At 36.4% G+C, this 92,631-nt stretch carries 68 protein-coding genes and 1 pseudogene (1 of these 69 running past the window's edge); 37 read left to right on the top strand and 32 right to left on the bottom strand.

Annotation, left to right across the window (positions count from 1 at the left end; all coding sequences use genetic code 11):
* The 9 genes and pseudogenes from CIK00_RS03915 to CIK00_RS03870 form a co-directional block, all read right to left on the bottom strand.
* Window positions 1-962 (bottom strand): annotated as a pseudogene (locus CIK00_RS03915) (hypothetical protein); the annotation flags it as partial.
* A gap of 94 nt (window positions 963-1,056) precedes the next feature.
* Window positions 1,057-2,283, bottom strand: coding sequence for a DUF3150 domain-containing protein (locus CIK00_RS03910; RefSeq protein WP_167388510.1), 1,227 nt, complete (start codon window positions 2,281-2,283; stop codon window positions 1,057-1,059).
* Window positions 2,284-2,739: 456 nt separating this feature from the next.
* Window positions 2,740-3,945, bottom strand: coding sequence for an AAA family ATPase (locus CIK00_RS03900; RefSeq protein ID WP_167388509.1), 1,206 nt, complete (start codon window positions 3,943-3,945; stop codon window positions 2,740-2,742).
* Between the two features lie 138 nt (window positions 3,946-4,083).
* Window positions 4,084-4,944: a hypothetical protein gene (locus tag CIK00_RS03895; protein ID WP_101767624.1), complete on the bottom strand. Its 861-nt coding sequence runs from the start codon at window positions 4,942-4,944 to the stop codon at window positions 4,084-4,086.
* A 103-nt stretch (window positions 4,945-5,047) separates the two neighbouring features.
* On the bottom strand, window positions 5,048-5,326 hold the full coding sequence (locus tag CIK00_RS03890) for a hypothetical protein (RefSeq protein WP_101767623.1): 279 nt from the start codon (window positions 5,324-5,326) through the stop codon (window positions 5,048-5,050).
* A 15-nt stretch (window positions 5,327-5,341) separates the two neighbouring features.
* Entirely contained in the window at window positions 5,342-5,584 is a 243-nt protein-coding gene (locus CIK00_RS03885; RefSeq protein ID WP_101767622.1) for a hypothetical protein, read from the bottom strand.
* 2 nt (window positions 5,585-5,586) lie between these two features.
* On the bottom strand, window positions 5,587-5,787 hold the full coding sequence (locus tag CIK00_RS03880; protein WP_101767621.1) for a hypothetical protein: 201 nt from the start codon (window positions 5,785-5,787) through the stop codon (window positions 5,587-5,589).
* Window positions 5,788-5,903: 116 nt separating this feature from the next.
* Window positions 5,904-6,866 (bottom strand): single-stranded DNA-binding protein, encoded by a 963-nt coding sequence (locus CIK00_RS03875; RefSeq protein ID WP_101767620.1) that lies wholly within the window; start codon window positions 6,864-6,866, stop codon window positions 5,904-5,906.
* 829 nt (window positions 6,867-7,695) lie between these two features.
* On the bottom strand, window positions 7,696-9,537 hold the full coding sequence (locus tag CIK00_RS03870; protein WP_101767619.1) for an ATP-dependent helicase: 1,842 nt from the start codon (window positions 9,535-9,537) through the stop codon (window positions 7,696-7,698).
* Window positions 9,538-9,855: 318 nt separating this feature from the next.
* Here CIK00_RS03870 and CIK00_RS03865 point away from each other — a divergent pair, with 318 nt between their 5' ends.
* Complete coding sequence (locus CIK00_RS03865) at window positions 9,856-10,692, top strand: hypothetical protein (RefSeq protein WP_101767618.1); 837 nt, start codon at window positions 9,856-9,858, stop codon at window positions 10,690-10,692.
* A gap of 277 nt (window positions 10,693-10,969) precedes the next feature.
* Here the strand turns inward: CIK00_RS03865 and traN are convergent, their stop codons facing one another.
* The 10 genes from traN to CIK00_RS03820 form a co-directional block, all read right to left on the bottom strand.
* Window positions 10,970-15,382: a conjugal transfer protein TraN gene (gene traN, locus CIK00_RS03860; RefSeq protein WP_101767617.1), complete on the bottom strand. Its 4,413-nt coding sequence runs from the start codon at window positions 15,380-15,382 to the stop codon at window positions 10,970-10,972.
* 160 nt (window positions 15,383-15,542) lie between these two features.
* Entirely contained in the window at window positions 15,543-16,697 is a 1,155-nt protein-coding gene (locus CIK00_RS03855) for a TraU family protein (protein ID WP_101767616.1), read from the bottom strand.
* Between the two features lie 5 nt (window positions 16,698-16,702).
* On the bottom strand, window positions 16,703-16,837 hold the full coding sequence (locus CIK00_RS21600; protein ID WP_256385077.1) for a hypothetical protein: 135 nt from the start codon (window positions 16,835-16,837) through the stop codon (window positions 16,703-16,705).
* Window positions 16,838-16,841: 4 nt separating this feature from the next.
* Window positions 16,842-18,170 (bottom strand): TrbC family F-type conjugative pilus assembly protein, encoded by a 1,329-nt coding sequence (locus CIK00_RS03850; RefSeq protein ID WP_101767615.1) that lies wholly within the window; start codon window positions 18,168-18,170, stop codon window positions 16,842-16,844.
* A complete protein-coding gene (locus CIK00_RS03845; RefSeq protein ID WP_101767614.1) occupies window positions 18,157-18,687 on the bottom strand; it encodes a S26 family signal peptidase in 531 nt (176 codons plus the stop codon). Before CIK00_RS03845 ends, CIK00_RS03850 begins: the two co-directional genes overlap by 14 nt.
* A gap of 382 nt (window positions 18,688-19,069) precedes the next feature.
* Entirely contained in the window at window positions 19,070-19,636 is a 567-nt protein-coding gene (locus CIK00_RS03840) for a hypothetical protein (protein ID WP_101767613.1), read from the bottom strand.
* Window positions 19,637-19,918: 282 nt separating this feature from the next.
* Window positions 19,919-24,154, bottom strand: coding sequence for an Ig-like domain-containing protein (locus CIK00_RS03835; protein ID WP_167388508.1), 4,236 nt, complete (start codon window positions 24,152-24,154; stop codon window positions 19,919-19,921).
* A gap of 159 nt (window positions 24,155-24,313) precedes the next feature.
* The gene (locus tag CIK00_RS03830; protein ID WP_101767611.1) at window positions 24,314-26,689 is read right to left on the bottom strand and encodes an Ig-like domain-containing protein; all 2,376 of its coding nucleotides are present in this window, start codon (window positions 26,687-26,689) and stop codon (window positions 24,314-24,316) included.
* 98 nt (window positions 26,690-26,787) lie between these two features.
* On the bottom strand, window positions 26,788-27,186 hold the full coding sequence (locus CIK00_RS03825; RefSeq protein WP_101767610.1) for a TraR/DksA family transcriptional regulator: 399 nt from the start codon (window positions 27,184-27,186) through the stop codon (window positions 26,788-26,790).
* A gap of 17 nt (window positions 27,187-27,203) precedes the next feature.
* Window positions 27,204-27,638, bottom strand: a complete 435-nt coding sequence (locus CIK00_RS03820) for a hypothetical protein (RefSeq protein WP_101767609.1) — start codon at window positions 27,636-27,638, stop codon at window positions 27,204-27,206.
* Window positions 27,639-27,785: 147 nt separating this feature from the next.
* On the opposite strand from CIK00_RS03820, the gene CIK00_RS03815 reads away from it, so the two are divergent.
* The 5 genes from CIK00_RS03815 (at window position 27,786) to CIK00_RS03795 (ending at window position 33,857) form a co-directional block, all read left to right on the top strand.
* Window positions 27,786-28,436: a TnsA endonuclease N-terminal domain-containing protein gene (locus tag CIK00_RS03815; RefSeq protein ID WP_101767608.1), complete on the top strand. Its 651-nt coding sequence runs from the start codon at window positions 27,786-27,788 to the stop codon at window positions 28,434-28,436.
* Window positions 28,423-30,447 (top strand): Mu transposase C-terminal domain-containing protein, encoded by a 2,025-nt coding sequence (locus CIK00_RS03810; RefSeq protein WP_167388507.1) that lies wholly within the window; start codon window positions 28,423-28,425, stop codon window positions 30,445-30,447. The genes CIK00_RS03815 and CIK00_RS03810 overlap by 14 nt, the downstream gene beginning before the upstream one ends.
* The gene (locus tag CIK00_RS03805; protein ID WP_101767606.1) at window positions 30,447-31,340 is read left to right on the top strand and encodes a TniB family NTP-binding protein; all 894 of its coding nucleotides are present in this window, start codon (window positions 30,447-30,449) and stop codon (window positions 31,338-31,340) included. Before CIK00_RS03810 ends, CIK00_RS03805 begins: the two co-directional genes overlap by 1 nt.
* Window positions 31,298-32,455 (top strand): TniQ family protein, encoded by a 1,158-nt coding sequence (locus CIK00_RS03800; RefSeq protein WP_101767605.1) that lies wholly within the window; start codon window positions 31,298-31,300, stop codon window positions 32,453-32,455. The genes CIK00_RS03805 and CIK00_RS03800 overlap by 43 nt, the downstream gene beginning before the upstream one ends.
* Before the next feature lie 442 nt (window positions 32,456-32,897).
* Window positions 32,898-33,857: a hypothetical protein gene (locus tag CIK00_RS03795; protein ID WP_144043146.1), complete on the top strand. Its 960-nt coding sequence runs from the start codon at window positions 32,898-32,900 to the stop codon at window positions 33,855-33,857.
* Window positions 33,858-34,072: 215 nt separating this feature from the next.
* On the opposite strand, the gene CIK00_RS03790 is transcribed toward CIK00_RS03795, so the two are convergent.
* From CIK00_RS03790 to CIK00_RS03775, 4 genes are all read right to left on the bottom strand, one after another.
* The gene (locus CIK00_RS03790; RefSeq protein WP_101767603.1) at window positions 34,073-34,441 is read right to left on the bottom strand and encodes a hypothetical protein; all 369 of its coding nucleotides are present in this window, start codon (window positions 34,439-34,441) and stop codon (window positions 34,073-34,075) included.
* Window positions 34,442-34,720: 279 nt separating this feature from the next.
* Window positions 34,721-35,884 (bottom strand): MFS transporter, encoded by a 1,164-nt coding sequence (locus CIK00_RS03785; protein ID WP_101767602.1) that lies wholly within the window; start codon window positions 35,882-35,884, stop codon window positions 34,721-34,723.
* A gap of 228 nt (window positions 35,885-36,112) precedes the next feature.
* The gene (locus CIK00_RS03780) at window positions 36,113-36,727 is read right to left on the bottom strand and encodes a nitroreductase family protein (RefSeq protein WP_101767601.1); all 615 of its coding nucleotides are present in this window, start codon (window positions 36,725-36,727) and stop codon (window positions 36,113-36,115) included.
* Window positions 36,728-36,834: 107 nt separating this feature from the next.
* On the bottom strand, window positions 36,835-37,797 hold the full coding sequence (locus CIK00_RS03775) for a DMT family transporter (RefSeq protein WP_101767600.1): 963 nt from the start codon (window positions 37,795-37,797) through the stop codon (window positions 36,835-36,837).
* 170 nt (window positions 37,798-37,967) lie between these two features.
* On the opposite strand from CIK00_RS03775, the gene CIK00_RS03770 reads away from it, so the two are divergent.
* Together CIK00_RS03770 and CIK00_RS03765 are read left to right on the top strand one after the other, a co-directional pair.
* Window positions 37,968-38,486 (top strand): MarR family winged helix-turn-helix transcriptional regulator, encoded by a 519-nt coding sequence (locus CIK00_RS03770; RefSeq protein ID WP_101767599.1) that lies wholly within the window; start codon window positions 37,968-37,970, stop codon window positions 38,484-38,486.
* Window positions 38,487-38,733: 247 nt separating this feature from the next.
* Entirely contained in the window at window positions 38,734-39,948 is a 1,215-nt protein-coding gene (locus CIK00_RS03765) for an IS256 family transposase (protein ID WP_101767598.1), read from the top strand.
* Window positions 39,949-40,031: 83 nt separating this feature from the next.
* Here CIK00_RS03765 and CIK00_RS03760 read toward each other — a convergent pair whose 3' ends face one another.
* Window positions 40,032-41,069, bottom strand: a complete 1,038-nt coding sequence (locus CIK00_RS03760) for a DUF5677 domain-containing protein (protein WP_101767597.1) — start codon at window positions 41,067-41,069, stop codon at window positions 40,032-40,034.
* Between the two features lie 144 nt (window positions 41,070-41,213).
* Here CIK00_RS03760 and tnpA point away from each other — a divergent pair, with 144 nt between their 5' ends.
* Genes tnpA through tnpC form a run of 3 tightly spaced genes read left to right on the top strand, consistent with a single transcriptional unit; the run spans window position 41,214 to window position 43,453 of the window.
* A complete protein-coding gene (tnpA, locus tag CIK00_RS03755; RefSeq protein ID WP_010555472.1) occupies window positions 41,214-41,519 on the top strand; it encodes an IS66 family insertion sequence element accessory protein TnpA in 306 nt (101 codons plus the stop codon).
* The gene (gene tnpB / locus CIK00_RS03750; protein WP_024605589.1) at window positions 41,516-41,869 is read left to right on the top strand and encodes an IS66 family insertion sequence element accessory protein TnpB; all 354 of its coding nucleotides are present in this window, start codon (window positions 41,516-41,518) and stop codon (window positions 41,867-41,869) included. Before tnpA ends, tnpB begins: the two co-directional genes overlap by 4 nt.
* A gap of 57 nt (window positions 41,870-41,926) precedes the next feature.
* On the top strand, window positions 41,927-43,453 hold the full coding sequence (gene tnpC / locus CIK00_RS03745) for an IS66 family transposase (RefSeq protein WP_373322852.1): 1,527 nt from the start codon (window positions 41,927-41,929) through the stop codon (window positions 43,451-43,453).
* A gap of 110 nt (window positions 43,454-43,563) precedes the next feature.
* On the opposite strand, the gene CIK00_RS03740 is transcribed toward tnpC, so the two are convergent.
* From CIK00_RS03740 to CIK00_RS03730, 3 genes are read right to left on the bottom strand one after another with little or no spacing between them, the layout of a single operon-like run.
* On the bottom strand, window positions 43,564-44,010 hold the full coding sequence (locus CIK00_RS03740) for a hypothetical protein (protein WP_101767631.1): 447 nt from the start codon (window positions 44,008-44,010) through the stop codon (window positions 43,564-43,566).
* A 44-nt stretch (window positions 44,011-44,054) separates the two neighbouring features.
* Complete coding sequence (locus tag CIK00_RS03735; protein ID WP_101767595.1) at window positions 44,055-45,005, bottom strand: hypothetical protein; 951 nt, start codon at window positions 45,003-45,005, stop codon at window positions 44,055-44,057.
* Window positions 45,002-45,640, bottom strand: coding sequence for a Fe(II)-2OG oxygenase family protein (locus CIK00_RS03730; RefSeq protein ID WP_101767594.1), 639 nt, complete (start codon window positions 45,638-45,640; stop codon window positions 45,002-45,004). Before CIK00_RS03730 ends, CIK00_RS03735 begins: the two co-directional genes overlap by 4 nt.
* Before the next feature lie 340 nt (window positions 45,641-45,980).
* Here CIK00_RS03730 and CIK00_RS03725 point away from each other — a divergent pair, with 340 nt between their 5' ends.
* A complete protein-coding gene (locus tag CIK00_RS03725; protein WP_101767593.1) occupies window positions 45,981-46,739 on the top strand; it encodes an IS5 family transposase in 759 nt (252 codons plus the stop codon).
* Window positions 46,740-46,770: 31 nt separating this feature from the next.
* Here the strand turns inward: CIK00_RS03725 and CIK00_RS03720 are convergent, their stop codons facing one another.
* The 4 genes from CIK00_RS03720 to CIK00_RS03705 form a co-directional block, all read right to left on the bottom strand.
* Complete coding sequence (locus CIK00_RS03720; protein ID WP_267893085.1) at window positions 46,771-47,235, bottom strand: Tn7-like element transposition protein TnsE; 465 nt, start codon at window positions 47,233-47,235, stop codon at window positions 46,771-46,773.
* Window positions 47,236-47,334: 99 nt separating this feature from the next.
* Window positions 47,335-49,023 (bottom strand): hypothetical protein, encoded by a 1,689-nt coding sequence (locus CIK00_RS03715; RefSeq protein ID WP_101767591.1) that lies wholly within the window; start codon window positions 49,021-49,023, stop codon window positions 47,335-47,337.
* Window positions 49,024-49,257: 234 nt separating this feature from the next.
* Window positions 49,258-49,737, bottom strand: a complete 480-nt coding sequence (locus CIK00_RS03710) for a hypothetical protein (RefSeq protein ID WP_144043145.1) — start codon at window positions 49,735-49,737, stop codon at window positions 49,258-49,260.
* Window positions 49,738-49,775: 38 nt separating this feature from the next.
* The gene (locus tag CIK00_RS03705) at window positions 49,776-50,624 is read right to left on the bottom strand and encodes a thioredoxin fold domain-containing protein (protein WP_101767589.1); all 849 of its coding nucleotides are present in this window, start codon (window positions 50,622-50,624) and stop codon (window positions 49,776-49,778) included.
* Between the two features lie 526 nt (window positions 50,625-51,150).
* On the opposite strand from CIK00_RS03705, the gene CIK00_RS03695 reads away from it, so the two are divergent.
* From CIK00_RS03695 to brxL, 18 genes are all read left to right on the top strand, one after another.
* The gene (locus tag CIK00_RS03695) at window positions 51,151-51,936 is read left to right on the top strand and encodes a hypothetical protein (RefSeq protein ID WP_101767587.1); all 786 of its coding nucleotides are present in this window, start codon (window positions 51,151-51,153) and stop codon (window positions 51,934-51,936) included.
* A complete protein-coding gene (locus tag CIK00_RS21160; RefSeq protein WP_144043144.1) occupies window positions 51,905-52,093 on the top strand; it encodes a hypothetical protein in 189 nt (62 codons plus the stop codon). Before CIK00_RS03695 ends, CIK00_RS21160 begins: the two co-directional genes overlap by 32 nt.
* A 110-nt stretch (window positions 52,094-52,203) precedes the next feature.
* Entirely contained in the window at window positions 52,204-54,816 is a 2,613-nt protein-coding gene (locus CIK00_RS03690; RefSeq protein ID WP_101767586.1) for a methyltransferase, read from the top strand.
* 553 nt (window positions 54,817-55,369) lie between these two features.
* A complete protein-coding gene (locus CIK00_RS03685) occupies window positions 55,370-55,960 on the top strand; it encodes a recombinase family protein (RefSeq protein WP_101767585.1) in 591 nt (196 codons plus the stop codon).
* Between the two features lie 587 nt (window positions 55,961-56,547).
* The gene (locus CIK00_RS03680; protein ID WP_101767584.1) at window positions 56,548-57,795 is read left to right on the top strand and encodes a tyrosine-type recombinase/integrase; all 1,248 of its coding nucleotides are present in this window, start codon (window positions 56,548-56,550) and stop codon (window positions 57,793-57,795) included.
* Window positions 57,796-57,798: 3 nt separating this feature from the next.
* Window positions 57,799-59,412: a hypothetical protein gene (locus tag CIK00_RS03675; protein WP_101767583.1), complete on the top strand. Its 1,614-nt coding sequence runs from the start codon at window positions 57,799-57,801 to the stop codon at window positions 59,410-59,412.
* Complete coding sequence (locus CIK00_RS03670) at window positions 59,405-61,675, top strand: tyrosine-type recombinase/integrase (protein WP_101767582.1); 2,271 nt, start codon at window positions 59,405-59,407, stop codon at window positions 61,673-61,675. The genes CIK00_RS03675 and CIK00_RS03670 overlap by 8 nt, the downstream gene beginning before the upstream one ends.
* Before the next feature lie 2 nt (window positions 61,676-61,677).
* Entirely contained in the window at window positions 61,678-62,088 is a 411-nt protein-coding gene (locus CIK00_RS03665; RefSeq protein ID WP_101767581.1) for a hypothetical protein, read from the top strand.
* A 72-nt stretch (window positions 62,089-62,160) separates the two neighbouring features.
* Window positions 62,161-63,906, top strand: coding sequence for a DEAD/DEAH box helicase (locus CIK00_RS03660; protein WP_101767580.1), 1,746 nt, complete (start codon window positions 62,161-62,163; stop codon window positions 63,904-63,906).
* Window positions 63,907-64,152: 246 nt separating this feature from the next.
* Window positions 64,153-65,052 (top strand): WYL domain-containing protein, encoded by a 900-nt coding sequence (locus CIK00_RS03655; RefSeq protein WP_101767579.1) that lies wholly within the window; start codon window positions 64,153-64,155, stop codon window positions 65,050-65,052.
* A 9-nt stretch (window positions 65,053-65,061) separates the two neighbouring features.
* On the top strand, window positions 65,062-65,661 hold the full coding sequence (locus tag CIK00_RS03650; protein WP_101767578.1) for a DUF1819 family protein: 600 nt from the start codon (window positions 65,062-65,064) through the stop codon (window positions 65,659-65,661).
* Window positions 65,661-66,224, top strand: a complete 564-nt coding sequence (locus tag CIK00_RS03645; RefSeq protein ID WP_101767577.1) for a DUF1788 domain-containing protein — start codon at window positions 65,661-65,663, stop codon at window positions 66,222-66,224. Before CIK00_RS03650 ends, CIK00_RS03645 begins: the two co-directional genes overlap by 1 nt.
* 49 nt (window positions 66,225-66,273) lie before the next feature.
* Entirely contained in the window at window positions 66,274-69,990 is a 3,717-nt protein-coding gene (gene brxC / locus CIK00_RS03640; protein WP_101767576.1) for a BREX system P-loop protein BrxC, read from the top strand.
* 64 nt (window positions 69,991-70,054) lie between these two features.
* Window positions 70,055-73,747, top strand: coding sequence for a BREX-1 system adenine-specific DNA-methyltransferase PglX (pglX, locus tag CIK00_RS03635; protein ID WP_101767575.1), 3,693 nt, complete (start codon window positions 70,055-70,057; stop codon window positions 73,745-73,747).
* Window positions 73,748-73,825: 78 nt separating this feature from the next.
* Window positions 73,826-75,481, top strand: coding sequence for a hypothetical protein (locus CIK00_RS03630; protein ID WP_101767574.1), 1,656 nt, complete (start codon window positions 73,826-73,828; stop codon window positions 75,479-75,481).
* Window positions 75,482-75,715: 234 nt separating this feature from the next.
* The gene (locus CIK00_RS03625; protein ID WP_101767573.1) at window positions 75,716-77,626 is read left to right on the top strand and encodes a DUF262 domain-containing protein; all 1,911 of its coding nucleotides are present in this window, start codon (window positions 75,716-75,718) and stop codon (window positions 77,624-77,626) included.
* A 151-nt stretch (window positions 77,627-77,777) separates the two neighbouring features.
* Window positions 77,778-80,498 (top strand): BREX-1 system phosphatase PglZ type A, encoded by a 2,721-nt coding sequence (gene pglZ / locus CIK00_RS03620; protein ID WP_101767572.1) that lies wholly within the window; start codon window positions 77,778-77,780, stop codon window positions 80,496-80,498.
* A 114-nt stretch (window positions 80,499-80,612) separates the two neighbouring features.
* Complete coding sequence (gene brxL / locus CIK00_RS03615; RefSeq protein ID WP_202820796.1) at window positions 80,613-82,652, top strand: protease Lon-related BREX system protein BrxL; 2,040 nt, start codon at window positions 80,613-80,615, stop codon at window positions 82,650-82,652.
* Window positions 82,653-82,859: 207 nt separating this feature from the next.
* Here the strand turns inward: brxL and CIK00_RS03610 are convergent, their stop codons facing one another.
* Window positions 82,860-83,180 (bottom strand): helix-turn-helix domain-containing protein, encoded by a 321-nt coding sequence (locus tag CIK00_RS03610; protein ID WP_101767571.1) that lies wholly within the window; start codon window positions 83,178-83,180, stop codon window positions 82,860-82,862.
* Between the two features lie 101 nt (window positions 83,181-83,281).
* On the opposite strand from CIK00_RS03610, the gene CIK00_RS03605 reads away from it, so the two are divergent.
* The 7 genes from CIK00_RS03605 to CIK00_RS03575 form a co-directional block, all read left to right on the top strand.
* A complete protein-coding gene (locus CIK00_RS03605; RefSeq protein WP_101767570.1) occupies window positions 83,282-83,806 on the top strand; it encodes a hypothetical protein in 525 nt (174 codons plus the stop codon).
* Window positions 83,800-85,182, top strand: coding sequence for a DEAD/DEAH box helicase (locus CIK00_RS03600; protein WP_101767569.1), 1,383 nt, complete (start codon window positions 83,800-83,802; stop codon window positions 85,180-85,182). Before CIK00_RS03605 ends, CIK00_RS03600 begins: the two co-directional genes overlap by 7 nt.
* 421 nt (window positions 85,183-85,603) lie before the next feature.
* On the top strand, window positions 85,604-88,129 hold the full coding sequence (locus CIK00_RS03595) for a hypothetical protein (RefSeq protein ID WP_101767568.1): 2,526 nt from the start codon (window positions 85,604-85,606) through the stop codon (window positions 88,127-88,129).
* 134 nt (window positions 88,130-88,263) lie between these two features.
* Window positions 88,264-88,707 carry a hypothetical protein gene (locus tag CIK00_RS03590; RefSeq protein ID WP_101767567.1) on the top strand — a complete coding sequence of 148 codons (444 nt, stop codon included), beginning with the start codon at window positions 88,264-88,266 and terminating at the stop codon, window positions 88,705-88,707.
* Window positions 88,708-89,246: 539 nt separating this feature from the next.
* Window positions 89,247-90,437 (top strand): ParA family protein, encoded by a 1,191-nt coding sequence (locus CIK00_RS03585; protein ID WP_373322872.1) that lies wholly within the window; start codon window positions 89,247-89,249, stop codon window positions 90,435-90,437.
* Entirely contained in the window at window positions 90,437-91,522 is a 1,086-nt protein-coding gene (locus CIK00_RS03580) for a ParB family protein (RefSeq protein ID WP_167388505.1), read from the top strand. Before CIK00_RS03585 ends, CIK00_RS03580 begins: the two co-directional genes overlap by 1 nt.
* Before the next feature lie 621 nt (window positions 91,523-92,143).
* Window positions 92,144-92,631 carry the 5' portion of a ParB/RepB/Spo0J family partition protein gene (locus CIK00_RS03575; RefSeq protein ID WP_101767564.1) on the top strand. It continues 1,360 nt past the right edge of the window, so the window shows 488 of its 1,848 coding nt (coding positions 1-488); it begins with the start codon at window positions 92,144-92,146; its stop codon lies beyond the right edge, outside the window.

The following is a 92,631-nucleotide window of genomic DNA, read 5'->3' as shown; positions in this document are numbered from 1 at the left end:
TCAGAGCTATCGCTATCAGAATTATCATCAGAGCTATCGCTATCAGAATTATCATCAGAGCTATCGCTATCAGAATTATCATCAGAGCTATCGCTATCAGAATTATCATCAGAGCTATCGCTATCAGAATTATCATCAGAGCTATCGCTATCAGAATTATCATCAGAGCTATCGCTATCAGAATTATCATCAGAGCTATCGCTATCAGAATTATCATCAGAGCTATCGCTATCAGAATTATCATCAGAGCTATTGCTATCAGAATTATCGTCAGAGCTATCATCTTGTTCTTGTTGTTCTTGCTGTTCTTGTTCTTTTTGAAGAATAGCAATCACACGTTCAGCACAATATCTTGCATCACTTGTGGTTTTACTATTGGTTGCATCCGTCAATACATCACTCAAATCATTAAATGAATTTGGTAATACATTTTTTAATAACGGAACTACAATCTCACTATAAGATTTAAGCGATGTTTGTCCGATAATCTGATAACGACCTTTATACAAAAGAAACTTTTGCACTAAAGAAACTAAGTCGTCATCTTCTCTTGGGATAGAAAACATCTTTCGACTAATAGCAATTTTAACCAACTTTTCAAGATTAATTTTAGCGCCTGGGTATTCCATTCCGACTTTTGTTTCAATTCGAATATCTTCAAATATATTTGTTAATGATCGAACTAAATTAGATTTAATATCATTCCACACATGAAAATTAGTATGCTTACAATGACCATTTTCGTGATCTAGCATACCCTCAATCATATCCAAATACTCAGGGTCAGAAAAATCACCAATAGGTAAATTTACATGTTTACCTGACGTATATGCACCAGTGCCAGAAAGTGAAAAACTACCACTCGTATCTGCAGTCATTCGTTGAATCAATGCAAATTTACGTAATAATGCTTTCTTTCTTTTAGCTAATTCGATTGAGCTTAATTTTGTTTTAGTGTTCATGATTTTTCCTTAAAGATTAATATATAACCCTCAAGGAAAATCATGACCCATACGGTCAAAATTAACCGTGAGGGCTGTTAGTTTATGGAGCTAATTAGAAGAAGAAACCTTCTGTTGTAACAAAATCGTCAACATCTTCTGGTTCATCTTCAATTGAAATCAAAGAATCACGAAGATTATTGATTTCGACATCAGCAACTACAGGTTGTGGTTCAACTACTACAGGTTGAGGTTCAACTGCAACAGGTTGAGGTTCAACTGCAACAGGTTGAGGTTCAACTGCAACAGGTTGAGTTTTTATAACGCCTACAACATTATCAACAACCTCCGCAGAAGCGTCATAATCAAGATCTGAAGCAAGTAAACTTGAGATTTGATTAATTCCTTTAGCTTGAAGTTGTGCACGTTTAGGATCAGAAAGCATTTCAACATAAACTAATAATGTTTTGAAATGTTCACCAATAATACGTCCAGAGTCAGGTAATGCATTTTTCATTAAATCGTCTAATACATCAACAAGGCCATCAAAATCCTCATTAATCATAGACAAAGAATTAACTTTATCTCGTAACCGTTTTAACTGCTTCCCTACTACACTATGACCACATTCATCTTTTAAAGTACCTTTTAGTTTGCCAGTTCGTACAGTTAATGAAGTATCTATAATATCCAACGCTTCTTTACTAATACTTTGCCAAACACCATCAGTAGCTTCATCAAGTAACTCTTCCATATCATTAACATCTTTCGGTGCGATACGAATTGGAGGATAAACTTTCAATTTGAATTTACGTTCAACCTCTTTTACGCTCAACATATCTTCACGAATAACATTAGCTAAACTAGGATGTTTAGTAACCCATTCTTGAATAAGATGCTCATAGTTATGGCAGAAATTATTAACGCAATCGTAATATTCATTTACTTGAACATTAGCTTCTAACATTAATTGTGGTAATAAATCATCAGGAACTAACCAGTTGCCGCAAAATTTAACTCCATATTTAGCAAACAATCGACCCATTCGAACAGTATACTTATTAGTAAAAGATAAACTCTCTTTACTAAGAAGTGCCTTACGTCCAGGGGTTGCCATGTCGCTATCTAACTCAACTAAAGCACCGCTATCATCATAAACTCGCACATTCGCCTTCGTTAATGTCTTAGTACCCGACCAGTTATTAATATCATAACCAACTTGCACACAGCCATTTTTCAAACGAGTGTAACGTTCACCAATATCTTTTGCATTTTGATCTGCAGATGCAACGATAGAACCATTCGGATCTAGTGGGTTTACGTTGTTAGTAAAATTTGTCATTTTGAGTTCCTCCATTAAAAAAAAGAAGCCCAACAAAACGACAAACTTATCCCGTCAGGATTGTTTGTTGTCCTGATGGGCGATGTTACTAATTAAGTTTAATTTAAAGCTAAATGAATGAGTTAGTCGGTATGTCATAAGAAGCGGTTGCATTCTCTAACACATAACCTTTCTTAACTTTTTCACTTATTTTTTTATCCACATACTTTAATATCAAATCCATAGAATTCACGTGAGGCTTAATGAATTCAGCATATGATTTATGATAATAAATTAATGAATCAAGTGTTTCAGGATCAGAATAAAATGTATGCACACCACGACTATCAAATGCGATGTACCAAAGCTTATCCTTCCCATTTACATTACATTTATAGCCATTAAAATATAATGAGCTAACATCTTGCAATGGTGAACATGGATATTCAAAACCTTCATCTTCATCTTCTCCTTTACTTACTTTTTTTCTTCAGTCCACTCGTCAGCATGATTAATTGATTCACCAAAGATGCGTTGCAAAATTGCAAATACAGCAGGGCGATCTTCCTCATCTAACGATTCTCCAAAAACAAAATTAAATGATTCAATTAATGGAGTGAATTGACGACCGAAAACCATAATATATTGATGCCAAGCGACAAGAATACGAGTAGAAAAAGCACAACCTAAACGTTCCACTGGAAGTTTAGCTGATGCAAGTTCTTCAGGAGTTGTACATTTTGCTTCAATTTCTGGTGCCTGTAACGCTTTGCGGATTTCTGTTGCAAAACGGCACATACGACGGATCGTTTTTTTCGAAATTGGACTATCTGGATTATTTCGACTTGTTAATATCGCACATTCAATATCATAAGCGGGGTAATCACACTTAACGACACCAAAACGGCGACGGAAAGCTTCATCCATACGGTTTGACGTTAAATATCTCCCAGAAATATCGCCGCCACCGGATGTGTTGCCGGTGCCTACGCAACGATAACCTTCTGCTGGAAGAATAATCTCACCAGTGTCATCAATTTGCATTGGTTTGCCTTCAACTGGATTATGTAACTTACAATGAAAATCACCGTTACCCTTATCTAGTTCATCAAGAATTAGACACCAGCCATATTTCATGCTTTGAGCTACAGGACCATAATGAAATGGAGTTTTACCATTGTGGAGCACATAAGAGCCTTGGGCCTTATCTGAGCGACTGTATTCTGTCACTTGCATGATAGACACAGGCCAGTTAAGTTTATCCGCAAAATATTGAATCATTTCCGTTTTACCTGTACCTGTTTCACCATAAAGGTAAAGACTTAATGGACGCTCAGGAGCACACCACCAGCCAAGTACACGACGTAAAACATCACGCTGAGGAATATAAAACGGATTTGAAGCAACACATTTAGGATGACGATATTTACGTTGTTTAATACGAACCGCACCTTTGGGGATAATATCAAACAATTCACCAGCATCCACTGTTACCATTTCATTCCAACGTGGGTCAGAATATACAACATCTTCAATTTCTGGATCCTTGAGTTCAAGAAGAGCTACAAGTTCATCAATTGGTAGAGCGTGTGCATATTCTTTAGTGATCACTGATGGAAGAGCGTTAGCAACAGGAACGGTAGTATCGATAACTGCTTTAGTTTGAGTAGTTGTAGTTGTCATTTTAAAATTTCCTTGGTAAATGTATTTTTTACTCATGGATAAAATGCACATACAACTACCCTAATGGATAATGTGTATAGCACTTACCCATGAGGATTAGTAATAAAGAAATGAAGCGGTATGTTACTTACTAAAAAATTAAGAAATAAAATCTTCTAGTGAGTGACGAGTAAAACGCTGGTAACCAAAATCAGAATTAATTTCTTCTAGTTCTCCAGTGTTAATTTTACCTAGCGCATCATTTACCTTATTTATAACAGCAGAACTATTAAGGTTGATGGACATACAGTAGTTTTTAAACTCTTGCGAATTTACATCATTAATAAACTCTTTCTTCTTCTTACTTTGTTTACATTTAGTAATACGAGTAATAAAAGAATTAGATAACTTATTAATATTAAAACGACTATTTAATTCCTTGCTCGTGATTTGCAGGTCAAGCATCATAGATTTAACAGAGCGGTTAAACGTTAAAATACCATTATTAATAGTATCTAATTTACGTTCTCTATCTTTGTTATCCAATGCTTGAAACAAACCAATTCGTAAGTCATTAGCGTTAAGATTTAAGTGAGTACAAACAACATCAAATGAATCAGTAGACATCCAACGAAGAATATCTTGACGATCTGACGATGTTTCTTTTGCGTAATTAAGTAACGAAAAATACTCAGTTAACATTCCGGTCCATAATTTATTAATATCATCTTCCGTCCAATTTAAAGTCAGAGTATCTGTCTTTCCATTAAAACCATCACATAGTAAAAGATGATGATCTGGCAAAGAACTTGATGCATTTTTATAATCTGTTTTAACGATAACTTTAGAATTCTTAATAGTTTCACTAAGAACACAAGTATCAGTTTCAACAAGATTAATAACATTAGTTTTTTGAATGGATTTTTTAACTTTAATTGGATTTTTTTGAACTTGAATTGATGTATTTAATTCAGATGAAAAATCGAAGATTGATTGCTGTGTAGTAATTTGAGTAGTCATTGTTATTCCTCCAGGTGCGGTAAAAGCACAAAAGGAAAAACAAATAACCCGTCAGGATTAATATGTTAATCCCGAGTGCATTGGTAATTAATAGCTTATAAAGTTAAAAACAAAGATCGACTATAATAAAATCTATAGCTTTTACTTCATCAATTGATTTATTTAAACGCTTACACAATAAATTGGTAAACAGAGTAATAACTGATTCAGTACAACGCTTATAAGTTTCTTTAATGTCAACAATATAGCCGTTCAAAAAATCGTATTGTGTATCATCAGCAATTGAAACAAATTCATTAAAATCACGAACGTTCAATAAGCAAGCTTTCATTTCCGATTGTTTGATAACAGCTTCTTTTTTAACACAGATAAGTTTATTCATTTATTTATTCTCAATTTAGTTTAATAGGCTACGTTTAACAGATATTTTAAGATCACTAAGGGAATACTCAGATACATCTTCAACACCTAAAAATCGTCGTATATTGTTATATCGTTGTTCAGTTACTACAAATCGCTTGGTATTCATGCTAGAGAAAAAAATTGATTTTTTTAACGAGCCTGATTCATTTTCATAAGATTCATAAAAATGAGTTTTTCCACCTACTTGTTTCGCTAATTCAAACATCACACTGGACATAATTAACTCCAAGAAAAATAAATTTCATTGGCGTATTTACGAGTGCGGCTTGCATCAGTAGAAAGACGAGATTTAACAGCATTACTTTTTGCGGTCATAGACTTACGATGTAATTTGTTAGCTCTACGTTTTAGGTATGCAGAAATAGATTTTGGAACTTTAACAGATGATATGTCTTGAGAATCGATAGTTGTATTTTGCATTGATTTAATCTCGAAAAGTTAGTAAGACCATCAAAATAAATCAATACCCCCTAAGGAATAATTAATTTATTCCGAGGGAATTTTAGTTAGTTAACAACAATAAAGTGATACGAATATTATAAACTTCGACTGCCACCATAAAAATCAGTATTAAACCAATCATCAACAGGTTGCTGAGGTTTATCTACTTGAATTGATACCACTTGCGCTGAACTTTGCCTGGGATGTCCTTGTTCGGGAGCATCTTGGTTTATAGTTTCTGCTGCTGTGGGAGTTGGCTGTTCACTTTGTACATTAGTAGTTGGCTGCGAATATTGCTGCTGCTGATTATTTTCAGGTTGGCTATATTGCTGCTGCTGTTGTTGAACAGGTTGGCTATTATATTGCGTCTGCTGTTGTTGAACAGGTTGGCTATATTGCTGCTGCTGTTGTTGAACAGGTTGGCTATATTGCTGCTGCTGTTGTTGAACAGGTTGGCTATATTGTGGCTGCTGTTGTTGAACAGGTTGGCTATATTGCTGCTGCTGTTGTTGAACAGGTTGCTGAGGTACAAATTGTTGTTGTTGTATAAATTGTTGTTGAACTGGTTGGCTACATTGCGGCTGCTGTTGTTGAACAGGTTGGCTATATTGCTGCTGTTGTTGAACAGGTTGGCTATATTGCTGCTGTTGTTGAACAGGTTGAGCAGGGTAAACAGGTTGAGCAGGTGCATTGTATCCAGATTGTTTAGCAAGATCACGAATGGCTTTAGGCAAATGAGCAATAACATTTTGAACTTGAATCTCAATAATAGTATTGTTATTTGTTCCTTTCCGTTGTACTAAATAACCTTCAACAATAACTTCATCGCCTTTAAAAAAACCACCATTACGATCGATTTTTTGTATCATGCTGTCATTAAATTTCAATGTCATCCATGTAGCGCGCTCGTTAAAACCACCTTGATTGTTAGACCAAGAAGTAGTTTGTACACATGAAACGAAGCCAAAAGGTTTAGATCCATTTGTGCCATCTTTTACTTCTAAATCTTTACCAAGAGTTCCACCAAATGTAATTGTATTGCAGTTAAATTTTATCATTGTTTTTTAGTCCGAAAAGTTAGCAATAAAGCACAACAATTCAGATAAAAAGCAACAATCCACCAAAAGGTAAAGTGTTAGCAATACCTAAAAGTAGTGATTTAAAGCAATTGGTTAGTTTTGAGTTTATTTTGAATAATAAACTAGGTTGATTAGATACAATATTTTAAAAGTTGATCTAAGACTTTTTATTAACTCGATGATTTAAGTAATGAGTTAGGTTACTTTTGTGCGATTTTGACGACCAAAGATAGGAAGTGCCAAGTTTGAAAAGATATCAAGTTAGGCTATCGCGGATCATACATAAAATATCAACAATCAGTGTCCAAAAGATATGGAATGAAAGGCTGGTTTTAATTTAAAAATTAAAAAAAGCAGAGATAAAAATGAATGATTATGGTTTCGTTCATCATTGCAGGACGCAATAAATTAGGTATGTCGAGCTAATCTTATTACCGCAACGATTGGTTATAACTTCTATAAATAAAACTTATAACCAATCATAACAACAACATCGAGAAATACACAGTAAGCAATAACTATCAAAAAGGCATAAATGATAATTAATGCTTACTGTGCTAGCTCTATTTTATCTTCCATCTACACGTCAATGTATGGGGATAAATAATTGTTACCCCGCTTTGCGGTGGCATTAGCCTCTTTGTGTTCCACTCGATTTAACGAGGTACTAAACAAACTGCTAAGACGGTGAATTATAATCACCAACGCTATATTTGCGCTATATGCGATGTAATATATAAGTGGGGACACAATAAGTCAACAATAAACTTTGACATGTAAGATAAAGATAAAAGTTCAACAAAAACTATCAATTTTCACTATTTTTTGCTTGTTCTTTTAATTTTTCTATTAATCCAATAACTTCAGTTGGAAAACCTTCACCCAAAAATTGTGATGGCGGTTTTTTTTCGCCAGTCCCCTGCTCGGGGTTGTAGTTAAACGATAATCGTAGTTCATCGACAGCACGAGTCATACCAACGTAGAATAACCGTCGTTCCTCACTTACAGCAACCTCTCCATCACTTAATGCCCTAGTTGACGGACAGACTCCTTGGTTACTAGCTAACATCCAAACTTGTGTCCACTGTAAACCTTTTGAAGAATGCAGGCTCGCCAATGTTACGATACCTGTCTTAGTACCCTCGTCAGGTTTAACTCCCGTACTCGGTGCCAGATTTTTAGCTAATATTTCTACTCGTTCACAAAAAGATAACTCAGCTTTCATGCCTGTTAATATACCACCTAGAATATCTAAAAACTTAGCTTCAGGACCCTTCGATTTACGACCTTCTTTCAATAAATCAACAATCTGCTTTATTCGTCCTTCAATTCGTATTTTGCCACTACAATCAGTACCCCATAACATCCACTTTTCATGCAATGTTTGTGACACTGATGACCACTGCAAAGTAGCGTCAGGCATCCACTCACCAAAGGAGGGTTTAAAATGTGTCAAGGCACGAATAATTAACTGAATATCCTGTTCATCTTCACCTAACCACCCCAAGATCTCACCAATAAATCTCTTATCTTTTGGTCGCACTATAGACCATAGAATTTTAAGAAAAATATTAGCAATATTATCGTCCCATAAATTTTTAGAGCCTAAGCGAACATAAGGTATTTCATTGACTTTTAACATCAATTCAACCTTATCTAAAATTTTATTAGTACGCGACAATACAGCCCACTGTCTGTTATCACCGTTAATAGCATCCAATAGACCTTGGAGTTCATCTATCTCAGTGAGATACCCTTGAACTTTTACAATACCACCAGCCTCTCGAGTGCTTTCCATTTCTTTATAAACACGCGCACTATTGTACTCAATAACCTTTCTAGCAGCCGCGAGTATTTCTGGACGGCAACGAAAACATTTTTTCAACACATAACCTTTCGCATCAAAATCCTGTTGAAAAGTGACCATGTTTTCATAGCCAAGCGCCCCTCGCCAAGAATAAATCGACTGATCATCGTCACCAACGACTGTAATATTTATCCCAGACTCCCCATGAACGCGAATCCAACCATATTGCATATCAGAGGTATCCTGAAACTCATCAACGAGCATGTGAGTACAATCCCACGGCTCAATTCGTCCAGTTTCAACACCTAAATATGCCTCTCTTGCTATTAGATTAAAATCTTGCATATTATTTTGCTGAAGTAATTTCATGTAAGAACTATAAACTTGCCACCCTTCGGCTGTTGGATCATTTTGTATGGGTTTTGGTTCGATCATCCGACCGTAATAATCAATATGAAACCTAGCATCTTCAACTCCCATATCATTTAGCGAACAGTATCTTATTGCTCGTTCAATAAAATTAAATTGTTCGCCACCAACGATAGTTCTTCTTTTTCGCTTACCGTTTAAACATTTAACTTGTTGCCCATAGATCGAATCAAAAGTAGAAGCTGTTGCTCTATAAGCGTCGTTCCCCAACCTTTCATTTAGTCGTTCAGTTAGCTCAGCAGCCGCAGCACGAGTAAACGTAATAAGTAGCACTTTATTTTTCTTGTCTTTACTAAGCAGATTTTTGGTTAACTCCACAATCGTATGACTTTTACCACTGCCAGGCAGTGCGCAGCACATAGTATAACCATCACTTTCAGCAACTAATTTTTGATCTTCGGTGAGACCCACCATAACTATTAAGACACTCTCAAAAAGATAATTTTTTAATTATACACGCTTTCAATGGTTAGCGTTGATTAGAGCTGCACCCATTAAAATGTCGTTGAGGAATAACGTACTGTTATCGTATGCGCATTACGATAAATTAAGTGAGCAATAACACACTGTAATGCATGAATTTATGGGATAATTGCAAAGTTGAACCATTATTTTATTGTGTGTTACTTACGATTTTTTTATAACTGATTAATACGAGGTAGCGCGAATGGGAAAGCATAATAAAATAGATACATCGGCAAACATTGCCCCCCAAATTTGAGATTAATAACCATGAAAATTACTAAACTTATTAAGATAGTTACCTTAGCATCGGTAATGTGCATCACTACAGGCTGTGCAACAGCATTAGGTAAGGTTGAAGCCGACACAACGATTAAAAATTTTAAACACAATAACAACTCATATGCCATGAACGTTCTATCAGCAGCATGGAACGATCGAATTCCGTTTAATATCGAAGACGAAAACAATCTAAAAGATACTGACGGTGTTAGCGGTAAAACAATCTATGGTTCTGAAATAGCGATGGGATCATTATCTAATGGATTAAGCGGTGGATTAACTGGCTTATTGTTTGCGGCTTCTATGGATGCAAGTACACCAAAAATCCAAAATTATTTTCAAGCAATCATTTGGATGCCTGCAAATGGTAAAGATATCAACAATTCTGAAGACAGAAAATTAATTACGGATGATATCACCCAAAAATTATTAAAGCCTATGTATGAAGATTTTTTTAAGGCGAGCAAAAAAGGTGAGATTACCACATCAACAAAATCAGAATTTAATTATAAAGGTTCATGGTGTTCTTACACTGATCCAAACGTCGAATGTTCAATGTTTCTATCTCCTAATAATCTTCAATTTATGGGTTACGCAGATAAACAACACGGACTACCATTCAACACTAAAAATAATGGGAAATACATCATCACAAGAGTTCGTCTCGCACCAGCGATCATGTTAATGATGAAATACAATAAGAAAGAAAACATGCTGTTCTACGTCCCACCAATTAACTATTTTGCTAAATTTGATAAGATTCAAATGAAAAACACACCATATATACAATCAACTACAAAAAAGAATTTTTTTGTAAAACCATAAAGCGAAATTAATAACTAACGTTAATTCATGTAAAATAATAATGACCCACTAAAAAAGCGTATCCGTACGCTTTTGGGCTCATCAAATATTATTAAAGGGAATGATTCCATAGCATAGCTATAACGCTCAATCAATATTATAAATTTACGTTCAAGTTAATGAAATCATTGATTGATGTAGGTTAATTACAGCATATTTTATGTAGTAGATTCGCTTTTATTGAAAATAATGTAAAAGGGCCACCACCTATAACTTTAATGGCGACCCTTTTAATTAACTACAAACCATTATTACGATCATAACTATTTAGCGTGTCACAAAATGCGGGGCGCGGGTATGAACTACAATCGATCTTATTACCCATATCTAAGTTATTAATTTCCTTGACATGTTCAACATAAACATTCCCTTTCCCTCGCTCATCCATACGCTCTTTTGTGGACATACGACCAAAGCCATTCATCATATTGCCCTTAGTTATATCATCCTGCGTCTTATTATCTGGGATCATATTATTTTGAGCCATCATATCGATCCACTCACTAAAATCTATTTTATCGAAGTCAACCTTCTCGATTTGTGTAAAATCGAGTCCATTACAACCTTGGTCATAATATTGCCGCTTAGTCCAGCCAAGTTGGGCTGATGCTTGTTCCATAATGATTCTGCTTAACACGTTGTTATAACAGCAATGGAATTTTTTAGTTTTACCCATTCTTACACCCAAAACTTTTTTCGGCTTTTTAGTGTAGACCCAAAAACACTTTTTACCGATTAAATCAACACCTACTTTTTGCTCATCTTCAGTACATGCAAATATCATCTGATAAGCCATATTTGCGATCTGATAAGCGGCATATGCCCACCCGATAAACGACACAACCCCCATGATATTTGAGCCTATGGTATTAAGAGCTTCTGCGCCTGCCTGACTGGTAGCCACACTACCACCACCAGCAGCACCACCACCACCAGCAGCACCACCACCCGCAGCACCACCACCAGCCACAGTACCAGCGAGAGACTCAGCTAAACCCATAACGAAATTTTGTAGACATTCCGGTAATTGATCAAAAACCCATTGCAGCATTTGATTTTTAAGGTTTACAAGTGAAGTCATTAACCCCGAAGCAAAATCACCAATAGCTGTTCCTGCATCACCTATCATAGATAGAGAAGTATTACCGGCACTATTCGCAGCAGTCCCCGTAAATTTAGTTGAAATAGAACTCCACGCCTTATCTACCATGTCACCAATTGGTTTTGAGATAGTGTCCCAAGCACCTTTTGCCGTTTCTGCAACATATTTATGTGTCGCTTGTAACGATTCCCCAAGGCCTGTAGTGCTAAATAGACCACTTTCCGACGCCATATATGATTCAACAGTAACCATGTTAGAGGCCATCACAAAAACATCACCCTGCCCAACACCTTCTGGCGCTTTACAGCAATCAATCATGCCTAATGGATCTTTAGAGCACATGGAAACTTTGCCAGTAAACACTCTACATGTTGATGGATCGGTGCCTGTACAATTTTTCTTATCACCAATCTCATTCGCTACAGCATATTGAGACAGAGCATTCGTAAAATCGGCATTCGTTTCATCAGCACGTACATCACAACTGCCATCGATACACGCATCATCAGTAAAACAAGTGTTATTTTTTCGTTTTACAGTAACCATTGCATGAGAGTGATCTTCACATGAATAATTTTCATTCCACGCATAGCAAGTTCTGGTTGTTTCATCATACCAACCGGGAACGCACGTTTTAGTTAACGCATCACAGTCTTTGTTTTGGTCATATTGCTTACAACCATCAGCCATATTAGTTATGGCTTTAAAATCAAATGCAGCTCCACCATAATTTAACGACTTCCCTTTTAGCGGATCACACATATAATCTAACGCGTGAGCGTCCATACAGACAGGAATACCGGTATCTGATGGAAATAGCGCTTTAAATTGTAGCCATGGTTGTTCCAGTGCTATTTTTGATAGGTATTGAGACAAGTCTGTGTCATTTTTTCCATTTAAGACCTGCCAATACGCCAACCATAACGGATCTGTTGCTTTATGATACCAGTCAAGAGAGTTACGGCTTTTGCTTCGTGCTATACGAAAACCCGTCATTCGTAGGCTATCAAATGGGCCACCATTTAGTATTCGACTGGAAAAGCTAACGACTTTTTCTTGAGATGTATCATATCGATACCATACAACATGATCACTAAACACACGGGCAGCAATGACTTCCCATTTTCCCTTTGCTGGTAAAATATTAGAGAGTTCAGTACCTCTCAACTGTCGGTCACTTTCCGTATGAGTACCAATACCTGCGCGATTACCACAAAAATAGATCCCATCATCATCATTACCATCAGCACTATTCCATGTTGTAGCTACGACCATTCCGCAGTTTCGGCTTTGATCTCCAGTGATATCGAAATCACGACGAGCGACCAAGACTAAAGCATCACCATTAACAGATGGCAATCCGTAACCATCACCACGGTCACCCTTTGAGACGTTAACTAATCCATAATTAGGATCATCACTTGAATATTCCCTATCACATTTCCATCCATTATTTGTACAAAACTTAGTGTCGTCTTTTAATGCTTCAGTACATCCCTCGGGGTAATCCGTAATTTTATCGCCCCAAGTGCTTTTTAGTGGTTTATCAAAAAGCAGATCAACAACCCCATACGCTTCACCAACGTCACCCACACCAACCTTGTACGTGAATTTAATTTCATTATCATTAGCCAATGCTTGTTTAAATTGAGGTGATACGTCACGTGCATCATAGGTATCACGATTAACCCCTTGTTCACATGGAGTATTCTCGGTAGGGAATCCATCTGGTGTATTAAAATGCATATGTACACCATCAAAAATAATATTGTCATCTGCATACAATCGGAACTGATCATCATAATGGGTCCGACTCAACGTGGCTCTATCAAGCTTAATTCCATCTTTAACACGCACAACAATTTCCTTGGTGTAAACACCACACTGACCTTTTTGAGACAGGTAGTTATCATCTGTACGACCAAGAGTTAACTGTATGCATTTATCCCCACACATCGATACGCGAGAATCCTCTAACCCTTTTATAATTTGTATAGATGGAGGGATAGGTTCTCGACTACGCACACAACCATTCAAATTACTCTTATTAGGTTTAAAACAAGATGGCGTCGTTTTTATGATTTTTTTAGGATCTAATCGCTCAAAAGTAGTATCGGCCTTAGAGCAATCCCCGAAATAAGCACCTTTATGATTAAATGCATTACTCACCGATTCGGCTGAGTTTGCAAACATTGGTGAATCCATACTGATTTTACGAGGTGGATTTATATTTCGAGTGTCCATCACTGAACCATAGGCCAGAGCTGTATGGTTTGAGTTATCAATGATTTCTTCCGCATTATTCCCATGAGGTACAGCTTTCACACCAGCATTATTTAGTGAAATATTGTCACGCACATACTTCGTTTGCTGATCTTCATTTTGATAAGTTCCGGCGGGGGGCGCAAATCCGTTATTATAATCGACACCGGTTGACTCAACATTGGAATATAGAGTTGGATCCTTCACCTTTACTGTCGGGTCCAAAAAACGGGGCGTCACTGACATTTTTTGTTGCTTACCGTCTTTAGCGGGGGTGACGTCAGGAGGAACGATATTCGAAGATGTTAATTTCCCTAAATTCATACCTTCATTGTAAAAATGGTCAAAATCTTCTTTCGTCCATTTTACCGGTTCGGAATCATTTCGTGGAAATATACATGTATGTGATTGGATATCTATTACTTGACCCGCAGGGCAACTAATATCACTTGGGTTGGTGTCATTAACGCATACACCATTCGCAAGATGAGATCCATTAGTACAAGCGGGACGAGTGCCTGGAAAGCATTGCCCGTTATCAAGATACGTATTTTCAGGGCAGTTATAAGATATTGGTGCATTAATTACTTTTTCGCACGCGTCTCCATTTCTCTTATAATGTTCAGGACATTGCTTATCTGGCATCATTGTAATGTCACGCAAGCAGCGATATCCATTCAAGTGCCATGAATTATCAACCGTCACTGGTGTCGCTGGTGGCGCGTTACATGCTCCCATTTCCTTTAACACATCGCTGCAGTTAGCAACGCTTACATCAGGTGTATAATGAGAGTATTTAGCATCCTCATAGGGATCATTACTGGTATGAGGGCAATTTAACGCCTGAGGCTGAGCAATACGATATTCTGTAGTGCAATGCTTGTGGTGGAATGGACCGTGTTTTGAGCATGATTGCCATGCCTGAGAACACATGCGCCTTGTATGTGTACTATACTCCCATCCTGCAGAACAGACACCTGAAGCCTCTTCATCGTCATGGCGTTTACAAACTCCCCCACTAAGCACGAAACCATCATCACAACTGGCAGGAAGTGGGACTTTATCAGTACGCAAACATACACCACCTACCTGATGAAAATCAGAGGGGCAAGTAGCGACAGGTTGAACTGGGGCATTTAATCCAGCGAGTGCTGGAGCTGATGCAAACGTCATTCCGAACAATATCCAAGCAAAAGCCACGGATAAAATGTTAGCGCTATACGCCAAAATAACAGTAAGTGACGTTACCCTCTGGAATATCGAGTAACCAATATCTTTCATCTTCATTTCATCATAACCATTGTGCGTAAAGTGATGGGTAAATAACCAAGGTCAACTTTAACACAATGAATTTTGATTTCGTAAGCTGCCGTATGTAAATTACAATTTTATGTAAAAAAAGCCGAAATACTAAATTAGTTTTCGGCTTTTTTACACTTAACGTAAATTATTTTGCGCCATAAAATACGCAGCAATCATTATATCGGAATATATTATAAACGAAGGTGTTATCCTTCCCTCCCCCTGGAGTCATTCTACCTAACCCCCACTTCAACCAGTTATCACCAAGTGGATGGCAACAATGTTGATTAATATCGTGCATTAAAACGTTACCATCCCCATCTTTCTGCTGTTGGCCATCAGCATTTAATGATGGAACGCTAGTGCTAAAACCAAATCCATCAACCTCTGGTTTTGGCCACGCCATTGAAACTTTGTACATCGGCTTTGGTATCATTGGTGCGTACACTCGATCACACATCGCTTTTTTACCATACGTTTGTTTAGCTAAACCACGTCTATGTAATGATGCGAGTGCCCGCGTCACAATTAATGATGATGACCGTATCGCATTTTCATCTGTGTAAACATTTCCGGTAAATGGATAGAGTTGCCCATCACAACCAGAACAGAACCAGTTAAGATCACTAGGGTCACTGGTTGCGGTAATGTACACACAATCTGCAACACAGGCGGCTTGAGCTATTGGATTAGCAAATGCCGTTGCATCAGCATTAAATATGAAGGCCAGCATATCTTGATACCATGTAATATCAACGATCGACATGTAAGCCATATCAAGGTCAATAATACCGGGGTCTTTATCACAAGAGGGAACTAAAAAAATAGATAACATCTTAAACATTGGGTTATCAAAATAATTAAAGTGGTAAGTTGCCATGGTTGTATCATCAGCATCTTCTCCCATCCCCTGAGCACCCATTTGGGTCAGGTTATTTTGCATCATCGTCCCTCCGAGTGTTGGCGAGCACCAGGGAGTCGTCGATACCTCAATTATTTTTTCGGGAGAAAAATATCCTATATGAAACCCAAATTTTGGAACACCTAGTTCGTCAGAGCAGTGACAAAAAGCATTTTTATATCCTCCATCTGGCGGAGAAGAAAGAAATCCCATTAAATTTATCGGTAAAGTACATGACCAACAAAATTTATTAATCAAACCCTTAAAATATCCACTATCAGGACATGCCGCATCTGATAAAAAATCAGCACCTTTCGCCATGCTAGGCGCTGAACTTAAGGTGATAATTACGAAAATAAATGCCACAAATACTTGTTTAATGTTTTGTCGTAATAACATGACAATTACTTCTGAATTAACGCGTGGGCATAATTAAGAACAATATCTGCTCTTGTCACTAACTCGTGCCCTTGCTCTGGAAATTTATACGCAAAAATTACGCCTGCAACAAAAATTAAACCATAAATAACTAATCGCATGTGATTATCCTTTTTTATTTATTAATTGGGCATCTTCAATCTCAATCATTTTAAGATCATCCAATGCTATGTTTTGGCTACGTGTGCCGTATTCTGTAATGGTTATTTTTCCATTGCCCAACACCACTTTTGATGGACTGTGCTGTAGCTGAAAACGTTTGATCATTCTTTCTTGTAGTAAATAAACCTGCAGACCCATTTCATCTGAAATATCACGGATAGAATTGAGACCTTTTTCTTTATCAATTCCAGTGACAAGTAAGGCATTCTCACCTTTGGTTAATTTCATTTGTTGTTTAACTACTGCTTTTTGCATATTACTTTGAGGATTAAATACGAAGAGATTAAGTGTCTTCCCTGGGAAATAGTCCATAGGGTTAACGACGCTATCTTTTTTAGCCAATAATTTTCCAGCTTTTGTACGCACGTCCTTGTTAAATCGGACCCGAGGATCTATTTCATAAGTTTTATCAACTTGAGCTGGTGGCAAATAAAAGCTTGGTAACTTTTCAAAATAATGATCCATCGCTTTTTTTCGTTTGGCTTCCCAATCAATTTTAGCCACGCGACTTTTAATTTCTTCAATAAGATCTTTTTCGACTATTGGTTTTGTCGGAGACAGATTACCTAATGTCTTATAATTCTCTTTAACTTCTCTACTTTTATTTAAAAACCAATTAGTTGTTGTAATGCCACTACCAACAACATATTTATCACCCTTCCGATAAACCATCATGGGTGCTTTAGTGATCTTAAACACTTTAAATAATCGCGGATCTATCGCCACTTTAGGAACTGGACGAATATCTTTGCCCATTACATTAATGGCATACGATGTTTGATTTACATATTTATCTTGAGGTCTCATACCACGCAAAATAATCCGAGCATCAGCATCAGCTGCAGCCTGCATGATTTCTTTTATTTCTTTCTCAGATTCGCTAAACGAAATGAAATAGTATAATTCCTCACCTTTTTTAAGTGGGCTATCTGCACGTACCGTACTTGGCAGGGTATGAATTTTATTGCGCTCATCACCAATTACACCATATGTTTTTGCTATAGATTTGGTTACAAAGTCATTGCTATTTTGGGCGATTTTCTCTGCAACAGGGTTCCACTTTTTCCAACCCGAACCATTATTTTCAACTGATTTTTCAGCATCATAAGTTTTTAGCCAATCAGGAGCGTCACCTTCTGCTGCTGCAGCCATTATTGCTTGTGATTTATTAATCATGGACATGTCATCTGGAGTTAATACCGCCGATGATGCCTGACCAGTCATAATTAATAGTAAGGCACTTACAATTGTCTTTGTTTTAAATGAGCACATACGTTTTCCCTACCACTTGTTCTTCAATATTTACTTCTCCCCAAAATCGACTATCGTAGCTACCGGGCAATGTTCCGATCGCAAATAAATGATTCTCTTTTATCCGCTCAGTTCTCGATAATTTATCAAGTGGCATTTTCAAAACTTGTGCTGCAACCGTAATATCCGTATTCCACACTTTCCCTGCATTTGACACGCTATTTCTATTTACTTTAACTTCATCGCCAGCATCACCAACAACCAACTTAGTAAATACAGTATCGTTAGCAAATAACTGCGTATTTTTGGCAAGGAAGGTAACCAAATCCCCTTCATGAATATTCATGTCATGTCTATCTAATAAAAATACCAGACCACTAATGCAAGGCACCGATCCTGTTGGCGGAATAATAGTGTAGCGATTGCAAAATGCCGATATAGATAAAACCAGAATTCCACCAAGTATTATTGGCTTTCTTATTCGTTCTTTAAAAAATGAAGTTTTAACACCTTCGAAAGAAGTTGTCGTAATTGTCATACAGCAAAGCCTGTAAAGATCAGATAATAATAAAAAACATTATCCAATCTTTCGCTTTCAATGAATAGCGTTATAGTATTTTTTAGTCATTTAAACACAATTCATTAAAATCTCGTCAAAAAACCGCTTGCAGAAAGATGGTTTATTGATAGTATTAGCCTGAATTTAGGGTGTTGTTAGATAACAGCACTCATATACAGAACATCTATTTCTCCAAGGTGGGTGTATGGTGCCTAGTTAGCACCTGTTGTAACTTGAGGGTCTGGTTAATCCGTTGACGGTTATGACGTTTTTAGTCTCCGAAAAGAGTATTGAGCATTGTACTCTCGAAAAAAGCCAGCAAATTAATTGCTGGCTTTTTTCGTATTACAGTAACTACAAATTATTTTTTTCTACATGTCCATATCGGTAATTCATCAAAAAACACGCTAACCCCTAATTTAGATGCCTTGTGAATAGCTTCTTCTACTGTGACATAAAAAGCATCTTTAAGACTATTATCGTTATTCGGTATTAAGCGATAATCACCAGTCCTACTATGATACGCGATTTCATTATTAACAATGGCGATCTCAAATTTCGAGTCCACTCTTACTAAGACGCTATCATATATATACTCAATTTCTAATGATTTCAGGACGCTCTCATCGCCCACCAGCACTCGCGGCAATGGATCATTAATTTCAACTTCAAAATCATGATCACCATAGCTAAAACAAACAACTAAAGATTCGACTTTTTTTAGATAAACATTAAATGGGATCACTGGCAGGATTGAGTTAGAAGAATCTAATAACGTATGCTTTCCTTGTTCAACGAGTACAATCTTATCTGAATCAAGTAATGCGCTAATATCTTCCATGCTCATATTGGCATCATGTGCAAAATTCTCAATGTTATTGTTATAGTACGTCTGAGCGTACTGTTTGATAGTATATCTACGTGACATGATCATTATTACCTTTAAATATATTAATTAATAACAATCCTCTCATGGTTTCTAATATGCGCTATCAAAAATACACCAATAAATTTGGTGGATTTTATCGTATTCCTCTTACGATTTTATTGGTGAGTTTGATAAGACTATCACCGAGTGATATTAGTTTTTGGATATGTAATTAGAAGTAGTGATCGAAAACAACAAGCCTTATCGGTTATGCGATGTAAAAAAGCCACCAATAAATTTGGTGGCTTTTATCGTATGACTCTTACGATTTTTATCGTGGTGTTAGTTTCGTTCAGATCTTACTACGATTGAACTTGTTACTTTGTCACCACTATCATCATACGCATCGACTTTGATTTCTGATGACTCATCTTTATCCAAGAAGAGCTGTACGTTACCAGCATGGCCGTGAATTTTCTCACCATTTTTATACCATGTATACGTACTCATTTTACCATCAGGATCCTTACAACCCGCATAAACTTGAGACACTGAACCATATTGACGAACATTCATTTCACAAGTCGGCTTTTGGTTCGGAGCAACTTCTAGGTCTAACAACTCATCATGTTCAATACCAAATTGAGATTTAACATGCAAACGTAAGACATGCTTACCTTGCGGTATATCCATTACTGGAATTGAAGTTACTCGTTTTGTTTGACCCACCAACTTATCATCTAAATACCAATCACATTCTTCAATACGATCTTCTGGATGGCCAAGTTTAATGCTTGCTCTAAACACAGCGTCCAATGGAGCACGCATAAATCGCGTACTATAACGCCCCTTCAGATTGACTACTGGTGCTGGTGGATCTAACACTTCTAAGAACTCAGTGTACAATTTATCATTTCCACGTTCGTCCTGAACGTTTACATGGAATTGATATAACCCTGGTTTATCAACAACAAAGTTAATCCGTCCACGGCTACTGCGATCTTCAGTGATCTTCATCCCCTCAAATGGCTCAAATTTATATTTGAAATCCATGTGAACAGGAAGACGCTTACCAGTTTGGCGTAAATATGCCGTTGCTGTCATTGGCGCGTAACGAGTGTGATATTTCAAATGAACCTTGAAATCAGGGAATTTATACTCCCAAGTATGTAAGAATAATGACTCTTCACGGAATGTCTTATGCTTAAACCCTTGTGCCCAAGCTTGGAATTTCAACTTAGTCACACCTGCCTTTGCATCTTCTACCGTTGGCACGTAGTGTAATTTATTACCCTTAATAACCTTACCATCAGGCAATATCCACTCACTTTCAATAGGAGTAATTAATGCCGGTGATTGTAAAGCGACTTTTGCAACAAGATCTAACGGTTTACCTGTTTCGATAAGTTGTGGATGTTGAATACCTATACGAACAGGCTTAGGTTCCTTCACCAACACTGTATATCGTGAGTAGTCATATGCATGGCGGCCTGCTAGCTCATTACCGAGATAGCTCATACGAACATAGAATTTCATTCGTTTACCTGTGCCAGTAATATGATATGTATTACCGCCTACTTTCCAATTTTTATTGTCAGTAGACCACTCAATAATACCTTCACCTTCCCTAGCTACATGTTTATGGTCCATCAAAGTGATGTTACCTTGTTCACCATCATGTAGCATACGCACGCCTTCAACTTCAAGTTTAGGAACTTCATAACCTAAAATCTCAATGACTTCAGATATGTTTTTAACATGCGTGTGTCGGTTTTCTACTGTTGAGCGAACATAATACTTACCAGGTTCAGTAATTAAGCGGCGAGATCGAATCTTATCATCATACAGACTATCTCTCTGCCAATTAGTCTTACCATCGCGGCTCCACTCCCAAACAATATGACCTTTCGCTTCATTATCTGCTCGTGATTCAGGATGATAAACAAGGCTCATAGAGAATGGGACACGATTACTCACACGACTCGTAGTTAAGTTACCATCAATTGCGCCACTTTTAAGCACACGATAGACTCCACTATTCGTTGTCATTTGACGATGATATGTTCCATCTGGTGACGTTAGCTCTGCAACACCAACGTATCTAAATGACTCATAACCGACATTTGACAGATCTAGCGTAAATCGAGATGTACCATTACTACCAAGTTGTTCTTTATTAGTCAGTGGATCATAAAACGTCTTACGCTGTTTACGATCGAATCGTTCTTTCGCTAGATATACAGTCCATGCACCCTGCGTTTCAGGATTGTAAATAACACTATCCGTCTTGCCGTCATACGCGCCCATCTTAAATTCAACGGTTGGGTTAGCATTATCTAATTGACGTACACCATCTTGATGAATATTGGCAAAAATACCTCGAGGCGGAACAAATAGCACATTGATATTTTCATCAGCAGAATGCTTATCAGTTAAAGTATATCGGCCATGTAAATTTACTTTTCGATTTTCCCACAGCTTACCTTGCGACATACGGATACGCGTACCAATTGAATTATCCGCGCTAGCAAAGCCTCGCTGACGAACTAACTGAGTTTTAACACTATTACCATCATCGATAGCAATTTGCATATCAGCGTTAACCCCTGATGCACGAGCAAATGTTACCGTTCCGCCTGTTAATGGTACAGGAAAGCGGTTTTCACTTAATGAATGACTCTGATTTACCGTCATCTTAATCGGTGGTGGAGCGATAACTTTTAGCTTATTTGTCTCATCTGCAGCTAATGCCCGACGACCATTCTTATCGTACATCCAAACACGATAATTAATTGCGTTATCGACTTCTTCACTTATTTTCGCAAATTTGCCCGTCATTATGCCCTGACCGCGCAAGTACACACCTGCAGCGCCATCAGGCACACCAGTCCATTCAAGAACACATCGTTGATCCTCACCAAACTGATATGGGTATTTCTGGATGTCACTCAATGACTCATATAACGGACAATTGACGCCTTGGGTTTGATGTACTTTAAGTTTTATACGCTGTACGTTTGAATAAAATGTATTGTTAACGGATTCCAATTCATAATCCATTGGCATATAAAACACTTTAAATGTTTTTGTATAGCTATTACCGGCACTATCACTAACATTAACCGTTAACGGATACTCATGTTGTGGGGCTAATTCAAAATTATTAGGCAAGGCCAAGCCTTTAACAAAGCTTTGTTTCCCTTCAAGAATTAACTTCTGGCCATTTATTCGTGCCTCATTAATTATCGCACCGCCATCAAACGTATCAAGAGCGACGATAGTTAAATCTTGCATGTAATAAATTTTACCTGAATCGTTAAATTTACCATCTTGATAGAACATCGTAACGGCTGGTGGTTCACGGTCCAATTTAACAGCATCCAACGTACTAATTTGTTTATTTTCGTATTTGTCTTGCACTGTTACTTTAGGGATAAATTTACCATCAGCCACTTGATGTAAATCAAACGAGAATACATACTTTCCTTTAACTAACTCTGGTGCCTTAATTGGTTTAACAACAAATGATTTTTGAGACTGAATTATGGCTTGTTGACCATCACCATTAAAATCTCGGCCATTAATTTGAAATGCTGGAATTTTCGGCTTAAATGTAGGATCTGGGATAAATTCGATCACAGCATCAGGCACCCACCAATCACCGTCCATCCCTTCATGCGGTGACGATACAACTAATTTTGCTTGTTCGTTATCAACAACATAATAAGTATCATCGACATTACCCTGCACAGGCTTGGCACTTTCTTCGTTAAGGGCTTGCATTGCGAACGCTTCAATTTTAGGCGCAGAATAATCCCATTTAACCGTATAATCTAATGGCGTTACATTGTTATTATCCAAGAAGTAGCCATTATCCGAGTCAGCCCACAAATTCATGTGCTTCTCGCCTTTGCTACTATCTTGATCATCTGTGGTACTAACCCCTGTCATATCTATCAGACATGACGTTTTACCAATATCAACAATACACGAATTCACATCTTTAACGTGTATTACTTGTCTAAAGGTACGAGGCTCAACCGTAATAGTTACCGCACGTAATCCTGATGTGCGCTTATAATTAGTAACAATAGCGCCAGTCTGCACTCCTGTATCTAATTTAGTCACAATCGTCTTAATTACAGGCGGTTTTGGTGCAACTGCATCAATTGTGGTTTCACCTTTACTTATCAATACCTTTTCAAGTTGGCTACCACTGAAATAAGAAATATCATAACTAAGCTTATGGTGACCTTCTGCGAGCAGAAAGCCTCTAGCCTCCATTCCTGCAGGTGACAGTCCTCGAGGTAAATCTGTCCATTCAAACAAACAAACCAATTCATTACCGTGATCAGCCTTAGCAATGGCAGGATCTCCCGTCAATTTACAGCCTGAATGCTGAGCCTCTTTTGCCATAAAATTCAAAGGACTTACAAAAGCCTGTTGATCTTTAACAACAGGGAAAGTGACCTTTGGTGAAACAGCATCAATTGAACCGGTAACAAGAATCGATTTAGCAGATGAATGAGCAGCACAAATTGCAAGAGTAACACCCACAGCAACTTTTTTTAATTTCATGTGCTTCATAATCAATTAACCATTAAATAGCAAAATCGCAAGTTTTAAATTACCCTAAATCATCATTTAATAATCGTGATAATGGGTGTCAATTTAGGGTGCTTAACGTTAAATTTTGAAATCGTGGTAAAATCTTATCGTTATCGTATTCAACTTACATCATTTACTGAATTTAGAATTGAGCTGAGGGATATCAAACATAAAGTTTGCCTCACCTTCAGCATTTCCAATCGGCGTCACAAAAGTATTAATTTCACCGGTATCACCAAGATTCATTTTTATCATTTTCGTTTCTCCTGGAGTAATATTTTGTCCATTAAAAACAACAGAATAAGGAGAGTCGGAACGGAGAGTGAAAAATACTTCTTGGTCACCAGTAGCAATAGCCCCACTATCAGTACGAAGTACGTTACTCTTAATTGTGGCTACCGGAATATCTTTACGGTCCAAAAGGGGCGTGTTTGATGGTAGCGTTTTAGAGCGGCCTACTTGCAGCCAGTTTGCAGGGAAATACTTAAATTTTTCCTGATAAACTCCCGTATTATCAAAAACATCTTTTGCAGTTACTTCTAACGTGTAAAAACCAGTGTTATTAGTAGCTGGAAATAATCTTGGGTATTCAGCTCGATATATATTATCCCCTAAATCAGACCAAGCTAGATAAACCTTATCTTTAGTCGGTCCACCCTCCAGCTTAATATTTGTGATCTTGGCTTTATTAGCATCACTCAAGGTTATACGTAAATTCTCTAACCCATACAGTTCTCCCTTTAATGGCTTTCCTTCACTATTAAAACTGATATTAGGCGCACTACGATCTACTTTAAAGAGTTCTGTTATCGTTTGAGTTCGAGAGTTTCCATAGACATCTTTAACGAAAGCGTCAAGTCTATATTCACCCTCAGGTAATGACGTTAAATCGTAAGAAACCCACCATTTTTGATAAGTCGGCTCATTACTATCTTTAAGCTTTAAATTGATTTTTTTATGGTTATTGACGTCATAAGCATATATGTATTTTTCGCGCGGCAACCACCATCCACGACGCCAATCCTGTACGGCATCAGCATCATAGACCACCATTTCGGCATGAACTTTATCCTGCTTAATACTCTCAAAAACAGGTGCATTCAAATCCCAATATTCATAACTATACGTATAGTGATTTGAAAACTTCCCATCGCTTGATGCAATATAAACTGGATACGGGATATAACCACGACCAACCAAATGTTCATGGGGGGTGCCACTTACTACACAAGTGCTTTGATTGGCAGGTACAGTACATGTGCCTGTGCTACCGATAGTAACCTTTTGTTCATAGGAGCGAGGAGAAACCCCAATTTCAATTTTATCAATCGTATAGGGCGTGTTACGAGTAATGTTTGTGCCGCTATGCCACGAGTCATCCTGTATGATATGTTGTTTCATACTTACGAACGCAGGACCTTGTTCAATATCGTTTGCTAATTTTACATTAATCCAACTCTGATTCACTAAGCCACAGTTACCCGCTGTAGTTGTAAACTCCCAATATGAGTAGGTTCGAGGTATGGACGCAGACGCTTCAAAATAAGCATATTGTTCATCACTGGCTGCAGGGGTAAATATATAGCCAAATTTAGACCCTGAAGTATGAGTGTTTTCGCTACGAGGTACGCTAACTCTGAATTTATATGGATTGGCATAAATCGTCATACCTGATTTATATAAATCCCATTTATTCGTTTTTGGATTAAAAATGCTGTGGATCTTCTTTTCTCCACAGACTCCGTTAAAATCTGAAATACGATGTTTTTCTGTAACGTTACCCGCCCGATCAAAAACTTTAAAACCAATATCATAACTGGATCGGTTTTTATAAAACAAATGTCGGTATGTCCCACCTGAAGGTCTTAACCATGAAGCAACCCCCGTAACTGGATCTAATAATACTGGGGTTTCTAATGTTTTATCTGTTCCAGCTAATTTCGCCGTGAAATAAGCTTTATCTAATCCACTATTGCTATCTGATACACCAGATACCGATAGTTCACGTTGCTCAAGATAATCAAACATAGCAACATTACCGCCGCCTTGAGCCAATACTTTATGCGTAATATCACCAGTAATGACAGGACCAACAGTATCAATATCCACAGCAAAATCATTACTCTGAATAGCTTTATTATTCATATCCAAAATTTGAGCTGTAATGGTGTAACGCCCATCACTCAATTTTTTATCTGACACAATCGACTTACCATAGAAATCTCGACCATTAACGGTCATTCGATCATGAATATTAATAATTGAGCTTGTAATTTTATCAATTTCTAATCCACTAGCATCTTTAACTACAATTTGAAGTTTTCGATCTAATCCACCACTCAAAATGTAAGTGATCGGTGTAGAAGCGTTTAAATATGAAATATTTTTAGGTATAACTGTTTTAGGTTTATTAGCGGAGTCTGTAAAACCAAACGTAACTAATTCTGCGTTAGCTAAACTGGGTAACAACCCTAATAATAATGTAGCTATAAGAGATTTTTTCATAAAAAAATGCCTGAATAAAATAATTATTCAAGCATTTTAATACGTAACAGATATGTATAATTTTGATAATGGGTGATATTTACATACCAATTCCGCAATTAACCAAGGCAGGTTTCCACTCGATTAATTTTATTCTTTAATTCTAGCACTCTCATACATTCTAAACAGTATATTGATTCAGGGCAGATCAGTAGGCGGGGATACGAAATATCCACACCACAACTTGTACAGTAACCAAAATCTTCCGTGTCATTAATTAAAAGAGTCATCGCTTTACGCAATAATTTTATTTGGACAGTATCTCTATTTTTTAAAATGATATTTTGATTTCTATCATATTCAAAATTAGCACGATCAATCTGATCACCATCTCTATCTTGTGAACTCATTACTGTATATGTACTTAAACGACTTTCACTATCATTAATATTTTTTAATATTACTGTTTTGATTTTTAATAGTTGTTCTTCGCTTAAAATATCGTGCGATAATGACATGGTACATCCCTTTTAATTTATAATATTTTTCTAATCGTGCTAATCATTGGTGCGTAACAAATACCGTCCGATGACTGTGTTTTTAAAATGATTTCATTAAGCGCGGGTCTATCCCACTCATCAATCACTAAATATTGACCTTCTTGGTCAAACACATTGGAATCTGATTGATTCAGTTCCCATGTCGGATCGAAATAACATTCACCAATTTTAATAATAGCGTGTTGGACAGGTAAAACTTTCGAGGCAACAGCTAGAACATATAGAGCATTATCGAACAATCCACTATTAACAATACCAAACACGTTGTCATAACAGCGCCCGGCTTTACTAAATCTATTATCTAAGATTCGTTGTTTTAACCTATCAGGTAGTGGTTGTATGTTAATAATACCCTTAACACGATATATGCCATTAACTCTAGCGAAATCCATTAATGAATACTTGGTCATGTTCACCACCTTGTGTCAATTCCAACAATAAGTGTCATAATTAGACATCATTTCTTTATCTACATCCAATTATTACCTAGATTAAATGTCAAATATTACCAGTAATAAGTGTCAGATTCTTACAAATTACCAGAAATAGGTGTCATAATGTTCAAACATCAAGCTCGTAAAATAAAACCGACAAGACGGAGTGTTTCAGGTGTCATTTCTTACAAGAAAAAGCCGCTTGCTTACGAATCGACTTTAGAAAGAGATTTTATTATTTATCATGCTTTTCGGGAAGATGTTAAGAACATCACACCTCAGCCTGTGAAGATACCTTTTAATAAAAATGGCAGAACCTATCGTTATACGCCTGATTATTATGTGGAGTTAGATGCTAAATCGGGTAAGTCGTTTATTGCAGAGGTTAAACCAAAACGAGAGTGGCAACTAAACTGGCGTGATTGGTCTGACAAGTGGAAGGCAGCTAAACTGTATTGTAAGGAAAAAGGTATCAGATTCATCATATTCGATGAAGACAGGATTAGACATGAGGCGCTTGATAACATTAACTTTCTGAGAACTTATGAAACCATAAGAATTAATAACGAAGAGGTTGAAGTAATACTCACTGATATTAAGCAACGTGGCATCACTAGTGTTGACTATATCTTAGAGAGGTACTTCAAATCTAAGCTTTACCGACATGATGGACAGGCTCTGGTTTGGCACCTAATGGCAAATAAGCAAATCGGGTTTGATATTTGGGATGACGTTAAAGACCCGCAAATGGAGGTCTGGCATGTTGGACACTGAAATCGTAACCAAACCAATAGGACTAAGGATGAGTTCTCATTTCGACACTAACAGTAAATATAGCCGTGACCATATTCAAATGGTGCTTGGCGGCATTTATCGTAATAAAACTGATAACGATGAGTACCAGCTTATCGAGTACCTTGATGATCTAAATCAAGCCGTGTTTAAAAACTTGCAAACACTGAGAAATCAAGTTTTATCAATCCATGACTTCGATAACGTGATAGACGGTGCAAATACTTCTGTTGTCATCGATCTTAATGATATTGGCGATGATGAATGGCAAGAAGCTCAAAAGAAGTACTTAGCTATCACCCCACTCATTATGGAGGACGACTGGTATGGCGAGGACAACTATCGAGGTGAACAGGGTTATGAGAGAAGATCTAAAGAAGTTGGGGTTTCTAGTCGTACTCTTAGACGATGGGTTGACGCTTATCAATCGACAGGCTCAATTGGATCCTTAATTGATCAAAAAAGAGGCTGGAGAAAAGGGGCTAAACGTCTAAATGGTGAGACAGAAAACCTTATTAGCGAAGTCATCAATAATTTTTACCTTACTGTTCAAAGACCTAATGTGCAAGCCACTATCAGAGAGATTCATAGGCGTTGTTATGTAGAGGATATTGAGAAACCTAGTAAGAACACCATCCGTAACCGTATCAAAGAAATCAAAGAGAAAGACCTATTGCGCGGTCGTGGTCAGAGAAAACGTGCAAAACAAAAATTCACCGCTAAAGCAGGTCAGTTTCCTGACGCCAACTACCCTCTCAGTGTTATTCAGATAGACCACACACCAGTAGATTTGATACTGGTTGATGATAAGCATAGAAGACCTATTGGTAGACCATTCATTACAGTGGCTATTGATGTCTATAGTCGCATGGTTACAGGCTATTATATTTCACTAGATGCGCCCTCTGTTACTTCGGTTAGTATGTGCATCTCACGAAGTATTTTACCAAAAGATGAGTTGTTGCTTGAGTTTGGATTATCCGATGTGAAATGGAATGTCTTCGGTATGCCTAAAAAAATCCACGTCGATAATGGTTCTGATTTTAGAGCTGAGAGTTTGCAGAAGTCTTGCGCCTTTCATGGTATCAATCTTGAATTTAGGCCAGTAGCAAGACCTGAGTATGGTGGTCATATTGAACGATTGATTGGCACTATAATGAAGCGTGTACATGAATTGCCGGGCACTACTTTCTCTAACATTAAAGAAAAAGACGAATACAACTCTGAAAAACATGCCAGTTTAACCTTGCATGAGTTTGAAAAATGGTTCTTGACCTACATCACGATGGATTATCACGAAAGTATACATTCAAGCATTGAACGTAGCCCTAAAGAACAGTGGCGCATAGGTATATTTGGTGAAGGCTTTGAAAGCGGTATTGGATTACCACCAATCCCATCAGACCGTCATACGCTGGTACTGGATTTTATGCCGAGTGCCCTGCGTACTATTCAAAGGAATGGAACAACAATAGATGGCTTGCAATATTACGATGCTTGCTTAAACAACTTCATTAATCATACTGATGACAATGGTAATAAGACTAAGTTTATCTTTAGGCAAGATCCAAGGGATATTACTAGAATATGGTTTTATGATCCTGAGTTACTACAATACTTTCCTGTACCACTAGCAAATCAAGTTCTGCCGCCAATTAGCCTTTGGGAGTATAGGAAAGTTTATAAGCAAGTCAAACAGGAGTCAGGAACTGTTAACGAGGCGCTGATATATCAAGCATTACAAGATATGCAGACCATAGTTGAAGAGTCTAAAAATACGACTAAAAAGGTACTTAGAAGTGAGCAGCGTAAAAAATCTCATACTAAATCGCAAACAATGTACGGTAAGTTGAAATCAGATGAAAGTGAAGAGGTAGATATACTAGACACGTTGCCAGAATCGACTAGGATTTTAAACAAAAAGGCGGTAGAGACAAGCCTTGATGAGTCTGATGACAATGATGACAATCTATACTTTGAGGATATTGACTGATGAGCGAATCTTTATACACCCACATTCATGAAAAATTTAGGCATATCGCTCATCTACCCGATAAAGAAAGGATTGAATTTATCCACTCTCCAAGGTGGGTAGGCTACAACACAGCAAATCAGGTTATTGATGTTATGCAGGGATTGATGAACCATGTAAAGCAACATCGTATGCCAAACTTGCTGCTTATTGGAGATTCCAATAATGGCAAAACCACAATCATAAATCGTTTTTATGATAAGTTCGGAGAAAATCATACGGTTGATGAGACATTAGTTATACCTATAGTCAAAATCCAAGCGCCTCCAACTGCCAGTGAAAAGGATTTGTACATCTCTATTATTGAAGCGTTTAAGCTGCCATACAGACCAACCGATGCTGCCAATAAATTGAGATACCAAGTCGTTAACGCCTTTAGACACACCAACGTCAAGATACTAATTATTGACGAAGTTCATTCAATGCTTACGGGTACAGCCAGACAGCAACGAGCCATTATGAATGTTATCAAATTCTTATGTAACGAATTGCTTATGCCTATCGTGCTTTGTGGCACTAAAGACGCTGTTCGTATTCTACACACTGACCCACAACACGCTAGTCGCTTTGATGTCGCTGAGCTTTCTTTATGGTCAAATGATAAAGAGTTTAAGCGTCTGGTTGGTAGTTTTGAGAAGATTTTACCACTTAAAAAGCCGTCTAAACTCATTGAGACTGAAAAGGTCAATTTAATCTATAGCATTAGCACAGGCAACCTTGGCGATGTTAAGCGTTTAATTAACGATTGCGCTATTAACGCCATTGAGTCAGGTGAAGAAGAAATCACTGTTGAGAGTATCAGGGGCAAGTCATGTCTAAAACCGACCAAAGGGCTACGCAGAATTATTGGGTAAAACCACTGACTTTTGCCACACCTTTTCTATACGGTGAGAGCTTAACATCTTGGCTAGTACGCGCCGCGCTTAGACACGGATGTAGTCCTTTGACCTTTACCTACTACTACTGGCCTAAGTATCGTATTTGGACATATGACGTTGATAAAGGTTTTAATCATATCGATGGACAAATCAGATCTGATATTGCAACTCTAGCAGGTCACAACATCGATACTTTCGATAATCAAATATTGATCGACTTCTTGGATGATACGTCAGTTAAATCAGACAACAAAAAACCTCTACTTTGGACAGCACCTTTATCAAAACGCAACCGCTATTCAAGGCTAGGTTATCCCTTTTGTCCTGACTGCATGAGCGATGATAAAGAGGCTTACCTTAAGTTGCAATGGCGCTTTACATGGTCTGTCTGCTGCTCTAAGCATAAGACATTCTTGCAGGTAGATTGTGGGTACTGCAATCAGCCTTATCAGCCCCAGCTTTTAAGTGCAGAGCAGCAGTTCATCAATCGCTGTCACTCCTGTCTTTATAAGATAGATAAAGCTATATCAGATATAAAGCCAAGCGCTGCGCTTGATAAGTTTCAATTGCTTGCTGATCAGGCTTTTTTCAGTAAGCAAGGCATTGTTTTGGGGCAATTGGTCAGTATGGCTCAGTGGTTTGAGTACCTGCTATTTTTAATAAATCTAGTCAGGCGAGGTCTGCACAATCCCAACTATATGTTCGGCAAGCTACTGACTGTACTAGAGATTGATACTAGCGCTTTATCACTACCCAAAACGGCACTCAGATTTGATTATTTGCCGATAGAAGAACGAGCGGTATTGCTTGAGTGCGCCTACTACCTATTGCAAGTTGACGGTGATGAGTGGATCAAGGCTTGCTTAGCTCTTAATATTACCCAAAACAGCTTCCAGTGGTCAAAGTACACGGTTATACCTAAAGCCTTTAGCGAGGTATGCGATCAGCTCCATAGAGTACCTACGCGGCAACACAAAGCACAATCAGTGGATATACAACCCGCCTCACCCAAAGCGGTAATGACGGCATGGAATAGACTTAAGCGCAAGATGCAGATGAGAGAAAGTTATGACAAGCATAGAGAAGACTAAACATCGATGCAACTCCTGCGGTAATAAAAACGTTGAGATAAAAAGACGCTATAAAGATGATACCTATTGCGCCAATTGTTATCGCATATGGTTTGTTAAAAAGCCTTGTAGTCAGTGCGGTAAGATAAATCGTCTGCATAAAAAAGAGGACTTTGCCGTCTGTAGATCTTGTCGTATGAGTCAGCCCTGCATTCGTTGTGGCGGCGCGACGGTTAAAAATGGAGCTAATACGGAGTATGGACGAGTCTGTCAGATATGCTATCAGGGCTACTTTAAGGCTGAAAAGGAATGCTTTGAGTGCGGTAAGTTTAAAAGAGGTGTTAGTCGCTACTCTAAACTATCTCATGATCAGGCGGTGTGTGTCACCTGCTATCAAGGGCACTTTAGAGCGACATGCCCTCGATGTCACAAGTATAGAGAGCTTGTTGATACTGAGGAAGGTATGGCGTGTCAAAAATGCCATGACTTAGGTGAGATCCCCTGCGAGAGTTGCGATAAGCTTATGCCTGCGGGTATGGGTAAAAGATGTGATGACTGTTACTGGTCACAAAGATTAGAGCTTGAGACAAGGACTAACTCCTACCTTTTATCGTCCGATCTGATGAGACAAGCTTATACTGCTTTTACAATATGGTTTAAGGCCGAGCTTGGTAGCAAGACCGCCACTCTTAAACATACCCATTTCATCAATTTCTTTGTTCACTGTGATGAGCTATGGGGCAAGATACCCTGTTATGAATCACTGGTACATGAGTTCAAGCCAAATGGACTACGTGAGTACCTCACGGTACTGCGGTGGCTGATTAAAACTAAGCAAGTTGTGGTAGATCCCAAGATTAAAGATCAGATTGCAGAGGACGAGCGCATTGTTAACTTGCTGGCTAAACTTGACGGTAAAGTGCCTCGTTGCATCATTGAATATCATCAATATTTAGAGCAAAAACTGCTTATGGGTAAAACCTCGCTTAAATCCGTCAGATTAGCCTTGCAGCCTGCAATAGACCTATGTACTAAATACGACATCGAAGGCTTGCATACGCCAAGTCAGGAACAATTGGATGGGTATTTGCTAGTTAAGCAAGGTCAGTACAGCGCATTATATGGTTTCATCGCTTTTTTGAACAAAAGTTACGGTTTGAACTTGGCTTGCAACAAGCCTAGTAAGGATGATGTTCAAAAGCTCAAGAAGAAAGAGATTGAACAGAAAATGATGGTGCTTTATGACCAACCTAAACCGTTATCGGACAAGGATGAACTGATGTGGATACAGATGAGTATGAGTTATTTTCATCAGGTGGATATTCAAGTGAAGACGCTTAGGACATTACCTACCGAGCCATGCGATGAAGATATGTTTAAAACAGTATTTGATCAAAAAGAGTATTGGCTACCAAAAATATAATAAACACCACACCACTTAGCATCTAGCTGACTAACTTTTAGAATATTGTAATTAAATAGAGATATGTTGGTTGAATTGGGTTATAAAGACACAGAGGACAATATGAATCTTATTTGAACTGCCCGGCGATCGTTGGAGGCTCAGCATCCTGAGAGAGTACAGGGGCAGTTCAGTTTTCATTGGATAATTACCAGTCATACTGAAAAAAAACCTATCTATACTATTTTCAAATCACCAATAGCCACTGAATAACTGGTGATTTGCGCACTTCCCAAAGTTGAATAGCTTGTTTTCTCAATAGTTTGCTGCATCTTATATGGATTGAATAGCTCATCTAAGGTATTGTGAAAACCACAATCATCTAAGCCAAACACGTAATCAAAAAATATTTTGGCCATCGCAGACTGAGGGTGACTGGCATCGCGATAAGATTTGTTAGGGTAGTGCCAACTGCCACTAGATATCTTACCGAAAACTCGTTCAATGTTACCAGAAATAGCGTTTGATGCATGTTTTCGAGTGATATCTGGTTTTTGTGCGAAGGCTGCTGCACTTTCAACTGCTTTCCATATTATGTAATACATGACTGATACAGAGCACTCAGTCAAACATTTTCTAAGTAAGCTTATTAACTTCTCACCAATAGGTGGTGCCAAGTTGTTTAATTTTGCCCTGGTGAGCAGATAGCTTAGACATTCGTATAACTGTATCTGCTGACACCACGTTTCGTACTGAGTATTGGCGACTAAATAATTTATATTTTTTATCGTTCGAGCACCGACCCTTATTTTTGTGAGATCATCAATGTTGTAAGCAAAGTCAAAAATGACCTGATTGTAATCAACCTCTTCCCTTGAGCTATGCTAATAACGAACCACAAAATCTCGTGGAGAGAATTTATTACAAATAGTGAGTAGCAGTAAAACCCCAACAATCATTCCAATCCACGCTCCCGTTAAATCACTTGAAACATCAATCAAAACACCTGCCATGAACGGGAATGCTGAAGCGATTAAGTATCCCCCACCTTGCACAAAAGCTAATAAAGTCACTGCTTGCTTGGCGTTAGAAGCGTAATCAAGCGCTACGATTAAAGATAAAGGAAATAAAGCACCAATCCCTAAACCTAAAATTATAACGGTTAAAAATGCAAGCTTTGAGGGGATATAGATAAGCAATATTAAACCAACTAATATGAGCAATAGAGTGACAAATAATGGCTTTCGGCGATCGTTGAATTTTTTGATAAATATAGAAATTAAGATGCCAGAAACTACTTCTGCCACCGTTAAAATACTTAGTAAAGCGCCAGAAGCATCTCTACTCCACCCAAGCTGGGTGTAATTTAATGGCAACCAAGCTAGAACCAATGTGTATGCGCCTGTTCCTATGCCAAAGAAAAGCATTAACAGCCATGCATTTTTAGATTTTATAGGTAGAGGCAAATAGCCGTTTCTACTGCTCTTGATATGTGGCATATAATAGAAAAACAGTATAATTGCCAATATGGCAGGGATAGCCATAATCGATAAAGCGATATTCCATCCAAATGCTCCTTCTAAAGGAGAGGTTGTAGCAGCTGAGATCGCAGCCCCAGCCATAATGCCTGTTGTAAATAACCCCATAAAAACGCTAGCATTATCTGGCGCAATTCTTTTTAAATAGGCGGGCATCAGAGTTTGGATGATTGCTATACCAATGCCTCCAATGAGAGACGTTATCAGTAGAAGTAATGTAGAGTCAGTAAAAAATCGGTAGCCACAAGAAAGCGCTATCGCCAACAATCCAGCTAATATACCTATATACTCGCTTACTCTAGATTGAATTCTGGGACCTAAAAGCGCAAAGCAGCCCATCATTGCAACTGGCAAAGTAGTCAATAGTCCAGCAGTTTGATTATTTATTCCTATATCGTTTGCTAACACAGGTACGATTGGAGATATCGAGGCCATAATAGGCCTAAGATTAAGACCTACGATTATTGTTATGGTGGCTAGTATCCATTGGCTATAACTAAACTTACTCATTTCCTACCTCACACTCTTGTTTATGTATCTTTTTTAGTTATGAGTCGATGCATCATCACGATTTTAATTGGTTATCTTTTGCAGTAGTACCAAGCAATAATCAAATATACGCTAGCATTTTAAATCTAAAAAGTCGTAAAACTTAATGGCTCTGCCTACTGTATATATTCGAGAAAACCTGACTTTAGGATGTCCAAACATACTGACATTAGCATCAAGGCATTATTACTACAGCCCAAACACTTTGATACGTTCACTGGCTGACTGATAGGTTTTTTCGCCAGCTGGCTCAACGATGTTACCAAATGGCATTTGAGCAACCAGTTCCCACTGCTTAGGAATTGAAAAAGCTGATGCAATATCATTATTGATTAGTGGATTATAATGCTGAAGATTTGCACCAATATTTAAAGCACTCAATTCTAACCACATAGCATATTGATGCATTGCTGAGGTTTGCTGCGCCCAAATAGGAAATCTATCAGCATATAGCTCAAACTTATCTTGTAACGATTGTATAACCTCCTTATCTTCGTAAAACATAACTGTACCCACAGCCGCACGAAAACCATCCATTTTTTGTTTACTACCTGAAAAGTCGTTACTGCCAACCGCCTTACGTAAATGGGTTTCGGTGATATCCCATAGCTGCTTATGCTGCTTACCAAACAACACTACCAGACGTGTCGTCTGTGAGTTGAAGGCTGAAGGGGTATTTAGTATTGTGCGCTCAGCAATATCAATAATTGCTTGTGGTTTTACCGTTAAGTTGCCACCTAAAGCATAAATGGACCGACGTTTAGTGAAGGCTTGTTGCAGGTTGGCTGAATTGGATTGCGGCATATTTTTATCCTTTTAAATTTTGTTAAATAGAATGTTATTTATATCGTGTGATTAAGGTTGGTCAGGCTTATTGAATAAACTTACAAAGGAAATCAAACTTTTTAAATTCAGGTCTTATCAGGCACTTCAAGTTTTTGTTTCGATAGTGTCATCATTTTCATACCACCCCATGTAACAAGTGCTACACCGAGTGCAATCAAAGAGGCGCCTAGAATGAGTCCGTCCGGTGGAGATTCACCTTGTAAAAAAACAGCGACAGGTACACCTACAATTGCTCCAACAGATCCTAATAAGCTTAATAAAACCGGGCCACCCGTTTTTTGAAGTAGAAATAATAACTGAAACTGACCGGCGAATATGAAGGCCTGTAAGGTAATTAAACCAAGTGGCAGGAAACCTCCCAGTGGAACAGTAAGTGAGAAGTCAGGTAGGAGGCTTGTTGCGCCAAGTAAGACTACAGCCGCAATAAGCATGCCTGGAGCAAGCGCATTGGGAGACGCTCCTTCCGGCCAACGCAATGTACGATAGAGGTTACCAATAGCGAGCAAAACAGGGCCACAGAGTGCTATCAAAATCCAAAACACACTGGCATCTGGTGCAGAAAATTTACGGGCAGCTAGGACACCTGCACCGGCAAGTGCAGCTGCAACCCCAAGAGCTCGAACAGTCTGAAATCGCTCCATCCCTAACGCTAGTGCCCCAAGATAGGTGAGAAGTGGTGGTAAGGAAATGATTAGGGCTACAAAACCGGCACCGACATGGGGAATAGCGGAAAAGAAAAGTAAGTTAGAGCCTGCAACGCTGACCAAAGCAGAGATAAAGTAATATTCAAAGCTGCGTTTGTTGAGAGGTGGAAGCTCATGGCGTAGTAACGCAATAACTAACAAGATTGTGGCAGCACCAGCAATTGACCAAAATAAAAAGGCAAGCGGAGACAAACCTATTTCACCCGCATATTTTGCAACGTTGGTAGAGATACCAAGTAACGCGCCTCCAACTAGAAGACACATTAAAGGAACTAACCATACACTTCTACAAGGAGAGCTATTTCGCTCTGTAAATTTAGTCATATAATATCCTAACGGCCGAAAATGACCTTAATGTCAGAATATCATTATATATCTTGATGTCAAGATAATAATATTGCTACTATTACTGCCTATGAGGAATTTTCAGTAGAAATAGACATTCTAATATCTCCAAAATCATAAATATTCTAATCATAACGAGGAGTAAATCAATGCAAACTGAAGGGTGTACACAAGAAGATGCAGTACAGAAGATTATTAGCCAGTGGCAAAACCAAGGATTTGCTACTGATAGTTTGTTAGCAATGGAGACTATAGGCCGTATAAAGCGGTTAGAAGTTATATTAATGCGAAAGCTATCTGCTAACTATAAGATAAATTATCAAATATCACATTGGGAATTTGATGTGTTAGCGACATTACGACGCACAGGCACCCCATATTTAATGAGCCCAACCGTTTTGTTTGATAGCATGATGGTGAGTTCTGGTACGATGACCAATCGCTTACAACATTTAGAAAAGAAGGAACTTATTGAGCGCATTGATAACCCAGAGGACAAACGAAGCTTATTAGTCAAACTAACTTCCAAAGGCCTTAACTTGATCGATAGAGCAATCGCATCACATGTGCAACTAGAGAATGACTTGATGAAGAATATTAGTAAAGAAGAGCTGCTTATCATCAATTTGCTATTAAAGAAAGTTGAAAATCAGCTTCCCAAAACTTAACTCTATATAGAGATAAATAAGATATAAACGAGAATAACTGAACTTACTCTCGAAAAGCTTGCTTAATGTACATTGAAATTACACCGGTAATCCCACCGAAACTCCACAACCTATGAAGGTGGTTGATATCAGTAGCCTACAGCCTTAGATTCAAGTCCTCACTAGGGAACCGAACTAAGGAAGGAGCCTGAGGGAGTTTCCCAAACTTTGTGTAACTGCTTATAATCCACCAACCGGAGAATAAGCAATGACTAACCAATCTGATATTAAAAAGCTGGCTGAGCAAATGGCTGGTAGCATGAAAAGCTTCGATGACATCAAAGACTTCCAAAAGCAGCTCATGCAATCCTTTATCGATACTGCCCTTGAAGCTGAGATGGAAGACCATCTCGGCTACCCCAAACATGAAAAGGCGGATAAGCCAAACAAGCGCAATGGACACACTAAAAAGACCGTCCGCAGTGACACAGGCGATCTTGAGATATCCACCCCAAGAGACCGTGATGGCGCTTTTGAACCTGCCTTAGTGCGTAAGCATCAAAGTCGTATCTCAGGTCTTGATGATAAAATCATATTCCTTTACGCCAAGGGTCAAACCACCACCGAGATTGTAGAGAGCATCAAAGAGCTCTACGACGTTGATATATCAAGCTCTCTTGTCTCAAGAGTCACCGATAACATATTAGATGACATCACCACTTGGCAGAACCGGCCATTGAGTAGTGTTTATCCTATTGTCTATCTAGACTGCATTGTCGTTAAAGTACGTCAAGACAAGCAGATCATCAACAAGGCTGTCTATCTGGCGCTAGGCGTGGGACTTGATGGTAAAAAAGAGCTGCTTGGTATGTGGTTATCAGAGAATGAAGGCGCTAAGTTCTGGCTAGGTGTTCTCACTGAACTACAAAACCGCGGGGTACAAGATATCCTCATTGCCTGTGTCGACGGCTTAAAGGGCTTCCCTGATGCCATTAATACCGTTTACCCCAAAGCCAAGGTTCAGCTGTGTATCGTACACATGGTGCGCTATTCGATGAAGTTTGTACCCTGGACAGACAAAAAGGCCATAGCGGCTGATTTAAAAGCCATCTACAGCGCTGATACGCTTGAGATAGCAGAGGCCAACCTTGAGAACTTTGATGAGGTGTGGGGGGATAAGTATCCGCACGTGGTTAAGTCTTGGCGTAATAACTGGGAGGGCTTAACGGTGTTCTTTGAGTACCCGAAAGACATCAGAAAAGTGATTTATACCACCAATGCGATAGAGTCGCTAAACAGTGTGATTCGGACAGCGGTGAATAAGCGTAAGGTGTTCCCCTCTGATCAGGCAGCGTTTAAGGTAGTCTACCTAGCAACCCAGCAGGCGTCTAAAAAGTGGTCGATGCCAATCCGTAACTGGACGTCTGCCCTGAATCGCTTTATGATTATGTTTGATGACCGTATAAGCAGGCATTTAATCTAAATGGCAGTTACACAGAATTTGGGATGGGCTCGAGCCTGATAGGTTCGCCGTAGTTATACTATGCTGTAGTCAAATCGTTCCGTTTACTCAGACTTGAAAAACAAATCGCCAATATCTTCTTTTAATTTCTCAATTACGTGTTGCGTAATCAAAGTATCAATATTCGAATATATATTAAGTAATCCGACTGAGATCTGCGAAAGAGATAAAGCTGTCAATTGAGCAGGATCAGTCATACCTGAGTTGCTTGCTCCTACTAGCAGAACGTCTTCTTTTGCCTCAGCTAGGCCAAGCTTGCTATTAATACCATGTGCATTTGCATGTATGTTTTGGCTTGCCCATTTATAATATGGTCGAAAGTGATCAAGTTCTACAGCTTCTTCAATATTGAAAAAGTTAGGTTTTTTATTGTTTAATACGTTTGCTGCCCAACCGTAACTAGTCTTGAATTCTTGCCCATACTTACTAAGTAATTCTTCATAAGCTAACTTACATTCCATTAATTCTTCTTCAGAGAATTTAACGATATTTAGTCTTGGCTCGTAGTGATTGTATTGCGTCATACCTTTATAAGACTCTACTACTTCATGTTGACGATAACGAATGGAAAGCTCGTTCTCATGAGTACTTAGAAAAAGAGCTGTAACTACTACCTCATGTAATGCGCGCCATCGTGCGTGAGCACCATCAGCAAAACCGCCTTTAAGTAACCAAAGTATCTCTGAAGAAATATGACAGGCTCTAGCATGTAAGCGAACTAAAGTGTCAAATTTTACATTATTCTCTCGAGCTGCCCGGTCTCTATTGGTATTATTAAAATCTTCCCCTATTTCAGAACATGTAATAATAAAAATCTCTAAAGCATCAAAGCCGCTTTTCCATCTCTCAATATTTCTATCTACGAACCCATCTGCATAGTCTCTAATTAATTTCAGATGATTTTTGGATTCTTTATTTAATGATAAGACAATTGTATCGGCTAACTCTGGGATAGTTTCATTTATGAAATCTGAAGCAGAAGAGTTTATACAAGATTCTAGCTCAGCTTTTGATAAACGACAATCGGCGCTTTCAACAGTCTTATACAACATTTTGTTAAATATGTCTTGGTAAGTATTCATTATTTACTCTAAATTCATATTAATAAGTTATATCAGTTATTGAAAGATGGTGATCAAGATAAACGTAAGCGCGCAATTAACCCCACATACCAATATTAATGCTACCTATGCATAATTTACTCAGCATATTAACCTGAGGTAATTATGAATAAACAGCAAAAAATAAAACACTGGCAAGGCATTTTTGAGCAGCAAAAATCGAGTGGTTTAGCCATCATTCAATTTTGTCGTGATAACAACATTAACGCATCGACTTTCTATGTTTGGCGTAAACGCCTTTCTGACGAAACGATAAGGGTTAAAAAGCAACAGGTGATCCCGTTTGTTATTCATGAGCAAGCCTTTACACACCCTTCAATCATTAAACTCACCACACCAAACGGCTATCAAATAGACTTCGAGTCGACATTAGCGCACCAAGCACTCGCCAAATTATTGAGCGTACTGTGACACCTTGCACCCACCAAGTTTACTTGGTCACGGGATTCACCGACATGCGAAAATCAATCAATGGGTTAAGTATTATTGTCAGCGATACCCTATCTCTCGATCCTTTAAGCCAAGCGTGGTTCGTTTTTTGTAATAAACAACGCGATAAATTAAAAATTTTGTTTTGGGATACCAATGGTTTTTGGCTTTATTATCGTCGCTTAGAGCAAGGACGATTTCAATGGCCAAATCATGCTCAAGCACACGTAGCCATGGGGATTGAACAACGGCAGTTACAATGGTTATTATCTGGCTTACCGGTAAATAATAAAACCCGCCACTCAACTTTATCAGGGTTATCAGTGATGTAAATTAACCAGATCGTTTTTTTTACTTGAACGATCTTTCCCATGTGTCATGCTATTAAAATGCCAGACACTATTCTCATCACCGAACTACAAAATCAGCTTGCACTTATGCAGGCTAAGCTTGATGGCTTAGAAAAAGATAAAATTTCACTGCAAGAAGATAAGGTTGAAATGCAATCGCGGATTGACCACTTGCTTGCTGAGCTTAAGTTAAGTAAATCCCAAAAATACGGTAAAAAAAGTGAAAAAGCCCCACGGGGCACCTTCAATGAAGCGGAGCAGCATAAAACGACTGAGCCGCCTAAACACCATAAGAAAGGTAAACAAATACTGGCTGAGCACTTTGAACGAGAAGAGGTTGAGCACACCTTAACCGAGTTAACGTGTCAGTGTTGCGGTGAACAACTACATCAATGTGGTAGTGAAGACAGCGAGCAAGTGAAGATTATTCCGGCGAAAGTCAGTGTCATTAAGCACAAACAATTTAAATATGCTTGCAGACATTGCGAGCATGAACAATTGGCCAGTAAAATAATCACCGCGCCTAAACCCAAGCAGCCTATTCCTGGCAGCATTGCGAGTCCAGAAGCGTTATCGGCGGTTGTTACGGGCAAATACTGCGATGCCTTACCGCTTTATCGTTTCGTTGACATACTGGGCCGTGGCGGCCTTGAACTATCGCGCGGAACATTAGCTAATTGGTGTATTAAAGCGGGCCTGCTAATCAGCCCCTTAGTGGCAGCCATGCAACGTCACTTGCTTAGTGAGAACAGTTTATGTGCCGATGAAACCCGTACACAAGTGTTAGATGAAGGTGACAACCCTAGCAGCAATTCCTACATGTGGGTTTATCGCAGCAATGAGGTCAGCCGTGAGCCTGTCGTGATTTACGATTACCAAGCAGGTCGAAGTCGCGCTTGCGCAAAAGAATTTCTTGCCGGTTATCAAGGCTATTTACAGTGCGACGGTTACCGTGTTTATGACGGTATTGAAGGCATTACCCCTGTTGGTTGCTGGGCACACGCTAGACGCAAATATAACGATGCCTTAAAAGCAGAGTCGAAAAACAAAGGTCGAGCGCATAAAGCCATCAGCTTTATCAGCCAATTATATAAACTGGAAACCCACGCTAAAAACAAACAGTTATCTCCTCAAGCGCGGTATCAGTTACGACAAGAAAAAGCCTTACCCATATTAATGCACTTTAAAGCGTGGCTTGATGAAGCCGAAGGTAAAGTAACGGCGGGGAGTTATATTGGCAAAGCGATAAAATACACGCTTAATCAATGGCCGAAATTAATGCGGTATAGTGAAGATGGCGAACTAGGGATTGATAATAATATTACTGAGCGAGATATTCGGCCGTTTACCACGGGTAGAAAAAACTGGCTATTCTCAAAATCGGTTAATGGTGCTCAGGCCAGCGCGATACTTTATAGTATTGTGATGACCTGCCGTGCCAATGACATCAATCCTTATTACTACTTTGTGCATTTATTTAAAACGTTGCCGAATCGAGATGAGGGTGATGATGATTTTACCGACCTAATGCCGTGGAATGTGCAGCTAGACTTCGATTATAGCTAAGCGCACTGCTTAAATGCGCGCTTACAGATAAACATGAAGGAATAATTGCTATTGATTTTATCATTTTTCCCAGTAGTCAATGTAGCTGTGCCTGACTCCGTAAAAGTATGCTATTTTTTAGGTAGACTATTAAGAGTATTTATTACCCAGCTTTGCATTTTAGTCCCTTTTTCATACGAATATATGTCGTAAGCTTCAGGGTACATTGATTTAAATTTTTCAAGGAATTCATTAGGTGAGTATTCGCTGTCATTGAAGGCTCTTTGAACAACCCCTAACTTCTTATTAATATCTTTGACTAAGTGACCTTTTCTCTTTCTAGGTAGGTGAACTTGCTCGCCAAAATTTTGTAATGCAAGAAATGCCTTATGTTGAACAGAGTAAACTCTATCGTTCATCATTAAGCGCCACAATATATCAATACTTTGACGACACTTGTACTTCTCAAGTATATCAATTGCCTCATTTCTTGATTTATAACTAATTTTATTATTAGCAAGTGTTTTTAGATTATCAATATCCTCAGGTACAGCATCAATATATTCGTTTTTAGCCATTATAGAATCCATTTTTATATAATTATTAACTTTTGCTGCTATCATTAGAATGGTTCGTTGTTGTCTTCAAACATAGCAGCCCGCATTTCTTCTTCAATATCTATTCCAAAGTAATCCATAGGTAAATAGTGGTTAGTAGCTGTATAGGTATTTCCTAACTCACACGCTACAAGTTTGGAGTAACCCAGTATTTTCAAACCACAAGCTGTACATTCAAAACTGGATGGGAGCATAGATTGTTTCTCAACAATTCCGTCATCGACAATTTCGTTTCTAGGCACACCAATTGAGCTTCCTTGTAATAAAGCAACGCTATTACAAGCAGGGCATTGTACTCTGTGCCCTCTATGCTTATTTGAGAGTAATTCAGCTTGTGCTATTAGTTGCTCTTTTTCCTCTTCCGTCTTTTCATTCCAGATGACGGTATGTGCGTGAATAGTTCCTTTAACAGATTTGGCACTTGCATCGCGTAAAGCTTCTATATGAATTTCCGCTTCGGCAGCAGTTTCCGTTCCAAATAATGTAGATAAGGTTTCTCCTGACGATTCCGATAACACCTTACAAACCCAATAAAACATTGGCATCCATGAGGAAGAACTAACATCGTCAAAAGGTAATGAACCTGAATGTAGCTCACTATTCCTTTTGTTTATATGTATAAGACTAAAGCTCAACATTTCAGTTGTGAAATCAGGAAAAAGACTCTCTGCTCTTCTTAATAAATCAGATATATCTGCAGATTTGGCAATAAATTTTTTCTGATTGGGGGTCTTGTCCAAAGCGTATAAAATATTATTCCAGTCCTTTCCATCAGCAACCAACGTTGGTGATATATTTGAGATAGACGCACGAACTAGTATCTCTAACGTTAAAGCAGACCAAAATCCAAACTCCCAATCAGAATGGTTTTTCTCTAGCATTTTTTCAGCATAGCGTTGAGCTTTAGAAAAAAAGGAATGTTTAGACCATTCATGAGCTGTTCTTGTAATATTCAAATTATCACCTTTTCAAAATAAATTCTTTCTATTTTCCTATTCATTTCTTTCTCAGATATAGGATCTCTTGCATGAACCATTCGCCAATTATCGATCAGTAGACAGTCACCTTCTTTAGCAAGACTCAGGTTGACTGCTTCCGTTATATTTAACTTATCTTGAATAAGTAAGCTTAATTTTTTGGCACTATTATTGATAGGCTTAATGAAAATGGAATCCCATCTAAATATTTCGCCTTCCTTGATTTTTAATATATTGGCAGTTCTATCTAAAGTTTTTCTTGGTTTGAAGTGAGACCTACTAACAAGTACAGAGTCAAGAGAGTCACATAAATATCTGCTATCGATGAGTTTTGTATAAACATTTGGTGCAGGAGTAACACACCTTAGAAGAAAAAACCTTGGTGGAGTATGCCAGTGTGCTAAATCGGTATGAAACGGGAACTCATCGATCCCAAAGTTACCACTGTACGTACTTTCATGTTCATCTTTTTTAAGTCTTGGTGTGAGAGTCTGAACCAAAGGCATTGTTGGAATCTTGAATACATCACCAACGCTTTTTGCTACATCAAGTATTGAGCTATTAGCATCACTTGATATGAAAACATACCCATTTTCTTTTAGTTGATGTAGCAATGCCTCACCCCTTTATACCTATCAGACTATCATTATTATCTACTAACATGGTAAGCGTCTCCAATAAATAGAAGTAATCAAAAGAAGCGATTATTTGTTCTATAATACGATAGAACAGCGTACCCAATACATACTGCTTAAAGTCCTAGCCATCGACTGAGCCCCGAACCTCGTTTGCAATTTGCCAAATTTGGCGGTGTAGTTCGGCACGTTGTTGATTGCTTGTTGTCATAAAAAAGACCTGTAAAATTAGGGGCTGTATAGAATTGGGAGATAGTTGAAAAAAATAAGCAACGCCTTACACTCTTGTTTACCACAACAAAGAGAAAAGGCGTTACTTATGGCTCGTACCATGCTCACTGATGAACAATGGCAAAAGCTGTCTGATATATTGCGACAAATTAACATATATAACAAGCCCAATCTAAGACGAACAGTCGAAGCGATGTTGTACCGCATACGTATTGGCTGTCCATGGCGCGACTTACCAACCTGCTTTGGCAAGTGGTCTACCGTATATCATCAATACCGCTATTGGCGTAAAACGGGTAAATGGCAACAACTGATGTCCATAATGACAGCAGACTACGATAGTGAATGGTTATTTATAGATGGTAGCGTGGTAAAAGCACATCAGCACAGTACAGGCGCTGCCAGTTGTCGTGATGAAGCCATCGGCACCAGCGTTGCTGGCAATAGCAGCAAGTTACATCTCATGGTTGATGCTTGTGGTAACCCTGTTCATGTGGCGCTGACAGGAGGCCAAGTACATGATTCTAAAATGGCCAACGCTTTAATTAAAAGTACCATCAAAAAAGAGACTAAGGCTGTTGTAGCAGACAGAGGCTATGATAGTAGCGACATAAGAGATTGTATCTTTGAACATTGTGCTGAGTCAGTAATACCCGTTAAGTCCAACTCTAAAAGCAATAACGATACGCTAGATTGGTACTTATATCGCTGTCGCCATTTAGTAGAAAACGCCTTTGCTAGGTTAAAACACTTCAGAGGCATTGCTACACGCTATGATAAGCTTAAAGCCAGCTATGAGGCTGCCGTAATTCTCGCTTGTGTCTTTATCTGGCTGCCGCTGATTTGAATTCTATACAGCCCCTAATGTTTATAGAATATCAAGATATGTGGCAATCACCCCAACCATAAGATACTTGTTTAGGTGTTACTCTCGTTTTCAGAGAATAAGAGCAATTTTTTTGCAGTCCACTCAACCATTTTTGTATCACCCTTTCATTGAACTCTTTTTCATAAAAGCCAATAGGATGATGGAGTGTATTGGAATTATCAAACAGCGCCGCCACATCTGTCCAAGATGGGGACCCTTTGACTACCTTTGTCATAAACTCTGGTATTTTGCGTTCAAGTTGGTCGTAGCTGTCAACCTTAACGATAAGCGTCGATAGGCGTGTATCAATATCTGCAGCATACACCTCAAAGAGTGAAAATCCTTGATTAGCATACTGAAATCTAGCTTCCATCATGGTGCGTGGAAGTCCACTTTTTGTCCTGTATCTACGACAGTATTTCACCTTAGGAAGCTCGTGATATTTTATGGTTATATTATCAACAAAATGCTGCACTTCGAACAATTTCTAAGCCCGATGCTTCTACACACCCCTACTCAAATAATTTGGAATATTTTAATGCTCAATAGAGAATTACACAAATACAGAAAACAATTAGTTCACTACTTGCAACCAATTATCTATTGCAGTTTTAACCCAATTGGAACTCTCGCCGTTCGTGTGTTTAAAATATTTGATGGTACTAAATCCAGATATTTCACTTACATCGGCCAACCGACCGTTATTTCTAAATAACTGACTTAAAATTCGTCGTATCGCATCTCTTATAAAGATATCTTCATTTGCTACTTTTATAACAATACCGCTAGTTTGGCTGCCTTTTTTCTGACAATCAAATATATAAAAAAGCCCATGTTTTTCAAAACTCAGACGCATAACGAAAACTACTTCCACACTAGAGTCATACTGCGCTATATGCATGCCATGCACCGTCTCACCAATAAATATATTATCGTTAGCCAAATTTACGCAATCTATGACTACAGGTGAGTAGCCCGAAGTGACTTTAAGATCTTGAGCATAACGTAATAGACGCTCAAAGTTGTTCTTTATTGGATGAATCGCACCACTCTCTACTAGAACTTGGATCCTGCCAATATCACCATTAGCATTGCCGTCCTCTCCATCTGAAAAGGTGTTGGGCTCATGTTGAGGTAACCTTACAACCTTTGAGTTACAAGTATCTATAACTTCATCTAAAGTTAAATCCTCGCTCTTCACAAGCGCCCTTATCTTACCTATCTGCTCTATTCTATGCCTTACTACAGCAGTGGTTATATTATTAGCATCTCTTTGAGCCTCTAATATTATTTCATCAGATTCAATAGTGTTGTAGATTGGTTGAAACTTTAATGTTTGAGGTTCAACACCTTCACCGTATGTGGCAGAATTAGGCTTATCTATCCTGTACTCTATTTCAGATCCCTGTGGCATAGACATACCTAAAATTTCGGTACAAAGTATGGTCTGATCATCAATTTTCAAACCTAATATCTTAAGTTGAATTTCTTGCTTATGATAAGGCTGAGCCATTAGAGAAAGGTACTGCCTATCATTTCTAAGCATTCTTGAATTGAGATTCCAAACTACTTTTTTGGTATAACTATTTGTTTTCAAATAGAATAAGAATACAGCGTCGGCAATTACACATCGATCAGGTATGGTAATCAGATCACCGTAGTTATCATTTATATTCAACCTTTCTTCGGCTTCCTCTTTGTGATAACTAATTAGAACTTTATTGATTTCTTTCGATACCCCATAGTGTGCAACAAAAAATAAAACCGATGGGATAACTATTTTAGTATTACCAGTCTGTACAACGAGGTTTGTATTAGAGTCTGTTTTAATGTCATCAACTGGATAGTTATCAGGCTCAAGAATATAATCGCCTTTATTCGCTGAAATACCAAAATGGTTAGTATATGTAAGGTTTGGGCGTTCTTGTTGCTTATCGTTATATGCATCTAACGTGGTATATAATGTTTCAAAATCGTACTTCTCCTCACAGATACCATCAACCCAAATAGACCCTATAGGTAACTTTAATATTGATTTGATTGATACTCCGACTACAACTTGTTTTTTGGTAGTAGAATTTAGAAAGTACACTTGAACCGTTTTACGTCTACGATAATAGTATATTTTCCCATACCACAGTACGACATACTCAGTCTTTGGATTATAATAACTCCCTAGACATACCTCAAAATATTTTCGGATATTTACCATACCCATATACTTAACTTTTTTACCATTACTCTTGAATAACGTATCAAACATAGCTCACTCTCAATCCATTTGTGTTAGGTAGCGAGTTAGCTATTTTAGTGAGAATTACTTTAAGAGAATAGAGAGTATCAAGGATAGGTTTATGACATCTATTCTTGGAATATGACATCAATTGTTGGAATTGACACCTTGAAATTTGTGGCGACATAATAACGTTGTTCGTTAAAATCGCAAGAGAAAATATAAAATAATCAAGTATAATGCAAAAAAAACCGCCAACGGCGGTTATATTAATCCCTTTTCACAATAATCAGAAAAAGGTCGCATCCTTTTTGATACGTAGCCTAAATTCCTTAATCGCATGTCAACTTTAGCCACGGCTAGTTTCCGTTGAGTTGTATTAATCATTTGATTAAACACGATAGCGGCATATTCAGAGTAATCATCATCAGAAATACCTAATGCGATGCTACACCATCGAGGAGCATCCATTGAGTATGTATAATTAATAATCTGTGTCGGTGTTTGCGCTTGCATATACTGTTCTAACGCCCAAGCATACCGTCGCAACTCTGTTTTTAGTAGTGGATTACCAATTACTGACTCATCAATAATTTCATCAACATCATCACGGACATTATTAAGATTATTATCTTGGCCGACAATCTTTAAATCTTTAGAACTATCATAATCATTTGTTGCTGTTATGGCTTTTGCGTATGTTGATAACGACAAACCCACAAATCCGACGATTACAGTGGACAAAACAATGTTCTTTAGATTAATCATCGTCAACCTCGATCCTATTTTCCTATACGTTCAGCATTTAACTGTTCAGCCAAAGCAATCAGCTTACTTTGTTCCATGATACCGCCAACATGCACTTTGCCATTTAACATATAAACTGTTGCTGGCGTTCCCTTTGCGCCTAATCTCTGCATTAATTCTGAATTACCTGAAATTGCAGCTTTGGTTGCTTCTGTTGCTACAGATACTATCGGTTCAGACTTATGAAGAGAATCTACGTGTAGATCCCAAGCTTCAGACGGATTAGCTTGGTCGAACACATGTTGAATAACACCATTACTTTTTTCAGATAGAAATGAAACCGGTACCCATTTAACGTTTAGTCCATTTTTAATTAACGGTTCTAGTTGCTGATGGTACTTGGCACACCAACCGCAGAATGGTTCAACAAAAACATACATTGTACCTTTGTCGCTTTTATATTCAGGATGAGTATTAATTACGCCCTTATCACTCAAAATGTCTTTATAAATTGCGGAGTAATCAGGTTTAGGCATTTTTTCATTCAAATACTGATCTGTAATATTGTATCCGTTAGCATCGATTAACGGTCCAGCAATGACCATGTTATCGTTTGTAGCCCAATACAGATGGTACTCTCCATCGCTCTCAACTAGATAACCAACATAATTTCCATGTTTAAAGGTTTCAACTAATTTAACCACCCCATTTTTAATTAGCTGTTCTAGCTGCGGAGGTGCAATTGCTGCATGTTTAACTTCAACCTTTTGTTTATCTACATCTTTTGAATCTTTAGTCGAATAGCTGTACGCATTAAATGCTGTTCCACACAAAAATGATCCGAATACGCTAGCGACAATTAAACTTGTTAATTTTTTTTTCATTTTTTAGCAACTTACTTAAATTTAATTTGATACGCGCCAGTGCTCATTATAACTAAATGAACATGGCTTATGATGTTATTTAGATAGGTATGGTTATGACAATTAAAAATGCTGGCTATCTTTTTAGCCCAAATAGCATTAATCATTACGGGGGTGGTATGGCCATGAACATTAATACAATAAAGGCTCACAACAGAACATCCACAAATCATACGTGCTTGCAGAGAAAATGACTTTGTGTTTTTAGAGCAGTGAAAATCCCACAAAGATGAGGCTACATCTAAGAGCTCCATCTTTGTAGTATTCATAACATCGCATTCATTAATCATCAATCAATATATCCTACTAAATAATTCAACCGCATAGTTTAAAAAGAAAAAACAGATAAACCATCTCAAAAAGCATAAATATGAGGTGGATTTTGTAATTAACATACGAAACTATACTAATAGACTATCAAAATAGAACACGATTTCAAAAGTTATTGTTAATATGTCTTCTGCAAATCAATAAAGACGACAAATCGATGAACAAAGCTATCATAACAACAACATTAATTGACATTGTTTTAATGTATTTACTTTACTCTCTGCAACATTTTTCTTTTAGCATCCATGTAAGAATGTTTTCTAAAGGTATAAATTCATCTGCTATTATTGGCACACCAATACATGAACTAAGTCACTGTTTATTATGTATATTATTTAGGCATAAAATACATAAAATTTCGTTATACAGTCCTTCTGCTGATGGTACTCTAGGTAGTGTGGTTCATTCATTTAATAAAAATAATTTATTCGAAACTGCGGGGAGTTGTTTTATTGGTATTGCGCCTTTATTTGGTGGAGTGTTAGCGATTTACTTAGTGAACAACATCTTGCTTCCCGGTTCAAACATCAATAATATTTTTCTTAGTGTAAGTACGATAAAACTCAGTGGTTTGACGACAATATCTAATTGTATGCTGCTTACTATCAATGAACTTTCAAGAGAGTTACTTACATTTTTAACGTACGATTCTTTTTGGCGATTGGTGGTATGGGTCTATCTTTCAGGATCTATTGCATTGCACATGTCACCATCTAGAGCTGATCTTCATAATAGTATTACTGGTATTATCGCTATGGTATTAATCCTGAGTGTTAGTTACTTACTATTACCGCAACTAACCCTTACTTTTATTTTTAGGTTACTATCTACACTAACAATTATACTTATCATTTCTTTAATTTTAGCTTTCATCACCTTAATTACTACACTCGCCGTTGAGGTGGCAGTTAATGCAATTCGCAAATGCACAACAACCCATTAATGGTTGCTTACCCTTATACCTTCAAAGTTGCCCGTTATTCTGCGGTATTCCACTTACCCTTATACCTTCAAAGTTGCCCGTTATTCTGCGGTATGTCACTTACCCTTATACCTTCAAAGTTGCCCGTTATTCTGCGGTATGTCACTTACATAATTAACGAGTTTAAGCCGATAATTCAATAAGTTGTACTAATAAAATGGGGGTAGCGCGTATAGAAAACCATGTGAAAATATTTGTACAAGTTAATTATTTATACGTAGGTACATTATGTTTTCAAGTTTAAATACTCAGGCTCAAAATGTTAAAACCATTGTATATGGTAGTGGTCAAACAGCCTTATTTTTTGGTGACGATGAAGATCTTAATCGCTTCACTGATCGTTATAATAGCAATCATAAGAAAGATTATATTTTAACAGCGGCTAAAGATTTCCTTTTGTCCTCGGCCTTAACAATGCCGACAACACCAAGTCAACGTTTTAAAGCTAACGTAATTGCACTAAAAATATTAAAAACGTTACGTGAGCGTAATAGTGCGGCTACTCTATCCGAGCAACAAAAACTTGCTTCTTACTGCGGTTGGGGGGCTATAGCTTCTATTTTTGATAACTCAAACAAAAAAGAATCTGACAAACGCGATACCTTAAAATTGTTAATGAACAATGATCAGTACATAGCTGCAAGAAAATCGACCACCAATGCCTTTTATACACCTCATTTTTTAAGTAAGGCATTATTCAAAGCAATCGAAAAATCAGGGTTTAATGGCGGCAATATTGTTGATCCTTGCGCGGGGGTTGGTGGCTTAATTAATGCTATGCCTCAAGATATGCTTACAGAATCTAATTTAACTCTTGTTGAATTAGACGATCTTTCAAGTGAGATATTAGAACATTTATACCCATCAGCGAAACTGTATGCAAAAACTGGCTTTGAGAGTCTACAGTTTAAATCCAATACAGATTTACTTGTAATCAATCCCCCGTTTGGTTCAGATAAAGTGTTTGATGTTTACAACTCAGACTTAAACGGATTAACTATCCATAATTATTTTATGTGTAAAGCAGCCTCTTTGCTGCGTGATGGTGGTTTAATGGCAGCCATTGTCACTACATCATTTCTTGACGCTAAAAACCCCACAGCTCGAACACAGCTTGCCAAAATGGGGCGTATTGTCAGTGCATTACGCCTACCTATAGAATGTTTTAAAAATCACGCAGGGGCTAATGCATCAGTGGATGTTATTATTTTTCAACGTGACGAAAATATCAACGGTTATGCTGACTGGATAAACACACAAACTGTATTCACTGACACAAATGTTCAATACGAAATTAATAATTTCTTTATAAATAATCCCGATCAAGTGTTGGGTGAAATGGTCAGTATCGGCAATTTTGCAGGTAAAGGCATACAATGTGTAAATAACTCAACAGATCTAGTGGGTGATATACAGACAGCCATAAAATCACTTATTCCCGATGGTATTTATAAAGAACCTAATATCGTCGTCGAAAAACAGCAAAACTTTCTCGATGCTGTATTTCCAATTTACACCGATGTTACTACTACTGATTATATTCTTGTCGGTGGTTACTCGGTTAATACATCAAATGATGTGTGCATTCGTATTGCTGACTCAGAAAATGGCGAAAAATTATTTGAGGTTTGTCAGGAGATCACAGGTAAACGCGCAGAGCGAATTAAACTTATGATCCCAATTAAACAAATATTATCTAAATTACTAGAAAAAGAGCGTTTAGATAATGCATCCGAACAAGAATTAAACTCCATTCGCAATGAACTTAATAATGTCTATGATGCTTTTACTTCGAAATTTGGTTTTATTAATGAGTCAACGAATAAACGGGCGTTTAATAAAGATCCATCATATACAAATATAGCCGCTTTAGAGTTAAATTTTGAATGTGGAGTAACTAAAGATCAAGCGAAGCGTTTAGGTGTTATCTACACGCCACCAAAAGCGACCAAAGCAGCTATTTTTTCTCAGCGTGTCATTTCACCTTTTAAGTTACCAACACACACAGAAACCGCCTTAGACGCTCTATGGATTACATATAGTCAATTTCACACCATCGATTTAAATAACATCGGTCTAATGTGCGGTAAATCTGAAACAGATGTAAAACAAGAATTAATAGGCTCTACCATTTTTAAAGATCCGCAAACTAATTTATATGTTTTTAAAGATTCATACTTGTCAGGTGATGTTAAAACGAAACTAAAAATTGCAACAGAATCCGCGAAAACTGACTCTCAATACTTAATAAATTGTACGGAATTAACAGCAATTCAGCCAAAAGAAGTAAACGCAATTGATATTAAAGTCGATATGAATGCGGGTTGGCTCCCAAAAGAAATTGTTTGCCAATTTATTTGTGAAACATTAAACGCGCAGAGTGTGGAAGCTGAATATTTATTAGGGATCTGGAATATTAGGTGTATCGGTGTGCCGTATTTAACTGACACACAAAGATTTGGTCTGCCAAACTATACCAGTACAAAAATCATCACTCGTATGATGCAATCACGTAATTTAATTGTGACATACACAATTGATGGTAAGCGTTATGTAAATAAAGATGAAACCGTACAGGTCGAGGGTATCGCCAGCGAGATCCGTACCTTATGGCAGGAGTGGGTCTGGAAAGACAAAACAAGACGGTCTAAATTGCAGGACCTTTATAACGAACGTTTTAATCGATGGGTGAAGCCTCAATATGATGGTTCGATGCTAACTTTACCCGACATGAACGAGTCAATAAAACTACGCAAACATCAATTAACTTGTGTTCGAAGAGCACTTGAACAACCTACTCTTCTCGCTGATTTGTCAGTTGGTAGCGGTAAGTATATTTAACCTTTATTCTGTAAAGAATAATGTAAAGGAAGAGGTCAACCCTACCCTTTTAACAGATACGCACACTTCAAATAAGAAAATTTTTAAATGATGCTTCATATTCAGCTCATTCTTCAAATTGCATTTATGCTGTAGCGAATCCATCTGTCAGAGTCGAAATAATTATCAAAGTAATGATAGAAACGTTATGACCATCTTAAGTAGCATATCAATGTAATCACATGTTCTAAATTTATCTACCGGGGATAAAGAACAGGATCCAAATTCACCTCAAACATCACATAAACTGCTTATTTTTCGATTTGTTGTCATTAACATACGATAAAAAAGAGGCATTATTATTTTGTTAACCATGTTGCTTAATCCATAAATCATCGCACCAACACAATGAACGCCCCAATAGGTACCCCTTGAAAATTCGTATGCTTTTAATTATGCCCTACTGCATACGGATAAATATCCCCTATTTCGTATGCTTTTGGTGTTTACTTTTCGATATGCACACGATACATTTAGCACATAATAACCATAAGCACACGACGGGAAAGATAAAATGGAATTTGCATACGTTCGAGTATCAACAACAACACAAACAACAGATAGCCAAGTTACGGATATTTTAAAAGCATATCCTAGTATCGAAATATCAACCGATATTTGTAGTGGAACAGTACCAGCAACAGAGCGTGAACAATTAAGCCGATTACTGGATAAATTAAGAAAAGATGATGTGCTGGTAGTTTGGTGGATTGATCGCTTAGGCCGTGACTATCACGATTCAGAGACAACTATCCGCGAGCTGTTAAACCGTGGTGTGACAATCAAAACCATTAATCAGAATATGACCTTTGCTTACTCCGGTAATGATATGCAAGACATGACAACCAATATTCAATTGACCATGATCACTGCAATGGCAGCAGCAGAACGCAAAAATCGTTTAGCCAGTGCTGAAGCTGGACGCCAAGCAATTAAACAGGATCCGAAGCTATGGGCTAAAAAGTTTTCAGGACGTAAGCCAAACATGGAACGTAAGGCAAAAATTATCGAACTGTTAGAACAAGGCTTATCCGTCCGAGAAGTGGCCATGCAAGTAGGATGTAATCCTAGTACGGTTCAACGGGCTAAAAATTTGATACCGTAATGAATCTTATATACAAAAAAGCAGGAGCTACAATACCACCCCAAAAATACCAATATTGAACGAAAATTGTTAGCTAACAGTAATATGTAGTATTTCAATACCACATTTTTACAGACAACATACCAAAATAAATATGATGATGATCACTTAAATCTACAGCACCTCCATTTGTATATCCCATTTCACAATGATGCATGCCAAATAAATAGTAATCAAGATCACATTTAAACAAAAAATATCAGATAAAATAAAATCACCATTAAATATTCTCTTACGTTTTCAAAATATATTATTAATAGCAACCACCAAATAACAACCATCATCATAAAAAACAAAAACAAAAAATAAAAATAATACTTTAAAAATAACACTTTAAAAACATAAGGTTACAATTAAAAACTTAATGTTATTCATTAAAAATAAAAATGCTTACACTTTTAATTTTTATTGTACTTAAATTATATTATAAAAAATAAAATCGTCTTTTAAAATAAACAGTTAGCGTTAAAAATACATTGAAAAATAACAATTTACAAACATAAAATAATATAGGAATATAGTTTAAAACAGCAGAGATTTGAATTTAAATGATTGTTAAAGTATATAAATGTAATCATGAAACATATGTTTCAATAGTTAATGATGATCAAATTCCAGTATCACATCATATATCAAACTATTTAAATATAGATATGAAAACAGCATCTTTTAATTCTAAAATAACATATGCTTATGAATTAAAGTACATTATTAATTTTTTTCACTCACTATCACCACCGATTAATTTAATTGAAAGAATAATCTCCAGAGAGCTATTAACAAGAAGAGAAATAGATATATTCTTAAATAAAGCAACGAAGTCATCTACAGAAAAAAAACCAACTATAAGTATGAAAAGAGTCTCTAGTAAAAAAGTTGAAAATTTAATTCACATGGCCAATTATCGGAATAATTTATTAAAGCCAGATAGTACAAAAAAAAGAATTAATAGACTTATTCATTTTATGGACAGAACAATAAAAAGAGTTTATATCGATTATAATGACTATGAAAAAATAGAAAAAAAATGGGAAGTACTAAAAGAATATTTATCTAATGGAAATAATAATTTCAAAAAAACAAACTCTAAAGTTAGATCAAACAAAAAAATTATATCAGATGATAAATTTAAAGAATTAATTGATTTAATTCAACCACATTCACAAAACAACCCATTTAAGCATAATAAATTTAGGAACTTTTTAATTATATCATTACTGATCGAAACAGGAATAAGGCGTGGGGCTTGTGCAAATATAAAAATATCAGATTTAAAAATGTACGGTACATTTGATGAGATAAAAATAACTAGAGATCATGATAATGAAACAGATGATAGACTTTTTAAAGCTAGACAAAAAACTAGAGAACATAGCATTTATATTACACAAAACCTAATGAAAGATATCAAATATTATATAACAAAAGTAAGAGAAAAAACCCCAAACGCAGAAAAACATAATTTCCTTTTTGTAACAGAGATGAATACAAAAAATACGATAGGGTCCCCTCTTTCATTGCAATCATATAATAAAATATTTAATAAAATCTCTATCTCATTAAATATACATATCACGCCACACACATTAAGACATAAATGGAATGAATTATTCGAAGATACAATAAACAATACAGACGCAACAAATATAGATAAAGAATCAATCCGTAATTTCCTTATGGGGTGGAATCCAGATTCAAAGATGGGGAATATATATAATGAATATTCTTTACAGAAAAAAACACAAGAGATAATGAAAAAAATACAAGAAGAAATAACATCAAATATAGATAGGTAAATTATGATTAACAATAACTCAACAAATAATATATTAAACAGAGAAACTATTGAATTTATCTCGTCAAATGGGCTTACTTTTAATGCGTTAGATGATTCATGGCTTTTAAATGATGTAGGAAGAAATGGAATTCGTCTAAATTTACACTTCCTTAAAGAAAAAAATTTTGATAATGAAACAATTATAGATATAAAATTAACTATCGCAAAAGCAGCTACTACTTTATCTATATCCACAATAAAAAATATGACTTACTGTTTGAAAAGTGAAAGTTATAAATCTTTATCGATAAAAGATATTAAACTATCATTACCAAATATTAACAATCACAATATTAAGGCATTACAAATTCTATTTAAACATCTAACTTACCATAACAAGCTAAAATATGTAGATACCTACAATTATTTAATGACTGTCAAAGTAAATAATAATAAAAATTACGACTCTAAAAAACACTCCTATTCTGATGTTGAAAAATATTCAATAATAACAAAACTAAATAACAAAATTCGCCAATCCATAGAGAAACAAATAATAGAGTCAAAAGATAATATGAATTATCTTATGAAAAAGAAATTAAAGCATCTTGGACTTTTAATCGCTATAAGATTGATGATGGGATTAGTAAGAAGACCATCCCAATTATCATGTTTAAAATGGATTGATATAATCCCAGTAGGTTCAAATTTTAACGATATAGAGATAAAAAATATATATAACTATTCTGATATAAATGAGCTACAAGTGAGGATGTTTAAAGGAAAACAAGGTGATCTTAAATTCAGGAAAAATGTTGAAAAATATCCTTTAATAATTAATCATGATATTTCTGAAGAATTATTATTCTATAGATGTTCTTATAAAAAAAGCCTAAAAATATATTTTAAAAAAAACTTCGGACAAATAGAAGATGATACCTTTGAATCTATTTTTTCTTTATGCCCTATTTTCTTCTGTGATACTTTATTTGAAATAGAAACAAAAAATATTGAAGAATTCATTTTAATGATCACAGAAAAAAGTCAAAGCTTTCATTACCCAATAGAATATTTTTCTCGAATCATTAATCAAAAATCAAAAATAATGAATATCCCCATATTAAATAACCGATGGCGACACACTATAAATACAGCTGCAATTCTCAAAGGACTTCCTATTAATGAGGTTGCAAAAATAACACAGATAACAGAAAAAGCAGTAAAATCATATATAGATTTAAATCATAATGAAAGAAATATGATTGATGAAAAATTTATTGCGAATGATTTTATAAACCATATTTTTTCTAAAAACATAATAGACATACTTGATAAATCAAAGAATATTATTATTAATGAAGATTCAATTATATTAGGCCAAAATGATTGTAATCATACCTGCTCTAATTGTAAATCTAGCCGCCCTATTGGTTGTTATGGTTGTGATAATTTTCATGCTTTAATTACGGCTAATCATGATGCTGTATTACAAGAAGCCAATAGGAAATATGACATAAGGAAGAGTTTAGGTGAGCCAATTTCAAACCTATCACGACTATCAACACAAATAAAACTCATAGAAAAAACTATTGAATCATGTCAATTAAAATTAAATAAGGATAAAGATTATGATTAATATTTATAAAGAAAACTTAGATAACCATTTAAAAGAAGTTATGAATAATGATTTAACCAATATTTATAATAAAGATAATAAACGAGCATCATGGGATGATAATATATGGATTTATGTATATGAAGATGGTACTAAGCAAAATATATACTTTTTAAATCCATTGTTAATTAAAAATCCCATAAGAACCAAGAATTATACCAAAAATGAAGTATTAGACAATAATAAAAAAAAGGTCGCTATGGCATTTACATTACATATCATCTCAACATTTAAAAATAAAGAATCAATTCGTCACATATTAATTTCAGGAAGATACTTCCATATTCTAATAGATGAATTACACTTATTGAATCAAGATATATTAAATAAAATATATTCTTCTAAAGACGATATGAGAAAACTTAAAGACGGCAGTGAATTTTTTTATTGGTGCCAGGATAATGGTTTTATTAGAAAATCATTAATAAAACCTAAAATAAAAGATGTTAATGCTAGATATGCAGATGAGCGTGAAGAAAGAAAAAAATCAAAACTTCCTGATGAAAGAGCGCTATCAGCTCTAGGTGGTATATTTAATCAATTAATACCACGAAAAACAGATGATATTACACCTATTTATGAAGGCCTTAGATATCATTATGTCATCGGCATGAGTGCACTTGCTATTTCTTCACCCAATAGGGTTTCAGCAGAGCAACTTACATTAAGAACTCAAGACTTATCAAAATATACAGACGTTCAATTAAAAGACAACCAAAAAATAGAAAAAACAGTCTACTGGATGGAATGGCAAGGTTCAAAAAATTATAAAGACAATAGAAATCATATCCTAAAATCGATGAAAGATCCTATAGAAAGAACTTTAAATTTTTTCAATAAAATCTGCGAATCAACAAGGGTTTTATGTCGTTTTTATGAAAATCCAACTAGCCCTTTACATAAATTATTAGGTAATTTCAATTCAGAATTAATATCAAAATTCAATTTAAATATACCCGTAAATATCTTTCAACTTGGTTATATTTTAGGTTTTTATAAAAATCAAGAGCAAATGATAAGACTTGACAGTAAACCAAAAGAAAAAACATATAAACATATTAGTGAATTAAAGAATAGTGATAAACTAAGATATAGAAGAGACAACCTCAATACTCTAATTGGGTGTGTATCTTCAAAATATAATGTAATGTTTGATATATTAGGAAAAAATAGTACTGTTGAAGAATTTCAAAAAAGATGGATACAACATATATATATAATTAATCCATTATTTCCTTATGATAGAATTTCATCAAATAAAATTAAATTATCTGAATCATTATTCTGTTTTAATGGAGCACAACTTGATCTAGGCTGTAATCAGTATCCTTTTCAAAAAAGTTTTTATTCCATTGCTAAACTATCAAGTTTAAGTACATTATTTTCACGTTCATTGAAAAAATGGACTAGTAATATAAAAAGAGGAAAAAACAAAACAATTTTTGAACACTTTGGATTAGGTTCAGATTTGTATATAACACCACATCAATTCCGTCATTGGTTAAATACAAAGGCATCAGAGAGTGGTATCCCAATAGATATTATCAGTATGTGGTCTGGCAGAAAAAATTCAAACCAAACATATGAATACATTCATATACCAGATGAAGATAGAATATCTCAAATTGCTTTTATAAATACCAATGAAGACATTAATAAAAAGGAAATAAAATTGATATCTTTTGAAGAGTATAAGAAAGCAACTAATAATGATTCTGCTAGTATCACTGCCACAGGAATTTGTACTCAAAATCTGATAACATCACCATGCATATATCTAAATGATTTTGTTTCTCATTGTACATTGTGCGTTTATAGTTGTCATGTAAAAGGCGATTCTAATGCATTAGATATATTAAAAAAAGATTACCAAATTCAAAAAATACGTTTATATAAGGTAAGTAAAAATCCACAAATCCGAAATTTCAAGAACTTACAAGAATGGTTTAAAATTCATTTTTATAATACAAAAATGTTGAAAAAATTAATTGAAATCATGACAGACAAAGAATTAAAAGATGGTTCACTTATTAGATTCATTAAAAATAGTAACGAATTTAAAATATCAAATTCTACAACAAAAAAAGTTAATTCATTAACTGTAAATATAATAAATGTTGATAAGGCGTTGAATTTAATCATAAGTAACTTAAAAAACAATGATAAACAGGAAGATAGTAAGGAACTATCACTACTATTAGCAAAATTTAAATTAAATAAATAGATATGGCATATTTATCATTAACATCTGAAAACCAACGAAATATACAAGCAATAATTAGATCATGGAATGGTAAATTAACATGGAATTTATTAATTAATAAAATCACAAACGAATTAGAAATAAAGACAACAAGACAAACACTAAACTCTTATCTTAGTATAAAAAACGAATATCAACTTAAAAAATACAACCAAAAAAAAGAGGGAATAAATCTATTAGTTAATGACTCTTACCCCACAATAAATTTAGAGATTGAAAATATAAAGTTAAAAGAAAAAACTCGTAAATTAGAAGCTAAAATTGAAATATTAGAGCAACAATGTGGATCACAATTAAAATTGATTGAAACTATATTTGAAAATGCAAGTAGGATTCCTAATCTTGATTTGAACTATTTAATCGAAGGGACATAATATGTAATTATACCTTCTCCATATTTTGGTCTTAGGTTAGAATATTGATTTAATTCATAGTAATTACTATCTATGTATACTCTAAGACCATATCAACAAGATAGTGTCAATGTCACCATTGAATATTTTCGAAAATATTCCACGCCTGCAGTTCTTACATTACCGACAGGTTCAGGTAAGAGCTTAATTGTCGCTGAACTAGCTCGTATTGCACGAGGTCGAGTTTTAGTTCTCACCCATGTTAAAGAATTAGTTGAACAAAACCACGCTAAATACGAAAGCTATGGTCTTAAAGCTGCTATTTTTTCTGCAGGCTTAGGTCGTAAAGAAACCGATCAACAAGTAGTGTTTGCTTCTGTTCAATCAATGGCAAATAGCCTTGATAAATTTAATGAGCAATTTTCTTTATTAGTTATTGATGAATGTCATCGTGTACCTGATGATGAAAACAGTGCGTATCGCAAAGTCATTAAACACGTACAAACAATAAACCCCAATATTAAAGTGCTTGGACTTACCGCAACACCCTATCGATTAGGGAGCGGTTGGATTTACAAATACCATACCCGTGGTCAAGTCAAAAGCGAATCTGATCATTTCTTTCGAGATTGTATTTTTGAACTACCGATCCGTTATTTACTTGATGAAGGATTTTTAACTGAGCCTAAAGTCATGGATATGGCTGTATTAGGTTATGATTTCTCATCACTAACACCTTCGAACACTGGTCATTATAAAGAAGCGGATCTTGATAATGTGATCGAAAAATCAGCTCGTGCAACACCGCTGATTATCGAACAAGTAATTGATTATGCTAAAGATCGCCGTGGTATTATGATCTTTGCATCTACAGTTAATCATGCACAAGAAATCATGGGATATCTCGCTCATGAAAATGCAGCTTTGGTCATCGGAGATACACCACTTGATGAACGCGATCGGATCATTAACGATTTTAAAACACAAAAAATCAAATACCTTGTTAACGTATCAGTATTAACTACCGGTTTCGACGCCCCTCATGTAGATCTTATCGCAGTATTACGTCCCACTGAATCTATTAGCCTTTATCAACAAATTGTAGGACGAGGCTTACGTTTGTTTGAAGGTAAAAAAGACTGCCTTATTCTTGAATATGCTGGTAACTGCTATGACCTATACCAACCTGATGTGGGCGATCCTAAACCTAATAGCGACAGTGAAATAGTCATGGTTCCCTGCCCTGCTTGTGGTTTTAATAATAGCTTTTGGGGCAAACTTGATCCTGCTGGTTTTCTGGTTGAACATTATGGTCGCCGTTGCCAAGGCTATTTTGAAGATGATGATACAGGCGAACGTGAAGAATGTGGTTATCGTTTCCGCGCTAAATATTGCGAAGAATGTGGCGCAGATAACGACATTGCAGCCCGTCGCTGTTATCAATGTGATGCGGTGATGGTTGATCCCGATAAAAAACTACGTGAAGCATTAAAGCTCAAAGATGCCATGATCATGAAATGCCATGATATGCGTTTAGAACCGGGTAAGAATAAATTTGGCAAACCACAACTTAAAGTGGTTTATATCGGCGATGAAAACAATGAAATTAACGAGGTTTGGCAGTTAGCAACCAAGACTCAAAAAAATGATTTTCTGACTAAATTTATTAATCCACACTTAGTAGATCGACATCGTCCATTTACTGATACAGCCCCTACAAAAGTGGCAAACAATGAACATCGATTACGACCACCAGAAATTATTATTGCTCGCAAAAGTGGTCGTTTTTGGGCTATTCGCGATAAATTGTTCGATCTTGATCAGTATCAGAATAATTAATTACCACACCGCATAGTCCAACTATGCGGTTACTATTTTGTATTATTTAGTTCATTAAAAAACTGTCGTTTTATAAAAGGTAACACATAGAAATACAGAACCTCCCCCCTCTTTTAATAATAATTACCTAGTACCAAATCACAAAAAAAAATTCATTTATAATCATTGATACTCACCCAGTTAAAATTGACGTAAGACCCAAAATGGTTCAAACTTCGTTTCAGAAATAACTCATAAAAAGATACTATGGAACAACTTAACTACGCTCAAAAACAAAGGCTTTCATTCATTGATTTTAAATTAATGTTTGTAGGCCACTTCACGCGATCAGAAGTTGTAGAACATTTCAAGATGGGATTATCAAATGCCACTAGAGATATCAATTTATACAAAGAGTTAGCGTCTAATAATTTAGTTTATAACAACGCAGAAAAACGTTACTTTCAAACAAAAAGTTTTACCCCTTTATTTAACCACAACAATAATGAAACTCTTGGTAAACTAGCCAATCAGCTATCAGGAAACGATAACGTTATTAATGGCTTAGGTATCCCTTTTGAAATGCCAAGCCAGCTTAATACGCTTAACATCAACATTGTTGCCACTTTGACACAAGCCGCTCTTAACAAAAAAGCAGTAAAGATTCGTTATGTTTCATTAACTAGCTCGGAAAGTAATAGAGTTGTAATACCTCACTCTATTGTTGATAACGGCTTACGTTGGCATATTCGTGCTTATGATTGTAAAAGCGAACAATTTAGAGACTTTGTTATTTCTCGTATAACTAAAGCCGAGTTATCAGATAAAAACATTTCTGAAAAACAAACAATACTTGCTGATAAACAATGGATGAGATTTGTACCACTTGAGCTGATCCCTCATCCACATAACATCAAGTTCCCTAAAGCCATCGAGCTTGACTATTCGATGATAAATGGAAAGTTATGTCTAGAAGTTAGAGCTGCTCTAACTGGATATTTACTCCGACGTTGGAATATTGATTGCTCAGAAAATGCGACACAAAACACAGCAGAACACCAACTTTGGCTAACAAATAGAGCCACACTCTATGGTGTGGATAATTTGCATCTAGCTTCTGGATACACTGATAATTTGAGTTCAATAATAACTAACACCACTAAATAGGACCTCGAAATGACAGAATACAAACAATACTTAGGTGACCTAATCGGTGGCAGCTTAATGATTAAAGAAAGCCAATTAATCGCAGAGTTATTACTTACTGATCCCACAAAAGAGCAATGGGATGATGCAATAGTAGAGCAAAATATATTACAAAAACGCTCTCCCGCTTCTGCAAAACGTAATGCAGCAACTATCAAAAAACGTATTGCGACACTGGATAACAATTTTCTACGCGCGCTAGCTGATGCAAACCATGAAGAAGCAGCTCAACTAATGGTAGCTGCTACGCTTATCAATTCGCCACTTCTTGCTGACTTTATGCGAACAGTTGTCATGGATGCAAAGCGTATGTATAGAGAAAGCCTTGATATGAAAGACTGGGAAAGCTTCTGGGAAGATAAATCCCGTTTATACCCAGAGTTAGCTGAAATGTCTGAATCTTCAACATACAAAATTGCACAAGTTGCTTTTAAAGTTATGACAGATGGTGGCTTCCTAGAAAGTACAAGATCGAAGCTATTAACTAACGTCTATGTAACTCCTGATGTTCGTAATTTATTAGTCAATATGAACAAAGAAGATATTATTCAAGCAATGGAAATCTACTAATGAAGCAGCTTCAACAACGACTAGATGCCATTCAATCTCGTTTAGAAAGTGAAAGCTTTCTTCACAACAAAGAACTCGGTGGCGAAATTGGTTTCTATATTTTTGACTATAAACCCGAACATGAGCTAGCCGTTCGAGAGCATATAGATCTACTTGAAAAGAAACTGCTTAATCGAGGAAAGACGTTTGCTAGTATCAATTTATTTGAAATGATAATTAAATTATTGAAAAATGAAGATATATTAGAAAGCACTTTCGAAATGCAAAAAAAAAGAAGTGAACGTTACTTTTTTAAAGCACTAAAAGCATCTCTTGAACAAAATCGTGTAGCCGAATTTATTGTAAAAGAAGCCAACATTGAAAATTGTGACTTTATAATGTTACACGGGCTTGGCAGTGTTTGGCCTATTGTTCGAGGTCATGGTTTACTCAATGCGTTGCATGCTAAAGTTGGACAAGTGCCCACCGTGATGTTCTATCCAGGAGTATATGATGGCTCTACGCTAAAACCTTTTGGCCGAATTGATTCTGACAATTACTATCGTGCATTTAAGCTAGCTTAAACACCCTATTTAAATAAAACAAATATAATAATTTTGGCAAGGAACATATATGTTGTTACGGACTCTGTTTAATAAAGATATCTCTCGCCCAATCAACGGTGTTGTTAAAGCTGATCAAGTTGAAAACGACACTATCTTTACCGAGTTAGATGAATATGTAATTACTTCTGAACTAAAAAGTCATATCGAACAATTTTTTAAGTATTACATGCCTTCAGTTGATGATCCTAAAAAAGCATCAATGACTGGTAAATCAGGTATTTGGGTATCCGGTTTCTTCGGTTCAGGTAAATCACACTTTATTAAAATCATGTCTTATCTACTTAAAAATGTAGAAACAACACATGAAAAAGACGGCCAAAACGTCACTAAGCGTGCTATAAATTTCTTCGAAGAAAAATTAGCAGAAGACCAGATCCTATTAGGGGATATGCGTCGTGCTATTCAAAAAGAAAATAACGTTATTCTTTTTAATATAGATAGCCGTGCAGATACTGATGATAAAGAAGATGCCATTCTAAAAGTTTTCTTAAAAGTATTTAATGAGAAGTTGGGATACTCAGGCGATCACCCTCACCTTGCTAATTTAGAAAGAACTTTAGATCAGCAAGGTACGTTTAAAAATTTTCAAAATAAATTTTCCGAATTATCAGGGAAAGAATGGCTAACATTCCGACATAATTATTATCATAAACTAGATGAAGTAATTGAAGCCTTCTCATATGCTACAGGACAAAGTAAAGAGTCAAGTGAATCTGTAATTGAACAACTTGATGAATTATTCACACTTGATATTCAAAACTTCTGTAAATGGGTTAAGCAAGATTTAGATAGCAATCCAGAACGTCGAATTTGCTTCTTCGTCGATGAAATTGGTCAGTATATTGGTCAAAACACACAAATGATGCTGAAGCTACAAACTATCACAGAAAACCTTGGTACTATTTGTGAAGGTCGAGCATGGGTAGTTGTAACTTCACAAGAAGATATCGATGCAGTATTGGGTAAAATGCAAGAAGGCTCTCGTAAAAATGACTTCTCTCGCATCCAACAACGTTTTGATCGTATCTCGCTATCAAGTTCTAACGTTAACGAAGTAATTGAAAAGCGTTTACTTGATAAAACAGAACCAGCGAAGCAAGCTCTTGAAGCGCTCTACAATGAAAAAGGCGATATCATTCGTAGCCAGCTGAGCTTTGAACATACCAATAAAGCTGAATTCTCTAACTTTACTGGTGCTGATAACTTTGTTGCTAGTTACCCATTTGCCCCATACCAATACAATCTTATTCAAAAAGTATTCTCAGGCATTAGTCAGGCAGGTGCGGCTGGCACACACCTAGCAAAAGGTGAGCGTTCTCTAATTGAAGCTTTTCAAACTGCGACAAACCAGTTTGTTAATGACAATATTGGTCGTCTGATCCCACTTTACAGCTTCTACCCTTCTATTAAGAAGTTCTTAGACACGGCAGTGGTTCGAGACATCAACCAAGCGTCAGAAAAAAGCTCTATTTCAGCATTTTCGATCCAAGTGTTACAAACACTGTTCATGATCCGCTACGTAGAAGAGATGAAGTCAACTATCGACAACATCGTAACGTTATGCATTTCAGAAGTGGATCAAGACAAACGTCAGCTGCGTATTAATATTACCGATAGCCTTGATGCCCTAGAAAACAACAATCTTATTGCTCGCCAAGGTGAAGAATACATTTTCTTAACCAATGAAGAAAAAGAGATTGAAAAAGAGATCCAAAATACAGATATCGAATCATCTGAAGAAACAACAGAGCTTAGCAAAATTCTATTTGATGAAATTCTAAAAAATAACAGTAACTACCGTTACCCAGAAAACAAACAAGATTTCCCTGTTTCTCGTTTCTGTAATGGACAACCATTTGATCGTATTACCGATAACGACCTGTTATTAAAAATCGTATCTCCAATTGATTCAAGCTACGATGAAATGAATGATGCTGTCTGCGGTAATGATTCAGCAGATGGTATTTTGATTAAACTACCTGATCAATCACGTTTATTCACAGAACTACGTACCTACATTCGTACTGCTAAATACACCAAACGTAATGCAGGCCGTGATGCTGATATGGAAATTCTTATCCGTGCAAAAGCTGCGGAAAACAGTTCACGACGCAAAAAAATTGTCGAAGAGCTTGAAGAATTACTCAAACAGTCAGAATTCTACGTACTGGGGAAAAACTACAATACCAAAGGGGCAACACCTGCCGCTATTGTTGACAACGCATACTGTCACGTTATTGAAAATACATTTAACAAGCTTAAGTTTGTAAAACTATACACAGGTGATATCCGTCAACAAATCCAGCAAACACTGATTGTTGATGATTTAAGCCAAATGAATGTTGATCTCTCTGATGTTGAAGCTAACCCTCGTGCTATTGCCGAAATGGAACAACACATTGCAATCAGTGATGAATACGGACGTCCGATAACTGCTGGCGATCTTGTTAAGAAATTCTCTCGTCGTCCTTATGGTTGGAACGATAATGAGGTCATTTTAATGATTGCCCGTTTAGCAGTCGCAGACAAAATCACCTTACAAGCAAACCAACAAGATGTTGCACTGCGCAGCGCCTTTGAACACCTAGATAAAACAGCTAAACGTGCAAACTTACGTATTCGCCGTATTCAGCAGCAATCTGAAGCGAACTTAAAAAAAGCCGCTAATATTTATAAAAATGTATTTCGTAAAAATGCACCCGTAACAGAAAAAGAGCTGTTTGAACAAGCAATATCCCATTTAAAAAAAATGCAATCAAAGCTAAAAAACTTTAAGACTAAATCAACCACAGGTAAGTACCCTGGCACTACAGAAATTGAAGATGGCATTACACTCATAGCCTCTTTACTGGAACAGAAAGGCAGCTACAAATTCATTGAAGAACTATTGCGCAAAGGCGATGAATTAGAAGATTTCGAAGAAGATTTTGATGATCTAGAAACCTTCTATGAAACGCAATTTACAACATGGCTGGCGCTTGCTAAAGCACTTACTTTCGATTTTGCGAAAAACCGTCATTTACTTGAAGCATCTGAAACTGCCGAAAAGGCATTAAACAAACTTGAAGCTATCTACGACGATGCACGACCGTATCGCAAGCTAAAAGATGTTCAATCGTTGATTGAATCAGTCAAAGAAGTTAATGATGTATTACTGGCAAACAACCGTAAAAAAGCCGTTTCTAAACTTGAAACAGCAATTAGCGCAGTAAAACAACATGCAGACGAATCAAAAGCTCCGGCAGATATCAGCAATAAAGCCTTACGCCCGCTTCAGCAAGCATTACAACGTTTAGAAAATCTAAACAGTATTGCCGAAATGAATGAAGAAGTTCGCAACTCTGAAGAACATGTAAAAGACGCAGAAGGCATTATTAATGCTTATATTGACTTTCAAGATAAAGAAGCCAAGCGAATTGCAGCACTAGAAACAACAAAAACACCAGAGCCTGTTATATCAGCTACGAATGGTACGCTGGATTTAGACCCTATACCACCGCAAAACTATGGTACAAAAACAGCAAACCCTAGTTTAGCTATTGGCGAGCCAACTAAACAACCAAGAGCGAAAAAAATTGTTACCGTTGACACTGGCTCGGTTTTCCGAGAGTTAAGTGACAGCAGTTACTTAGAGACAGAACAAGAGTTAGAAGCATATCTTTCTGCTTTAAAGACAGAGCTTTCTGAACTGATTACGACAAATCATAAAGTGCGAATCAAATAATAAAGTATAAAAATTCCACGCTGATAACAGCGTGGATTGTTCAACATAAAATTTGAGAACAATAATGAACACCAACAAACTAAAATCTTATGCCCCAAAAGCTCGCTTAGCTTTTATAGACGCTGTGACTAAGCGTGCCGCTCACTTAGGTTTATACGCCGACCGCATTGCAGACATGACTATCGACGGTGATAGCGCCATTATCGAAGGACGTGTATTTACCCGTGAGCAAGGCCAGCAACGTAACCAATTGGTTAACCGCATTAAAGCCTTAGGTACCACTAACGACAAATTAGTATTAAAAGACGGTTTTAATCAGTTCATTAATGAAACAGCCTTTACGTGGTTTAACCGTTTTACGGCTATCCGTTACATGGAAGTAAACGAATACCTTGATCACGGCTACCGTGTATTAAGCAATGGTGTAAATGCAGAATTTGGCGAAGGGTTTGAGATTCTACCTCACGCTGCTGATGTTGCGGATGATCTTGGCTTAAACAAGTCAGACATTGTCGACATGCTATTAGACGGTAACAAAGAAGAAGAACTTTACCGCGCTATTTTATTAGGTCAGTGCCATCAACTGAGCGAAGCAATGTCGTTCATGTTTGAAAAGCTGGATGACGCCACCGAATTACTGTTGCCCGACAACCTAACCAAAACTGATTCACTATTAAAAAGCTTAATCAATGACATTCCAGAGGATAACTGGAAAGACAGTGAAACAGGCAAAGGTCAAATCGAAGTGATTGGTTGGCTATACCAATTCTACATCTCAGAACACAAAGATGCGGTTATTGGTAAAGTCGTTAAACGCGAAGACATTCCTGCTGCCACTCAGCTATTTACCCCTAACTGGATTGTTAAGTACCTTGTTCAAAACTCGCTTGGTCGTCAATGGTTAGCTACCTACCCTGACTCTGAATTAAAAGAGAAAATGGAGTATTACATCACCCCTGCCGAGCAAAGTGATGATGTAATTGAGCAACTAAAAGCGATTACGCCAACCAGCATAGACCCTGAAGAGATCAAAGTGCTCGACCCTGCTTGTGGTTCAGGCCACATCTTGGTTGAAGTCTATGAAGTGCTGCGTGAAATCTACCTAGAGCGTGGTTATCGCCTACGTGAGATCCCAGAGCTTATTCTTACTAAAAACATCTACGGGTTAGATATTGATGATCGCGCAGCACAAATGGCAGCCTTTGCCATACTAATGAAAGCACGTGAGGATGATAAGCGCATTTTCTCTCGTGACATCAAATTAAACATCCACTCTATTCAGTCGACTGAAAACCTAAACATTAACCAACTGTGGGCTGATTTAGATTTAGATGGCAACAAACAATCAGGAACAATGGGTGATCTGTTTGCAGAGCCACAACTAGAATTAGTGGAAGCATCGCCAAAGAACAAGGTTTACCTTGATTTATTGCGCTACTTAAAAGAGCCGTTTATTGATGCCAAAAACCTAGGTTCATTAATTGAGGTTGATAACCAACATCTAGAGTCTCTGACTAATCTGCACGAAAAGCTTGTTGATAAAGCACAAGGCAGTGAGCCAACCGAAAAAAATGCAGCAGAAACTCTACTACCAATTGTGGAACAAGCAATTATTCTAGCTCGTCAATACGATGTTGTTGTTGCAAACCCTCCTTACATGGGAAGCAAATACCAAACACCTCTTGTTAAAAAATATCTAAAAGATAACTTTCAAGGTTATGAAAAAGATCTTTTCTCGGCATTTATCATTCGCAACTTACAACTTACTCGCGAGCGCGGAGAGTTAGGTTTCATGACTCCATTTGTATGGATGTTTATCTCAAGTTATGAGCAACTTAGAGCTAAATTGATTGACGACGAGATAATCTCAACATTGATACAACTAGAATATTCAGGCTTTGATGGTGCAACTGTGCCTATTTGTACCTTCACACTAACTAAAGGCCATGTTGCTAATTATAAAGGTAACTACATTCGGCTGTCTGATTTCAAAGGGGCAGTAAATCAAGGTCCAAAGACATTAGAAGCTATAAAAAATAAGGATTGTGGTTGGTTCTTTAATGCGAAACCTGATGATTTCAAAAAGATCCCTGGAAGCCCTATAGCTTATTGGGTTAACTCAGAAGACTTTAAATTTTTCACTGATAATCCATGTATGTCTGAATATGCATCAGCCGTTAATGGAGTTCAAACAACTAATAATGATAAGTTTGTCAGACATTGGGCCGAAATTTGTCAGAAAAAATTAAATATAAAATGGTTCCCATATAATAAAGGAGGTTCCTTTAGAAAATGGTACGGTAATATTGAGTTTCTAATAAATTGGGAAAATGATGGCGAGGAAATTGGGAAAATAAAAAATTCTCGACGACGAGGGGATGAATTCTTTTTTCAAGAAGGACTTACTTGGTCGGACGTTACATCTGGAAAATTATCAGCACGATATTTACCCAAAGATTGTATTTTTGATGCTGCAGGACCATCAGCCTTCTTTGAACACAAAGAAAATATTCTCTATGGATTAGCTATGTTAAACACAAAATTTGCCAATGAATGGTCAAAGATACTTAATCCAACGCTACACTTTCAAGCTGGCGATTTTAAAAAAATGACATTATCAAAATCATATATTAAATCGAATGCAAATAAATTAGCTAAAAGTGCAGTTGCTATAACTAAAAGTGATTGGGACTCGAAAGAGATATCCCCTAACTTTAAGCAACATCCTTTAATCTATACTAATAATTCAGTGATTATTAAAAATTTATTTATGAGCTTAATATCATCTTATGAAAAGGCGATAAAAGAAATTTATGATATAGAGGAAGAAAATAATAAAATTTTCAGTGATTCATACAATTTACCTAAAAACGACAACTCCCCTAATATTAATGACATAACCTTGCACTGTAATACACAGCATAGATTTGGTCTAAGTTTCAATGACCCTAAAGCCCAACAATTAATACAGTGTGAAATTGCATCAGAATTACTTAGTTACTATCTTGGTAATATTATGGGCCGCTACTCCCTTGATCGCGAAGGCTTAGTCTACGCCCACTCAGGCAACAATGGCTTCAAAGAACTTGTAGCAGAAGGCGCATACCAAACCTTCCCTGCTGATGACGATGGTATCGTGCCATTAGCAGATGAAGAATGGTTGTTTGAAGATGATGCCACTACCCGCTTCCGTGAGTTTGTGAAAACGGTTTGGGGTGAAGAGCACCTACAAGAAAACATAGACTTTGTGGCTGAAAGCTTATGCCTTGATGCAATTAAGCCGAAGAAAGGTGAAAGCTCGATGGATACCATCCGTCGTTATTTCTCTACCCAATTCTTTAAAGACCATTTGAAGACGTACAAGAAGCGCCCTATTTACTGGCTATTTAGCTCTGGTAAAGAGAAAGCGTTTGAGTGTTTGGTTTACTTGCACCGTTACAACGAAAGTACCCTATCACGTATGCGTACCGAATACGTTACGCCGCTGATGGGCAAGTTAGAAAGCCGTAAGAACATTCTTGAAGATTCAAAAGCAACCGCAACGGGCGCAGAACAACGTGCGATTGACAAGGAACTGAAAACCATCGATAAGAAACAAGCTGAGTTGGTGAAGTTTGATGAAGAGTTGAAGCACCTTGCTGAAATGAAGATCACTTTAGATCTTGATGATGGCGTTAAGGTGAACTACGGCAAGTTCGGTAACTTACTCGCAGATGTGAAAGGTATTCACGGCAAAGCGCCAGAGAAGATTAAGTAGATTAATTTAATTAGTATTGGATATGCACAGCCTTCGGGCTGTGCTTTCTTTAATCATATTCAATAGGGAATATGTAATATGATCACTCGTTCTCAATCACCAGCTCTACCCCCTTCATCAATCAACTTACCTATCGAACAGCTTTTTGAACAGCAAACGAATTTATTTGAAATAAAACTTGCATCCAACTTTGGTTTATTCGCTAAAGATCGAGGTTTTGGATTTGCTACATTTTGTAGTTCAACTATTTCAGAAGATATTTTTGTACCACACCGCATCACTAAAAATATCCTTACAAATACACCATCTTTTGGGACTTCATTATGGGCAGAGGTTTCTTGCAAAAAAGAAGGCGCTAAAACTAAATATCGTATTGAATCTTTATGGAATGAACTTGGGGACGTAATTACTAACACCCCCAAAAAACATATCAAACAAGCGGCTTTATCAATCAAGTTGCTCCAAGAGCAAAAAGTCATTTCCTTTGAACCTAAACAGAAAGCAGATATTAACGTTCACAATGAGCAACTTATATTTACTTATGATGACTTTTTATCAGTAGCAAAAGAAAAACAACTTCAATACCGATTAAAACAAATTGGTAATCCAGATAAGGGATGGGATCGCCACAACACCATAGCTTATACCTATGCTGAATATTTCGTTGAGCGGTGGGCAAATCAGTATAAATTACCTGTACTGGATTATAATGAAACCAATCAATTTTCCCCCCAAGACTACAATATTAATGGTATCGATATTGATGTGAAATCTGTAATTGGTGTAGGCAGACGTAAAGGAACTCAATACAGCTCATTTACTGATGGAAATGAAGTATTAATAGGAGTTTACACCCATACTGACAAATTAAATGAGGATATGATTGAGCTATCAATTGATGGTGTTTTTGATCCTAAAAAATACCATCCTATTGATTTACAATTGAATTATCTAAAATTAAACACACCACCCAATGTATGTTATTTTTCATCACTTTATGATTATTTCTTGTCATCAAAAGACAATGCACACACACAACTAACGATTAACACTGCGTTAATTGTCTATGCTGCAAATATAAACGTAATACCATTGTTGCTCAAACTATGTTCTAAAACAGATCAAGAATATTTATTAAAAATGCTGATCACTAAACAAAATAGTTTATTGATTCCCATTATTTCAGAGTTAATTAAAAAAAATAGTACTGCGTTATTCCCTCACTATTTAGCTGATTTTATCATTCAGCAAACAGTACAAAAACAAGATCTTGATACAACAAACATCAAATATTTGTTAGAACTCATTACAATAATATCCCCAAGACAGAAACGTTTTATTTTAGATTTACTTAAAGCAAATGAAACATTACAAGCAGTACGCTGTCATTGGCATCCAGAAGAGACTATTGCTGATATGGGAATCGATATTTATTATGCCGATACATCTTCAGTGCCAACACTAAGAGCAATATGTGGCTGTAACCCTAAATTCAAAACCACGTTTTTCACCTACTCTTGGAAAACAAATGAAACACTATGCTATTCGAGTGATGATGATATCTGTGATCTTCCTAACTGCGGCTGCTTAATTCATCAATATAAAGACTATCATCTTGGTTCTGTCATTCTAGGAAAATCCTCTTGCACTAAATATGGTAAGAATAGCTACGAATCATGGTTAGCAAAACGTGAGTATCCTTATCAAAAAAGCTTCGTAACACACGCCAATTAATGTTTGTTTATTGAGCAGTTTTTTTACTGCTCTTTTCTACAGAAATTTAATTAAGCATCATGTTTTCATAAATTTAAGATTTAACTGTGACCTCAATTTGAATTATTAATAATCATATACTTACACACATTCCGAACGTGATACTGTTAACTAGAAAAGAATTAATACTCTCATAATCCTTTACTATAACTCACATTCAAACATACCCAGCGGGTAATGGTTCGGAGCCTATCAATGAAGCTACAAAGTTTAAGTGATATTTGTGAACGACGAATTCTGCGAATTCCAGATTATCAACGAGGTTATGCTTGGTCTAAACAGCAACTTGTTGACTTTTGGGAAGACATTGTCCAATTAGATCCTGAACGAGTCCACTATACTGGCGTTATTACACTTGAACCCGTTACTTCAATCTTATGGAGAAAATGGGAGCAAGATGAATGGATTATTGATGGGATGGGTTATAAACCCTTTTATGTCGTTGATGGTCAACAACGTTTAACAACATCTATGATCTTGATTCAAGCTATCATTGAATCTATAGACCCAAGCGTACAACTTAATTATCAATCTTTAGATAGCATTAGACAAAAATATATTCTGTTTAAAGCTGATGATAGACAACGTGAAAGTTTTATTTTTGGCTACGAAAAAGATAACCCTAGTGACGAATATTTAAAAACAGCGATCTTTAAGGAGCATTCTCATAGCAACCAACATCAAGAAACGTTATATACACAGAACTTAATTGCCGCAAAAAAATACTTTTTAAACCAATTATCTCAACATACGTCTGATGAGATAGCATTAATATATAAAAAATTAACTCAAAAATTAAAGTTTAATCTGTATGAAATTGATGAAGAAATCGATGTTTTTGTTACATTTGAAACAATGAATAACCGTGGTAAACCACTAACAAGCTTAGAATTATTAAAAAACCGTCTTATTTATCTTTCTACACTATTTCATAATCACGAAGGACATGCTGTTCTTCGTAACAAAGTAAATAGTGCATGGAAAACAATGTATGAATATTTGGGTAAAAACCCAGATGCACCACTAGATGAAAATCTATTTTTGCGTAACCACTGGACAATGTACTTTAAATATACTCGCAATAAAGGCGATGATTATATTAAATACTTACTTAATGACAAATTTACTGCGCGAAATGTAACACATCCTAAAAAGCAAAATGATCAAATTACTGTTGATGATATCAGTGACTATGTTACGAGCTTGCAAGAATCGATTCGTCATTGGTTCTATATCCACAATCCATACTTTTCACTAACAGATTACGATAACGAACTGAATAAACAACTTCTAAATCGTCTTGAACGATTAAGTTTTAGATCATTCAAGCCGTTAATATTAGCTGCTTTCGTATCAAAACAAACTATCGAAGATATTAATAAATTACTTATTGCAGCAGAGCGTTACAATTTTTCACTTTTCTCTTTAAGTCGTCGACGTTCTAATACTGGTGATACAGAATTTTTCTCAATGGCAAGAGACTTAGTCACGAAAGATATACATATTAATACTGCAGTTGATAATATTGATAGCTGGGTACACTACTACTATGACCCAGAAAAGTTTATGTACCATATATCAGAAAAATACGAACTTGATCACGGTGGTTTCTTTAAATGGGATGGCCTACGTTATTTTTTATATGAATATGATCAATGGCTTACTAGCCGTGGAAAACAATCAGTTCATAAACTAATATGGTCAGATCTTAAAGCTACAAAAAAAGATAATATAACTATTGAGCATATTTTCCCTCAAAATTGTAGTAACGAATACTGGCAAAAACGTTTTAATCATTTAGATAAGATACAAACTAGTTACCTTACCCATTCTTTAGGTAATTTAGTGCCTTTAAGCCGAGAAAAAAACGCTAGTTTACAAAATGATCCTTTTAACGATAAAAAGAATAACGGAAATGGCGTTGGTTATTACAACGGTTCAGCATCTGAAAATGAAATAGCTCAACAAGATGAGTGGTTGCCAGAACATATCTTTACTCGAGGTTTAGACCTATTCGACTTTATGGAAGAGCGGTGGCAAATAAAATTAGGCGATGATCAATTCAAAGCTAAATTATTACATTTGGATTTTTTAGTGAATCAATAAGTTAAAATAAAAGAGTAGTTTTCAACCTAATACCGCTCTTTTCATGAACTGGTACATGGTAACTCAACCGCGATTTTCATTTATCAAAGTGGTAAACTTACTCAGTTTACCACTTTAATTCAGCCATTCTGATAGGCGATGCAAAACTACAATGAATAACGATCAAATCATTAGCGGCCTTCTAGCCAAATTTAAAAAAAATCGTATTGTCTTTTGGCAAGATACAGACTGTGAGTTCAATGAACTTATTGAAAATCTAGCACTAGAAACACCATACACTGATACTCAAGTAATTAGCTTAGATGCGCTGTCACATCTTGAAGTTAAGCATCGTATTGAGTTGCTAGAACCAGAAACAGCCTTTTTATTGTATAGCAATCGCCAGCCCAATGAGCCTACGCGAGATTGGTTATACGATATTAGGCTTTATGCGCAACAATTCTATGCCGATAACAGCTCAATGATCCTTAATGATATTGGTATGAACATGGAGTTCCGCCCTGTCATTAGCAAATACAAAACGTTTTTTGCGAATAAGCAGCGCGTTACTCGTCTGAAAAAAATTCTTCCTCCGTCAGCTGGTGAGCAAGAACTTGAGCTTGCATTAATTGCTGCCGTATTAAAAATTGATACACCTACATTTAGCAATATCTTACAAACACTACTCGCACAACTGGCAGATAATTTCGGATCACAAGAGTTACTCGCTGAATTAAATAAATTCAACTTAACCGATGCATTCTGGTCATTTGTTTATCATGAATTGGGCTATATCATTGAATCAAATGATGAAGACTCTCCAAAAGAACCCTCATTACAAGATCTTACAGTAAAACTATTATTCACTGAGTGTTATCAATCACTTATTAATAGTGGCTGTGCTAAAAGTGATGATGTGATAAGTCGATTCACTTCTCACCTATTACCGATGCCAACCCTTGAGCAGCTTGAAGCTGGCTATACCGCCGAGCGTGTGGGAATGAACTCTGCAAGACGTGCTCACGTGGTAAACTTTGTTATCCAATACCGTGAAAGTCGTACGTATCAAAATAGCTATAATGAATTAGCACATCAGATCGAAACTGATTACGAAATTGCTGATAAACTAAAACAAATTCAAGATCCTAAAAAACTACATTTAGTTGAAACGTTCGAATTTGCAGATAAACAGCTATCGATATCCTTAATCAAGCAGATTTCAACATTGGATAGTGAAGACTTAAATAACTTAATTTCACATCGATTAAAAACACATTGGTGCCAAACTAACTTAAGTAATGTCGACACAAAATACGGTAATGTGTATCTCGCGATCAAAGCTGCTAAGCAATTCTATTCGTTAAAAGAAAAGTATATTGACGGCTTTAATTATGAATCAGCTAAAGATCTATATAAAGCTTATGAAAATGACCTATTTTTATTCGATATGGCTTATCGTAATTTCTGTGAAAATGCGAACCAAATAGCCCACCAAGGTTCTGATATTTTCAAAACTCTCGGCTTAGTTGATGATATTGAAAAGCTTTATGTCAATTGGTACTTACATGATCTTGCTATCGTTTGGGGCAAGCTTGTCGATAGTGAAAAACTGCTAGATCATTGGAAGATCAATGGTGTATTTAATCAATACGATTTCTATAACAATGAAGTCGAGCGTATATTCCAATCAACTCAAATTAAACGCGTCTTTGTAATCATCAGTGATGCACTTCGTTATGAAGTCGCACATGATATACATGAGCAGATCAATAAAGAAAAACGCTTTAAATCTACTATTAAATCACAACTTGGCGTTGTTCCTAGTTATACCCAGTTGGGTATGGCCGCCCTACTTCCACACCAAGAACTAACTGCTCATATTGGTAAAGACATTAAATATAAAGCAGATGGTTTAAGTGTTCATGGTCTTGAAAATCGTAATGCTATTCTTGAGAAGTACCAAGGAATTGCAGTTAAGGCTTCAGATGTTATTGAATGGACGAATGAACAAGGCCGTAAAGCAGTGGCTGATGCTAAGGTTGTTTATATTTATCACGACCAAATCGATATGACAGGTGATAAAGCCGGTAGCGAGCATAAAACTTTTGATGCATGTGCTACTACGATTGAAGAAATACGACTACTTGTTGAACGGATCATCAATAAGCTTAACGGCAATAGAATCTTAATTACGGCAGATCATGGATTTTTATTTAAATCTAGTGATGTTACAGAATCAGATAAAACTGCATTATCTGTAAAACCTGTTGGTACAATTGAAGCTAAAAAACGCTACTTAATTGGACAAGAGCTACCAGAAGATAACTTCTATTGGAAAGGTAATATCGCAACAACAGCTAACCTCTCAAGCAATAGTGATAATGTTGAATTTATCGTTCCTCGTGGTTCAAATAGATTTAATTTTGTAGGCGGTGCTCGATTTATTCATGGTGGCATTATGCCGCAAGAAATCTGTGTACCTGTTTTACGTATTAATCATTTAAAAACAGATAAACAAAAAACAACAGCAAAACAAAAAGTTGGGGTTGTACCTTTAAGTAGTAACCTGCGATTAGTTACACTTAGCGAAAAGATTGAATTTCTTCAAACAAATCCAGTTGGTGAACAATATAAAGAACGTAACTTACAAATCTGGATCGAAGACCCACAAAAAAATATAGTTTCAAACAAAACACAAATAATGTTTGACTCTACTGCAGCAAGTTCAGATGAGCGTAAACGCAATATTATTTTAACGTTAAACGGCACTGGGTTCGATCGTACTCTTCCTTATAAGTTAGTTATGTGGGATACAGAACAAGCTGAGCCGTTAGCGATACATTCAGTCACTATCGATTTAGCTATTCAAGATGATTTTGATGACCTTTTTTAATGGAACATATTCATGATTAATGATAATAAAACAACCGATAATCATCATTCTCACTGCATTGATAATGAAGATAGTTCTATCTTTCAAACTTACGAAGAGAAAATTACGCAAGAGATAAAAGAAGTGAAAGATATCGATCTTGATGATCTAATAACAACTGAGTTTAAAGGTCGCGTTGTACGCAAAGATCTGACAAAACAACTTAAAGAAGGGGCAAATGTCCCTGTCTACGTACTCGAATATTTACTCGGTATGTATTGTTCTGCAACGGATAACGATCTTATTGATGCTGGTATGAGTCGCGTTAAGAAGATCTTAACAGACAATTATGTTCGTCCAGATGAAGCTGAAAAAGTAAAGTCACTGATCCGTGAGCGTGGAACACATAAAGTCATTGATAAAATTTCAGTTAAGCTAAATCAAAAGAAAGATATCTATGAAGCTAGTTTATCTAATTTAGGTATTAAAGACGCTGTTATTCCTGCCAATATCGTCAAAGAAAATGAAAAACTACTAACTGGCGGTATTTGGTGCATTGTTACACTTAGCTACTTTTTTGAAGAAGGACAGAAAACATCTCCTTTCTCAATTTTTAGCCTTAAAGCAATTCAAATGCCATCAATGAATATGGACGAAGTCTTTAATGCTCGTCGCCATTTTTCAATGGATCAATGGCTTGATTTATTACTTCGCTCAATTGGGATGGAGCCAACTAACTTAGAACAACGGGCTAAGTGGCATCTTTTAGCGCGTATGATCCCTTTCGTTGAGAACAATTATAACGTTTGTGAACTTGGTCCGCGAGGTACAGGTAAGTCTCACGTCTATAAAGAATGTTCACCAAACTCACTATTAGTATCTGGTGGGCAAACAACCGTTGCAAACCTTTTCTATAACATGGCTTCTCGCCAAGTTGGTTTAGTGGGTATGTGGGATGTAGTTACATTTGATGAAGTAGCAGGTATTCGCTTCAAAGATAAAGACGGCATCCAAATAATGAAAGATTATATGGCATCTGGTTCATTTAGCCGTGGCCGTGATTCTATTGAAGCCAAAGCATCAATGGTTTTCGTCGGTAATATAAACCAAAGTGTTGAGACGCTGGTTAAAACTAGTCATTTATTAGCTCCATTCCCTTCTGAAATGATTGATGCTGCTTTCTTTGATCGCTTCCATGCCTATATCCCTGGCTGGGAAATACCTAAAATGCGCCCTGAGTTTTTCACGAATCGTTTTGGACTTATCACTGATTACCTCGCTGAATACATGCGTGAAATGCGTAAACATGCTTTTGCTGACGCGATTGATCAGTTCTTTAAACTTGGTAATAACTTAAACCAACGTGATGTTATTGCTGTCCGTAAAACAACATCTGGCCTACTAAAACTGCTTGTCCCACACGGTGAATACACTAAAAATGAAGTACGTACATGTCTTATTTATGCATTAGAAGTACGTCGTCGAATTAAAGAACAATTGAAAAAAATTGGTGGAATGGAGTTTTTCGATGTTAATTTTTCATATATTGATAACGAGTCCCTTGAAGAATTCTTTGTTAACGTACCTGAACAAGGCGGTTCTCAAATTATTCCCCCAGGAACACCAAATGCAGGTGTAATCCACTTTGTTAGCCAAGGTACCGCAGGTAAACTAGGTGTTTATCGCATTGAAACCCAAAAGACTGCTGGTAATGGAAAATTAACAACATCAGGTCTTAGTTCTGACATGGAAGCAAAAGAACAAGTAAAAGTTGGGTTTGATTATTTCAAAGGGAATTTGTCACGTATTGCAGCAAATAATCAATATTCAGATCATGAGTTTCATCTGCACTTTGTTGATTTACAAATGTCAGGTAACTCACATAAATCAAGTTTAGCGTCACTCATCGCTAACTGTTCCAGCTTGCTTAGTAAGCCGATGCAAGAGTCTATGGTTGTGCTTGGCTCTATGACATTAGGTGGCGTAATTAATCCAGTACAGGACCTTGCAGGCTCAATGCAGGTAGCATTAGAAGCCGGAGCTACTAAAATTCTTATTCCAATGGCTTCTGCAGCAGATATTCCAACTGTACCAGCAGAAACATTCACCAAGTTCCAAGTAAGTTTTTATAGCGATCCTATTGATGCTGTATATAAAGCGCTAGGTGTAAATTAACATGATGTTACCAGTAGATAATCAATCTATTATCTACTGGTAAATTTTTTATATAACCACTTCAAACAGACAAAATAAATAAAACTTCATTAATACTTATTTAATCCCGTACGTAAACCAATCAAGACTTACCTCTTCCCTTTTGTCACTAGGTTCAATATGACATTTAAAGTGATCAATTAACTTCATCACCGAAATATAAAAACTTTAATTCTCATCTAACTGAATTTTTTCAATGATATCCACTAATTGATTTTTATGCTTTTCAGACAATTTTGATATCGCAAGAGCAAGCTTTGCTGATAAATCATCCTCACAGAAAAAATAATTTAACGGAACACCTAACTCATCAGCGATTAACTTTAAAGTCTGCACATCCGGTGCATGTTTTCCTTTCTCATACTGATTCATTCGAGAACTTGCTGAGCTTTCGTCCATACCAATTCTTACTCCCAATCCCTTTTGGGAGAGTTTTGCTTTTTTACGTGCCTCTTTGAGACGCACTGGGAGTGGGTTTTGAAACGACACTTATTGTTCATATCTCTAAGCTCAATGTTATTAAGATTTTCTTAGTTTTACTGATTTCTGTATACTCAGCAATCCTGAGTTTTTTATTTTACGAGTAATAAATGAAACGTTCTAATAAAATCAGTCTTTTAATGACTAAGTTATTGATTAAAAATGCTCTTGATGGTTTTACAGTAATGGAATTAAGAGATGCCTCTATTAACACTGAAGGTATTAGCTCAGATTTAGAAGAAGCACGTAAAAAAGTTTATCGACAAATATATCGTTTTGAAAAGAATAATTGGTTACGAAGTGAAGGCTCTGGACAAAAGAAGCGTTACTTCCAAACTGAACTTTTTAAAAAATCGTTTTTAACGACCCAAAAAGATGAAATTGAAGCTAATACACAAGCTACTTATGATTATTCCATTTTGAATATTGAACGTAACCAGTACAAAGGAGAATTAGAGATCGTTCTTGGAGAAATTAAAGAATATAAGGCTCTTAGATGTCGTTTTCCTGAATTAGAATCAAAGGTTATTCCATTGCTTGATAACTCAAAAGAACGTGCGGCGCACTTACTTGGAAAAGTAAATGTACTATCAAATATTCTCAATGTTATCTCAGAAGGCAAACAAGCATGTTAAGAGCTTGGCAAATAGAATGTATAGATCTTGCACTTGATAAATACAAATCGAACAAAAATCATTTTTTTTGCCAGGCAACACCTGGAGCTGGAAAAACAGTTCTAGCGGCAACTATAGCAGTTCGTTTATTAGCAGAAGATATGGTTGATCTTATTTTATGCTTCTCTCCTTCACTTACTATTTCTGATGGCATAAAACAGACTTTTTCACGAACACTCAATTGCACTTTTAATGGTGGATTAGGTTCAATTGGACAATCATTAACTTATCAATCAATACAATATATTCATGATGATTTTTGGCATACATTACAAAATCATAAGGTTTTTGTTGTTTTTGATGAAATCCATCATTGCTCCGGTTCGGAAATCGAACAAGGTAATGCTTGGGGACAACAAGTATTAACTAAAATTCAGAAATTAGCGACATTTACACTTGCGATGTCTGGAACGCCTTGGCGTTCAGATTCATTACCAATTGTATTGAGTGAATATAGAAATCCAGAAGGCAAACTTATTGTTGATTATCAATACACCTTAAAACAAGCCATTGCTGATAATGTATGTAGGGCACCAAAAATTGTTTTAATTGATAATGAACATTTATCCATTACTAATAATAAACAAGTCGAATCCTTTTCTTCTATTTTAGAAATGTTAGAACAAACAAAAACGTCTTATCGAAGTGTTATACATAACCAAGAAGCAATAGAGTATCTACTTGATATTGCATGTAAAAAATTAACTAGCATTCGTTTACAATCACCAAATGCTGGAGGTTTAGTCGTTGCGTCGTCAGTACAACATGCTCAAACAATTAAAAAGATTTTATGTCAGAAATACAACCAAACCGTCTCTATCGTTACTTATCGTCACGAAGATCCTTTAACTGAAATTGAATGTTATCGTAAAAATAATAATCAATGGATTGTTAGTGTTGGTATGATTAGTGAAGGGACCGATATCCCTAGACTCCAAGTATGTTGCCACATGAGTTCTGTAAAAACAGAGTTATATTTTCGGCAAGTTTTAGGTCGTATATTGCGAGTAAGCGACGCACCCAATCAAATAGCGTGGTTATTTACATTTGCCGAACAGAATCTCATTGAATTCTCAGAGAATATTGAAAGAGATATACCTAATACATGTTCGTTAACAAAAATGAATGAAGAACTTAAATACAATAAGTATAAAAAACAAGATAGATTAAATGATAATGATTTAATGCAAATAGTAAATTTAGACAATATTAGCTTTGAATGGAACTCTACGGCTACCAATAATTCTAATTTATCTATTACACAACAATCAATTAGTAAAATAGAGTTAGGCACTTTTAAACAGCGTGTAATATCTGCCTTTATGACAGGCTACTAAAGAATTTATTATGACAGTGATGCTTGTACTAACAAAACAAGCATCATAAAAGAGATTATTTAGATAAAAAACACCACTTCAGTCCAACAATACCACGACCACGCATAATAAATTTTTGACCTCTTTCGTCATTCTCTACAGCGAATACCTGCGAGGGCGATAGGGAATCTAATGTTTGAAACATAACCACTTCATTAATGAGATTGGTATAATTTAAGCAACTAGCTCACCTCAGTCTGCAAAAATAAAACTCAAAAAACGCCCAACTTTTCACTTCAATAAATATAGGAACATCATTACATTTTTGATGTTTTTTGTTAAGAACAAATAAAAAATCAAACTTAACCTACTGTTTTAATTTAATTAAAATGGATAGTATAACGGCTAACAAAAAAAGCTTACACATAAAGGCAAAACTTACATGTTTTCAACGACTTGCCACGAATGGCACCGACTAGGATTAAAAAAGCGTACTGCCGTTGTCATACCAAATCATCTAGTTGAACAGGTAGCGAGAGAGTGGTTACACCTTTACCCTACAGAACAACTTTTAGTATTGTCTACCGACGATATGAGTTCAAAAAATCGTATCAGCACACTGAACAAGATCAAGACAGGTTCAAAGATTGTCATTATCCCACAATCAACATTTAAGGCAATACCATTACCAGTAAGCAAGGAAAAGGAAATTCTCGAAGAAGAAATAGAGGCAACTAGAGACGCAGTTGAAAAATTATCATCAAAAAAATTCAATGTGAAAAAAATGGAGACGTCTTTAAAAAATCTTGAGTTCAAACTTAACACCTTAATTAATCGTAAGGCGAAAACAACAGAACTAGATTTTGAGGATTTGTTGTTCGACTCAATTATTGCGGATGAAGCACAATCTTATAAAAACCTACAATATCAAACAGTAGCGTTAAGTGGCGTTCGTGGTTTAGGAAACTCTAACGGTTCTCAACTTGCTTTCGATATGTACTGCAAAATTAGATTTTTAAGTGACAAGTATGAACATGCAGGCGTTTTATTTTCAACGGGAACACCAATCTCAAATAGTATTGCTGAAATTTTTACGGTTCAGCGCTTCTTGGATTATAAAAATCTAAAAAATATGGGATTACATCACTTAGATGCATGGGCGAATCTTTACGCATCCGTAACTTCTGAATTTGAAATATCACCATCAGGAACAGGATTTAAACCGACAACACGACTTAGAGCGTTTAATAATTTACCTGAATTATCAGCAATGTATGGGTGTATAGCTGAAACAGTAACGGCAAGTGAGCTTAATGAATACCTACCTTGCCTAGATGGTGGTTATCCAATGATCCCACCGTTGAAAGGTGGTAAGGCACAAACAATTTTTGTTGATCCATGTGAGACACAAAAATATTTTATCGATAAATTAGCAGACAGAGCAAAGGATTTTAGAAATTCACCAATCAATAACGATAATATGTTACTCGTCATGTATCACGCTCGATGTGCAAGTCTTGACATGCGTATACTGGACTCAAGCGCCCCTGTAAACTCAAACAGTAAAGTTATTGCTTGTGCTGATAAAGTCAAAGAACTTTACACACAATACAACGCGGAAAAAGGAACTCAAATTGTATTTTGTGATCTTAGTGTTCCGAATAAAGATAAAAAAGCACTTAAAGCCAAAATCATAAAATTAAAGGCATTAGCCGATAACGGGGATGAAAAGGCACTGCTCGAACTAGATACAATCGGTTTTGATCAAATTGAATCCGTTAACTCCAACTTCTCGATCTATGATGATTTAAAGCAAGAGTTACTAAACAGAAATATTCCTGAAAATGAGATCGCTTTTGCTCAAGATTACAGGACACCACTATTAAAAGAAGAATTACACTTACAATTAAACTCAGGCGTTAAACGTGTTGTTATTGCTAGTACGACACTGTTAGGTACAGGCGCTAATATCAATAAAAAAGGTGTTGCCGTTCATATGCTCGACCCAACTTATAAGCCAAGTGATATGGAACAGAGGGCAGGACGTATTATCAGACAAGGAAACACATTGTATGAAAGTGATCCTGCAAACTTTAAAGTTAATGTTATTTACTACGCTACCCGTAACAGCCTAGATAGCTTCTTATACCAAACGTTAGAAAATAAAAGTAAGTGGATCGAGGCTTTTAGAACAGCAAAATTAGACGAGCGTACTATTTCAGATATAGCATCCGATTCACTTACATTTGCTGAAATCAAGGCAGAAATCAGCGGAAACGTTCTTATTCTTGAGCATTTGCAGCTTAACAAGGAGATCACTAAACTTGAAACACAACAAAAACGCCATTCTCAACAACAACACCACTATCAAGATAGTTTGAGTAAAAATGAGGCGTTAGCAAACAGACTTATTAATACTCTAAAAGATATTGAATCTGATATTCAGTCTTACGAAAAGGCAAAGAATACTGATAGTAAAATAATTAATGCAACATTTAATAATGTTATGTTCCAAGACAAGAAAGACGTATCAGAGCATTTATTTATGAAATGGCTTGATTTCCGTTATAAGGCTGGTCACTCAACTCGTGACGTTGAGAGTGGTAATGTTTTAACTATCGCGGGATTTAATATTAATTTTGAAAAAACTGTTAATTGGAATAGAGATCAATACACGGTTAACGTTACAGGTAAAACAAGTTACTCGATTGAAATTCAAGATGTAACCGAAATTAAACTAATAAATGTAGTTATGTCTATTCTTAATAATCTAACGTCCACTTTGGAATTTAACAAACGACTTCATGAAGATACATTGAAAGACATTGTTACTGCCAATGAAAATATTGGCAAAGAATTTATTTATCTTGATAAATTGATCGGTGTGCGTAAACGTCTTATTGAGGTAGAGCGTGAACTTATAGGTATTCAGGATGATGAATTAGAACAGAAACAAAAAGTAGCTTAATTACAATTGCACTTTCAGGAACGGATAACATTAAAGTCTAAGTAACGGTTATTGCTATTACTTAGGCTTTTTTAATTGCATTTTTTTAGTCATTAACTAACAATTACTACAACTTCAACGAATAGCGTTTAAAAATGAAAATTTTAACTGTATCGATTGCTATATTGTTAGGTGGATGTAGTTCACTGACGACACCACACCTTGTTAGAGATATGTCTAAAAATGAGGTTCAATTCATCAAGACCACTGGTAAAACTTGCCCTGTATGTAGTAATGCACTTACAGCAATAAATCAGACGATCAGACGTAAATGTTTAAAAACATTAACAGTTAACGAAATGAAAAAGATGCAGGATAACAGCTCATTGTATAGTTTTGTTGTTGCTCTCAACTCTTTAAACCCTCCAATGGAATACACAGCTAAAATAGCCATTAATGGTATGGATTGTTTAAATTATAACGACGGACTCTACAAAACGGCATTACCCATTTACAAGCAAAACATAAAAGACAGAAAACAACAAGCATCGAATCAGCAACATCTTGATCAATGGTTGCAAGCCGTTATGCGAATGTGAAGCAACCCACTATTCATGGGTAGTCGTCCACTATTCATGGGTAGTCATTATTGATTAACTAATGATTGGTAACGCTTCATTTGCAACCAAAATATTATTAACAATAATCATGGTTGGAGACTTACGATTTATTATGATGCCGACAAAAAAGCCGAACTCAATATTAGTCCGGCTTTTCTGTTACGATAAATTTAAAAATATTGCTGTAATTTCTCTTTGCATTCTTCCGTTATTGCCTTACGAACTTCAGAACTCTTATTGAATGGCAGTAATGATGGACAACGAATTAGGCGCTTTAAAATGTATGTTAATGACAACAAATTTGTTTCATCTATTTCTTCCACAATGTACTTGTGTACTTTTCTGATAGTATCAAACTGAATATCAATTGATTCGTAATTAATGGGTTTCACCTCGGCCTGGAACTTTCGCGTGTTTTCGTTAAAATCACATTTTCACGATTTATATCAATACTCACACTTTTTGTTGGTAACTTACTAAAGTGTGGTACTATAAATTCATCATTACATTGGAGCTATATCATGTCACGTAAAATTACAGACGTTTTTGGCAAGTTAAGTGAAGGTGCTCGTGCTTATAGAGAGGCACGAAATTCATCATTATTTGAAGGCAATCAAAAAGCGCCCAGAACATTTACAAAGCAAGAGACTCTAGACTATCTGCAAAATCCTAGTCATCGTACAGTTGATTCTTATGTTCAACACCTTGGAATAGATCCAAAACGTCATGACCATTCAGCTTGGATGCTTGATATTAATGAGGTGTATTCTTTACGTAATTCATTCCCATCAAATGTAAGAAAGTTTAACGATAAATTTGAACGTGCTGATAAAAAATGCCAAGTTATTGTTATTCAGAATCAAAAAGGTGGAGTTGGTAAAACAGTCACAGCTGTAACAACTGCAAGTGGTTTAGCGACTGAGTATCATGAGGAATATCGTATTGGATTGATCGATCTTGATGGCCAATCAACAGCAACGATGTATTACACTCAAAATACGGATGATCATTTATCTATTGGTGATTTAATCACTAATAGTTATGAGCTGGATGATAATGAAACAGAAGTAGATGCAATTAAAGATGCATTTCAACCGACATCAATTCCAAATCTGCGTATCTGTCCTGCATCGCAACGAGATAGAGGCGTTGATGGCTGGTTTCATAAACAATTAGCTGCTGGTCACTTGGATAGTCCATATAAACAACTTGAACGCATAATAGATGCTGTTAGAGATGACTTTGACGTTATTATTATTGACACCCCTCCTTCGTTGTCATTCATTACATTAAATGCATATTATTCGGCAAGTGCTGTAATTTTCCCTCTTGGCGCAACAGAAAATGACATGGACGCAACATGTGGTTATTTTGAGTGCATCAATGAAGTTGCTGATATTTTGGACTCAGCCGGAGGTCACAAAGGTTACGATTTTGTTCGTGTGTTGATTACAAACTATAAAGAAGATACTGCATACATTCAAATGGCGAACAAAATACATAAGTTTTTTGGGGAACATGTGTATTCGACAGAATTTAAGCACTCTATTGCTGTACGTGAGTGCTCATCTTATATGTGTACGTTGTTTGATATATCGAAAAGCGAATATCCTAAAACTAAATCATCCTTTGCATCTGCAGTAACAAATGCGTATTCAGTTGTAAGTAAAATACACTCAGACATAGTTACTGTATGGGAGTCAAAATAATGGCAAAACCTCGCGGTCAAGGTAGCATTGTTGCATCTGCTGCAACACCTGAATATATTGAGCAGCAAAAAATAAAAGCGGCAGTAAAGGGTTTGAGTGATTTTTCTGCTTTAACTGAATCTCAACAGTTAGAATTGTTACAAGAACGATTTGGCGATCGTTTCACATCTAAGAAATCATTTCAGTGGACGTTAAAATCTGGTGAGACTCGCACGTTTTATGAAATAAATGTGCCTTATGAAGATCTTGAAGCAAAAACGACAGTCACTTTTGAAATTAATGGACGTGAGCAATCATTGTTAACAACAGTGACACTATCAGATCTCGATTCCATGGAGATTCAACAGCATTATCCTGCCATTGGTTATTATAATGAAGAGGGTAAAATTGACTATGCCGATGGTTCTAGACGTAGAAAGCGAGTCATACTCTCTAATGGTAAAATTCCATTTTTAAAGTCATGGGTAACTGATGAACCGATCAGCTTATCTGATGCTCGTGCACTGGCAAAAGATTTACAAACAGCCAAAGAGCATAATCTTTGGGAAATTGGCCAAATGGCCAAAACATATCAACAAAAACAACCTGGTATTACGCAAGATGCGATAGCTAAATTATTGGGATATAGTCGTACTAAAATAAATCGCGCGCTAAAAGCAGTGATGGTAGATGGACGTATCATTGCTTTATTTACGGATGTTAGTGAATTATCTCATGCAGACTATGATGTACTGATTAAAGCACAAGAGAAAGCTATAGATCGTAATGAGCTAGATGATGAAATTGAGATATTAAAAATTGATATAGCTGAGCATTATAAAAAACCTGATTTTGATAGTCCCTATAATTTAATCATTAAAACATTCAAAGCATATTTGTTAGCGAAAAAACCAAAAAAAACTGTGATTAAATTTAATGATATTGAAAAATTTGCTGACAAAAATACTTTTGCGAAAGTCAAAAAAGAAAAACAAAAAGTAACATATACATTTAGTCGTTTATCTGCTGAATTTACAAATAAGCTTGAGCAATTTATCAAGCAAGAGCTTAAAGATGAAATAGAACGCAACGATAAAGACAAATAGAAGAGAGGTTGCCTATAGGCAACCTTTTTTATTTGCACTACTTGTTTTTTTTGACGTAACTCATTGATGTTAAATGAATTATTGGTGGAATTTATTGGATTGTGCAAGGTGGAATCCCTTCTTAATCTTATCATTTATCCTTTTAATGATGAAAGATATAACGCATCCAGAGGAAGGTCGGGGTATTTGTCTGACCTTTTTTATTACATCGTATCACCCCTGATACGATGTAATGCACCAACGAATCGTATCACCCCCTGATACGATGTAATGCACCAACGAATCGTATCACCCCTGATACGATGTAATGCACCAACGAATCGTATCACCCCTGATACGATGTAATGCACCAACGAATCGTATCACCCCTGATACGATGTAATGCACCAACGAATCGTATCACCCCCTGATACGATGTAATGCACCAACGAATCGTATCACCCCTGATACGATGTAATGCACCAACGAATCGTATCACCCCCTGATACGACCTACTGTAAGCACACTACAACAAAAAACACTATTCCCCTACCCACTAGCGCAGATCAAAAAGCATGTAAAAATAGATACAGAACGAGGCAACGTCCTCCCTTATTTTGATGGATATGTAGAGATTTAACGATGAACAAGAATATTGTTACAGATGCTAATTTTGACTTTTCTAAGATTGCTAATGGTGCTGCTATACGAGTTGACCCAACAATCATTGATGATCTATCTATCGGTGGAAATCACCGTCGTAATGAGTCTCGTAGCGAGGAGTTTCTTGATTCAATTAAAACAAAGGGCATTCTTCAATCTCTAACCGTTCGTCCTAATCCACTTAATAAAAACCGCCTTGAACTTTGTGCTGGTTACGGTCGTAGAAACGCAGCAATACAACTTGGTATTTCTAATGTACCAGTCGTTGTTTTTCACTACAACGACAAAGAGGCGTTAGAAGCTCAACTTGCAGAGAATAAACAGCGTTCTGATATTTCGATTGTTGATGAAGCTGATCTTGCTCAGTCCTATTATTCGCTTACCAATGGGGATTTAAAGCAAGCAGCTCTAACGCTCGGGGTTAGTGAAGCGGTATTTCGTGACCGCTTACAGTTAAAGCGTTGCAC

Source organism: Photobacterium carnosum, assembly GCF_002849605.1.
Taxonomy (GTDB): domain Bacteria; phylum Pseudomonadota; class Gammaproteobacteria; order Enterobacterales; family Vibrionaceae; genus Photobacterium; species Photobacterium carnosum.
Note: the sequence above shows the minus strand (reverse complement) of the source record. Positions and strands in the feature narration are given on the sequence as shown.

What these genes read in the sequence shown, in the direction of transcription:
- pglX (WP_101767575.1), top strand. Translation starts at nt 70,055, where the DNA reads ATGAACACCAACAAACTAAAATCTTATGCCCCAAAAGCTCGCTTAGCT.
- brxC (WP_101767576.1), top strand. Translation starts at nt 66,274, where the DNA reads ATGTTGTTACGGACTCTGTTTAATAAAGATATCTCTCGCCCAATCAAC.
- CIK00_RS03665 (WP_101767581.1), top strand. Translation starts at nt 61,678, where the DNA reads ATGGCATATTTATCATTAACATCTGAAAACCAACGAAATATACAAGCA.
- CIK00_RS03655 (WP_101767579.1), top strand. Translation starts at nt 64,153, where the DNA reads ATGGAACAACTTAACTACGCTCAAAAACAAAGGCTTTCATTCATTGAT.
- CIK00_RS03785 (WP_101767602.1), bottom strand. Translation starts at nt 35,884, where the DNA reads ATGAGTAAGTTTAGTTATAGCCAATGGATACTAGCCACCATAACAATA.
- CIK00_RS03660 (WP_101767580.1), top strand. Translation starts at nt 62,161, where the DNA reads ATGTATACTCTAAGACCATATCAACAAGATAGTGTCAATGTCACCATT.
- CIK00_RS03880 (WP_101767621.1), bottom strand. Translation starts at nt 5,787, where the DNA reads ATGCAAAATACAACTATCGATTCTCAAGACATATCATCTGTTAAAGTT.
- CIK00_RS03685 (WP_101767585.1), top strand. Translation starts at nt 55,370, where the DNA reads ATGGAATTTGCATACGTTCGAGTATCAACAACAACACAAACAACAGAT.
- CIK00_RS03680 (WP_101767584.1), top strand. Translation starts at nt 56,548, where the DNA reads ATGATTGTTAAAGTATATAAATGTAATCATGAAACATATGTTTCAATA.
- CIK00_RS03840 (WP_101767613.1), bottom strand. Translation starts at nt 19,636, where the DNA reads ATGTCACGTAGATATACTATCAAACAGTACGCTCAGACGTACTATAAC.
- CIK00_RS03800 (WP_101767605.1), top strand. Translation starts at nt 31,298, where the DNA reads ATGTCTAAAACCGACCAAAGGGCTACGCAGAATTATTGGGTAAAACCA.
- CIK00_RS03890 (WP_101767623.1), bottom strand. Translation starts at nt 5,326, where the DNA reads ATGAATAAACTTATCTGTGTTAAAAAAGAAGCTGTTATCAAACAATCG.
- CIK00_RS03650 (WP_101767578.1), top strand. Translation starts at nt 65,062, where the DNA reads ATGACAGAATACAAACAATACTTAGGTGACCTAATCGGTGGCAGCTTA.
- CIK00_RS03645 (WP_101767577.1), top strand. Translation starts at nt 65,661, where the DNA reads ATGAAGCAGCTTCAACAACGACTAGATGCCATTCAATCTCGTTTAGAA.
- CIK00_RS03820 (WP_101767609.1), bottom strand. Translation starts at nt 27,638, where the DNA reads ATGACCAAGTATTCATTAATGGATTTCGCTAGAGTTAATGGCATATAT.
- CIK00_RS03870 (WP_101767619.1), bottom strand. Translation starts at nt 9,537, where the DNA reads ATGGTGGGTCTCACCGAAGATCAAAAATTAGTTGCTGAAAGTGATGGT.
- CIK00_RS03580 (WP_167388505.1), top strand. Translation starts at nt 90,437, where the DNA reads ATGGCAAAACCTCGCGGTCAAGGTAGCATTGTTGCATCTGCTGCAACA.
- CIK00_RS03815 (WP_101767608.1), top strand. Translation starts at nt 27,786, where the DNA reads ATGTTCAAACATCAAGCTCGTAAAATAAAACCGACAAGACGGAGTGTT.
- CIK00_RS03740 (WP_101767631.1), bottom strand. Translation starts at nt 44,010, where the DNA reads ATGGCTAAAAACGAATATATTGATGCTGTACCTGAGGATATTGATAAT.
- CIK00_RS03675 (WP_101767583.1), top strand. Translation starts at nt 57,799, where the DNA reads ATGATTAACAATAACTCAACAAATAATATATTAAACAGAGAAACTATT.
- CIK00_RS03835 (WP_167388508.1), bottom strand. Translation starts at nt 24,154, where the DNA reads ATGAAATTAAAAAAAGTTGCTGTGGGTGTTACTCTTGCAATTTGTGCT.
- CIK00_RS03805 (WP_101767606.1), top strand. Translation starts at nt 30,447, where the DNA reads ATGAGCGAATCTTTATACACCCACATTCATGAAAAATTTAGGCATATC.
- CIK00_RS03790 (WP_101767603.1), bottom strand. Translation starts at nt 34,441, where the DNA reads ATGTATTACATAATATGGAAAGCAGTTGAAAGTGCAGCAGCCTTCGCA.
- CIK00_RS03825 (WP_101767610.1), bottom strand. Translation starts at nt 27,186, where the DNA reads ATGTCATTATCGCACGATATTTTAAGCGAAGAACAACTATTAAAAATC.
- traN (WP_101767617.1), bottom strand. Translation starts at nt 15,382, where the DNA reads ATGAAGATGAAAGATATTGGTTACTCGATATTCCAGAGGGTAACGTCA.
- CIK00_RS03690 (WP_101767586.1), top strand. Translation starts at nt 52,204, where the DNA reads ATGTTTTCAAGTTTAAATACTCAGGCTCAAAATGTTAAAACCATTGTA.
- CIK00_RS03855 (WP_101767616.1), bottom strand. Translation starts at nt 16,697, where the DNA reads ATGTTATTACGACAAAACATTAAACAAGTATTTGTGGCATTTATTTTC.
- CIK00_RS03775 (WP_101767600.1), bottom strand. Translation starts at nt 37,797, where the DNA reads ATGACTAAATTTACAGAGCGAAATAGCTCTCCTTGTAGAAGTGTATGG.
- CIK00_RS21160 (WP_144043144.1), top strand. Translation starts at nt 51,905, where the DNA reads ATGCAATTCGCAAATGCACAACAACCCATTAATGGTTGCTTACCCTTA.
- tnpA (WP_010555472.1), top strand. Translation starts at nt 41,214, where the DNA reads ATGAATAAACAGCAAAAAATAAAACACTGGCAAGGCATTTTTGAGCAG.
- CIK00_RS03895 (WP_101767624.1), bottom strand. Translation starts at nt 4,944, where the DNA reads ATGACTACTCAAATTACTACACAGCAATCAATCTTCGATTTTTCATCT.
- CIK00_RS03630 (WP_101767574.1), top strand. Translation starts at nt 73,826, where the DNA reads ATGATCACTCGTTCTCAATCACCAGCTCTACCCCCTTCATCAATCAAC.
- CIK00_RS03705 (WP_101767589.1), bottom strand. Translation starts at nt 50,624, where the DNA reads ATGAAAAAAAAATTAACAAGTTTAATTGTCGCTAGCGTATTCGGATCA.
- CIK00_RS03845 (WP_101767614.1), bottom strand. Translation starts at nt 18,687, where the DNA reads ATGACAATTACGACAACTTCTTTCGAAGGTGTTAAAACTTCATTTTTT.
- CIK00_RS03595 (WP_101767568.1), top strand. Translation starts at nt 85,604, where the DNA reads ATGTTTTCAACGACTTGCCACGAATGGCACCGACTAGGATTAAAAAAG.
- CIK00_RS03900 (WP_167388509.1), bottom strand. Translation starts at nt 3,945, where the DNA reads ATGACAACTACAACTACTCAAACTAAAGCAGTTATCGATACTACCGTT.
- CIK00_RS03795 (WP_144043146.1), top strand. Translation starts at nt 32,898, where the DNA reads ATGGCGTGTCAAAAATGCCATGACTTAGGTGAGATCCCCTGCGAGAGT.
- CIK00_RS21600 (WP_256385077.1), bottom strand. Translation starts at nt 16,837, where the DNA reads ATGCGATTAGTTATTTATGGTTTAATTTTTGTTGCAGGCGTAATTTTT.
- CIK00_RS03670 (WP_101767582.1), top strand. Translation starts at nt 59,405, where the DNA reads ATGATTAATATTTATAAAGAAAACTTAGATAACCATTTAAAAGAAGTT.
- CIK00_RS03885 (WP_101767622.1), bottom strand. Translation starts at nt 5,584, where the DNA reads ATGTCCAGTGTGATGTTTGAATTAGCGAAACAAGTAGGTGGAAAAACT.
- CIK00_RS03770 (WP_101767599.1), top strand. Translation starts at nt 37,968, where the DNA reads ATGCAAACTGAAGGGTGTACACAAGAAGATGCAGTACAGAAGATTATT.
- CIK00_RS03810 (WP_167388507.1), top strand. Translation starts at nt 28,423, where the DNA reads ATGTTGGACACTGAAATCGTAACCAAACCAATAGGACTAAGGATGAGT.
- CIK00_RS03760 (WP_101767597.1), bottom strand. Translation starts at nt 41,069, where the DNA reads ATGAATACTTACCAAGACATATTTAACAAAATGTTGTATAAGACTGTT.
- CIK00_RS03865 (WP_101767618.1), top strand. Translation starts at nt 9,856, where the DNA reads ATGAAAATTACTAAACTTATTAAGATAGTTACCTTAGCATCGGTAATG.
- tnpC (WP_373322852.1), top strand. Translation starts at nt 41,927, where the DNA reads ATGCCAGACACTATTCTCATCACCGAACTACAAAATCAGCTTGCACTT.
- CIK00_RS03725 (WP_101767593.1), top strand. Translation starts at nt 45,981, where the DNA reads ATGGCTCGTACCATGCTCACTGATGAACAATGGCAAAAGCTGTCTGAT.
- CIK00_RS03910 (WP_167388510.1), bottom strand. Translation starts at nt 2,283, where the DNA reads ATGACAAATTTTACTAACAACGTAAACCCACTAGATCCGAATGGTTCT.
- CIK00_RS03600 (WP_101767569.1), top strand. Translation starts at nt 83,800, where the DNA reads ATGTTAAGAGCTTGGCAAATAGAATGTATAGATCTTGCACTTGATAAA.
- CIK00_RS03780 (WP_101767601.1), bottom strand. Translation starts at nt 36,727, where the DNA reads ATGCCGCAATCCAATTCAGCCAACCTGCAACAAGCCTTCACTAAACGT.
- CIK00_RS03605 (WP_101767570.1), top strand. Translation starts at nt 83,282, where the DNA reads ATGAAACGTTCTAATAAAATCAGTCTTTTAATGACTAAGTTATTGATT.
- CIK00_RS03695 (WP_101767587.1), top strand. Translation starts at nt 51,151, where the DNA reads ATGAACAAAGCTATCATAACAACAACATTAATTGACATTGTTTTAATG.
- CIK00_RS03715 (WP_101767591.1), bottom strand. Translation starts at nt 49,023, where the DNA reads ATGTTTGATACGTTATTCAAGAGTAATGGTAAAAAAGTTAAGTATATG.
- CIK00_RS03830 (WP_101767611.1), bottom strand. Translation starts at nt 26,689, where the DNA reads ATGAAAAAATCTCTTATAGCTACATTATTATTAGGGTTGTTACCCAGT.
- CIK00_RS03850 (WP_101767615.1), bottom strand. Translation starts at nt 18,170, where the DNA reads ATGTGCTCATTTAAAACAAAGACAATTGTAAGTGCCTTACTATTAATT.
- pglZ (WP_101767572.1), top strand. Translation starts at nt 77,778, where the DNA reads ATGAATAACGATCAAATCATTAGCGGCCTTCTAGCCAAATTTAAAAAA.
- CIK00_RS03765 (WP_101767598.1), top strand. Translation starts at nt 38,734, where the DNA reads ATGACTAACCAATCTGATATTAAAAAGCTGGCTGAGCAAATGGCTGGT.
- CIK00_RS03875 (WP_101767620.1), bottom strand. Translation starts at nt 6,866, where the DNA reads ATGATAAAATTTAACTGCAATACAATTACATTTGGTGGAACTCTTGGT.
- CIK00_RS03590 (WP_101767567.1), top strand. Translation starts at nt 88,264, where the DNA reads ATGAAAATTTTAACTGTATCGATTGCTATATTGTTAGGTGGATGTAGT.
- CIK00_RS03625 (WP_101767573.1), top strand. Translation starts at nt 75,716, where the DNA reads ATGAAGCTACAAAGTTTAAGTGATATTTGTGAACGACGAATTCTGCGA.